Here is an 87,745-nt window from a genome sequence, read left to right on the forward strand (position 1 = left end):
TCGACCCTGCCAGTTAAAAACTGTTACCTATGTGCGTGAACTGATTTGTAACCCATGTGGGTGAGTCATACCCGTGAGACTTTTTGGTTACTTTTGTGTCTTTACAAAAGTGACCCGCTGTAAGAGCGGAACCCTACTCAGCCATCACCCAAATAACGGATATACACCCCGACAAACCGCCATCGCAAACAAGCCAGCTGCAACAGGTGACCAAGTGCAATCAGGTCACCAGCTGGTTGATCTCTATGATCGGCAACAACACCGCCATCACAATCACCAGCACCACCGCCCCCATCACCACGATCATCAGCGGCTCCAGCAACGCCGTCATGCCCATCGCCCGGCGTTCGATATCGCGGGACAAAGTTTGCGCCGCACGCTCAAGCATCGGCGGCAGCGAGCCGGTTTTTTCGCCGCTGGCAATCAGGTGAATCAGCACCGGCGGGAAGACCTTTTCCACCGCCAGAGCAGGCGCCAGGTTAACGCCCTCGCGAACCTTGGCCGTGGCATCGTTGACACACTGGCTGAGGCGGTCATTGGACAAGGTCTGGCGCGCCGCCTCCAATGCCCGCAGCAACGGCACGCCAGCGCCACCGAGAATCGCCAGGGTCGAGGCAAACCGCGCAGTATTGAGCCCCAACACAAAGCGCCCGATCAGCGGCAAGCGCAGCACCCGGCTATGCCAGTTCAAGCGTGCCAGCGGGTTGCGCAGGTACAGGCGCCAGCCCCAAAACCCACCGACAATCGCAGCAAAACACAACCAGCCCCAGGCGCGGATAAAGTCACTGGCATTGAGCATCGCCAGGGTCAGCCCCGGCAGGTCCTGGCGCGCCTGGGAAAACGCGCTGACCACCTGCGGCACCACATAGCTCAAGAGGAAAATCACAATGCCGATGGACACCAACCCGACCACGCCGGGGTAGATGAACGCCGTCATGATCTTGCCGCGCAGGTTGTTACGCTCCTCGATGTAATCGGCCAGGCGTTCCATCACCTGGGCCAGGTCGCCGGACTCCTCCCCCGCCGCAATCAAGGCACGGTAGATCGACGGAAAATCCCGTGGCCGCGCCGCCAGGGCATCGGCCAGACGCATGCCGCCACGCACATCGCCACGCACGGCCGCGAGGGTCTGGGCGATGTGTTTTTTCTCGGCTTGCTCCACCGTGGCACTCAGCGCCGCCTCCAACGGCAGGCTGGCGCCCAGCAAGCTCGCCAGTTGCCGCGTGGCCCAGGCCAGGTCGTTATCCGAGAGTTTGGGCGTGAAGATACTGGCGCCGCCGGCCACCGCTTGATTGCCCTCAATCTGCACCAATAACGCGGTCAAGCCACGGCTGCGCAAGTTGGCAAACGCCGCGCTCTGGCTGTCGGCTTCCACATGCCCGGCTTCGATTTTGCCGCTGGCGTCGGCGGCCTCATAGCGATAACGATTCATCAGGCGTCCCGTGTCACGCGCAGGATTTCTTCGGGTGCGGTGGCGCCGCTGCGTACCCAGCGCTCGCCATCCTCGCGCATGCTGAACATGCCGGCGCGACGTGCAGCCAGGCGCAAATCCTGCTCGCCCGCGCCTTGGTGGATCAGGCCGCGCACAGCGTCATCGACGCAGAACAATTCATGGATACCGGTACGCCCGCTGTAACCGATCTGGTTGCACTGCGCACATCCCACCGGCCGCCAGGTGCCGGGCGCCGCCGGGTCTTGCTGCTTGCAGTGCGGGCACAGGCGTCGCACCAGGCGCTGGGCCAATACGCCCAAGAGTGACGAGGCCAGCAGGAACGGTTCGACGCCCATGTCGATCAAGCGGTTGACCGCCGACACCGCGTCGTTGGTGTGCAAGGTGGCCAGCACCAAGTGCCCGGTCAACGAAGCTTGCACAGCGATTTGCGCGGTCTCCAGGTCGCGGATTTCACCGATCATGATGATGTCCGGGTCCTGGCGCAGAATCGCCCGCAGTGCCAGGCCGAAGGTCATGTCGATCTTGGCGTTGACCTGGATCTGGCTGATGCCGGGCAAGTCGTATTCCACCGGGTCTTCCACCGTCAGGATATTGCTGGTGCTCGCATCCAGCCGCGCCAGGGCGGCGTAGAGACTGGTGGTCTTGCCGCTGCCGGTGGGCCCGGTGACCAGCACGATGCCGTGGGGTTGGCGGATCAAGGTATCCAGGCGCGCCAGCAGCTGCGGCTCCATGCCCAGGGTTTCCAGTTGCAAGCGCCCGGCCTGTTTGTCCAGCAGGCGCATCACCACCCTTTCGCCATGCCCGGTCGGCACGGTGGACACACGAATATCAATCGGCCGACCCGCCACGCGCAGGGCAATACGACCGTCCTGGGGCAAGCGTTTTTCGGCGATGTCGAGTTGGGCCATGATCTTGATCCGCGACACCAGCGCGCCATGCAGCGCTTTGCGCGGCGACACTACATCACGCAAGGTGCCATCGACGCGATAACGCACCACGGAGTGGGTTTCGTAGGGTTCGATGTGAATGTCGCTGGCTTCATCGCGCGCAGCCTGGGTGAGCAAGGCATTGATCATGCGGATCACCGGCGCGCCGTCCTGGGTGTCGAGCAGGTCGGTGATTTCGGGCATGTCCTGCATCAGGCGGTCGAGGTCTACTTCGTTTTCAGCCGCGCCGACCACCGCCGCCGCACTGCCGGTGTCGGCATAGGCACTGGTGAGCAGGCCGTCGAGTTCGTCGTCGCGTACGTGCTCCAGGCGTGATTGGCCAAACTGGCGCTGAACTTCGCTGATCGACCAGCCGGGGGTTGAGGGGCAGACCGTCAGCAACATGCCCGTATCGCTTGGGCGCAGGAGGATGCGCTGGGATTTGGCCCAGACGTAGGGGAGCAAACTCATACACCACCGTACATGTGGGAGCTGGCTTGCCTGCGATAGCGGACTTTCAGCTGAAAAATGTTCAACAGACCCACCGCTATCGCAGGCAAGCCAGCTCCCACAGTTTGATCCTCATACTTCAGGTAGATCACGGCCGCACCTGCGAAACCGGCACCGCCCGAATCACCGCCCGTGGCCCCTGCTGTTGCGCCCCGGGAATGGCCTTCTCCACCGAAGGCAACTGCGGCGCCTGTACGTCCGGCAGCGCCCAACTGTGCTCCGGCTGCAACCCGCCCTGGGCACGGCGCATGAATTCATAGCGGTTCAAAGTGATACTGCGCCCCGCGCCACTGTCGCGAATAATGTAGGGCCGTAAAAACACCATCAGGTTGGTCTTGGTGACGCTGCGCTTTTCATTGCGAAACAGCGCCCCCAACCCGGGGATATCCGCCAGCCACGGCACCGCGTCATTGCTTTGGCTGTAGCCATCTTGCAGCAACCCACCGAGCACCATGATCTGCCCGTCATCCAGCAGAATACTGGTATCAATCGCGCGCTTCTGGGTCACCGTACCCGCGCTCACCGAGGCGCGCGTATCGAGGCTGCTGACCTCCTGGTAAATATCCAGCTTCACCGTGCCGCCCTCGGAAATCTGCGGCCGCACGTTCAACTTGAGCCCCACCTCTTCACGCTGCACGGTCTGGAACGGATTGTTGCTGGTGCCGCCGCCACCGGTGACATAACTGCCGGTGACAAACGGAATGGTCTGCCCGACAAAAATGCTCGCCGCTTCGTTGTCCAGGGTCAGCAGGTTCGGCGTGGACAGCACATTGGTGCCACCCTTGCTCTTGAGGGCGCGGGCCAGCACCTTGAGGTCGAGTACCTTGCCGATGCCCGGAATATCCACACTGCCGTTGACCAAGCCGATATTCAGGCCCTTGGGCAACACATCAATGCTGGTCTTGCCGGTCGTCACCAATCCACTGCCGCCCAGGTTGACGCCGCCAAAACCGCCCTTGCCACCGAGGTTGCCGGCCTGCCATTGCACGCCGAACTCACTGGCATCGTCTTCGCTGACTTCAACGATCAGGCTTTCGATCACCACCTGGGCGCGGCGCTGGTCGAGCATGTCGATGACTTCGCGCAGGTTGCGGTACAGCGGGTCGGGCGCAGAGATCAACAGGGTGTTGGTGGTAGCGTCCGCCTGGATCGTCACACCGCCGGCGCTGAATGCGGTGTTCTGATCGCTCGGCGTGCTGCTGTTGGCGCCGCTGCCCGAATTGTTCGACGGGCCGTAGCCGGACGGTTGCACACCACTGCCAGTGGGCGCGCCGCTGCTGTTCTGAGAATTGCTGCCCTGGCTGTTCTGGGAGCCGCCGCCCATGGAGCTGAGCTTGCCACGCGCCTCATCGCTGACCCCGGACTCGCTCTCGCCGGTCAACAGCCCGCGCAGCGACTGCGCCAGCTTGCCCGCCTGGGCGTTGCGCAGGTACACCACGTGCATATTGCTCGGGTTGCTCTGGGCGTTGTCGAGTTTGTAGATCAGATTGCGCGCCAGCTCCGTGCGCTCGGGGCTGCCGGAACGAATGATGATCGAGTTGGAACGCGGGTCGCCCACCACATTGATCTTTTGCGTCTGGTCGGCACCCTGGGTGTCCAGCAATTCAGCGACCATGGCCGCGATGTCGACGGCAATGCCGTTCTGGATCTTCACCACATCGGTGTCGATGGCGCTGGGCGTGTCGATGCCGTCGATAATCTGCGCCACCCGCGCCAGGTTTTCGGCATAGTCAGTGATGACGATGCTGTTGTTGCCGGGGTAGGCGTTGATCGGGTTGTTCGGCGACACAATCGGACGCAGCACCGGGATCAGGTTGACCGCATTTTCATATTGCAGCCGAAAGGTCCGCGTCTGCATGCCGCTGCTGCCGGCGCTGTAGATCGGCCCGCCGAGCAGCTTGGCATCGGCCTCCGGCACTACCTGGGCGACGCCGCCCACATCCACCACGCTGAAACCCTGCATGCGCAGCGCCGCCAGCAGCATCTCGTAGGCCTGATGCGCCGGCACCTGGCCTTCGCTGACCAAGGTGAGGTTGCCTTTTACACGCGGGTCCACCAGAAATTGCTGGCCGGTGGCGCGGGACAAGGCACGCACCACCGCCTGGATATCGGCATCCACAAAGTTCAGCTGTACCGGCTGGTCGCCCAGCGGGTTGCGCGCCTTGAGCACCGCCGGGGCATGGCCACGGGCGCTGTTGGTCAGCGGGTGCTGCACGCGCGGGGCCGGCGCGGGTTCGCGCTGGCGGTCCAACACGGTTTCGCCGCTGCGCCGCGTGTCGGCCAATGGCTGGCCCAGCTCACTGTCCACCAGCAAAGGCTTGGGTGACTGCGGGTTACTGCACGCGCTCAGGGCCAGCAATAGCAGCGGCGCGACCTTGCGAAAAGGCGCGGAGTTGGGGACTGACCACTTCATGAAGCTTCCTTAGCGCCAAGCGCCTGATCCATGCGAACGGTCCCGGACACAGTGCCGGCCGAGTTGTCGACAGCGTCCTGGGCGCGTTGCAAGCGCGCCTCGGACACTTCCAAAGAAAACGAACGGGGGTTGCCCAGCAGCCAGTCCACCACACGGTCAGCCGGGGCATTCTCCAAGGTCAGCTGCCAGCCGCCGGGGGCCAGCGCCTGCAATTGGTAATGGCCTTGCAGGCCGGCGCCATCGAGGGCTTGGCGCAGCGCACTGTCATCCGCCTGACGCGGCGCCGCGACGCCCTGCAACAGCACCTGCAAGGCTTCGGCCTGTGAGCGCAACTTCGGGGTTTCCGCCTGCCAATAGTCGATTTTTTTAAGCGCCGGCTGAACCAGCACCAGCCAGGTCAACAGGCTCGCCAGCACCAGCCCGGCACCGGCCAACATGCGTTTTTCACGCACCGCCAGGCCAGCCCAGAACCCATGGAATTGGCTGCGCACCTGCTGCCACTTATTCATCGTCGTCCTCCTCCGGGGTAGCGGTGTTGTCTGCCGGCCCCAAGGTCCAACCTTGCTCATCACGGGTCGCGGCAAAACCGGCTTCGGCCAGTGCCGCCTGCCAGTCGCCTTGCGCCGTCGGGCTATGGCTGTCCGCCAACAGGCCCAGGTGCAAACGACCCTGCTCAAAGCTCAGGCTGTCGACACTGCCGACCATAAACGGCAAGTGGCTGCCCGCCAGTTGCAGCAGGCTGGTAAAGCGTTGGCCCGGATCCGTCACCGCGCCGCTCTGCCGCGCTGCCAACTGTTGGCGCACCTGCTGCAGAGGGTTGAGGATCACCGGCAGTTCGGGAAAGGCCTGGCGCACCTGTTGGCTCATCCGTGCCTTCAGCCGCTGGCCTTCTTCAGCCTGGCGGGCGGCGTACAGGTTCAGGCCGACGGTCCAGATGAAGACGGCCAGCGCCGTACAGGCCAGCGCCCTGCCCCAGCCGCCGGACGCGCGCTGATTGAGGTGCCCCTGCAAGCCCCAGGCGGGTACTGCGCCGCTCCAGCGGTGGGCGGTCTCGACCAACCGCACATCAAGGTTTTGATCCAGAGCGTGCTGCCCCAGCGGATGCACGTTGCCCTGGTGGAGGCTATCGCGCGTGAGCAAGTACCCGTCGTCCAGCGCCGCCGTGGCTACCGGCAAGGCATACGGCGCCGGGTACAGGCCGCGCAGCTTGAGCGGCAGCTGCGCCAATACCTGGCCCAGTTGTGCCAGCCCGGCCTTGGGCACCCAGGCCACCTGCACAAGGCCGTCGCTGTCACGCGGGCCGTGGGCTACTTGCATCTGATCGATTGGCCCAAGGATCAGCGCCTGCGCCGCACAGGCCACGGCCGCCGCGGTTTTTGCCGCCGGCAGTGGCGGCAACTCCAGGCTGGTCAGCAGGCTGTCACGCGGGTGCAGGAAGCAATCCACTGCCTGGCGGTGTTGGCCCAACTGCTTCAGGCTGTCGCGGCCTTCGGCGATGACCAGGCCACGGTCCAGCCAGGCAAAGTTCACGGGGCTGTCGAGCGTCAATTGATCGAGTGGCGGCAAGCCGATACGCAAACGTTTCATACGCCCACCCGTGACCAGATCACCTGCGGCTGGCGGTCTTCGGGGCGGTGCAACAACGCCTCGATCGTCACCCGGCGTTGCTCGTGACGGGCCTGGCCCTGCAAGCGGAACCATTCACTGGTGATGCCCACCTGCACCGAATCCATCGCCACTTGGGGCATGCGCAGGCGGTTGACAAAGTCGCCACGGTTGATAAACCAGCGCCCGCTGTCGCGCTCGACCACCAGCGCCTGGGCCTGGGACAGGCTGAGCAGCGGCACCACCGCGCTAAGCACTTCGGCGCTGGCGGTATTGCCGTTGACCCAGGTATTGCCGGGCAGCACGCTGACAAACGCGTGCAGGCGCCGCAGCATTTTCGGGTCGACGCCATCAATAGCGCTGAGGTCATCGAGGCTGCGTAACATCGGGTATTTGGCCGGCAGTCGCTCATCCGGCGCGCCTTTGTGCACAACGCGCTGGTCATAGGAGGCGATCACCCGCTGGCTGATGCGACGGCTCACGGCCGGGTCGACACCGATCAACTGGCATAAGCGCTCGAAGTGCTGCAATTGTTCGTCATCGGGTTGCTGGCGATTGACCAGGTTGCGCAAGTTGAACTTGCCCTGTTCATCCTCCAACCGCCCTTCGAACACACCGCCCTGGGCGCGTGCCCATGGCTGATCGAGGCGGGTCAGCACGTCCTTTTTACGCGCGTCCCACAGCAACAGGCGGCTGTGTTCCAGCGCGCCCAGCAACAGCCATTGGCCCTGCACGCGCTGCTGCTCGGCCTCAAGGCTACGGGTGAAGACGGTCTGGCGCGTGAGCATGGCGCCGGCAATCACCGCCACCACCGCCGCGATCAGCAGGGCGCTGATAATCGCCATGCCGCGCTGCTTCGCCACTGCGGGCGAATGCCTGTTCATGGTGGGCCTTACAACTGCCAGGAGCCGATATCGGCATTCACGCCGTCGCCATCCGGTTTGCCGTCGGCGCCCAGGGAGAACACATCGACCTCACCATTGGCGCCTGGGTTGAGGTAGTGATAAGGGTTGCCCCACGGGTCGTTGGGCAGGCGCTCCAGGTAGGCGCGCCAGTTGCTGTTCTTGGCGTCGGCCGGGCGTTCTACCAGCACTTTCAAACCCTGGTTCATGCTCGGGTAGCTGCCGTGGTCGAGGCGATAGAGTTTCAACGCCTGCATCAGCCCGCCGATATCCTGCTTGGCCGCCGTGGCCCGTGCCTGGTCCGGGCGATCGAGCACTTTGGGCACCACCATCGCCGCCAGAATCCCGAGGATGACCACCACCACCATGATCTCGATCAAGGTGAAGCCACGTTGGCCGCGCGGGCCTGGCAATGGGGACGTTAGGGGCGCGATTTCCATCTCGACATTCCTTGGCTTGGGTGCATTTCGTGGCGCAGTGTTGCAAGAACACATGTCAGTCGTATTGAAAATCCTCGGGAGGTTTGGTCGCTAATCGGTCAACTGCCGGCGCTAGTCTGCGGGCCTGTTTCCCGGCTTTGAGAGCGCCATGTACAGCCGCCGCAAGGAGCAAGGCTTTACCCTGATTGAAGTGCTGGTGGCGCTGGCGATCATTGCTGTGGCCATGGCGGCGGCTGTGCGCGTGGCCGGGTTGATGACCCAGAGCAACGGCCTGCTGCGTGACAAATCCATCGCGTTGCTGGCCGGGCAAAGCCGGTTGGCGGAGCTGCGGTTGGGCGGGCCGCTACGCAGCGGCAAAAAGACCTTCGACTGCGACCAGGGTCGACTCAAACTACGCTGTGAGCAGACCATCAACGCCGAGGGCCGCCTGTTTCAGGTCAGCCTGCTGGTGCTCGATGCCAGCCGCGAAGCGCCGCCGTTGGCGCGCCTGGCGACCCAGGTCATGGCCGAGTGAGTGACGGCAACGCAGGCGCGTCCGGCAACTTGTCGAGGTTGACGCGTAGCTTCTCGCCGCCGCGCTCGATCTCCACACCATCGCCTTCTATCGCGGTCAGCCGCACACCGGGGCTCAAACGCTCGCCAAGCAGGAAGCTGCGCGGCGGCCCATCGTTAAGGCTGAGGATCGCCACCGCGCCACGGGCGCCGGCGAGCACGCCGGAAACCTTGACCTGCAACGCCGAGGGCGCAGTGGCAAACCACTGCAACGCCGGGTTGTCACTGCGCGCCGCCAGCGTCTGGGGCGCAGCCTGGGGCGTGTGGGACTCGGCGGACGTCAGCAGCAACGGCGTCCACACCGCCACCCCGGCCAAAGCCGCCAACAAGGCCAGCGCCTGCACACCGTGGGCGGGCGAAACACGAAGAGCGAATGCCATGAGCGGGACCTCCTGTCTGTGCGTGCCTTTAGCCTACAGGCAAATTCGCACGTTTTTATTTCACAAGCTCACCAGTTGTTCAGGAGTCGGGCGATGAAACAGCAAGGCTTTACCCTGATCGAGTTGATGGTGGTGCTGGTGATCATCGGCATTGCCAGTGCCGCCATCAGCCTGACCATCAAGCCCGACCCGCTGCACCTGCTGCGCAAGGACGCCGAACGCCTCAGCCAACTGCTGCAAGTGGCCCAGGCCGAAGCCCGCGCGGACGGCCGCCCCATCACCTGGCGCGCAGACGCCAAGGGCTTTGGTTTCAACCGCCGCAGTGAGGACGGTTCAGGTATCGAGACCTTCAAGGGAGACAGCCAACTGCGCCCGCGCCCTTGGGAAAACACGCCGATGCAGGTTTCGATCGAACCCGGGCGAGTGCTGGTACTCGACGCCGAATGGATCAGCCCACCCGTGCGCGTGGTGCTGTCCGACGGCCAACACCGCCTCAGCCTGCAACGCGATGCGGCCGGGCTGATGCGCGTGGTGGCGCAGCCATGAAGCAATCCCAGCAAGGCTTCACCCTGATCGAAGTGATGGTGGCGATCATGCTGATGGCGGTGGTCAGCCTGATCGCCTGGCGCGGGCTCGACAGCGTGACCCGCGCCGACCAGCACCTGCAGGCCAGTACCGAACAGACTGAAGCGCTGTTACGCGCGCTGAACCAGCTGCAACGCGATGTCAGCCTGCGCGCCAGCGTGGAACTGAGTGCGCCCGGCCCCACCGAGGACGACACCGCCAAACCTGCCGGGTTAGCCGCCGTGACGGTGCGCAGCTCCGACAGCAAGGGTTTTACACTGGAGGTGATTCGCAGTGCACCGGTGGCCGGCGATGGGCTGCAACGCGTGCGTTGGTGGCTCAAGGGCGACAGCCTGTACCGTGCTGCAGCGCCTGCGCGGGATCGCTTTCCACTGCCGGCGGCCAAAGGCGGGGTGGTGGTGTTGAGTGGGATCAGTGATGTGCAGGTGCGGGTGTGGGAGGCGGACAAAGGCTGGCGGCAGTTGAGTGGCAATCGGCGGGAGGATCCTTTGGGCATGGAGATCAGCCTGGTCAGGCAGACGCCGCAGGGGGTGGAGCGGTATCGGCAGGTGTTGGGGCCGTTGCGCTAGCTTTACTGGTGGGCGGTGTACATGTCCGTTGCTGCGGTAACGGCTGAGTAGGGTTCCGCCCTGACGGCGGCTCACTTTTTGAGGGACCGGAATGCCGACCCAGCAAAAAGTAAGCAAAAAGTCCTCGCCCCAACACTCGGTCAAAGGTGGGAGCGGGCTTGCTCGCGAATGCGGTGGGTCAGTCAATTCAACTGTCACTGACCCACCGCATTCGCGAGCAAGCCCGCTCCCACATTCAGACCGCGTTGCATCAGGTAGATAGGCTGTTGCTTTGCACTTGACCTGGCTCTTGATTCAATCACTCAGGTCGGCTTTCAGGCCGGAGTGCGGGCATGCCGAGCCTAGGCGGCCATGACAAAGCAAATGGATATGCCCCCTCCAGCCCAACCTACGGCTCCCCTTCCCCCGTCTCAAGCCACGCCTTGCTCAAACTTAACAGCCGCGCCAATTCCTCCACATGCACATCCGGCAAACCCCGCAAAAACCAATTGTTCAAACGTTGCGGACTGATGCGCAACCACTCGGCAAACGCCGTCGGAGGAATTTCGCAGGCTTTGAGCGCCACCCGCAGGCGGTGCCCCGAATGTGAAAGACAAGCTGGCTGTACTGCCTGCCCCTGAAGATGCTTTTTGCGGATATTCATGAATGATCGGCTCCCTGCCGTGTTTTTTCCCAGCAGTGACTATAAACACCGCCCGTGTGATTGGGCAGATGTTCAAAGAGGCCGAAAAAACACAACGAGAAGACACCTACAGGCATCGAGGAAAAAATCCTACACAGAGCGCGGGAACGATCTCAGCTGAGCAACACCACCCCACCCGGCAACTCCGTACACTTGGCCCCATACGCATCACGAATCAACAGCGCCACGCCCGCCAGTTGCTGCAAACTGAACCGCGCCTGCACCCGCCGCTGCCCCAGTTCTTTATTAAGCAACACCAACATTCCCGGCCGATAACGATTGATCTCATCCACCACCGTCGCCAACGTCGCGTTATTGAACACCAGCACCTGCTCACGCCAAGCGACTACCGCCTGCGCATCCACCCCAACCGGCTCGCCCACACCGCCCGCGCCATACGTCAGTTGCCGGCCACTTTCCAAGCGCACACTGCGTCCGGAAACCTCCACCGTCAGCGAACCCTCGATACAGGTCACGCACACATTGCGGTCGGTGTTACGCACATTGAACCGCGCCTGCGCCGCACTCACCCATCCTTTGCCGGCCTGCACCTTCAGCGGTTGCGCCAATTGGGCGAGCACTTCGACTTCGCCTTCAAGCAACTCAAGCCCCTGCCCGACCCGGCTGATGCGCGTCTGTGTGTTGAGTTCCAAGCTGACGCCTTCGCTGAACACCACCTGGCGCTGCTCACCCACCTCGGTGCGATAGTCGGCCGTTAACCCGGCAAACCCGCCCGGCACGCCAACACGCACCATCACCACCGCTGCCGTGGCCGCAATGGCCCCGCCAAGGAATGCACGACGCCCAAACTGACGGGACGGTGCCGACTGTTCAGTGGCCGCGCCCAATTGCCGCCACAACAGCTTGGCCTGCTCGAACGCCTGGGCATGCGCCGGGCTTTGCGCGATCCAGGCCTGCAACGCTTTGGCATCGGCCACGGTGGCTCGGCCCGAGGTCAGCAACAGCAACCAATCACGGGCTTGATCATGCACAGGGTCAGCGGGCGATTGCCGAGTGGAGGGGAAGCTGAAAATGTTCAAGCGCGCACATACTCACGGTTTTATCAGGGACTCGACACTAAGACGGTTTTCCGGCCCCGGGACCGAACCGCTGAATCACTTTTCTTTCCAGACGCTTGGCACAGTGGCCCAAGGCTGCCTTGATTTCCTTCTCGACCATGCGCGTGGAGATGCCAAAACGCTGGGAGATTTCCAGGTGCGGCGCTTCTTCCAGACGTGCAGCGATCAGGATCTTGCGTCGGCGCGCCGGCAGTTCATACAGGGCCTTGACCAGGGACTGGATCTCCTTCTGGCCACCCACGACTCGCGAAGGGTCCTGGGCCTCATCGGCGCTTTGCAGCAACTCCTCGACCTCACTGCCGGTGAGCAAGCGTGCATCGGCCTGGCGGCGGTCGGCGGCGATGTTCAGGGCCATGCGGTACAGGTAGGCGTTGGGTTGTTGCAGGTTTGGCGGCACGTCCATGCGGTCGACCCGCAGGTAGGTTTCGTGCAGCACATCATTGGCCAGGTCCTCGGAACCCAGGCGTTTGCGCAGGCGCACCTTGAAGTCTTCATAGGAGGCCAGAAACAAACTGACCATCGCACTGTGCCCGGTGTTTTTCATCCGCCCGTGGCTCCCGTCCCTGCTGTGCATTCCATGCGTATTCCTGTTGTGTCGGGCATCAAAAGTAAAGTCACCGGCTGGCGCAGCGAGCTGGGTGCCGGGCGTTCGACCTGGGTTGCCCCAAGGCCGCGCACCAGTGCTTCATCGCGTTGTTCATCGCCGGTGGAGTTGACCAGCCGGCTGTGTTCAATCATTCCCTGGGCATTGACCCATACCTGCACCAACGCCCGAAAACTGCCGGGCCGGGTCAGTGGCGAACGGCACAGGCTGGCTTCGATCGCCTGTTGCAGCGCGGCGGCGTAACTGTTGTTGATGTGCGCGGTGTTGCGCGCTGACGCTCCCCACAGCGAAGGCGCCGGGGTCGGCGGGACTTGCAGGGTAACCGCATCATCGCGGGCATAACGCGCCATCAGGCCACTCCCGGTCAGCAACAGCGCCAGCGCCTCCTGCGCAGTGAACCGCCCGCGTACAGCGATGGAGCGCCGGCCCCGCGTCAACTCACGGTCGACCAGCACCGCCATCCCGGTGGCGCGGCTGTAGGCATGCAGTGCGTGTTCCAAATCCTGCGCCGGCAGGTCCAGCGTCAGCAGCGGTGGCGCGGCAGTTGCGGGCGTTACGCCAACCAACAGCAACAGCAAGACCAGGGCACCCATGGCGCGCTTCCAGCCTCCCTGTTCACCCTCCACGCGGCATCGCTGCACGGCTGACGTGTCCTTGAAAACCGTCATCCTGAGGCCAGTTTATGAACCTGATGTTACGGTGATAGCAAAAAAAACATCACGGTGACGGCAAGCCCGCTGCACTACACTTTGCAGCACTAATGGCCCCTCCCTGCGGGCCTGCCAGGAGGCTCTGATGAAGCGCTTTTGCACCCTCGCCAGCCTGTTGCTGTGCGCCGCCTTGCCACTGCTCGCCCACGCCGAATCCGCTGCCCAAGGCTGCACGGAAGTGACGGTGGATGGCTACAAGGCGCCCGACTATGGCTGCCTGAGCCAGCAGATGGGCAATGACCCGGACGCGACCAAGGCCGCGCAAAAGAACCGCGAGGCGCAGAACCTCCCGGTACACAAACGGCCGCCAAACCAGGTGGGGTTAGCCACACCGGCGGCGACCAGTAACCGCATGGGCAATACGTTCGGGACGTCGGTCAAACCCCAACGCCCCTGAGCAATCAGGCCAGCGCTGCCGCTGCAGGCGCCACAACCACCGGGCTAGCGCTGGCAACAAAGTCCTCTTTGCGCAACACCACCAGGGCAATCAGCGATACCACACCGGTGGCCACGTAGAAGTACCAGGGCGAGGTGATGTCGCCCGTGACCTTGATCAGCCAAGTGGAGATCAGCGGCGCGCTGCCACCAAACACCGCGACCGGTACGTTATAGGCCACGGCAATCCCGGTGGAACGGATGCGCGTGGGCAGCAACTCACTCATCAGCGCGTAGGTGGATGAGGCGTACAACCCGAACAGGATCGCCACCGCCATCAACGGCGCAAAGAACGACGCCGGCGTGGCGGTAGGCGCCGATTTGAACAGCCAGAACATCGCCAGCGTGGCCAACGTGCCGATCACCATCAGGAACGGCTTGCGCCCGTACTTGTCGGTAAAGGCGCCGCCAAACGGCATTACAAATGCCGCCGAGAAACTGGCGACAAACACATAGAGCAAGGTAGTGCCGCTGTCGAACTTGAGGATCTTGGCCATGTAGGTCGAGGCGAAGGTCAGCACCAGATAGAAGATCGAGCTGTGCAAGGTGATGATGAAGAACACCAGGGCGATGGCGCGCTTCCACTGCCAGACTTCGCGCAGCGGCGCGCGGGAGGTTTGCCCGGCGCGTTGCAGGGCCAGAAACTCTGGGCTGTCTTCGAGCTTGAGGCGGATGTACATGGAGATAAAGCCCAACGGCGCTGCGATCAGGAACGGCACGCGCCAGGCCCATTCCTGCATCATCTCGGCGCCCAGTATCCAGGTCATGCCGTTAGCCACGGCGCCACCCAGCAGCAGGCCGAGCACGGCGGTGACCATCAGCCAGCAGGTGGCAAAACCACGGCGGCCGGGGCCGGCGTATTCAGAGATAAAACTGGTGACGGTGCCGATTTCGCCGCCCGCCGAGAAGCCCTGTACGCAGCGCACCAGGATCAGCAGGATTGGCGCGGCAATGCCAAGGGTCGCGTAAGTGGGCAACAGGCCCAGCATTACAGTGGAGCCGGTCATCATTACCAGCGCCATGATCAGGGTTTTGCGCCGGCCGATCTTGTCCGCCAGCGGGCCGAAGAACAGCCCGCCCAGAGGCCGGATAAAGAAGCTCAGGGCGAACGCCGCGAAACTGGCGAGCAGGCTGGTGGTGGGGTCATCGGAGACGAAAAACGCCTGGCCGATGTACACGGCGAGAAAGCCGTAGACGCCGTAGTCGTACCACTCGATCAAGTGGCCGGAGGTGGCACCGAGAAATGCACGGCGGCGCTTGCGCTGCGTGTCTTGCGCTGTATTGCCCATCGAAGGGACTCCTTGTCGGTTGTTCTGTCCATGAAAACTAGGAAAGCGCGGCGATACTCGCTGCTTTCAACCACTGCCGCAAGTCGGTCTTGAGGATTTTGCCGTAACTGTTCTTGGGCAAATCGTTTCTGAATACATACTTTTTGGGCTTTTTGAACGAGGCCATGCGCTGCAGAAACCAGGCCGTGAGTTCGCCCTCGTCCAGCGCCTGCCCGCTGCGCGTGACCACAAAGGCCACCACTGACTCGCCCCATTGCGCGTCCGGCTCGCCCACCACACACACCTCGGACACGTCCGGATGCTGCACCAGCACTTCCTCGACTTCACGCGGGTACACATTGCTGCCGCCGCTGATGATCACGTCTTTGGAGCGGTCGGTGAGGGTCAGGTAGCCGGCCGGGTCGAGAAAGCCGATATCGCCGGTGAGCAACCAGCCATCCACCAGGGTTTGCGCGGTGGCCTCTGAGTTGCGCCAATAACCTTGCATCACCGTGGCGCCGCGCACGGCGATTTCACCGCGCTCGCCGGGCGCCAGCGGTTGGTGCCGTGCATCAAGAATGCGGATTTCAACGCAGGCTTGCGCGTGGCCGACAGACGCCGCCAGGGTTGACCAATCTGCACGCTGGCGGTCGGCAATTACCGCGCGGGGCAATACGCTGATGGTCATCGGGCTTTCGCCCTGGCCGTAGATCTGTACCAAGCGCGGGCCGAAGGTGTCGAGTGCCTCGCGCAGGTCCGCCAGGTACATCGGCCCGCCGCCGTAGACGATGGTCTTGATACCTTCGCCGCCATAACCCTGGCGCCGCGCCTGCTCGACCATACGTTTGACCATGGTCGGCGCGGCAAACAGCGACACATTGCCCAGTTCCACCGCCAGGCCGAACAGCTCGCTGGCATCAAAACCGCCGGAGGCCGGCACCACATGCCGAGCGCCGCAGCGCACATGGATAAAGTTGTACAGCCCCGCCCCGTGGGACATCGGCGCCGCATACACGGCTGCGTCGTCGGCACTCACCGAGTCGACATCCGTGGGGTAACACAGCGACATGGCGATCAGGTTGCCGTGGGACAACATCACGCCCTTGGAACGCCCGGTGGTGCCCGAGGTGTAGAACAGCCAGGCCAGGTCCTGATCCTGGCGCGGCGCCGGCTGCTCCAGGGTCGGCCAGCCACGGGTTGGCGGTAGCGTGTGAGCGTCCAGTTCCTTGCAGCGCGCAGGCAAATCCCGGGATGAGGCAAATACCCGGCCGCCGTCGGTAAAGATCAGGCGAGCCTCGGCATTCGTGGCGATCCACGCGGCTTCTGCCGGATGCAATTTGGCGTTGATCGGCACCACCACGCCACCCAGCCACCAGATGGCGTAGAGCACCTCCAGGTAGTCGCAGCTGTTCTTCATCAGCAGCGCCACCGCATCGCCCGGCACCAGGCCATATTGGTCGACCAGTTGCGCAGCGCGTTGGCGGACATGGGCGGTGAAGGTCGCGTAGTCGGCGACGTGCCGCGAGCCCTCAAACAACGCCGGGCGTTGCGGGTCGCGGCGCTGGGTGTCGTGCAGCCAGTTGGCAATGTTCATGGCTCAGCTCCGGCGCGCGTGCAGAACCGAGGCATAGTTGGCCACCGCCATCCCACCCATGTTGAACACCAGGCCGAATTCGGGGTTGGGCACCGCCAGGCCGATCGGCTCGCCGGTCAATTGGCGAAACGCCAGGGCATGCATCGACACACCGGTGGCGCCCACCGGATGCCCCTTGGCCTTGAGCCCGCCGGACAGGTTCACCGGCAACCGCCCGCCCGCGCGCACCACGCCACTGTCGAGCACACGGTGACCCTCACCTTTGGGCGCCAGGCCCATGGCTTCGTAGATCAGCAGTTCGGCGATGGTGAAGCAGTCATGCACCTCGGCGAAACTCAGGTCGGCCAGGGTGATATTCGCCCCGCGCAACGCCGTGTGGATCGCGCGTTGCGGGCCTTCAAACGCGAGGATGTCGCGCTGGGCAATCGGCAGGCAATCGTTGACCTGGGTCAGCGTGCGAATCTGCACATCACGACGAAACGCCCGCGCACGCTTGGGCGAAGCCAGGATGATCGCGGCGGCGCCATCGCTGATCAGCGAGCAATCGGTCAGGCGCAACGACTCGGCCACAAACGGGTTGCTCTTGGACACGTTGTTGCAGTGCTCAAAATCCATCACCCGGTGCATCTGCGCCAACGGGTTGGCCATGGCGTTGGAGTGGTTCTTGGTGGCGATGGCCGCCATCGAACCCAGCGGGCAGTGATAGCGCTCGGCATATTGGCGCGCTGCGCGGCCGAACAGCTGCGGGAAACTCAAGCCCGCTTCGGCCGGGTCGTTCTGATAGCCGGCGCCGGCCAGGGCCTGGGTCACCTCGGCGGTGGTGGTGTGGGTCATCTTTTCAGCGCCCACCACCAATACCAGCTCGGCGCTGCCGGACAGGATCGCCTGGACCCCGGCCAGGATTGCCGCCGAGCCGGACGCGCAGGCGTTTTCACAGCGGGTCGCCGGTTTGAAGCGCAGCCCAGGGTCGGCCTGCAGCAGCAGCGAGGCCGGGAACCCGTCGGGCACCAACCCGGAGTTGAAGTGGCCAAGGAACAACGCGTCGATCTCGCTCGCGTCAATGGCCGCGTCTTTCAGGGCTTCGCGGGTGACCTGTACGATCAGATCCTCCAGGCTGGTGCCTTCAAGGCGACCAAAACGTGAATGACCGGCGGCAACAATGGAGACGCAATCAGCTGGCATAATCAATTTCTTCTATTTTTGGTGCGGACATTTACCTACAATGGCCCACCGTTGGGCGCGCGCCAATTCGTGCAACTACTTACATGGCTAAGTAGCCCCAGTTGAGAAAAGCGACGAGGCAGGATGCCCAATGAACGCGTTTGCACAGCAGTTCCACGACATAGAACGCCTGGCGTTCCAGCTCTCCCCCGCGCCGCAACTGGTCACCCGCAACCGCGTGATGGTCGACTGTAATGAGGCTTTCCTGCAGTTGTTCGGCTATTCGCGCGACGCATTGGTCAACCAACTGACGCTGCTGATCTACCCTTCCCAGGCTGACTACCATGCCATTGGCAAGCGTAGCCATGATTGGCTGCTGGAAAGCGAAAACGGTTTCTACTCCGACGAGCGCTTTATGCAGCACCAGAACGGCGAAGTGTTCTGGGCCAAGTCCCACGGCTACACCCTCACGCCCAAAGACCCGTTCAAGCTGATGATCTGGCACTTCGAGCGCCTGGACCGCACCCACCAGGGCACCGGCGACCTCACGCCACGGGAGCGGGAAATCGCCATGCACATCGTCAATGGCCTCAAGTCCAAGGAAATCGCCTTGCGCCTGGCGATATCCCACCGCACGGTGGAGGTGCACCGGGCGCGCTTGATGAGAAAGTTGCAGGCCAAGACGGTGGTGGAGTTGGTGTCGAAGATTATTATGGTGGCGTGACAGTCGTAGAACTTTGCCGGACGTCGCCCAGCGGAATTTGCAGGGCATTGACAGTTTTTTCATATCTGGCCGGCTATGCTGCGGCCCTTCGTTGGGGAGTAACCGGCTTCTGACCCGTTCAGAAGCGTTCGTATCAACATATTCGGCAACCTGCCGTGGTACGAACACCGTTGTGGTTGGTGAGACCAGCGACACATCCATGCCTAAAGTCGGGCGTGTGGTTGTGTCGTTGACTCATACAGCCCGACTGGAAGCCTTACCGTGAACCCCATTTCTCTTATTCTTCTCGCCCTGGCCATGTCCACGGACGCCTTTGCGGCGGCCATCGGCAAAGGCTCCAGCCTGCACAAACCACGCTTGGTCGAAGCGCTGCGCGCCGGCCTGATCTTTGGTGTGATCGAAGCCATCACGCCCATGATCGGCTGGGCCATCGGCCACGCCGCCACGCGCTGGGTGGAGGACTGGGACCACTGGATCGCCTTTACCCTGCTGGTGGCGCTGGGTTTGCACATGATCTGGAACGGGCTCAAGGCCGATGACGATGAAGTGGAGAAACCCAGCCAGCATTCGTTCATGATTCTCGCAGTAACAGCCTTTGCCACCAGCATCGATGCACTGGCGGTGGGCGTAGGCCTGGCGTTTGTCGACGTGAATATTCTGGTGGCTGCGGCGGCAATTGGCCTGGCGACCATGACCATGGTGACCATCGGCATGATGCTTGGGCGGGCGTTGGGGACGGTAGTAGGCAAGCGCGCCGAGATGGTCGGCGGCGTGGTGCTGATGCTGGTGGGTGCGACGATACTCTACGAGCACTTGTCGGCCTGAAAAGCTACAACCTCAAATATTGAACAGCTCCCACAGAAAAGCAGCTCTTCAGTGCATGCAAATCCGCAGTCGACCTCATATTCAAAACTGCATGCGGTCAACTGTGGAAGCGGGCTTGCTCGCTCCCACACTTAAACCGCGTTGCATCAGGTAGATAGACTTTTGCTTTGCACTTGATCTGGCTCTTGCTTCAACCACTCAGGTCGGCTTTCAGGCCGCCGTGCTGTAGATCTTGATCTGCTTTTGATCTCAGACGCCCCGTCAACCACGATGGCCGAACGCAGGCTTGAATCCGTGGGTAACCCGGCAGGACGCCGGGTTAGCCGCGCTGGGCCAAGGATGGCCCATCGCCGCGGCCCACGGATTCAAGCCGGAGTGAGGGCACACCGAGCATTAGCGAGGTGCCAAGTGGTGGGGCACAGACCTTTGGTTACTTTTGGCTGGGCCGGCATTCCGGGCGTTTGCCAAAAGTGACCCGCCGTCAGGGCGGAACCATAAGCCGCCATCACCGCAGCAACGGATATGCACACCAACAACCCTCCACAGAAAGCAAGCCCGCGCCCACACAAAAGCACTGCTCAGTGCTGAATGAAGGCACGCTTTACGCCGCGTGACTTTCCTTCTTCAAGCTCTGCATATCAATCACAAACCGGTATTTCACATCGCCCTTGAGCATCCGCTCGTAGGCTTCATTGATGCCCTGGATATCAATCATCTCAATGTCCGAGACAATCTTGTGCTTGGCACAAAAGTCCAGCATCTCCTGGGTTTCCTGGATACCGCCGATCAGCGAACCGGCCAGGCTGCGGCGCTTGAAGATCAGGTTGAACACCGCCGGTGACGGGTGCGGGCTGTCGGGTGCGCCGACCAGGGTCATGGTGCCGTCGCGCTTGAGCAGGCTGATAAATGCGTCAAGGTTGTGCGGCGCAGCCACGGTATTAAGGATAAAGTCCAGGCTGTTGGCGACCTTGGCCATTTCGTCCGGGTTCTTCGACACCACCACTTGATCGGCGCCCAGCCGCAAACCATCTTCGCGCTTGTTCGGTGAGGTGGTAAACAGCGTTACGTGAGCGCCCATGGCGTGGGCGATTTTCACCGCCATATGGCCCAGACCACCGAGGCCGACCACCCCCACTTTCTTGCCCGGCCCAACCTTCCAATGGTGCAGCGGCGAATAGGTGGTGATCCCGGCACAGAGCAACGGCGCCACGGCCGCCAGGTTGGCATCGCCGTGGGAGATGCGCAGCACGAACTTCTCCTTGACCACGATGTTGTCCGAGTAACCGCCGAAGGTGTTTTCACCCCCAAACATCGGGCCGTTATAAGTGCCGGTAAAGCCATTCTCGCAGTATTGCTCCTCGCCCTCGGCGCAGGAAGCGCACGCCTGGCAGCTGTCGACCATGCAGCCGACACCGGCCAGGTCGCCGACTTTGAATTTTTTGACATTGGCGCCCACCGCCGTCACACGGCCGACAATCTCATGACCAGGCACCGACGGATAAAGCGTGTTGTGCCACTCGTTGCGCACGGTGTGCAGGTCGGAGTGGCACACGCCGCAGTAAAGAATATCGATCTGTACATCATCCGCCCCTGGCGCACGCCGCTCGAAGGTGAAAGGCTTGAGTGAGTCCTTGGAATCCCGCGCGGCGTAGCTATAAGTCTTGGCCATTTGGTTCACCTGTTGATCTGACGGTAGAGGTCAGTGGACCAGCATAGACGCTGAACCGTTCAACCGAGTTCGTACACCACCGCCCTTCGTCCGGTTTCGCCATTTTTTGCGCTGAACCGCTGACCGGCCGCCACGGTCCCAACCCACACGCTCATCGTTACAGGAAGGCTCACATGACACTGCCCAAAGAAATGACCCTGATAGAAATCACCACGCCCGGTGGCCCTGAGGTCCTGCAACCGCGTCGCGCAGACGTACCGGTAGCCGGCCCCGGCGAAATTCTGATCCGCGTGCATGCCGCCGGGGTCAATCGTCCCGATGCCCTGCAACGCGCCGGCAAGTACCCGATGAAGCCCGGGATGAGCCCGATACCGGGCCTGGAAGTGGCCGGCGAAGTGGTTGCGCTGGGCGCCGGCGTCAATGAATACAGCCTGGGCGACAAGGTCTGTGCCCTGACCAATGGTGGCGGCTATGCACAGTTCTGCGCCGTACCCGCCAGCCAGGCCCTGCCGATTCCGGAAGGCATGGACTGGATTCAAGCCGCTGCCGTGCCAGAAACCTTTTTCACCGTATGGGCCAACTTGTTCGGCCTGGGTGGCGCGCACAAGGGCCAACGCGCGTTGATCCACGGCGGCACCAGCGGCATCGGCACCACCGCGCTGATGCTCTGCCAGGAGTTCGGCATCCAGGCGTTCGCCACCGCCGGCAGTGCCGACAAATGCGCGGCGATTGCCAAACTGGGCGCCGAGCCGATCAATTATCGCGAGCAGGACTTCGCCGAGGTCATCGCCAAGAAGACCGGCGACCAGGGCGTTAACGTGATCCTCGACATCATGGGAGCCTCCTACCTGAACAACAACCTCAAGGCCTTGGGCATGGACGGGCACTTGGTGATGCTGGGCTTCCTCGGCGGCGGCAAAGCCAATGACGTCGACCTGCTGACTATCCTCGGCAAACGCGCTGTCATCACCGGCTCGTTGCTGCGCGCTCGCACCAAGGACGAGAAAGCCGCAATCGCTGAGCAGCTGCGCGAATACATATGGCCGGTGCTGTCCGCCGGGCGCTGCCTGCCGATCATCGACAAAGTGTACGAATACACCGACGCCGCCCAGGCCCATGCGCGAATGGAAGGTGGCGACCATATCGGCAAGATTGTGCTGCAAGTTAAGTAATCGAGCCCCGGCGAGGCTGCGAAAGCGGCGGCATAGGCAACATATTAGTTGCCTGACCCACCGCTTTCGCAGCCTCGCTAAAGCTCGACAGCTCCCACAGGGAATCAGCTGTGTTGTTGGGGGTTCGGTTTGCAGGGCCATCGCATTGAACGCAGATTTCACTAGCGACAAAGCTCAAATGTGGGAGCTGTCGAGCCCCAGCGAGGCTGCGAAAGCGGCGGCATAGGCGATACATTTGTTGCCTGAACCACCGCTTTCGCAGCCTCGCTAAAGCTCGACAGCTCCCACAGGGGATCGGCTGTGTTGCTGGGGTTCGGTTTTCAGGGCCATCGCATCGAACGCAGATTCACCCAGCGACAAAGCTCAAATGTGGGAGCTGTCGAGCCCCGGCGAGGCTGCGAAAGCGGCGGCATAGGCGATACATTTGTTGCCTGAACCACCGCTTTCGCAGCCTCGCTAAAGCTCGACAGCTCCCACAGGGAATCGGCTGTGTTGCTGGAGGTTCGGTTTTCAGGGCCATCGCATTGAACGCAGATTTCACTAGCGACAAAGCTCAAATGTGGGAGCTGTCGAGCCCCAGCGAGGCTGCGAAAGCGGCGGCACGGGCGAAATATAAACCACCTGAACCACCGCCATCGCAGCGGCTTGGCGCACTTACCCGGCGTACACCGGGTAATCGGTATAGCCCTGTGCCGAGCCGCCGTACATGCCCTCCGCCCGCAGCGGGTTCAATGGCCAGCCATTGAAAAGCCGCCGTGGCAGGTCCGGGTTGGCAATGAACGGGCGCCCGAATGCGATCAAGTCCGCCAGCCCCGCCTTCACCAGCTTTGCACCGCGCTCCGCGGTGTAGCGCCCGGCGTAGATGATGCGCCCGCTGAAGGTGCTGCGCACTGCCTGGCGGAAGGTTTCAGGCAGGTCCGGTGCGTTGTCCCAGTCGGCTTCAGCGATGGACACGTAGGCAATGCCCGACGCCTCCAGCACCTTGATCGCCTCGATATAGGTGTGATGCGGGTCTTGTTCCACCAGGCCGATATACACGCGGTCCTGCTCCGTGCCGCTGAACAACGGCGAAAAACGCACGCCAAGGCGCTCAGGCCCGACCACGGCCGTCACGGCTTCAACGATCTCGCGCAGAAAGCGCAGGCGATTGTGCAATGAGCCGCCGTATTCGTCGTCGCGCTGGTTGGCATGCGCAGAGATGAACTGGTTGACCAGGTAACCATTGGCAGCATGGATTTCCACCCCATCGAACCCGGCGTCCAAGGCATTGCGTGCCGCCTGGGCGTAGTGCCCCACCAACTCCTCAATCTCCAGCACGCTCAATGCGCGCGGCACCGGCGGCTGTTTCAATTCACCCACGCCAGGGCCGGTTTCAATGAACGCCTTCGCTTGCAGCGCCGCAAGCGCAGACGGCGCCACGGGTGCTGCGCCATCCGGCTGCAGCGCGTTATGGGACACACGGCCAACATGCCAGAGCTGCGCGAAAATAACCCCGCCATCGGCATGCACCGCCTCGGTAACTTTGCGCCAGCCGTCGATCTGCGCTGGTGTGTAGATACCCGGCGTCCACGCATAACCCTGGCCACGCGGTTCGATCTGCGTGCCTTCACTGACCATGAAACCGGCAGTGGCACGTTGGCGGTAATACTCGGCCATCAGGTCGGTGGCGATATCACCCGGTTGCGCACTGCGCTGACGGGTCAAGGGCGGCAGCACAACCCGGTTGTTCAGAGTGTGATGCCCCAGCTTTATCGGGGTATTTAAAACATGCATCGTCATGAGTCACTGTCCAAATTCAGGGTGAACAAAAGCGTTGGCGGCTCCTGAGAGCCGCCAATGCCTGTAACGGTTAGTTAATTTACGCGGTGAGTTTCAGCAGGACCTTGGCCACATCACTGGAACTGGCAGGGTTCTGACCCGTCACCAGCAAGCCATCTTCAAGCACGAAGGATTGCCAGTCGGCGCCCTTCTCATACAGGCCACCGAGGGCCTTGAAATCATCTTCGATCAAAAACGGCACCACATCGGTCAGGCCAACCGCAGCTTCTTCGGAGTTGGAGAAGCCCGTCACACGACGGCCCTTCACCAATGGCTCGCCGTTGACCGCCTTGACGTGACGCAGCGCACCCGGCGCATGGCAGACAAAACCGATAGGCTTGCCGGCGCGCTCAAACGCTTCGATCAACGCGACCGAGGTTTTCGATTCGGCCAGGTCCCACAATGGCCCGTGACCGCCTGGGTAAAACACCGTGTCGAAGTCGGCAGCGTTCACCGAGTCCAGCTTGACCGTGTTGGCCAGCGCCTGCTGGGCGGCTGGGTCAGCGGCAAAGCGGCGGGTATCATCGGTTTGCGCATCCGGCTGGTCGCTTACAGGGTCCAGCGGTGGCCGGCCACCGGCCGGGGATGCCAGCACCAGCTCGGCACCGGCGTCCTTGAAGGTGTAATAGGGCGCGGCAAATTCTTCGAGCCAGAAGCCGGTTTTACGACCGGTATTGCCTAGCTGGTCGTGAGAGGTCAGTACCATTAATACTTTCATTTTCCAGTGCCTCGATCGATGGGTTGCAGTAGGTGTTGAGTCAGTAACAGCGCCTCATCAAACGGCGCGGATGTTCGGGTGATCTTGCTCATGACGCTGGTCCCCAGCCACAACGCATACAGGCGCCGGGCCAGGCTTTCGGGGTGTGACTGTGCCGCCAGCGAGCCGTCTTCAACGCCGTGCTGCAAGGCTTCGGCCAGCAACGCAATGGTGCGTGCGGTACCGCGCTGCAGGGCCAGACGCATCGGCTCTGAAAGGTCTGACACCTCGGCACCGAGTTTGACGGCAAGGCATTTGCCCGTGTCGGTGCAGCCGGTCTGGTTGTCGACCCAGGAGTGCCAATAGCGCATCAGTTTGGCGAAGCCGGACAGTCCGGGTTGATCGAACAGCTGCTGCATGCCGTTGACGTAGTGGTCGAAGTAGCTGTCGAGCAAGACCACGCCGAAGGCATCCTTGGAGTTGAAATAGTGATAAAACGAGCCTTTGGGCACCTCGGCGGCTTGCAGTATTTCGTTCAAGCCCACCGCAGAAAATCCTTTGCGGCCGACAATCACTTGCGCCGTGTCCAGAATGACCTGCCGAGTACTTTTAGCTTGGTTGTTCATCACGCTTCCCGTCCGATTAGACCAGTCGTCTAGTTCGTTGAGGGGATGTTAGGCGCCATGCAAACCTTCAACAATGTCATATGCGCAAGGATTCCGGACATGCCACAAAGCCGGTTGCCGTTTACCCGGCACGCGCCGACAATCACCACTCTCGCGCCCTTGGCCCGCGTTTTTTTGGAGAACAATGATGCACAGCGTTGCGCTGATGGTTTACCCGAACTTCCAATCCCTGAGCCTCAGCCTGGGCTCGGTATTTGAATGCGCGAACCTGCTGCGCGGCGAGCCGGCCTATGAGTTTCACCTGGTGTCGGAAAGCGGTGGCGCTGTGATGACCTCCCAAGGCTTTTCGGTGAACACCACGCCGATCCGCGCGCAGGGTTATGACACGCTGATCGTCAGCGGCTATCTGGAATTTCGCTTGCCGGAAGCCAACCTGCTCGAACTGGTCAAGGCCGCCTCCGCCCAATCACGGCGCGTAGCTTCGTTGTGCATGGGCATTTTCGTGCTGGCCGAAGCCGGCTTGCTCGACGGCAAGCGCACCACCACCCACTGGATCCACGCGCCCGCCTTTCGCAAGCGCTACCCGCACATCCAACTCGAAGAGGACAAGTTGTTCGTGGTCGACGGCCAGATCTGGACCGGCGCCGGCATGAGCGCCGGTGTCGACCTGGCACTGGCCATGGTCGAGGCCGACCTGGGCGGCGACCTGGCCCGGCGCATCGCACGCAAACTGGTGATTGCGCAACGTCGCGGCAGTGAGCAGTCGCAATTGTCGGCCCTGCTGGAACTGGACCCCAAGTCCGACCGCGTGCAACTGGCCCTGGCCTATGCCCGTGAAAACCTGACCCACGACCTGTCGGTGGAAGCCCTGGCCGAGGTTGCCCGCCTGAGCCCGCGCCAGTTCAGCCGGGTGTTTCGCGAAGAAACCGGGCAAACGCCGGCCAAAGCCATCGAATCACTGCGCGTGGAAGCGGCCCGGGCGATGATGGAAACCAGCCGCCACCCGGTCGAAGTGGTGGCCCGCGAAACCGGCTTTGGTGATCGCGAGCGCATGCGTCAGGCGTTTTTGCGTGCCTTCGGGCAACCGCCCCAGGCCATGCAACAGGTGTTGTTCAATCCGGGTTAGGCGCATAACCGAACATCGACTTCACCTCCAGGTAATCCTCCAAGCCAAACACGCCCCACTCGCGACCATTGCCCGACTGCTTGTACCCGCCAAATGGCGCGCCATTGTCAGCCTTGCTACCGTTGAGGTGGACCATGCCCGTGCGCAGTTGCCGAGCCACGAAACGCGCGCGCTCCAGGGTGCCGGCGCTGACGTAACCGGAGAGACCGTAGGGGCTGTCGTTGGCAATTGCGATCGCCTGCGCTTCGCTGTCGTACGGGATGATCACCAATACAGGCCCGAACACTTCTTCACGGGCAATCGGCGACTGCGGGTCGACGTCGGCGAACACCGTGGGCCGCGTATAAAAACCCGTCGTCAGCCCTTCGGGCCGCCCCACGCCACCGCATACCGGCGCCTGGGCGACTGCCCCCAACACCCTCTGTACGCGTTCGAACTGCGCCTGATTGGCCTGCGGCCCGATGGCCGTGGCCGGGTTGCTGTCGTCAAAACACACTTGCGCCGCCACCTCTCGGGCAATCTGTACCGCACGGGCCTGCATGGCCCGTGGAACCAGCAGGCGCGTCGGTGCGTTGCATGACTGCCCGCTGTTGCGAAAGCAACTGCTGACGCCGTGGCGCACCGCTGCATCGAAGTCCGCATCCGCGAGGATCAGGTTGGCCGACTTGCCGCCCAGTTCCTGGCAGACCCGCTTGACCGTTAGCGCGGCCGCCTTGGCCACCGCAACCCCTGCGCCGGTCGAGCCGGTAAAGGAAACCATGTCGATATCGGCATGGCGGGCAATCCCCTCGCCGAGGGTCGGCCCATCACCATTGACCAGGTTGAACACGCCCTTGGGCACCCCGGCGCGATGCAGGATGTCGGCCAGCAACAGGGCCGACAGCGGCGCCTTTTCGCTGGGTTTGAGCACCAGGGTGCAGCCCGCCACCAGGGCTGGGGCGAGCTTGCAGGTCAGCTGGTTCAGTGGCCAGTTCCACGGCGTGATGAGCCCGCACACGCCAATCGGCTCACGGCTGATCAGAGTGCTGCCGTGGAGGCGCTCGAATGCGTAGTCTTTCAGCAGTTCATAGGCCCGTTGCAGATGGCCCAGGCCTGCCGGCACGTGTGCGCTGCGCGCCAGCGACAATGGCGCGCCCATCTCCTGGTGCACGCACTGCGCGAGGGCTTCGCTGTGTTGGCGATAGCCGTCGATGATCGCCGCCAACAGCTCCAGGCGTTGCTCGCGTGACCATTGGCTGTAGCTGTCAAAAGCGCGCCGAGCGGCAGCCACCGCCAGGTCCAGATCGGCGACAGTGCCCAGGCTGATGCGGGTGATGACGCACTCGGTGGCTGGGTTGACCACCGCCAGGGTTTCGGCCCCCAATGGCTTGACCCATTGGCCGTCGATGTAAAAGTCCCGGTGGTTCATCGCGTCGCCTCCAGCGCAGCGCCCAAGGTATGGAAAACCAGCGCGACCTGCTCCTCGCTGATGATCAACGGCGGCGACAGCAGGATATTGTCCCCGGACGCGCGCACCAGCACGCCCGCCTTGTAACAGCGCTGGGCGACCTCCCCGGCCCGCGCACCCGGCGCACCCTCGCGCGGCTTGAGTTCGACCGCACAGAGCAAACCAATTGCACGCACATCCAGCACCCACGGTTGTTCACGCAGCGCCAGCGCGCGGGCTTGCCAGAGCGGGGCCAGCTGCTGAACATGGGTGTTGATAGCCAGTTCCTCGTGCACCTGCAGGGTCGCCAAACCCGCTGCGCACGCCAGTGGATGCGCTGAATAGGTGTACCCATGCATCAACTCGATGGCCTGCTCCGGGCCTTGCATAAAGGCCTCGTACACCGCGCCGCTGACCAGCACGCCGCCCATGGGCACCGCGCCGTTGGTGAGGCCTTTGGCCAGGGTCATCAGGTCTGGCGTAACACCGAAAGCCTGGGCGGCGAACCCATGACCGAGGCGGCCGAAACCGGTGATCACTTCATCAAAAATCAGCAGCACGCCATGACGATCACAGATCTCGCGCAATCTGTGCAGGTAGCCCAGGGGCGGTGCGTACACGCCGCCGGAACCGGTGACCGGCTCGACAATCACGGCCGCCACGGTTGCCGGGTCGTGGATCTCCAGCAACTGCAACAAGGCATCGGCATAGTGCGCGCCCTGCTGCGGCTGACCCGGGCTGAAACGCGAGCCCGCATCATAGGGCAGCGGCAAATGCGCCACATCACCCAGCAACGGGCCGAAGTCGCGCTTCTGGCGGCCAATCCCCGACACCGACAAACCGCCAAACCCCATGCCGTGATAGCCCTTGGCGCGGCCTATCAGCTTGGTGCGGCGGCAGTCGCCGCGCGCCTGATGGTAGGCGCGAGCGATCTTTAACGCGGTGTCCACCGCTTCGGAACCGGAGTTGGTAAAAAACACTTTATCCAGGCCCGTCGGGGCCGTTGCCACAAGACGATCAGCCAGGGTCAGCGCCGCAGGGTGGCTCATCTTGAATGAGGACACAAAGTCCAGGCGCCCCGCCGCTTCCCGAATCGCCTCGACGATACGCGGCTGGCCGTGACCGGCGTTGACGCACCAGAGCCCGGCCATGGCGTCGAGCACCTCGCGCCCCTCGGTGGTGGTGTAATGCATGCCGGCAGCGCGATCAAACAACATCGGCTGACGGTTGAAGGCGCGCATCGCGGTAAAGGGCGCCCATAGGGAAGAGGTCATTGCGTGCACTCCTTAAGACTGTGTGCGTACGCCGAAAAGGGTTGGCCGTTGCAAGGCACCGGCGTTGGTGTTCACACCTCGGTCGCAATACAGGCGACCCTCAAGCAGGCGGCAGCGCACGTGGTCACCGAATGCGGTTTCAACAAAGCGCCAATCCATATGCAACTCGCCCTCGGGCGTCCACCGCGCCTGGGCAATCACCGGCGTTTGCTCGGGTTGATACTGGTGATGCAGGTAGTTGCCGGTCATGCTGGTGGTGGTTTCGATCGGTTGCCACAAGCCGGCGCGTATGTGGTGGGTGCCGCGGTGGTCAACCAGGGTGAAATCGCAGTACTCGCCCTGGAAATCAAAGGCCAACTCGCGCACACTGTCCTCATTGGGTTCGATGGCGAACCGACCTTGCATGGCGGCGCTGGCGGGCGAGGCATGCAGGCCTGGCAGCCCGGGCAGGCGCAGGCCCTCGATCAGCACGTCCAAGTGCATTTGGCTGGTTTGAGCATCCGCAGCAGTGCGCCCCAGCGCCGGGAACAGATGCTGCCACAGCGCCTGGTGCAAGCGTTTCTCGCCCAGGCGCAGGCCGCAGGTGAAGACCATCACCGTGTCCTGCTCCGGCAGCACCATGCACTGCTGGCCGAACACCCCCGAGGCGTAATAGCCGCCGTGCTCGGTCATCCACCACTGGTAGCCATAGCCTTCGCGCTGGGCTTCGTTGCCCTTGTTTTTGTCCCGTGGCAGGTACTGCTTGCCGTCGAACTCGCCCATCCACACGTCCTGCACCTGGTTGCGCGTGGCCTGTGCCACCCACTGTGGCGACAACAGCTGGCGGCCCTGCCACTGGCCGTGGTTGAGGTGCAACACGCCGAACTTCAACGCGTCTTCGCTGGTGCAACTCAAGCCATTGCCGCCGGCGTTGAAGCCCCCCGGCGCCAGGTCCCACGCAAGCTTGTCGAGCCCCAGGTAATCAAGGACACGCGCCTGCAGCAGGGCATGCATCGTCTGCCCGGTCACTTGGGTGACAATCGCCGAAAGCATGAAGCTGGAAGCACTGCTGTAGATAAACGCCTGGCCCGGCGGCTCGTCCACCGGCTCGTTGAGAAAGGCCTCGACCCAACTGCTTTGCAGGTTGCGCCAGTCTCCGCCGGAAATCCCGCGTGCATGGCCGGTGCGCATGGTCAGTAAATCCTCCACGGTCATGGCCGCAAGGTTGGCGCTGATGGGCTGCGGGCACAGCTCGGGGAAGAAACTGACGACCTTAGCGTCAAGCCGCAGGCGACCGTCGTCCACCAACAGGCCGATCGCGGTGGCGGTCCAACTTTTAGTTGCCGAATGCTGCACATGCATGCGGTGCGCCGAGTAGGGTTGCCAAAACGCCTCGACCACCACCGCACCTTGGCGATAGAGCATGAAACTGTGCAGTTCAAGACCCGCCAGGGTCACGGCCTGGATAAAATCGGCAATGCCGGCGGGGTCGACACCGCGTTCATGGGGCAAGGCCCTGGGCAACGGAATGTAGGTCATGATCGGTCCTCTTTGATGTTTTTATATTTCAAATAATGCAGATAAGGTTTTACTCACGGCGGTCTTCATGTATTTGAGCCGCCTATAATTCAGTTTTCCGGGTATTCTTGCCTCCCTTGTCACAGGATCGACTTCACGCCATGCCCCAACTCACCTCGCTGCAGACCAAAGTCGCCGGACAGATCCTGGCCGCCATCGCCAGCGGCGACCTGCAACCCGGGATGCACCTCAAAGAAGTGGAACTGGCCCAGCGCCTGGGCGTGTCGCGCTCGCCGATCCGCAGCGCGCTGTCGTACCTGGCCACACAGAAAGCCATCGAGCCGCTGGCGCAGCAGGGTTTTCGTGTGCCGCTGGAGGCCGGCGATGGCTTGGCGCAACAGGTCAGTGCGTTGCATAACGAAGAAGATCAGCTGTACACGCGCTTGATCGATGACCGTTTGAACCAAGTGCTGCCCGACCAGATTTCCGAAAGTGATTTGCTGCGCCGCTACGGTGTCGGCAAAAGCGTGCTGCGCCGGTGTTTGCTGCGCTTGTCTGATGAGGGTGTGATGCAGCGCAAGCACGGGCATGGCTGGCAGTTTTTGCCAACGCTGAACAGCCCGAAGACGCGCTTTGAGAGCTACCGCTTCCGCATGTTGCTGGAGCCGGCGGGGCTGTTGGAGCCGACGTTCACTATCAACCCAGAGCAGTTTCGCCGCTGCCGGGAGCGGCAGATGGAATTGTTGGAGGGCACGGTTGATGGGCAGCGTTTTATCGAGTGCAACGCGGAGTTTCATGAGCTGCTGGCGGCGGCTTCCGGTAATGGCTATATCTTGCAGGCGATCCAGCAGCAGAACCGGTTGCGACGGTTGACCGAGTTTCACACGGTGAACAATGTGGAGCGGGTCCGGGTGTCGTGCCAGGAGCATCTGGCGATTCTGGATGCGTTGGAGCAAGGCGATAATGAGTGGGCGTCGACGTTGCTGCATCGGCATCTGGATGTGGCGAGCAAGTTGCGGGTGGCGCGAAACAAAAGCTGAGGCGTGTGGATTGGGGGCATATCCGCTGCAGCGGTTACGCCCACCTGGGGCAATGTACCCCGACCCAAGTCCTCCAGCGCCTGACACATGGCTCTGGCCAGCAAGCCCGCCATCGCAGGCCAGCCAGCTACCACACAAAGACAGCGTCTTCAGCGCAAACACGTGCATCACCAAAGCGCCACGGTGTAACCGACGATCACACGGTTTTCATTCATGTCACGCAGGTAATTGGCCTTGCTCAACCCATTGCGCCAGCGCAATGAAACGCCTTTCAGCGCCCCCGACTGGAATACATACCCCACATCAATATCCCGCTCCCACTCCCGCCCTTCCCCCGCCAACCCCTTCACCTGCGCCCGGTCACCCTTGGCCCAGCGCGTAGAGAATGTCAGCCCCGCAACCCCCAGCGCCGCAAAATCAAAGTCATACCGCGCATGCCAGACCCGTTCATTGGTTTGCGAGAAGTTACTCAACTGATACTCGGAAAACAGATAGGTATTGGTGCCGTCCACATAGGTAAACGGCGTTGTGCCGTACTGCTCCTGATACCCGCCACCCACGCTATGCCCCTTGTAGCTGAACATCGCCCGCGTACTCAGCGCGCGGTTATCCACGTTGCCCGCCGAACCGGCACCTGAGGTGTCTGCATCGAAATATCGGATATCCGTCTTGAGCAGGCCGCCGCCCAGCGCAACGCTGTTTTTCAGCCCAATAAAGTGCTGCTGATAAATATCTTCCAGCTGCGCAAAGTGATAACTCAGGGTCATGCCCGGCGTGAGCCTGTAATCGCCGCCGGCAAATCGAAAACGATCACTTCTGGCGGTGCTTTTGTAAGCCCCGCTCTGACTGGTCAGCCCCATATCCTCGTACTCGGTGGACTCACGCTGTTTGGTCTGGTCAATCTGCCCGCCAATCAGCGCCAGCCCGGCGATGTCGGTGGAGGTCACCTGCGTGCCCCGGAACGTCTGCGGGAACAATCGGCTAGTGTTGGGTTGCAACGTGGGCAAGTCCGGCAGCAGGTAGCCGCTGCGCAACTCGCTCTGTGCAACACGTACCTTGCCGGTCACGCCGTATTTGGAGTACTCGTCATGCGCACGCCTGGAGTAACTCGGTTTACCCGGCGCAGCATCGTTATCGCGCGACAGCAATCCGGAGCCCGAGCGGTCCGGGCTGGAATCGAGTTTCAAGCCGAGCATGCCCACCACGTCAACACCCAACCCCACGGTGCCTTCGGTAAAGCCCGACTTGAGGTTGAGGATAAAACCCTGCGCCCACTCCTCGCGTTTGGATTGCCCGGCGTCTTCGCGGTAGTCACGATTGAAGTAATAGTTTTTCAAGTCCAGATCTGCCTTGCTGTCCTTGATAAAGTCCGCCTGGACCGGGGCGCACAGCAGGCCCCCGCTCATAAGACCGGCGCCCTTGAAGATCAGGTTGAGCGTGTTGTTAGGCATGTTGTTGGCTCCTGGCAGTCATTTCGGTGAGTAGGTCTTATTGTTTTTTTGGGCACGACGTTCACCCTCGCGCAGGCATGTAGGCCCGCGCGCCGGATGAAATCAGGGGGTTAAGTTGCCGGTCGTATTCGGTAGCCGCCGCCCGGCAGTTTCTCCAGTGGGCTGGCGGCCGCCAGTAACTGGCGGGTGTAGGGGTGCTGCGCAGCATCGAAGATCTGCTCGCGTGCCCCCACTTCCACGACCTCGCCCTGGTGCATCACCGCCACGCGATGGGCGATGCGCTCTACGGCCGCCAGGTCATGGGAAATGAACAGGCAGGCAAAACCGTACTGCGCCTGCAAGCGCTCGAACAGTTCGAGGATCTGTTTCTGAATGGTCATGTCCAGGGCCGAAATCGGCTCATCGGCGACCACCAATTGCGGGCGGCGCACCAGCGCGCGGCCAATAGCGACACGCTGGCGTTGGCCACCGGACAGTTGGTGGGGAAAGCGTTCGACATACTCCTCACCCAGGCCGACATCCTTGAGGGTTTGCGTGACGCGCTCACGCCGCTCGGCGGCATTCAAACCGGGCTCGTGGCGCAGGGGTTCAGCAAGGATCTGGCCGATTTTCATCCGTGGGTTCAGCGACGAATATGGGTCCTGGAAAATCATCTGGCACTGCAGCCGGTGGGTACGGTTGGCGGCCTTGAGGATATCCACGCCCTTGAAGCGGATCGACCCGGCACAAGGTTTGATCAACCCGACCAGCGAGCGACCCAGGGTGGTTTTGCCCGAGCCACTGCCGCCCACCAGTGCCAGGGTTTCACCAGGTGCAATCGCCAGGCTGGCCGAATGCACCACGCGCTGGTACTGGCGCTTGCCCCAAAACGAAGTCGGCCCTGGGTGTTCGATGCACACTTGATCAATCTCCACCAACGGCGTGCTGCTCGCCGGCAATGCTGCCAGCTCGCCACGCCGTGGCAAGGCTTCAAGCAGTTGGCGGGTGTACTCGGCCTTGGGCGCCAGCAGGATGTCTTGGGTACTGCCCTGCTCCACCGCCTGGCCGTGACGCATCACCACCACTTTGTGCGCATAGCGGGCCACGAGTGACAGGTCATGGCTGATAAACAAAATGGCCGTGCCCTGTTCGCGAGTCAGCTCCAGCATCAACTCGATCACGTCCAACTGCGCCAGGCAGTCGAGGGCAGTGGTGGGTTCGTCGGCGATCAACAGCGCCGGGCGCAACAGCATCACCGAGGCGAGCATGATGCGCTGGCGCATGCCGCCGGAAAACTGATGCGGGTAGGACTCCAGGCAGCGTTCGGCCGCCTTGATGCCGATGCGACGCAGCATGGCCAGGCAGCGCTCGCGGATCTGCGGCGGGTCGAGGTCGGTGTGCAACCTGAGCGCCTCACTCATCTGCTGGCCTATTTTCAACGCAGGGTTGAGCGACACCATCGGTTCCTGGAACACCATGCCGATGCTCGCACCACGTATCGCGCGCAATTCTTCAGAGCCGGCCGTGGCCAGGTCGCGGCCCTGGAAATCCAGGCGCCCGCCACACACTTGCATGGGCAACGGCAGCAAGCCGATGGCAGCGCGAGCGGCCATGGTCTTGCCGCTGCCCGACTCGCCCACCAACGCCACAATCTCGCCCGGCGCGATGCAGAAACTCAGGTCATCGACGGCCAGCGGGCCATGTTCCCCGACGCGGATCTTCAGGTTTTGCACACTCAACAAAACACAATTGGCGGGCATGTTCATTTCCTCATCCGGGGGTCGAGACGGTCACGCAGTGCGTCGCCAAACAAGTTGATCGCCAACAGCGTCAGGCAGATAAACAGCCCCGGAAACACACCCAGCCAAGGTGCCGAGGCGATATACGGCCGACTGCTGGCAAGCATGTTGCCCCAGGTGGCGGCCGGTGGCGGTACGCCAAGGCCGAGGAAGCTCAGGGCGCTTTCCGAAAGCAGCGCCCAACCGAACATGCTGGTGGCCAGCACACACAGTGGCGCGAGGCAGTTGGGGGCGATGTGGCGCAGCATGGTGTACAACTCGGAGTTGCCGATGACCCGCGAGGCTTCGATGTACTCAAGCTCACGCAGGGATAAGACCGTGCCGCGCACGACCCGCACCACCGAGGGCGTGTAGGCAATGCCCAGGGCCAACACGATGCCGTATTTGCTGGCACCGATAATCGCCATGATGCCCAGCGCCATGAGGATGCCGGGAAATGCCAGCAGCGCATCGTTGAACATCATCAACACGCGGTCGGTCCAACCGCGCAAGTACCCGGCGAGCATGCCGATCACGGTGCCGGCCAGTACCGCCACCGTCACCGTGAGCAAACTCACCCACAGGCTGGTGCGTGCACCGATCAGCAAGCGGCTGAACACGTCGCGACCAAACTCATCGGTGCCCAACCAATGGGCCGCCGATGGTGCTTGGAAACGCGCGATCAAGTCGATCTTCAGCGGATCGAACGGCGACCACACCAACCCCATCAACGCCAGCGCGATCAACACCACCAGCAGCCCGCCGCCGATCACGGCATTGGCCGGCGCCCACCCGCGTCGGCGCTTGGCCGCTACGGGCACGGCAATAGTCGAACTCATAACTTCACCCTTGGGTCGAACAGCGGATAGAGCAGATCCACACACAGGTTGACCAGCACATAGATAAAGGTGATCAACAGCAGGCAGCCTTGCAGCACCGGGTAGTCGCGGGCAAAAATCGCGTCGACCATCAAGCGGCCGATGCCAGGCAGGGTGAACACCGTTTCCAGCACAGCGATTCCACCCAGCAGGTTGCCGAGGATCAGCCCGACCAGCGTCCAGGTCGGCGCAAACGCATTGGGCAACGCGTGTTTCCACAGCACCGCACGTTCCGACAGGCCTTTGGCGCGGGCGTGGGCGATGTACTCCAGGCGCAGCACTTCGATGGTGCTGGCACGCGCCATGCGGGTAATCGCGCCTACTTCAACCAGGGTCAGCGTCACCACCGGCAGCACCATGTAGCTGATCGCTTGCCACGGCGCCTGGGCAAAACTCACGTAGCCCACCACCGGCAACCAGCCCAGTTGAATACCAAAGGCATGCAGCAGCAGCAGGCCAAGCCAGAAACTGGGAATCGACAGCAACAAGGTGGCGACGGACACCAACCCAAGGTCGAGCGCGCTGTTTTGTTTCCAGGCCGCGATCAGGCCAATCGGCACGGCGATCAACGTGGCAAACAACACCGCCACCAGCACGATGGTGGCGCTGACGCTGAAGCGGTCCAGGATCAGCGGTAATACCGCCTGCTTGGTGCTGATGGATACACCCAGGTCGAAGCTCATTACGGCCTTGAACCAGATCAGGAACTGCATGACCAGCGATTGATCCAGGCCCAGGGTGTGGCGCATATCGGCCAGGCTTTGCGGGTCGGCCATATCACCGAGCATCAACAGCGCCGGGTCGCCCGGGATCAGGCGAATCAGTGCGAACACCATCACCGAGATCAGCAGCAGTGTCGGAATCGCCATCGCGAGTTTTTGCAAAATAAAACGCAACATGCTCAGGCCTCGTTAGTGTGCCGCGAGGCTGACGCCCCACAGCCGTGGCGATGACACCGGCCAGGAATGGAAGCCCTGGACGCTGTCGCGCAGCGCCGCGGCTACTGTGCCGTTGTAGATGATCACCATGGGCGTGTCGTGGATCATCATCGAGTGCAACTGGTCGAACAGCGCCTGGCGCTTGGCCGTGTCGCTCTCGCGCACCGCCTCACGCAGTACCGCCTGGGCCTGGGGGTTGTCCCAGACTTTGCGCGGTTCCTTGCTCTTGTCGCCCATCAGCGAATCGAAGCTGGTGGCGGGGTCCAGGCGCGAGGAGTAAGAGAACGCCATCATCTGGTAATTGCCACGCTGGTAGCGCTCCAGTTGGGTGCCCCACTCCAGGGTTTCCATCTGGATGTTCAAGCCACTGGCCACCGCCATTGCCTGGCTGAGCAGGCCCATGTCGAACATCTGCGAATAGCGTTTATTGACGATCATCTTGATCGGCTGGCCGTGGTAACCGGCCTCTTTCAACAGGCGCTGGGCCAGCTGCGGGTCGTAGCGGTAGCCCTGCTTGGCGGTGGCACTGTAGAAGGGGCTGGTTTGTGCGATGGCCGAGTTGTTCGGCTCGGAGGTGCCGTTGGACAGCGCATTGACCATTTGCCCGTAATCCAGAGAATGGGCGATGGCCTGGCGGATGCGCACATCTTTGAGCAGCGGATCGTTGGTCTGGAACAACAAGCCACAGATGGCCATGATCGGGCTGAATGAAATCTGCACACCCGGTGTGGTTTTCAACTCCTGCGCATCGCTGGCGCTGACATTGGGCAGCAGGTCAATGTTGTTGGACATCAATGCCGCCTTGGCCGACGACGGGTCGGGGATCACCATAAAGCGCACTTCATCCACCAGGGCCTGCTTCTTGCCGGTAAAGCCGTCCGGTGCAGCGTCGTCACGCAGGCTGTAGTTGTTAAAGCGCGACAGCACCACGTATTGCCCGGGTTTCCATTCGGTGAGGCTGAACGGGCCGGTGCCGACAGGGGCTTTCCAACTGCCGTCGGCGGCCAGCGAATCGGGGTGCAGGATGCCGCTGCCGGCGCAATCGGGGCGCGCCATCGAAGCCAGGAACAGGCCGCTGGGCTGGTCGAGATGGAACACGACGGTGAGCGGGTCCGGCGTGTCGATGGCGGTGATTTTCGCCCCGCCACGCCCGTCGAATTCGGCCAGGCAACGCCACTGGGTCTTGGGGTTGAGGTAGCGCTCCCAAGTCCACTTCACATCACCGGCAGTTAATGTCGCACCGTTCTGGAAGTGCACGCCTTCGCGTAATTTGAAGGTGTAGGTCAAGCCGTCGTCGGCGCGTTGCACCTCGCGGGCCAGCAACGGGCCAACCGAGGCGTCTTCGCGGTGGGCTACCAGGCCCTCAACGATGTGCAGCATCACGGTGTCGGTATTTTCGTCACGGTTGACGCCCGGCTCGGTGCTGCGGATGTCGGCGTTCAAGCCGACGCGCAAGGTGGTCTGGGCCTGCGCAAGGCCGGCACCGAGTACGAGGGTGACGCACAGCGTGCCATTAAGTAAGCGATTCAAGGGAGATGTTCTCCTTCGCACAGAAGCGGCCTGGGGCAGGAGCCGGCTTCAAGCCTGTTTGAGGTCGTTGTTGTTATGGCCTGAACGGGATCAGTGCCGCGGATGTTTTTGTTTTTTTAAATTCGCCCGGACATACTCACAGCATGGAGTCGGCTTGTAAATGTTTTTTTAAGCACTTAAAAACATTAAAGCCTTCTATTCTTCAACCGATGATGGTTTTTCAGCGCAATAAAAAAGAGGCCGAAGCCTCTGTGGGTGTAAACCAGCGTGCGCCCGCAGGCGCTCGCTTAATGCAGGACCGCCCGCGTAATCAGGTAACTCACCAACTGCGGGTCATCCTCCAGTTCGAGGGTCTGCACCGGGCGCGGCAAATCATCCAGCACGGCGCGCCAGAACGCCTGGGACACTTCATCCTGATCATAGAAACGCACCAGCCAATCGGCCTGGCCGCTGCTCAACACCTGGGTGGCGATGGCGCGGCCGATGCCCTTGCGGCGGTAACGCTTGAGGATGAACAGGTCGGCCAGTTCCAGGGCGTCGATGCCCGGCAGTTCGCTGCCTTCGATCAGCAGGAAGCCGGCGATATACCCGTCCACCAGCAGCAGGTTGGCGCTCCATTGCGGGTCTTGCCAGTAGCGGGTCAGGTGCTCATCGTGGATGTAGAAGCGGCCATCCGCCTCGACATCTTCCTGCTCCCAGTCCGAGGACTCATAGGCGTAATACTGGTAAAGGTTGCGGATCAGCTCGGACGCTTCGGGGCCAGTCTGGATCAATTCAACAGTGGTTTCAGGCATGGGGCTCTCGGTGACAAATCGCAGGGCGCCATTGTTCACAAAACCCGCGCGCAGGCCAATACATTGCATAACCTTTCTGTTTGCTGAACCGATTGCGGATTTGCCCCGTCCAATCGAAATTCCTGAAACATTTAGAATAAACTTCGTCAGCTTCAACCTTTTTCTCAAGGACCTCTATTTTGACCAACGTGTGTTCCGCCGGCCTGGATGTGGGCTTTGCCTCCCTGGATTACCTGCAGATTTTCATCCTGGGCGTGATCCAGGGCATTACCGAGTTGCTGCCGGTGTCGTCCACCGCCCACATGCGTGTGGTGCCCGCCCTGCTGGGCTGGCAAGACCCGGGCTCGGCGTTTTCGGCGGCGATGCAGTTGGCAGCGCTGGCGGCGGTAGTCAGTTACTTCTGGCGCGATGTACGCCAGGTCACCACGGGCAGCATCGGCGCGGTACGCCGGGGCGACTACAACGACCCGTGGTTCAAGCTGGCAGTGGCGATTGTGCTGGCGACCATCCCTATCTGCATTGCCGGCCTGGCCTTGTCCTCGACCCTCAACACCTGCAACTCGCCGTTGCGCGGCCTGATGGTGATCGGCATTTCCTGTGTGGTGATGGCAGTGCTGCTGGCGGTGGCCGAAGTGCGCGCACGCCATACCCGGGACATGGGCCAAATGCGCCTGCGCGATGCACTGATTGTCGGGGTTGCGCAGATTGGCGCGTTGATTCCGGGCGTCTCACGCTCGGGCTCGACGTTGACCGCCGCGCTGTTCCTCAACTTCAAGCGTGAAGAAGCCGCGCGTTTTTCGTTCCTGCTGGGCCTGCCGGCCATCGCGCTGGCTGGTTTGAAAGAGCTGTGGGTGCTGCTGCACGCCGACTTGCCCACCCACGCCTGGCCGCATTTGCTCTTCGGGCTGGTGGTGGCAAGTATCTCGGCGTTCTTCGCGATCTGGGGCCTGATGAAGTTCCTGGAGCGGTTCTCCACCTGGCCGTTTGTGATTTATCGCGCGCTGCTGGGGATCTTCCTGATTGTGGCGGTCAGTACCGGGTTGCTCAGTTAAGACCCGGTTGACGGTCGGCCAGCTCTTCGAGCAAATCGGCCGAAGGCACAAAAAACAGGCCGCCGGTCACGGCGGTACTGAAGTCCAGCAGGCGGTCGTAATTGCCGACCGGGCGGCCGACGAACATGTTTTCCAGCATCAGCTCCAGCGGCTGCGGTGAACGCGCGTAGCCGATAAAGTAGGTGCCGAACTCGCCGGCGCCTGGGCGGCCAAACGGCATGTTGTCACGCAGGATTTTCACTTCTTCGCCGTGTTCGTCGGTGATCACGGTCAAGGCGCTGTGGGAGTTGCTCGGCTTGGTCTCTTCATCCAGTTCGATGTCGGCCAGTTTGGTGCGGCCGATGACCTTCTCTTGCGCTTCCACCGTCAGCTCGTTCCAGGCGCTCATGTTGTGCAGGTACTTTTGCACCAGCACGTAGCTGCCGCCTTCAAACTCCGGGTCTTCATCACCAACGATGGTAAAGCCGACGGCCTTGCGCCCTACCGGGTTCTCGGTGCCGTCGACAAACCCGATGATGCTGCGCATATCGAAGTAGCGAAAACCCTGGACCTCATCCACCACCTTGACGCTGTCGCCCAAGGCCACCATCAGCTGCGTGGCCAACTCAAAGCACAGGTCCATCTGCTCGGCGCGGATATGCAGCAGGATATCGCCAGGCGTCGACGGCGCCATGCGCCCTGGCACGCCGAACTCGCGAAACGGGTGCAAGGCCGCCGGGCGTGGCCCGCCGAACAACCTATTCCAAGCATCCGAGCCAAACCCGCAGACGCAGGTCAGGTTGCCCGCCGGCACGCGCTTGCCCACCGAACGCACCAGCCCGGCGATATCGCCGCACCAGGCGCGCACTTGGTCTTCACTGCCGGGAGCGATGGTTGCAACCATGAAGATCGCGCTGCTGGTGATAGGGTGGCAAACGGACTGCGGCTCAAGAGGTGGCTGAACAGGGCAAGTCTTCATGATGAAAGTCCACAGGCTAAGGGCGGTTTTAACCCGCGCAGATTAGCAGATCATCAATGACAGCTCTCCCACACCTGGTGAATCAGGCTTTTGAGCTTCAGCGCCTCAGCCCAGCGGTCGCTGATTTCACCGCCGTTTGCATCCGTAATCGCATAAGGCGGCGGGCCCAGTTCACAGGTGAATGACAGGCTATCGGGCGTGTCCGGCCGGGCCAGCCAGTCTTCGATCCCGTAGCGCCACCAGCCGGTAAAGCGCTCGACCCAGGCTTGGTGTTGGGGGAAATCCACAGAGACCTGCACCTGTTCACTGCTGGCCACACGGCCGTGAAAGCCCCAGCTATGGCGCAATATCGTGCGTATGTGTTCGTCGTCCTCAGCCGCGCCAGGCTCCGGCAATTCCCGGCCGACGACGTAATGGGACAGGTCGGCCAACAGCTTTAAGTCGGGCATCTGTGCGAGCAGGTCGAGGGTGAACAGCAGGTCGTTGGTAAGGCGGTAGCGGTGGGTTTCCAGCAGGATCGGAAAGTCCACCTGTTCGGCCAGGCGCTGCCAGCCTTCGACCAGCCGGGCCGCCTCGGCCAGCGTACGCGGGCGCACATCGGCCTGCAGTGTGAGATGGTGGCAGCCGTAGCGGCTGATCACATCCAGCGCGGCGGCCAGGTCATCCACCGATTGCGGGAACAGTTGGCCTTCGATCTGCAAGCCCCTGGCGCTGGCGGCAGCGTGCAGGCGCGCGACCTCGGTGGGTTTCCAGTAATGGTCGGTGATGCCGTCGAAGCCGGCGACGGCGATGCGATCGAGCTGGGCTTCCAGCGGCCCCGGCTCGGTTTGCATGGCCCAAAGGGATTGGAACACCAGCAATTGGCGCATATCAGCCTCGCAGCAAATGTTTAAGGGAAACATCCGGGGCGGCCAGGTCGGCCGCATTAAGTGGAATGCGCGCGCTGATCAAGCGTTCGCACAGCTTGATGTCCTTGGCCACGGCATTGCCGAGCGCCCAGCCGCAAGCGCCTTGCAAGTGCCCGTCGGCATCCAGGTGGAACAACAGCAAGCCACCGCCCGGCAGTGCACGGCTGACCGTCATTGGGGTGATGACGCCGACGGTCTGCAAGCCCCAATCGTATTGGTCGGACCAGAAACCCGGCAGCACCTCGAACGGCAACTCACGCCCCAGCATATTCAGCGCGGCGTGGCGGCCTTGGGCTTCGGCATTGCGCCAGGTTTCCTGGCGTTGATACAGGCCGCCCAGGCGAAATTCGCACACATCGCCCGCCGCATAAATGTTCGGCGCACTGGTGCGCAGCTGCGCATCGACGCGAATGCCCTGCCCTACTTCCAGACCCGCCGCTGCGGCCAGTTCGAGATTGGGTTGCATGCCAATGCCGACCACCACCCGATCACACGGCAAGCGCTGCCCATCGACCAGTTGCACCGCGTCTGCCTCAATGGACTCCAGCGCCACATTCAAGCGCACCTCCACGCCCTGCTGACGATGCAAATCCAGCAGCGCGTCGCTGATCACCGCTGGCAGCACCCGGCCCGCCAAGCGCGGGCCTGCTTCAAGCACCGTCACCTGGCAGCCCAGGCTGCGCGCGGTCGCCGCCACTTCCAGGCCGATAAAACCACCGCCGACCACTACCAGCCGCGTGCCGGGGCGCAAGGCGTCGCGCAGGGTCAGTGCCTCATCGTGGGTGCGCAGGTAAAGCACGTTCGCCTGCTCCACAGGCCAGCGTCGCGCGCGGCCGCCGGTGGCCAGCAGCACACCGGCAAAGTCCAGCCATTGGCCGTCGGCCAGTTGCAGCCGCTGCTGTTGCGGCTCCAGGCGCGTGACCGGGTTGCCGGGGATATGTTCGATGCCCAGCGCGGTCATACGCTGGCTGTCGCACAGGCTGCAACCTGCCAGGTCCGCGCTGCCTTGCAGCAAGCCCTTGGACAACGGCGGCCGCTCGTAGGGCAAGTGCGGTTCATCGCCGATCAGGATCAGGCGCCCGGTGTAGCCTTCTTCGCGCAAGGTCAGCGCCGCACGGCCACCGGCATGGCCGGCGCCGACGATGATCAGGGGCGCGTTCATGCTCACGCCGTCACGGCGAGTAAAACCCGCCCCGCTTCGACCCGTACCGGGTAGGTTTTGAGGTTGACGCACACCGGCGCGCCGAGCGCCTTGCCGGAGCGGTAATCAAAGCGCCCGTTGTGCTTGGGGCACTCGATCACGTGGTCCATCACCAGGCCGTCGGCCAGGTGGATTTTCTCGTGGGTACACAGGCCGGCAGTGGCAAAAAACTCATTCTCGGCCGAGCGGTACACCGCGTAAGTGTGCGGCCCATGGTCGAAGCGCAGCACGTCTTCTTCGTCTATTTCGCCCACGGCGCAGACGTCGATCCATTGATCGTTCATGGCGTTTTCTCTTATTGGATGGGGTGAAACTCAGCCAGCAGTGGCTTCGGCATTCATTGGGGCATGGGCGGTGGGTTCTGTGCGTTGGCGCACGGGGCGCTGCACAAAATAGGTCGGGTCGCTGCGCTGCTTCCAGATCGTCGGCAGGATCTCCCTGTACGCCGCAAAAATATTCGCGTACGGCGGTGGGCAATCGTCGCGGATCTCATCGTGCAGTTGCGCCAACGCGTGGTACGGCACCATCGGGTACATGTGGTGTTCGAGGTGGTAGTTCATGTCCATGTAGATAAAGCGCAGCACGCGATTCATGTAGATGGTGCGGCAGTTGCTGCGATGGTCCAGTACGTCCTCGGCCAGGCCCACATGCTGGGTGAGACCGAACAGGTAGCCGAGCCAGGCGCCGTAAAGGCTCGGCAGGCCGACCAGCATCAGTGGCAGCCAGCTGTGCAGGTACAACGCGGTGCCGATCACCAGCGCATAAATGCCGACCCAGATCCGCGCAGCACGGAACACCTTGGGCCATTCGGATTCAGGGATGAAGTCCTGCTCCTGGGCGCTCATCTTGCCGATCGCATGGCGCGCCACGCCGCTGAAGGTTTTCCAGGCCAGGGGCAGGTTGAACAGGCTCAGCCCCATCATCAACAGGCTTGGCGGGCGCGGCTCGACGATCTCCGGGTCACGCCCGACCACGATGGTGTCGGTGTGGTGCCGCGCATGGCTCCAGCGCCATACGTGCGGCTCGAAGATGCACATGAAACTCGCCACCTGGTACAGCCCATCATTCATCCAGCGCGTCTTGAAGGCGGTGCCGTGGCCGGTCTCATGCCAGCGCGGGTTGGATGCGGTGCCGTAGAGCACGCCGTAAGCCATAAAGAACGGCACGCAAGCCCACGAGCCCCAGAACCAGTAGCCGCCAAACCCCGTAACCAGCAGCGCCGACACCCACAGGGCCGTATCCAGCAACGCCGGGCCGTCGCGGCGCTGCATCAGTTCTTTCATACGTTTGCGCGAGATCGGCGATTGATACCAACTGGCCGAGACCAGGCCCTTTTCGGCGGCGCGGGCAGCTTCAGGGCCGGTGAGGCTGTAGTCGCGCCGTGCGCGGTGAGCGGTGTGTTCAGGCATTGTTATTGTTCTCCGCAAGCGTTGGGTAACAGGTGCTTTGCGAACAAACCATAGAGCGCGGATAAATCCGCCTCAAGGCCTTGAATCCATTCCCTATCAAGCTATCATCCAGGCCCAGCGAGGCTTGATAGTTTTCTATCAAGATGCTTGAGAGGCCTGTCATGAACAATAATAAACGCCCGACCATCGCCACTGTCGCCGCCCAGGCAGGCTTGAGTGTGGCCACCGTCGACCGTGTGCTCAACGCGCGTGCGCCGGTCAATCCGCAGACTGCCGAGCAGGTGTTCCAGGCCGCTGAAGCCGTGGGTTATTTTGCCGCACGGCTGATCGGCCAACGCATTCGTGAGCGGCGCCCCACCTACCGTTTCGGCATCCTGCTGCTGGGCACCGCCCAAGCGTTTTACGCCAACCTGGCAGCGTCGATCAGCCAAGCCGCGCAGCATCACGCCACGGCCAACCTCAGTTGCCAGTTTGAGTACATTCTCGACCGCACACCCAGCGCCATCGCTGCACAAATCGAGCAACTGGCGGTGCAATGCGACGCGCTGGCCGTCGTCAGCTTCGCCCACCCGGTGATCAACGCCACGCTGGCGCAGGTTCGCGAAGCCGGCGTGCCGGTGGTCGCGCTGCTGTCGGATATCCACGAACACGCCTTGGAGCCGTATGTGGGCCAGGATAACCACGTGGTCGGGCGCACCATGGGCTGGCTGCTGGCGCGCACCTGCGGCGCACGCAAAGGCAGCGTTGGCATCCTGTTGGGCGGCCATCGTTTTCTCGGCCACCAGGCGCGGGTGGAGGGCTTGCACAGCTACCTGGCCGAGCATGCGCCGGGCCTCAAGCCGCTGGAACCGTTGATCAACCTGGACAACAGCGACATCACTGAAGAAGCCACCCTCGACCTGCTCACCCGTCACACCGACTTGCGCGGCCTGTGCGTGGTGGGTGGCGGTGGTGACGGCGTGATCAATGCCCTGGCGCAGCTGCCCAAACGGCCGTCGCTGTGCTGCATTTTGCAGGAGTCCACCGCGTTGTCGCGTGGGGCACTGAGCCGGGGTTTGATTGATGTGGTGATGGACTCGCAGCCACGGCAGACGGCGACGGCGTTGATCGAATTGCTGGTGCAATTGCAGACCGCCGAGGTGTTTGACCCGCTGCGGCACAGAGTGCATATCCCACCGCAGATCGTGACCTCGGAGAACCTGTCCAACTAATACACAAAGATCAAAAACTGTGGGAGCTGGCTTGCCTGCGATTGCGGTAGGTCAGTTACGCATTTATCGACTGATACTCCGCTAATCGCAGGCAAGCCAGCTCCCACTTTTGACTGGGTTTTGCTTGAAACTTACGGCACGCGAAAATCCCCGGCGCTCAACCCGAACCGGCTCATCTTGTTGTACAGCCCGCCTCGCGACACGTTCAACTGCCGCGCAGCCAAACGGATGTTGCCGCCGGCTGCGGTAAGCGCGGCGACGATAGCGTGCCGCTCATGGCTGCTCAGGTCCTGCGCGGGCTGAGGTTCGTAAGGGCGCAAGGCTGCACGCTGCTGGGTTTCGAGTGGCAAATCGGCCACCTGGATCAACTCACCCATCGCCAGGTTGGTTGCCCGCTCAATGCTGTTTTCCAGCTCACGCACGTTACCGGGCCAGCCGTAGGCCGAGAGCAACTCCAATGCATCCGGCGAAAAACCCTGAACCGCTTTGCGCATCGAACGGGCGCACCGATTGAGAAAATGCCGCGCCAGCAGCGGGATATCGTCACGGCGCATGCGCAACGGCGGCACGGTCAGGTTCAAGACATTAAGGCGGTAGTAAAGGTCTTCACGAAACGCGCCCTCCGCCACCGCCTGGCTGAGGTTTCGATGGGTGGCGGCGATAATGCGCACATTCACTGCGCGGGAGTTTTTCGCGCCGACGCGGGTGACTTCACCTTCCTGCAATACCCGCAGCAAACTGACCTGGGCGTCGAATGCCATGTCGCCGATTTCATCGAGAAAAATCGTGCCGCCATCAGCCAGTTCAAACTTGCCCGCCGAGCCACCACGGGCGGAGCCGGTGAATGCGCCCTCGACATGCCCAAACAGTTCGCTTTGTACCAGGTCCCGTGGGATCGCGCCGCAATTGACCGCCACAAACGGGCCTTTATGGCGCTCGCTACCGTTGTGAATCGCCTGGGCAAACAGCTCCTTGCCGGTGCCGCTTTCGCCGAGGATCAAGGTGGTGGAATCACTGCGGCTGGCGATACGCCCCAAGTGCAACGCGTCCTGGATCGCCCGCGAATTGCCCTGGATGGTTTCAAAGGTGTAGCTGGCCTGGGTGCCGATAATGCGCCGGGTGATTTCGCGGATACGCCGGCTTTCGCGCAGCGACACAATCACCCCGCCCTGCTCCAGCGGGCATACCGACACCAGGCACGCCAGTTGGCTACGGTCGTGCAGGTGGAAGGTGCAATCAAGGTCACGCACGCCCTCGCCGGCCCGCAGCAAAATGGCATCGCTCAGCTCACTGCGGCCCAGGCGCTGGAACGGGCTGCCAAGCAACTCCAGGCCGACGCGGAACAATTGCCGGGCGTAGCGATTGAGCGCCTTGATGCAGCCGCGCTCATCGAGCACCACCAAGCCCTCGTTGAGCACCTCAAGCACAGTCTGTTGCTCTTGCAACAGCGCTTGCAACGCCATCTGCCGCGCCACCGCCTCGGCGGCCGCTTGCACGGTGCCCAGGGTGTGAAAGTGAAACCAGCCAGGTTCGGCGGTGAGCGTCAGCATGGCCAGGGTCTGGCCCTGGGCATTCTTGATCGGCGCGGCGGCGCAATGCATGCGGCGCTCACGCAGGCCACTGCCAAAGTTCTCCTCGGCCAGCACGTACACCAGACGGTCTTCGGCCAGGGCCAGGCCCGTGCAATTGGTGCCCTGTACCGATTCCAGCAGGCGACTGCCAATGGGCGTGATATCCAGCCCGCAAAAATACAGGGTGGTGCCTTCAGCGTCGGTGAGGTTGATATGCCCGCGCGGGTTATAGGCGAGCAAGCCGCGCATGACCTGCGCCGCTGCAGCGATCAGTACGCGGTGGGTTGCCAGGGTTGCCGCCAACACGTCGGGGGCGACAAAACGGTATTGGCTGTCATCCGCGCTGATACCCGCCTCGACACTGCGCCGCCATGAATCCCAGATCACCTGCCGAACTTCAGTCGGGCGCTCGACCCTACCAGCCAGACACGCCTGCCATGCGTGTTCGAGCGCAGGTATCGGGCCTTCGTTCAGGGATGCCGGTCCCAGGGCCGTGAGGTAGTCAAGGTCTTGCACGCTGAAAGCCATGGGAACGGGGGTCATTTCGGCAGTCCATGTTCATGTTTTTGACATGTCAGTATAGACATGTCATCCGACTGAACACATTTTGTCTTCAGAGTTTTATAAACCCTTAAATATCAACTAGTTAAATATTGGCACAGTGCTTGCTCTTTCCCCATAGCCGCTGACAACTGTCCTGCGGCCAACAATAAAAAGGGGTCATTGTATGAGTACGCAGAACATCCGCCTGGGTTTGATCGGTGCCGGTCGCATGGGCAGTTTCCACGGGCTGACGGCCGCCCGGCACATCCCCGGCGCCTGCCTCGCCGCCATCGCTGACCCCACGCCCGGCCAAGCCGCACGCCTGGCGGCGGAGCTGGGCGTGAACACGGTCTACACCGACCCACAACAGTTACTCGACGACCCGAATATCGATGGCGTCCTTATCGCCGCCCCCGCCCGCAGCCACGCCGAGCTGGTGATCAGCGCTGCCCGCGCCGGCAAGGGCATCTTTTGCGAAAAACCCATGGCCATCACCCTCGATGAAGCCGACCGCGCCATCGCCGCGGCTGCCGATGCTCGCGTGCCGCTGCAGGTCGGCTTCAATCGGCGTTTTGCCAAGAGCTTTCGCACCGCCCACCTTGATGTGGCAGCCGGACGCATTGGTACGCCGCAGCTATTACGTTCGCTGACCCGCGACCCGGCGCTCAACAACCCCGCCAACTCACCGCAATGGGTGATCTTCCTCGAAACCCTGATCCACGACTTCGACACCCTGCGCTACCTCAACCCGGGCGCCGAGGCGGTGCAGGTCTACGTGATGGCCGATGCGCTGATTGCGCCGCAATACAAGAGCAAAGGCTTCCTCGACACCGCCGTGGTCACGATCCGCTTCGACAATGGCGCCATCGCCACCGCCGAAGCCAACTTCCAAGCGGTGTACGGCTACGACGTGCGCGGCGAAGTATTCGGCAGCGCCGGTATGCTGAGCATGGGCAGCCTCAACGAGTCTGACCTGGTGCGCTACCTGGCCCAAGGGATCCAGGCCGACACCCAGCGCATGGACACCGACCTGCTGCGCGACGCCTACATTGCCGAGCTCAACCACTTCGTCGAGTGCCTGCGCACGGGCGCCAAGCCTCTGGCCAGCGGCGAAGACGCACGTGCGGCCCTGGCGATTGCCCGCGCCTGCATCGAGTCATCCGAAACCGGCCAGGCCGTGGCCGTGCCAGGAGCCCGCCGATGATCCCGTTTAAACTGGCGGTCAGCGCCGAGATGGTGTTTCTTGACCTGCCCTTTATCGAACGCGTAAAGCGCATTGATGCGCTGGGTTTCAGCGCCGAAATCTGGAACTGGACCCACAAGGACATCGGCGCATTGGCCGCCACCGGTGCCGACTTCACGTCCATGACCGGCTACATCAGCGGCACCCTCACCGACCCCGATGGCATCCGCCAGTTGCTCGACAGCGCCCGCGAGTCCCTGGGTGTCGCCGCACGCCTGAACTGCCCCAGCCTGAACCTGCACGGCACCGGCCTGGGTGACGGCGGCCTGCCGGTGCAGCCGGTGGGCCAGACCACCGGGCGCATGTGGCTGAGCGCATGCAAGACCCTGGAAAAAATCGCCCGGCTGGGCGAAGACGCCGGCCGCGTGTTTCTGCTGGAAAACCTCAACACCGACGTCGACCACCCAGGCGTGCCGTTCGCCCGCGCCGACGACACCCTGGCCCTGATCGAAGCCGTCGGCAGCCCGCACCTGAAGATGAACCTGGACCTGTACCACGCGCAAATCGGCGAGGGCAACCTGATCGAGCTGATCCAGCGCGCAGGCAGCGCCATCGGCGAAATCCAGGTGGCCGATGTGCCGGGCCGCAAGGAGCCCGGCACCGGCGAGATCCACTACCCGGCCATTGCCAGGGCGCTGCACGCCATCGGCTACAGCGGCGTGGTCGGCCTCGAAGGCTGGGCCAGCGGCGACAGTGAGCTGGCGCTGCAACGCTTTCGCCAGGCCTTTACCCTATAACAATAAAAGGAACACCCGCATGCCTCGTTACGCATTGATCGTTGCTGCTTTTTTACTGCTGTTCAGCCAATGGACCTTCGCCGCCTACCGCATCGGCGTGAGCATCGCCCGGGTTGACGATAACTTCATGACCTACGTGCGCACCGGCCTCGAAGCCGCCGCCAAACAACAGGATGTACAGATCCAGTTCGAAGACGCCCAGGGCGATGTGGTGCGCCAGCTCAATCAGGTCGAAGGCTTTCTGAACCAGAAAGTCGACGCGGTGATCGTGCTGCCGGTGGACACCGCCGCCACCGCCAACATGACCCGCGCCGCCGTGGCCGCGAAGACACCGCTGGTGTACGTCAACCGCCACCCGGACGAACGCACGCTGCCCAAAGGCGTGGTCACGGTGGCCTCCAACGACATCGAAGCCGGGCAATTGCAGATGCGCTACCTGGCGGAAAAACTCGGCGGTAAAGGCAATGTGGCGATCATCATGGGCGACCTCGCGCAGAACGCCACCCATGACCGCACCGAAGGCGCCAGGCAAGTGCTCAAAGACTTTCCGGGTATCAAGGTGGTCGAGCAACAAAGCGCCGAATGGCAACGCAGCAAGGGCATGGATTTGACCAGCAATTGGCTGCTGGCGGGCGCCCAGTTCGACGCCATCGTGGCCAACAACGATGAAATGGCGATTGGCGCGGCCATGGCGTTGCAGCAGGCGGGCAAGGCCAAGGGTGAAATCGTGATTATCGGTATCGACGGTTTGCCTGATGGCCTGGCGGCGATCAAGCGCGGCATGCTCACTGCCTCGGTGTTTCAAGACCCCAAGGCGCAGGCCACACAAGCCGTGGAGTCGGCAATTCGGATGATCAAGGGCGAGCCGATTGAATCGGAAGTGTGGGTGCCGTTTGAGTTGATCAAGCCGGAACAGGTGGCGGTGTTTGAGCAGCGCTACAAATAGATCGGAACCTGTTGAGATCCAAATGTGGAAGCGGGCTTGCTCGCGAAAGCGCAGTGTCAGTCACCCTTTTTATAACTGACCCACCGCATTCGCAGGCAAGCCAGCTCCCACAGTTTGATCGAGTTTCAGTCCAAAATCGGTGTATTTCAACCGCCTCGGCCAACGCAACGTGTGGGTGCAGTTCGAGCAGCGCTACAAATAGTTTGGAAGAATATGGAGCTCCAACTGTGGGAGCGGGCTTGCTCGCGAAAGCGCAGTGTCAGTCACCCTTTTTATAACTGACCCACCGCATTCGCGAGCAAGCCCGCTCCCACAGTTTGATCGAGTTTCAGTCCAAAATCGGCGTGTTTCAACCGCCTCGGCAAGCGCAACGTGTGGGTGCAGTTCGAGCAGCGCTACAAATAGTTTGGAAGAATATGGAGATCCAAATGTGGGAGCGGGCTTGCTCGCGAAAGCGCAGTGTCAGTCACCCATTTCATAACTGACACTGCGCAATCGCAGGCAAGCCAACTCCCACATTTTCGACCGGGTTTCAGTCCAGGTCGGTGGCGTCGTGACGCTCAGCCAGTTGTTCCGCAGGCTCGCCGGACACCCGGTTCACCCGCCGCCCACGCTGCACCGCCGGCCGTGCTTCAATCGCCTCGGCCCAGCGCAGTACATGCTTGTACTCGTGCACCGACAAAAACTCCGCTGACGCCCCATACAAACGGCCTTTGACCAAGCCGCCATACCACGGCCAGATCGCGATATCGGCAATGGTGTACTCATCGCCTGCAATGTACTCACTCACTGCCAGGCGCTGGTCGAGCACGTCCAGTTGACGCTTGGTTTCCATCGCAAAACGATTGATCGGGTATTCCATCTTGCTCGGCGCATAGGCGTAAAAATGCCCGAAGCCGCCACCCAGGTACGGTGCGCTGCCCATCTGCCAGAACAGCCACGACAAACACTCGGCCCGCGCAGCAGGCTCGGTGGGGAAGAACGCGCCGAACTTTTCGGCCAGGTACTGCAGGATCGCACCCGACTCGAATACCCGAATCGGCGTGTCACCACTGTGGTCCATCAAGGCCGGAATCTTGGAGTTCGGGTTGACTGCCACAAAGCCGCTGCCGAATTGGTCGCCGTCGCCGATCTTGATCAGCCACGCGTCATATTCCGCGCCGGTGTGTCCCAAGGCCAGCAGTTCTTCGAGCAGGATGGTGACCTTCTGGCCATTCGGCGTAGCCAGGGAATACAGCTGCAACGGGTGTTTGCCGACCGGCAACTCTTTCTCATGGGTCGCACCGGCAATGGGCCGGTTGATGCTGGCGAAAGTGCCGCCACTTTCGGTGTCCCAGGTCCAGACCTTCGGGGGTACGTAGTCGCTCATACTCACTTCTCCTTGGTTTCAATACTGTTCGATGCAGCCAGTTGGGCCACGTTCCATCCGCCACCCAGCGCCTTGATCAGGCCCACATTAGCGCTTAATTGCTGGGTTTGCAGTTGCAGGACACTGCGCTTGGCTTCCAGCGCCGCCACTTGGGCGGTCACCACATCCAGATAGGCCACGGCGCCCTGGCGATAACGCGAGGTCGACAGGTCTTCGGCGTATTGCGCGGCGGCGGCCGCGTCACGCTGGTCATCCAGGGCACTGCCCAGGCCTGCGATCTGCGACAGGTTGTCTTCCACTTGCTCGAAAGCGCCGAGCACCACGCCACGGTATTTGGCCGCGGCCTCGTCGGTGGCGGCCTTGGCGATATCCACCTGGGCCTGGCGCGCGCCGCCATCAAATATCGTACCTACCAAAGACGGGCCGATGGCCCAGAATAGATTCGGCGCGCTGAGCAAACGGGCAAACTCGTCACTCTGATAACCGCCCTGGGCACTCAAGGTGATCTGCGGGAACCACGCAGCCTTGGCCACGCCGATACGCGCATTGGCCGACGCGATGCGACGCTCGGCAGCGGCGATATCCGGACGGCGTTGCAGCAGGCTCGACGGCACGCCGGTGGGTACGTTGGGCAAGGCAATCGGCGCCACATTGACGGCGACGGTGTAGGTTGATGCCGACTCACCGAGCATGGCCGCAATCGAATGCTCCAACACTGCCCGTTGTACCAGGCTCTGGTTGAGCTGCGACTTGACCGTCGACAGCTGCGTGCGCGCCCGCGCCACGTCCAGCCCGGACACGATCCCGCCGCCGTGCAAGCCTTCGGTCAGGTTCAGGGCTTTGGTGTAGGCGTCGCGGGTCTGCTCCAGCAGTTGGTTCTGCCAGTCGATACCGCGCAGGCGAATGTAGCTGTCGGCCAGTTGCGCTTGCAGGCTCAGGCGCACCGACGCCAGGTCAGCCTTGGCCGCCTCCGAGTCGCTGGTGCCGGCCGCAACCGTGTCGCGCACGCGGCCCCACAGGTCGACTTCATAGTCCACCTCCAGGCCCAGCGTGGCGGAGTTGTAGACGTCCGGCGAGGTGGCCGAGCGCAGCGGCTTGGTGTCCGACTGGCGAATACGCTGGCCGCTGCCGATGGCCGAGAGCTTGGGGAACAACCCCGAACGGTCCTGGGCCAGGAACCCCTGGGACTGCTGGTAATGCGCGAGTGCCGCGCTCAGGTCCGGGTTGTTGTTGAGCAACTGCTGCTGCATCGCGTCCAGCTGCGGGTCGTTGTAGATGCGCCACCAGCCATCACGGCTGGCTTGGTCGTTGGGCACACCGACGCTCCACGGGCCTTGGGTGTGAAACTGCGCGGCGATGGGTGTTGGCGGCACTTCAAGCGGCGGCGCCAACGAGCAGGCACCCAGGCTCAGGGTGGCGAGCAGGCCCAGCAGGTTGCGCTTAGCCATGGGGTTTGGCCTCGGCGGAAGCGGCAGCCAACTGCACCGAGTCATCATCGGCCAGGCCATCCGGCGGCGTATCGATCACGCGGTCGGCCGCTTGCAGGCCGCTGGCGATCTCCACACTGTCGCCAAAGTCACGGGCGATGGTGACGGTCTTGAAGTGCACATGGTCCTGGCTGTCGAGGGTGGCGACGCGCATGCCCTTGTCATCGAACACCAGGGCACTGGACGGTACGCGCAGCACGTCGGCCTGCACCGGCAAATCAAACTGCACGCTGGTGTAGCCACCGGGCAGCAGGCGGCCGCCGGGGTTGTCCACCAGCAGTTGCACCAAGGTGCTGCCGGACGCGGCGTTGACCGCATCGGCGGTGGCGATCACCTTGCCGGTGAAGGTTTCGCCGCGATACTCCGGCACACTCAAGCGCGCGGTGGTGCCTTCGCGAATCTGCGGCGAGAAGGTCTGCGGCACCTGTACATACACGCGCAGGCGGCTGACATCAGCCACCGCAAACAGCTCTTTGCCGGCGGTGCCGCCGGCGCTGATCAACGCGCCCACGTCGGTACTGCGCGCGGTAACCACACCGGCAAACGGCGCGACCAAATGCTGAAAGCCCTTGGTCGCCACCAACTGCTCGACATTGGCTTTGGCCGCCGTCACTTTGGCCTGTTTGGCGGTCAGGTCGCCGGTACGTTCGTCAACGTCCTGACGTGACACCGAGTCGGTCGCCAGCATCGCCTGCCAGCGCTTGGCGGTGGTTTCGGCCAGGTGTTCATCGGCCTGGGCCGAGGCCAGGGTGGCGCGGGCTTGCAGCAGTTGCTGGTCGAGCTCCGGGGTGTCGATTTCGGCCAATACCTGGCCGGCTTTGACGCGCGTGCCGATGTCGACATTCCAGGATTTCAGGTAGCCATTGACCCGGGCAAAAATGGACGCCCGCGAATAGGCCTCCATGCGCCCCGGCAAATTGAGTACCGGGCCTTGCGCTTGCACCACGGGCTTGACCAGGTTGACGCTGGGCAGTGCCTGCGCGTCGGTCCAGGTCTTGAGATCACGCGACTCACTGGCACGCACGCTCAGGCCGACACCGACGATGACCACGACTGTCACCGCGCCCACGATCAGCCACAGCAGGCCACGGGACGACTTTTTTTGAGCAATGGAAACGGACATGTCAAACCCCTTGGGAAACGGTAGTCGCCAGCGTGGCGTGTTGGCGACGCCCGTGGACAAGACTGAAAATCAATGGCACCAGAATCAACGTGGCGATGGTGGCAAACGCCAGGCCTCCGATCACCGCACGCCCGAGCGGCGCGTTCTGCTCGCCGCCCTCGCCCAGCCCCAGGGCCATGGGCGCCATGCCAATGATCATCGAGATGGCGGTCATCAACACCGGCCGCAGCCGCGTGAAACCGGCCTCCAGCGCGGCCTGCACGGCATCGCCATGCACGGCCAGGCGCTCACGGCAGAAGCTCACCACCAGGATGGCGTTGGCGGTGGCCACGCCCATGCACATGATCGCCCCCGTCAAGGCGGGCACCGACAGCGGCGTATGCGTGACAAACAGCATCCACACAATGCCCGCCAATGCCGCCGGCAACGCGGTGATAATCACAAACGGGTCGGCCCAGGACTGGAAGTTGACCACGATCAGCAGGTAGATCAGCACCACCGCGCCCAACAGGCCGAACAGCAAGCCACTGAAGGCCGCGTTCATGGTCTGCACCTGGCCCTGCAAAATCACTTTGGAGCCGGTCGGCACTTCACCGGCGTGGGCGGCGATGATCTTCTGGATATCGGCGGCGACGCCGCCCAGGTCCCGGTCCTGAATCGCGGTCAGCACCTCAACCACCGGCTGGATATCCGACTGGCTGAACACCGAACTGCTGTGGCTGCGCTGGATATTCGCCAGACCGCCCAAGGTCTGGTCGGTGGCCGCGCCATTGCTGCCGCTCAGCGGCAGGTTGTGCAGCGCGGCCAGGCTTTCCAGGTTGTATTGCGGGGTTTGCATCACGATCGGGTAGGAAATGCCGTTGGCCGGGTTCAACCAGAATGTCGGCGCCACCTGGCTGGAACCCGCCAAGTTGACCACCAGGCTGTTGGTCACATCCCGTTCGGTGAGGCCGACCAACTGCGCGCGGGTGCGGTCCACGTCGATATTGAACGTCGGCAATTGCCGCGACTGCTGGATACGCGCATCCACCACCCCCGGCACCCGGCGAATATCACGCAGTAGCGCGCTGGCATAGGTGAAGTTGCCCGCCAGGTTATTGCCGGTGATTTGCAGGTCGATCGGTGCTGACGAACCGAAGTTGAGAATCTGCCCGACAATGTCCGAAGCCGGGAACGAGAACACCGCGCTCGGGAATTCCCGTGGCAGGCTTTCGCGCAATTGGCGCATGTACTCAGCGGTCGGGCGGTGGCCTTCGTTGAGGCTGATCTGGATATCGGCATCCTGGGAACCCACGGTGCCGGTGTTGTTGTACACCACGTTGATACCGCTGATGGACAGGCCGATGTTGTCGACCAGGGCTTTAAGCTCCTGGGCCGGGACTTTGCGCCGGATGGCGTCTTCGATGTCGGCGATCAGGTGCGCATTACTCTCCACCCGTGTGCCCACCGGAGCGCGGACGTGCAACAGAATCAGCCCGGAATCGACCTCAGGGAAGAAGTTGCGGCCCAGGAACGGCACCAATGCAAACGACACGGCGACAAACGCCAGCAGGCCGATCACCACCGCGCGACGATGGTGCAAGGCGCTGTGCAACACGCGGTGGTAACGCTCGCGAAAGGCTTCAAAACGCTTCTCGAAACCGCGCTGAAAAGTCACCAGCGGGTTGCGCGACGGTGCATGCCCATCGTCGCCGTGTAGATGCGGTTTGAGCAGGTAGTTGGCCAGCGTCGGCACCAGGGTCCGCGACAGCAGGAAGGAAGCGATCATGGCAAAGATCACCGCTTCGGCCATCGGCACGAACAGGAAGCGCGCCACACCTTCAAGGAAAAACATCGGCACAAACACGATGCAGATACACAGCAGCGAGACAAACGCCGGCGTCACGATCTGCGCCGCACCGTCGAGGATTGCCGTCTGCACCGGCTTGCCCTGCTCCAGGTGCCAGTTGATGTTCTCGATGGTTACCGTGGCATCGTCCACCAGAATGCCGACGGCCAGCGCCAGGCCGCCGAGGGTCATGATATTCAGGGTTTCGCCCAGCGCCGAAAGCGTGGCAATCGAAGCCAGAATCGCCAGTGGAATCGAGGTGGCGATGATCAACGTCGAACGCCAACTGCCGAGGAACAGCAAAATCATCAGACTGGTCAGCGCCGCCGCGATCAAGCCTTCACGGGCCACGCCGCTGATGGCCGAGCGCACGAACAGCGACTGGTCGCCGATCAGGTCGATATTCAGGTTCGGCGGCAACGCAGCCTTGTTGTCGGCAAGCTTTTCTTTGATGCCGGCGATCACGCCCAAGGTCGACGCCGAACCGGTCTTGAGTACCGGCAGCAGCACCGAGCGGTTGCCGTTCACATGCACGATGTTGGTTTGCGGCGGGTTGCCGTCACGCACGGTGGCCACGTCACGGATCAGCACGGTGGTGCCGTCGGCGGTCTTGATCGGCAGGTTTTCCAGGTCATGGAAGTCCGACGGCGAGTTGTTCAGTTGCAGGTTGAATTCGTAGCTGCCGATCTTCTGGGTGCCTACCGGGGTGATCAGGTTCTGCGTGGCCAGGGCGGTGGCGACGTCCTGCGCCGACAAGCCACGGGCTTGCATACGCGCCGAATCGAGGTCGATCTGCACCTGCCGGCTCTTGCCGCCAAACGGGTATGGCAGGGCCGCGCCGGGCACGCTGGTGAGCATCAGGCGCACCTGGTTCAGGCCGATATCACCCAGGCGTTGCTCGCTCAGGCCCGGCCCAGAGAGTGCAAGCTGCACGATCGGCACGGTGGAGGCGCTGTAGTTGAGTACCAGCGGCGGCACGGTGCTGGGCGGCAATTGCCGCAGGATCGCCTGGGACACCGACGTCACCTGGGCGTTGGCGGTACTGATGTTGACGCCGGGCTGGAAGAAGATCTTCACAATGCCGTAGCCGTTCATCGACTGCGCTTCGATATGGCGAATGTCGTTCACGGTGGTGGTCAGCACCCGCTCGAATGGCGAGGTGATGCGCCCCGCCATCTGATCAGGCGGCAAACCGGTGTACTGCCAGATCACCGCAATTACTGGAATGCGGATTTCCGGGAAGATGTCGGTCGGCGTGCGCCAGGCCGCCAGCGGCCCGACAATCAGGATGAAAATGGCCAATACCACAAAGGTATAGGGGCGCAGCAAGGCGATGCGCACGAGGTTGAGCATAGGAAGTGATCCAGACAGGAGATTGGTCGGTCAAGCAGGCTTCGCCATGCCGTTTTCCCGCCTCGCCCCATGCACTGCCTGGGGATTTTGCAACGACATCCAGGTCACAAAGAGGCATATGCCACGATATCGATTTTAGTGGCATACGCAACTAATTTGTTTCAAGCTGTCTCAGTATTCATCTGGAACGTCAGTTCGGTCCGAAAGGCCTTGTCCTGACAGGTCGCGCAGGCATAATCAGTCGCGTCGTGTTTTGTATCAGAGAGTATCTGCCCTTGAAACCTGCCCCGCCTTGCTCCGAGAGCCCCAGCGCCTGCGTCAACGGTGCCGTGCGCCGCACCTCGCGCCGCCTGGGCCAGATCTATGACGAAGCGTTCGCGCCCTGCGGGCTTAAAGCCACGCAATACGCGCTGCTCAACCGTATCGCCAAGGCCGGCACGCCAAAAATGGGCGAGCTGGCACAAACCCTGGTGATGGATTTGTCCGCGCTCGGCCACACGCTCAAACCGCTGGTGCGTGACGGCCTGGTGGAGCTGCGCGTGGACGAACTCGACCGGCGTACCCGCCGCGTGCTGCTGACCGAACACGGCAAACGCACCCACGTCGCGGCCAAGCGTATTTCGACGCAAATGGCCGAACGCTTCGATCAGGCCTTCGGCCGTGAAGCAGCGGCGCAATTGCGCCAGACCCTGGACTTTATCGCCTCCGACGAATTTGCCCGCACGCTGTTGGCCAAGGACGCCTAAGCCATCGGCTGGTGGTTGGTGACGCAGTGGATGCCGCCTCCGCCAGCGGCAATCGCATCGATATTGAGCTGCAGCACTTTACGGTTCGGGTAGAGCCGTGACAGCAACTCCAATGCCTTGCGATCCGCCACCGGGTCGCCGAATTCGGGCGCGATTACCGCGCCGTTAATCACAAAATAATTGATATAGCCGGCGGCGAAGTCCTCGTTACCTTGGCTGAACCTGCTTTTGCGCGGGTTCAGCGGCGGCGACACGGTATGCACCTGCAACGGGCGGCCATCGGCATCAGTGGCGTGCTTGAGGATCTCCAGGTGCGCCAAGGTGACCTTGTGGTCGTAGGACTGCGGGTCGGTATCGAGGTTGGCCAGCACCACACCGGGCGCGACGAACCGCGCATAGAAATCCACGTGCGCATCGGTGATGTCCTTGCCCTTGATGCCCGGCAGCCAGATGATCTTGCGCAGGCCCAGGCGCTCCTTGAGTTCAGCCTCGACATCGGCCTTGCTCCAGTCGGGGTTGCGGTTGCGGTTGATCCAACTGCTTTCGGTCATGATGCCGGTGCCCAGGCCATCCACTTCGATAGCACCGCCCTCGCCCACCAGCTCACTGCGAATGTGGCGCGCGCCGGTTTCTTCGGCCACCAGCGCCGCCAACTGCGCGTCATCGGCATGTTGTTGTTTGTTACCCCAGCCATTGAAGTTGAAATCCACCGCGCCTTCGCCGCCCGTGCCGTCGATGACGAAATTGGCGCCGGTGTCGCGCATCCAGATATCGTCCAGCTCGGTTTCGACAAAGGTGATATTGCGTGTACCGCAGTGTTTTTCCGCCAGTTCGCGCTCGTCTTCGCGACAGAACACGGTGACCGGCTCATAGGTGGCAATCGCCTGGGAGATACGGCCCAGGGCCGCTTGCACATCGGCGGTGAAGTCTTCCCAGATAGCGTCCTGGGCGCCAAAGGCGATGAAGGCCTGGCGGTGTTTCTCGCCCTCATCGGGCATATAGAACCGGCCTTTGACGGCGGCGCGCACGTGAGTGGTGAGTAAGGTCATGGCACAGACCACGCTGGTTTGTTTGAGGAAGGTTCGACGGGTTGGCATGGGGTTCTCTACTTAACGGTCGCAGTCTTGAATTTAGTCCACACACGCATACGTGCGCGCATATCGGCCTGGGGGATGTCCTTGCCGGCAATCAATCGCTCGAAGGTGGCCGCATCCGGGTAAATATCCGGGTTGTCACGCAGGCTTGCCTCCACTGCCGGGCGGGCCTTGGCGTTGGCCGTGGGGTAGCCGGTGAAGTGAGTGATGGCGGCCATGTTCTGCGGGCGCATCACGAAGTTGATAAAGGCATAGGCGTATTCCGGGTGCCGGGCGTCAACGGGTATGGCCATGGTGTCCATCCACACCGTGGTGCCTTCGCGGGGGATGTGATAGCCGAAGGTCACGGGTTTGCCGGCCGCATCGGCGGCGCGCTGGGCCTGGGTCATATCGCCGCTGTAGCCGAGGGACAGGCACAGGTCGCCATTGACCAGGTCGGTCACCGGTTGCGACTGGAACTTGCGAATGTACGGACGCAGTTTGAGCAGCACGTCACTGGCGGCGGCCAGGTCCTCACGCTTGGCACTGCGCGGGTCGCGGCCCAGGTAGTTGAGGACCACGGCCAGCACTTCGTCGGGTGAGTCGATCAGCGAAATACCACAGTCGGCGAACTGGGCGGCAAACTCGGGTTTGAACAGCAGGTCGAGGCTGTTGACCGGCGCGTTCGGCAGGCGCTGCTGGATCTGCGCAGTGTTGTAGGTCAAGCCAATGGTGCCCCAGGTGTAAGGCACCGTGGCCTTGTTGGAGTTGACGTAGTGGCGGCGCAGCTTCTGCAAACCTGGCTCGATATCATCCAGCGCGGTGAGCCTGGCAGGGTCCAGCGGTTGCAGGCTGCCGGCGCGCATCAGGCGCTCGGCCACGGTGTCGCCGGGGAAGATCAGGTCGTAGCCGCTGCCGCCGGCCATCAACTTGGCTTCCAGGGTTTCGCTGCCGTCCATCACGTCGTAGATCACCTTGATGCCGGTCTCGGCAGTGAAGGCCGACAAGGTGTCCGGCGCAAAATAGTCCGCCCAGTTGTAGAGTTTCAGCGTCTTGTCATCGGCCGTGACGCAGGCGCTGGTGAGGATCAGGGCACAGCTCAAGAGCAATCTCATGATGGGCGCCCGTCCAGGGTCAGCATGGCGCCGTACAGTTCCGGACGGCGGTCGCGGAAGATGCCCCAGGTCAGGCGATCTTCGCGCATCGCAGACAGGTCCAGGGAGTGCACGAGCACACCCGTGGATTCGCGATCAGCTTCGACCAGCAGCTTGCCTTTGTGGTCGCAGATAAACGAGGAGCCATAGAAGTCCATTTGCAGGCTCGCGTCCGTCGTCGCCACTTCACGACCTACGCGGTTGGCCGCCACCACTGGCACCAGGTTGGCGGCGGCATGACCGCGCATGGTCATTTGCCAGTGGTCCCGGGAATCGAGCGCCGCGCAGCCGGGCTCCGAACCGATGGCGGCGGGGAACAACAATACCTCAGCACCCTGCAACGCCAGGCAGCGCGCGGTTTCGGGGAACCACTGGTCCCAGCAGATGCCGATGCCCAGGCGCCCGAACGCCGTGTCCCAGACGCGAAAGCCAGTGTCACCGGGACTGAAATATTCCTTCTCCTGGTAGCCGATGGCGTTGGGGATATGGGTCTTGCGGTACACGCCCAACAGCTGCCCATCGGCATCGGCGACGCTCAAGGAATTGAAGTAGGCGTTGCCGGCTTGTTCGAACCAGCTCAGCGGCAGCACCACGCCCAGCTCCTTGGCCAACGCGGCGAAACGCTTGAGCACGCGGCTGTGCGCATATGATTCGGCCAGCGCCAGATGCTTGTGATGCTGCTCAATACAGAAATACGGGGTGGCGAACAGCTCCTGCAACAGGATGACCTGGGCGCCCTGCGCGGCGGCATCACGCACCAGACGCTCGGCGCGGTCGAGGTTACCCGGCAAGTCCCAGGTACACGGCATCTGGGTAGTAGCAATCGTCAATACAGTCATGGCATTACCCCTTTAACGGCCAGGCCGGTTGCTGTTGGGTGATGCAATGCACCCCGCCGCCGCCGTGGGCCAGGTGGTTGATCCGCACCGGCACGATTTCACGGCCTGGGAACGCCTGGGCCAGCACCTCGGCCGCGACCTGATCGGCGCCAATGCCGTAGGCCGGCATGATGATCGCGCCGTTGGCGATGTAGAAGTTGGTGTAGGAGGCGCAAAACACCTCGGCATCGGTGTCCACCGCATCGGTGGCCTCATACAGCTCGATCAGCTCGAAACGCCGGCCCTGGGCGTCGGAGGCCAATTCCAGGGCGCGGCGGTTTTCGCGCACTACTTGGGCATAGGTCGAGTGTTGATCGTGAGTGGCATCCACCAGCAGCACACCAGGGCGGGCGAAGGCGCACACGCCGTCGACGTGGCCGTCGGTCATGTCACCGGTGACGTAATTCGGGTCGCCGGGGAGCCAGATGGTCTTTTTGATCCCCAGCAGGCGCGCGAAGATATCTTCGATTTCGGCTTTGCTCATGCCGGGGTTACGGTTGGGGTTGAGCAGCACCGATTCGGTGGTGATCAAGGTGCCCTCGCCGTCCACATGGATCGCGCCGCCCTCATTGCAGAGCGGCGTGCCGAAGCATTCCAGCCCCAGGTGATTGAGCACTCGGCGCCCCAGGCTTTCGTCCAGGTCATGGGCCGACTTGCCGCCCCAGGCGTTGAATCGCCAGCTCACACCCGCCGTACCCTGTTGCGGGTGACAGATGAAGGTGGGGCCGGAGTCGCGGCACCAGCTGTCGTTGACGGCCTGTACGATCAACTCGATGCCATGGCCGCACAGGGCTTTGGCACTGGCGATTGCCGAAGGGTCGACAATCATTTTCACCGGTTCAAAACGTGCGATGGCAGTGGCGACTCGCGCAAAATCCTGCTGCACCAATGACAAGGTCACACCCCAGGTGCTTTCCCACAGCGCCTGGTTATGCGGCCAGACCATCCAGGTCGCCGCATGGTGGGACCACTCCGCGGGCATACTCCAACCACCGGTTAAAATTTCACTACGCTGCATGACAAGCACCTTTGAGTTAAGTCATTGTGTTCAGTGAAAACTGCCCACGGAGTCTTGGCGTACATGCTACGTAGGCTGAAAAGACCAAACAAACGATGGATTTTGTAGAAAACTGATTAGCGGAGCTTATCGATATGCTCAACCATTGGCCGCCCCTCGGCACCCTGCGCGGCTTTGAAGCTGCCGCCCGCCTGGGCAGTTTCCACAAGGCTGCCGAAGAACTGCACCTGACCCAATCAGCGATCAGCCAGCAGATCCGCAGCCTGGAGGCTTACCTGGAGCAGCCGCTGTTTTTACGCAGCGGGCGCAGCGTGAGCCTCACCGACGCAGGTTATGACTTCCTCAGCACCACCCAGGCGCTGCTGCAACAACTGGCGGTGGGCGTACGGCGCCTGGGGCAGTACCGCAAACCCAATCAACTGGTGCTCAACACCACGCCGACCTTTGCCCGCCACTGGCTGCTGCCACGCCTGGCAGACTTTCGTCAGCGGCACCCGGAGGTGGACCTGTGGATCTTCAGTACCGATGAAGTGCCCGACATGGCCAGCCAGACCATCGACCTGGCCGTACGTGACGACATCAGTTCCCAGGCCGAATGCAGCTTCAAGGTGCTGCATGCCGACCGGTTGTTTCCGGCGTGCCATCCCAAGCTGCTGCCAGTGCCTGCCGCGCAGCGCACCACCTTGCACGGCGAGCGAGAGATGGACTGGAGCCATTGGGCCGTGGAGGCCGGCATTGATGTGGGCCAACAGGACCAGGGGCTGAATTTTTCCGATCCGGGTTTACTGCTCGATGCTGTGTGCAGCGGGCTGGGCATCGGCCTGGTCAGCCAACTGCTGAGCCACCAGGCCCAGGCCGATGGCTTGCTCACGCCGCTGGTCGAAGCCACCATTCGCGGCCCCAGCTGGGCGCTGTTGACCCACCGTGACAGTGAAAACGACCCACTGGCCCGCAGCTTTACCCAATGGTTGCTGATGCGTTTGCAGGTAGACCCAACATGAGTGACAGACTCGAAGACATCCTCACCGAACACCTGAACGTAGTGTTCTGCGGCATCAACCCCGGCAAAGGCTCCGCCGCCTTGGGCCTGCACTTCGCCAACCGCAGCAACCGTTTCTGGCGTACGTTGCACCTGGCTGGTTTCACGCCTCATGAGATCCGCCCACAAGATGGACGCAACGTGCTCGACTACCACTGCGGCCTGACCACACTGGTGGAGCGCCCTACGGCGAGTGCGGGGGAATTGGCGCGGCATGAGTTCAATGACGCCGCGGCTGCGCTTGAGCAAAAAATCCGCCGCTGGCAGCCACGCTTCGTGGCCTTTTTGGGCAAGGTCGGTTATAGCGCCGTGTCCGGCCAACGCGAGGTTGCCTGGGGGCTGCAGCCGCAGTTATTGGGCGGCGCAGCGGTATGGGTGCTGCCCAACCCCAGCGGGCGCAATTTGGCGTTCAACCTGGAGCAGTTGGTGCAGGCCTATCAGCAACTGCGCGAAGCCATTGCACAGAGCGATCAAGTGCCCCTAATCTCCTGAGAGCATTCACCTGAGAGCAACGGAGGCTTCATGAAACTGATAGGCATGCTGGACTCGCCTTACGTGCGTCGCGTGGCAATTTCCCTGGAGCTGTACGGCGTAGCGTTTGAGCATCAATCGGTGTCGGTATTCAGCAGCTTCGAGCAGTTCCAGGCGATCAACCCGGTGGTCAAAGCGCCGACCCTGGTGCTGGATGACGGCACACTGCTGATGGATTCCAGCCTGATCCTGGACTATTTCGAAGCCCAGGCCCGCGCCGACAAGAAGCTGCTGGCGCAAGCGGCCGGCGCCCGCGCTCAAGAGCTGCACGTGCTCGGGCTGGCCCTGGCGGCCTGCGAGAAAACCGTGCAGATCGTGTATGAGCATAATCTGCGTCCGGCAGAAAAACTCCATGAGCCGTGGGTCGACCGCGTGACCGGGCAACTGCTGGCCGCCTATTCGTTGCTGGAAAAACACTTGGCCCTCCCTACCGACGGACCGCTGACCCAGGCCGCACTGACCACGGCAGTCGCGTGGTCGTTCACCCAGTCAAAACTGCCGTCGGTGCTCGACCCCAAGGCATTCCCCTACCTGCAACGTCACGCGCAGCGGCTGGAACAGCACCCGGCCTTCAAGCGCTACCCCATCGAGTAACGGACTTAGACCCAGCCGCCATCCACAATAAAGTTCTGCGCCGAACACATCGCCGAAGCATCGGAGGCGAGAAACAACGCCATATTGGCGATGTGTTCGGGCAGCACGCTGCCGGGCAGGCACTGGCTGCGGCTGATCAATTCTTTGGCCGCGTCATCGACCCACATCGCCAGTTGTTTGTTGGTCATGACCCAGCCGGGCACCAGGGTGTTCACACGGATATGGCTGGGCCCCAGCTCACGTGCCAGGGCACGGGTCATGCCATGGGCAGCGGCCTTGCTGGCGGCGTACACCGGGTAGCCGGCAGACGCCATCATCCACCCCACCGAGCCCAGGTTGATGATCGCCCCACCGCCGGCGCGTTTCATCATCGGCACCACGGCCTTGGCGGCAAAGAACGCGTGCTTGAGGTTGACGGCGATCAGACTGTCGAACATCGCCGAATCGACTTCTTCCAGGGTATGACGCACGTCGTTGGCCGCGTTATTGACCAGTACAGTGATTGGCCCCAGCGAGTGTTCAAAGCGCTCGATCGCCGCCTTGTAGGCGATTTCATCGGTGATGTCGCAACACACGAATTCAACCTTGTAGCCCTGGGAATACAAGAGCGCGGCCAGACGCTCGCCCTGGCTTTGCGCCCGGTCCACAAAACCCACCTTGGCACCCTGTGCGGCGAACGCGCGCACCAGGAATTCGCCGATGCCTGAGGCACCACCGGAAACCAGAACGGTCTTACCCTCAAGGTCGGGGTAAACAGCCTGTTGAGTGGTCATATAAAGGTCGCCTCACTTAATTAGTCTTATTTTATTTTGCAAACAGGCAGTAAAAGGCTATAAATCTGCTGCTGCAGCGACAAAATATCGCACATTAGTAGAACTATTCCACTGAAAACAACAAAAGGAAGTTCGACCATGAAGCACCCTCGTCACCTGCTTTCCGGCCTCGCCTTGTCCCTGCTGATTGCCAGCGGCGGCACCCAGGCTGCGGGCCTCACCAGCGAGCACAAACCCTTCGGCAAAACCAATGACGGCACCGCCGTCGAGCAGTACATCTTGCGCAACAGCCACGGCATGCAAGCCACGGTGATCACCTACGGCGGCGTGTTGCAGTCACTCAAAGTGCCGGATAAAAACGGCAAGGTCGATGACGTAGTACTGGGTTTTGATGACGTGCAGGGCTATCAGAGCGGCACGGCGTTTTTTGGCGCGACCATCGGGCGCTTCGGCAACCGCCTGGCAGGCGGTGCATTTGAGCTCGATGGCAAGCGCTATCAGGTGCCGCTCAACGACGGGCCCAACTCACTGCACGGCGGCGCCCAGGGGTTTGACAAGCAGGTGTGGAAAGCCGAACCCGTCAAAGGCAAGAACTCGGTCGGCGTCAAGCTCAGCTACCTGTCCAAGGACGGTGAAATGGGCTTTCCCGGCAACCTCAAGACCGAGGTCACCTACAGCCTCAACGATCACAACGAACTGCACATCGACTACAAAGCCAGTACCGACAAACCCACGGTGCTCAACCTCACCAACCACAGCTATTTCAACCTGGCCGGCGCGGGCAATGGCGACATTCTCAAGCAGGTCGCGACCTTGCATGCCAGCCATTACACACCGGTGAATGCCACCCTGATTCCGACCGGCGAGCTGGCACCGGTCAAAGGCACGCCAATGGACTTTCTCAAACCCACGCCGATCGGCCAGCACATCAAGGACGAGCATCCGCAGCTCAAATTTGCCGAGCCGAAACAAGGTGGGTTTGACTTCAACTGGGCGCTCGACACCCAGGGCGATATCAAGCAACTCGCCGCCGAAGTTCACGACCCTGCTTCCGGCCGGCGTTTGCAGCTCTACACCAGCGAGCCTGGAGTGCAGTTCTACACCAGTAACTTCCTCGATGGCACGGTTAAGGGCAAAGCGGGCAAGACGTACCAGCACTGGAGTGCTTTTACCCTCGAGACCCAGCACTTTCCCGACGCGCCCAACCAGCCCAAGTTTGCTTCGACTCGGTTGAATCCGGGGCAGACCTATAGCCAAAACACTGTGCTCAAGTTCTCTGCCGACTGACAGTTGGTGCACCGAGGTGTTGGAGCCGGCCCTCGCTACAGGCACCTCGGTTTTTCCTTGTAGCAGGGCGCAAGCCAGGGCAGCTTGGTCAGCGAAAAGGATATAAAGGGCCAGAGCAACAGCAGAGCCATACTCGGTCAACTGTGTGGGAGCGGGCTTGCTCGCGAATGCGGTGTGCCAGTCAATTCATCTGTCACTGACCCACCGCATTCGCGAGCAAGCCCGCTCCCACATTTAGACCGCGTTGCATCAGGTAGTGACCCGCCGTAAGGGCGGAACACTAAGTGGCCATTACCGCAGCAACGGATATGTACTCCCTCTGATCCAATCCCCCTTCATTGCCACAACCCAATCTTCGTCAGCTCTTGCTTGAAGTTCTCGCGCGTAATCAGCGTCACCTCGTCCATGGCCGTGTACTTGGGCGGCTCCGTTCCCTTGGTAACCCACTCATACATCATCAACGCAGTGTTGTAGCCCTCGATATGCGGACTAGGCAGCATCGAACCGAAAAAACCGCTGTCGGCTTTTTTCAGCTCACCGATCGCGTCTGTGCCATTGATGCCGATACCGATCACATTGGCTGCAGCAAAACCGGCCGTTTCCGTAGCGCGCACGCCGCCGAGCACCGTGTTGTCGTTCATGCCGCCGATAATCAGGTTCTTGGCACCGCTGGGCAGCTTGACCAGCGCCGAGTTGGTGGCGTCCATACTGCCTGGTACATCGAGAGTCTTGGCAGCGGTGAACAGAATGTGGTCTTTGGGAAAGCCAGCGTCTTCCAGGGATTTGACCGAACCATCAGTGCGTTTTTTACCCGTGTCGAGTTCGTTAAAGGTGTTGATCACCGCATAGGTGTCCTTCCAGTCCCAACCGCGTTTTTTCGCCTCAGCCGCCATCGCCGCGCCCTGCTTCTGGCCCACTTCAAACGCGGCCATGCCCAGGTACGGCACGTCCTCCATGAAGTTGCCCTTGGCATCAACGAAGCGATCATCCACCGCAATCACTTTCAGGCCGTTGGCCTTGGCCTTGGCGACGATAGCCGGGCCGAGTGATACGTCCGGCGGGCAGATCACAAAGCCCTTGGCGCCGTTGGCCGCCAGGCTGTCGATGGCCGACAGGGTTTTCTCGCCATCCGGCACCGCGATCTTGATCACGGTAAAGCCATGCTCCTTGCCGGCTTTTTCGGCAAACGCCCATTCGGTCTGGAACCACGGTTCTTCAGCCTGCTTGACCAGAAAACCGATCTTCACGGCTTCAGCGGCCTGCAGCAGGCCGCTCAAGCTCAGGGCCGACACCGCCACAGCGGCGCAGCACAGGGCACGGATACCTCGACGATGATTCATACGGATGACTCCTTGTTGTTGTTTTTGGGTCTTTTGTTTTTGGGTCTTGGGGTTTAACCGGCAAAACGGTGACAGGGCTTGCCTGGCACATTGACCTCGATGGCCAGCAGCGCGCCATCGAGTGGGTGATTCAAGGGGCTGGCGGCGCTGGTGATATAGAGAGTGGTGAGATCGGGGCCACCGAACACGCAACTGGTGGGCCGGCTCACGGGCAACTCGACAATGCGGTCGACCTCGCCGGCCGGCGTCAGGCGCAGCAGGCAACTGCCATCCCAACGGGCGTTCCAGATATAGCCATCCGCGTCCATCGCCGAGCCGTCCGGGCCGCCGCGCTCATGCGGGCCGAACCACACGTGTGCAGGGTCGAGTTGGCCGTTTGGCTGGATCGAATGCCGGTACAACGTGCCGTCCATACTGTCGCCGAAATGCACGTGGGCGCCGTCATCGCTCCATAGCAAGGTGTTGGGAATGCCCAGTCCGCTCAGTAACGGTGTGACGTGTGCGTTGGCATCGACGCGAAACAGGCCGCCGCTACGCCGCGTAATCGGCAGGTCTTCACCCTGCTCACCGATATTGTTCTGCATGGTGCCCAACCACAGGCGGCCCTGGGCATCGCAGCGCGCTTCATTGCCACGGTTGCCCGGTTGCGGGTCGACCACGCACAGCAGCGTGAGGGCTTCGGTTTCCAGGTTCAGCCGGTACACGCCGCTGCTCAGCGTCACCAGCGCATCGCCACTTTCACAGGGGATAAACGCCGAGACGTGCTCGGGCAACTGCCAGATCTGCAGTTGCCCGCCCATCAGGCGCAGCGCCTGTTTGCCGGCGATATTCACCCAATACAGCGCCTGGGTCGGCACGTCCCAGAACGGGCCTTCGCCCAACTGGGCACGGTGTGCAGTGACTGCGGTACACGACATAAAAAACCTCCTGGTGTTACAGCGGGTCGCGCGATGGCGTGCCATCCACCAGCCGCTGGATGCGCAACGGGTTGGCGTTTTTCAACGCGTCGGGCAGCAGGCTATCAGGGTAATTCTGCAAGCACACCGGGCGCAGGAACCGGTCGATGGCCAGGGTGCCGACCGAGGTGCCACGGGCATCGGACGTGGCCGGGTACGGGCCGCCGTGAACCATCGAATCACACACTTCCACGCCGGTCGGGTAGCCGTTGAGCAGGATGCGCCCGACTTTCTGTTCCAGCAGCGGCGTCAATTCAGTGAACTGTTGCAGGTCGGCCGGTTCAGCAATGAGCGTGGCGGTAAGCTGGCCATGCAGGCCGTGCAAGGCCGCGCTGAGCTGGGCCTGATCGGCGACCTCGACAAACACCGTGGCAGGGCCGAACACCTCTTCCTGCAACACCTCATCGCCGTCGATCAGCAAGCGCACATCCGCCTTGAACAGCTGCGGCTGCGCCTGACCGCCCACTTGAGCGCTGCCCGCCAGGTGTTGGATGTCAGAGTGCGCCAAGAGTTTTTCCAAGCCTTTGCCATAACTGCCGAGGGTGCCGGTATTGAGCATGGTTTGCGCCGGCTGTTCACCGATCAGTTGCGCTACCTGTTGGATAAACGCGCTGAGCTGTGGCGAGGCAATACCGATCACCAGGCCAGGGTTGGTGCAGAACTGGCCACAGCCTTGCACCACCGAGGCAGTGAGGTCGCGGGCAATGGTCTCGGCCCGGGCGTGCACGGCCTGGGGCAGTACAATCACCGGGTTGATGCTCGACATTTCGGCAAACACCGGGATCGGCTGCGGGCGTGCCGCCGCCATATCACACAGGGCACGGCCGCCCTTGAGCGAGCCGGTAAAACCCACGGCCTGGATCGCCGGGTGCTTGACCAGCGCCTCACCGACGCCGCCACCGAAGATCATGTTGAACACACCCGCCGGCATCTCGGTGGCCTCGGCCGCGCGGATGATTGCATCGGCCACCCGCTCAGCCGTGGCCATATGCCCGCTGTGGGCCTTGAACACCACCGGGCAGCCGGCCGCCAGCGCGGCGGCGGTGTCGCCGCCTGCGGTGGAAAACGCCAAGGGGAAGTTGCTCGCACCAAACACCGCCACCGGGCCGAGGCCGATGCGGTATTGGCGCAGGTCCGGGCGCGGCAGGGGTTGGCGCTCGGGCAAGGCTCTGTCGATGCGCGCGCCGTAAAAGTCCCCACGACGCAACACCGTGGCGAACAGGCGCATCTGGCCACTGGTGCGCCCGCGCTCGCCGTTGATGCGCGCTGCAGGTAATGCCGTTTCGCGGCAAACCAGCTGGATAAAATCCTCCCCCAGCGCGTCCAGCTCATCGGCCACCGCCTCCAGGAACTGCGCCCGGCGCGAGGCACTCAATGCCCGGTACGCGGGATAGGCGGCAGCGGCGGCCTGGGCGGCGGCATCCACCTCGGCGGGCGTGGCCTGATAGAACTCCTGAGGCAAGGCCTCGCCGGTGCTGGCATCGACGCTTTTCAGGGTGATGCTGCCCTGGGCGCTGCGCTGGCCGCCGATGTAGTTGTGGCCGAGAAACGGATTCATGCTGATCTCCTTAAAGGCTGATAACAGTGCCAGGTTCGAACGCCGCCTCGGCTTTGCCGACCCGGTTGACCAGCGGCGCGCCGAACTCGGCCTGGCTGATCTCGAACACATCCCCCGGCTGGGTACGTATACCGTCGGCGAATGACAAGGTGGCGGTGCCGAAGAAATGAATGTGCACGTCACCCGGGGTCAGGAACTGGCTGTATTTGAAATGGTGGTACTCGAGGTTTTCCAGGCTGTGGCACATGTTCGCCTCGCCACTGAGAAATTCGCTTTCCCATAGCACTTGGCCGTCTCGAAGGATGCGGCTGGTGCCCGCCAGATGCTCTGGCAACTCACCCACGCGCAACTCCGGGCCATAGCTGCAACTGCGCAACTTGGAATGGGCCAGGTACAGGTAATTCTTGCGTTCCATGACGTGATCGGAAAACTCGTTGCCCACCGCATAACCCAGGCGATACGGCTTGCTGTCACGGCCGATCACGTACAACCCGCCGATTTCCGGCTCTTCACCGGCGTCTTCGGCAAACGGCGGCACCGGGAACGCCTGACCTGGGCGCACGACAATACTGCCATCGCCCTTATAGAACCATTCCGGTTGCACGCCGGCCTGGCCGGTCGGCGGTTTGCCGCCCTCCACGCCCCATTTGAAGATGCGCATGGTGTCGGTCAAGGCGCTGTCGTCACCGGCCTGGTGCATTTTGTCGCGAGCCGAGGCGCTGCCCAGGTGCGTGAGGCCAGTGCCGCTGATCAACATGTGCGCCGGGTCAGGATGGTCCAGCGGCGGCAGGACTTTGAGGTCCGCCAACAGCGCGGCGTAGTCGTAACTGTCGCCCAGCCCGAGGCTGTCGACCTGTTGCGCCAGGCCCACACCGGCGTCGATGGCGGCCAGCGCCAATTCACGCACGCTGCGCGCGGTTTGCACTTCGCGCACTGTGTTGCCTTGCACCACGCCGACACGACGCTCACCGTTACGCAATTCGAACTGAACTAAACGCATCAAACTTCTCCAGGATTAAGTACGTGTGGCGCCTCTGGCGCTGGCGGCAAATTGCTCGGCAGGCAGCACGTGCTTGCGCTCCAGCACGCGGTACACCACAGCGGTCAAGACCAGCCCGAACACCATTACCCCGGCCAGGAAATACAGGCCCGAAGCCAGGTTGCCGGTGTATTCCTTGAGCGCGCCGATCACGAACGGGCCGATGTAACCACCGAGGTTGCCCACCGAGTTAATCAGCGCAATGCCCGCCGCCGCGCTGGCACCGGCAAAGAACCGCCCGGGCAAGGTCCAGAACACTGCGGTGCAGGAAAACAAGGCAAATGCCGCCAGGCACAGCGCCGCCATTTGCAGCACCGGCACGCTCAGCCAGGCACTGCAGAACAAGCCGATGGCGCCGAGTACATAAAGCACGGCGAGGTGGCCATAACGATCGTTCAAGCGGTCGGAACTGCGCGGGATGATCAGCAGCCCGATAATGCCGAAGATATAGGGCACGGCCGAGATGAAGCCGGTCATCAAGTCAGTGCCGCCGAACTGTTTGATCAGGGTCGGCAACCACAGGCCCAAGCCATAGATGCTCAAGGTCACCGGCAGGTAGAACAGCGCCAGCAGCAACACGCGTTTGTCTTTGAGGGCATGCAGCGGGTTGCCGTGGCGGGTCTGGCCGTAGGCTTGCAGGTCCTTGGCCAACTCACCCGTAAGCCAGGTTTTCTCGTCTTCGCTCATCCATGTGACCTGCTTGGGGCCGTCCGGCAGAAAGCGCAGCACCGGCCAGGTCAGCAGCAACGCCGGCGTGCCAATCACGATAAACAACCATTGCCAGCCGTGCAGCCCGAGGATGCCGTCCATGCCCAGCAGGCCGCCGGACACCGGCCCGGTGATCATCATGGCAATCGGCTGGGAAAGGATGAACAGCCCCAGGATCTTGCCGCGATGGCGCACCGGGAACCACTGGGTGATGTAGTACAGCACGCCCGGAAAGAACCCGGCTTCGGCCGCGCCGAGCAGAAAGCGCATCACATAGAAACTGTGCGGCCCCTGCACAAAGGCCATGCCGATGGTGATGGCGCCCCAGGTCAGCATGATCCGTGCAAACCAGCGCCGCGCGCCGAAACGGTCGAGCATCAGGTTGCTGGGAATCTCAAACAGGAAGTAGCCAATAAAGAACAACCCCGCCCCCAGGCCATAGGCGGCATCGCCGATGCCGACGTCGGCGCCCATGTGCAGCTTGGCAAACCCCACCGCCGAACGGTCTACGTAGGCGATCAGGTACAGCAGGATCAGGAAGGGAATCAGTTTCAGCGTGATACGCCGAACAAGCCGCAATTCCTGGCTCATGGGGTCGATCTCCGATTGTTGTTTTTATAGAAGCTCGGGGGCTGCCTCTCGCGGAAATCCGCCAGGGTCATACCTCACTTGAGCTGGACTATATAGTATGACTATTTGCAAAACAACACTTCCAAACTCACGATTTTGCGCTTATGTTTAAGCGAACATAGAACATATAGTCATACAATAAGAGAGTCGATCATGCCTGATAAACAGCCCGCCCTCCGCTCCGCCCAGTGGTTTGGTACCGCCGACAAGAACGGTTTCATGTACCGCAGCTGGATGAAGAACCAGGGCATTGCCGACCATCAGTTCCATGGCAAACCGATCATCGGCATCTGCAACACCTGGTCGGAGCTGACCCCGTGCAACGCGCATTTCCGCCAGATCGCCGAGCACGTCAAACGCGGTGTGATCGAGGCCGGTGGTTTCCCGGTGGAATTCCCGGTGTTCTCCAATGGCGAGTCCAATCTGCGCCCCACCGCGATGCTCACCCGCAACCTGGCAAGCATGGATGTGGAAGAAGCCATTCGCGGCAACCCTATCGACGGTGTGGTGCTGCTCACCGGCTGCGACAAAACTACCCCGGCGCTGCTGATGGGCGCGGCCAGTTGTGACGTGCCGGCCATCGTGGTCACCGGCGGGCCGATGCTCAACGGCAAGCACAAGGGCCAGGACATCGGCTCGGGCACGGTGGTGTGGCAACTGAGCGAACAGGTCAAGGCCGGCACCATCACCCTTGACGATTTCCTTGCGGCCGAAGGCGGCATGTCGCGCTCGGCGGGCACCTGCAACACCATGGGCACGGCGTCGACCATGGCCTGCATGGCCGAAGCTCTGGGCACGTCCCTGCCCCACAACGCGGCGATTCCGGCGGTGGATGCGCGGCGCTATGTGCTGGCGCATATGTCCGGCATGCGCGCGGTCGAGATGGTGCGTGAAGATTTGAAGCTGTCGAAGATCCTTACCAAGGAGGCATTCGAAAACGCGATCCGGGTGAACGCGGCCATCGGCGGTTCGACCAATGCGGTGATCCACCTTAAAGCCATCGCCGGGCGTATCGGTGTCGAACTCGACCTGGACGATTGGACCCGCATGGGCCGTGGCGTGCCGACCATCGTCGACCTGCAGCCGTCGGGGCGTTTCCTGATGGAAGAGTTCTACTACGCCGGCGGCCTGCCGGCCGTGCTGCGGCGCCTGGGCGAAGCCAACCTGATCCCGCATCCGAATGCCCTGACGGTGAATGGCAAGTCGTTGGGCGAGAACACCCAGGACTCGCCGATCTACGGCCAGGACGAGGTGATTCGCACCCTCGATAACCCGATCCGTGCCGACGGCGGTATTTGCGTATTGCGCGGCAACCTGGCGCCGCTGGGCGCCGTGCTCAAGCCCTCCGCCGCCAGCCCCGAGTTGATGCAGCACCGTGGCCGCGCGGTGGTGTTCGAGAACTTCGACATGTACAAGGCACGCATCAATGACCCGGCGCTGGACGTGGATGCCAACTCGATTCTGGTCATGAAAAACTGTGGGCCCAAGGGTTACCCGGGCATGGCCGAAGTCGGCAACATGGGCCTGCCCGCCAAGTTGCTGGCCCAGGGCGTGACCGACATGGTGCGGATTTCCGATGCACGCATGAGTGGCACCGCCTACGGCACAGTGGTGTTGCATGTGGCGCCGGAAGCCGCCGCCGGCGGGCCGCTGGCCACGGTGCAGGAAGGTGACTGGATCGAGCTCGACTGCGCCAACGGCCGCCTGCACCTGGATATCCCCGACGCCGAACTGGCGGCGCGCATGGCTGACCTGGCGCCGCCGCAAAACCTGATCGTCGGCGGCTACCGCCAACTGTATATCGACCACGTGCTGCAGGCCGATCAAGGCTGCGACTTCGACTTCCTGGTGGGCTGCCGTGGCGCCGAAGTCCCCCGGCATTCCCACTAATTGGGATGCTATGATGCCGCGAACCTAAGCCAGAGCCTCCCCGTCGTTATGGATCACCAGCCGCCCAAGCCGCGCAAGAGCCAGCATGCCCAGATCGTTCAGGACTTGGGCATGCACATCGTTTCCGGGCGCTTCAAGCCCGAAGAACGCCTGCCCATGGAAGCCACGCTGTGCGAGGAATACCAGGTCAGCCGCTCGGTGTTGCGTGAGGCGACCCGCGTGCTCAGCGCCAAGGGCCTGGTGTACTCCAAACCACGGGTGGGCGCGGTGGTGCGGCCACGGGTGAAATGGCATTTGCTTGACCCGGACGTGCTGTCCTGGCTGATGCAGTCCACACCCCACAGCGAGTTCTTCAACACCCTGGCCGGTGTGCGGCGCATCCTCGAACCGGAAATCGCCGCCATGGCGGCGACCACGGCCACCGCCGAAGACATCGCCACCATCGAAACCGCCTACCTGGGCATGGAAACCGCCAAGACCCACGACGAGCTGCTGCAGGCCGACCTCGACTTCCACCGCGCCATCGCCGATGCGACCCGCAACGATCTGCTCGCCTACATGTGCAACATGCTGTCGTTGCCGCTGCGCGAATCGATCAACATCACCAACCGCCGCCCCGACATCCAGGGCCTGAGCCTGCCCCGCCACAAAGCGATCCTCACCGCCATCCAGAACCGTGACGCCCTCGGCGCCCGGCACGCTTCGTTGGTGCAACTGGATGACACGCGGGTGGCGCTGGACACGGTGATGAACGTGCTCACGCCACTGTAGATTCATCGTCTACGCTCAGGAGGTCAGTTCGAGGGACCGGCCATGTGCGGACGACTTTCGCAGTACCGCGGTATTCATGACTTTGTGGCGGCGCTGAGCATGCCCAATGCCCTGGCCAATAGCGTCGGCGACCAGCCGCTTGAGCGCTACAACGTGGCGCCGACCACACCTGTGGCGTTGCTGCACCTGGACAATGACCTTTTGCACGCTGACCCGGTGCGGTGGGGCTGGCGCCCGCACTGGAGCAAAGAGCGCCTGCTGCCGATCAACGCCCGCGTTGAGAAGGTCGCGCACGGCGCGTTCTTTCGTGCGATCTGGCCGCATCGCGCGATTGCCCCTGTCGACAACTGGTTTGAATGGGTGGATGAAGGCGGCGCAAAAAAGCAGCCCTACCTGATTCGCCGCCGCGACGCTGCGCCGGTATTCTGTGCCGCCATCGGCCAGTTGCCCGACGCAGATGAAGGCGCGGGCGCACACGATGGCTTCGTGATCATCACCGCCGACAGCGCCGGTGGCATGGTCGACATCCACGACCGCAGGCCGGTGGTGTTCACCCCTGAGCTGGCCCGTGAGTGGCTGGACCCGGCCACCTCTCGCAGTCGCGCCGAGCAGATGGTGCTGTTGCAGGGCGAGCCGGCAGACGTGTTCGAATGGTTCAAGGTAGACAGTGCGGTGGGCAACACACGCAACAATGGGCCAGCGTTGATCCAGCCACGCTGAGTACTCATTGCACCGCTGCACGCTCTTGCAGCTCAATCGGCTTGCCCTCCAGATAGGCCCGGTCCTTGCCATTATGCTTGGCGCCATACAGGTTGCGGTCAGCGTTTTTGAGTACCGCCGACATCTCGTCCCCCGCCGAAAACCGCGCCATTCCCGCGCTGCAGGTGTAGTTGTGCGGCGCCGCCACGCTGCCTCGGATGGCCTGTAACAAATCCCGGGCGAAATCACAGGCAACGGCCGGGTCGTCGCCCAACAACAGCACGCCGAACTCTTCGCCGCCGATCCTGCCGAAACTGTGACTGCCTTGGGTGGTTTTCAGGCAGGTGGCCATCGAGCAGAGAATCCTGTCACCCACATCATGCCCGTACAGGTCATTTTTCTGTTTGAAACTGTCGATATCCAACATCATGAAATAGCCACGCTGGCCGCTGGCAATCAACGCATCGAAGCTTTGCATGAAGGCACGCCGATTGAGAATGGAGGTCAGGTAGTCCGTCTCGGCCATTTCGCGAAACTCACTCTCTACCAGCAATACCGATCGCAAGTTCTTCAAGTAGGAGAAATTCAGGATAAAACCCACGGAGATCGACGCGGCGCAAAAAATATACAGGTAGACCTGGGCGCCCGCGTAAATATCCACCTGCATGCAGGGCCACAGAATCAACCAGACCAATGTGACGCAGATCAGATAATCCTGAGCACTGATGAACAGGATGGCACTGCTGATCACCAGGGTGACTGCCAATGGCAAGGCAAAAATACGCAGCTCCCCATGCGTGCTGATCACATAGGCAAAACCCACCGACAGCAGCACCCCGTAAATGCCACCCAACACTCGCCACAGAAAAAAGTTGGCGGTCATGCGGTGCAGGCAGCACACACCCGACAGGCCCAGGGTGATGGCCACTAAATAAATATCCAGCTGCATGGCCGGATGAATTAACAATACGCCTAGCCAGGCAATAATCCCTATCAACTCGGCCTGCGTCACCGCCGGTGACAGTAGCCTGCGCATCCTCGGCCTTAACTTCAAGTTAGCGGGCATCCTTCTCCCCTCTTTCAACCGCATGCAGGCCGACCGCAAATGAAAACGCCATGAACCGTCTTACCAGGCGGATAAAAGCAGGCAGCACTTCCAGCTGTTTTTTAGCATGCACTTTAAAATAGCCCTTCTCGACGCCCTCCCGAACCATTCGAATAACGTGGGTTTTCGACACCGACAGTTGTTGGGCGAGGGCAAGATAAGATGACGACTTGAAGGTTATCTCGCCGTTTTCAGGCGTAAAGGCATCGTTATAAATCGCCAGCATCAACAGATGCCCGGCGTCTTTCTTCACCAGCCAATAGCATTCTGGCAGCAGCACATCCACGGTCAGTTCATTGCTCAGCAGCTGTGCGAAACCTTTGAAATAAACAGCCAGAAACTCACGATCATCCATCGCGCACATCGTTTGAAAAAGCCCCTTCTGCGGGCACATCAGTGCCAGTGAGTCGGTGATGGAGGTGAGCATCAGCCGCACTTCCCGACAGGCTTCGTCCGAGGGCGCGTACACCCTGAACCGGCTGTCCTCCGGGTGCGCGTCGATCACCATGAAGCCCAGCGCCCGAAACAGCAGGAAGATCGACTCCAGGCTGTTTCTTGAGCAATACCCCCGGGCCACGCAAAAGGCTTTCACCTCGCACAGCAAGGCTGTCGGTTTGGAAAAGTACTCGCTCAAGAGTGCAAAGGAGACCATCAAACGGCTGTATTTCATTGCACTTTTGTAGAAAAACGGCCGTTTCGAGTAAGGGCCAAGAAGCACCTGATAATGCGCCCGAATACAAGATTCAAAGTCCTCATGACGTTCAAGTGCATGTGCAGTATTACTGATATCCAACTTTAACGAACTGACGCGCATGAAAGAGCCCTGATCAACCAACTTCATCCCACTGATCTAGACTACGAAGTTCACGTAGTCAGGTCCCAAAACAAATCACGTCGTAAAACGGCCCCTGATGGCGCTTTGCCTTTGGGGCCAATGTACAGTGATTGCCGCGCGGCACAGCATCATTACCAAAGTTGTTCCAACTGCACTTCCTGGGCTATTTGCTAACGCGCGAGCGGTGCACTTGCTTGAATTAGCAGTGCGAAGATTGTGTGGGACGCAGACCCAATAAATGGCGCCAGAAATATGACCGCGAACCTTTCACCGCCTACGCGCGTCCGAGCTAGGGTGTTTATTGCCCATCGCCCGCCGTGAGGTCCTCGTTTGAAAGCCGCCATCGTCAAAAAGTACCGTCTGATTATCAAAACCATGGGTTATGTGGGTTGGGCCTTGTTCTGGCTTTTGTTATGGGATGTGGCCGTCACGGTCGATTTCATGTTGTTCCTGACCACCAAGATCAACTTGCCGCTGATGCCGCTGACCCTGCTGGGTTCGGCGCTGGTGGTGTTGATCAGTTTTCGAAACAGCAGCGCCTATAACCGCTGGTGGGAAGCACGCACGTTATGGGGCGCGATGGTGAACAACTCGCGCAGTTTTGCCCGCCAGGTGCTGACGCTGCTGGAAGATCCCGAGGGCGAGGTGAACCCGGTCAAGGCCACCCTGTTGCGCCGCCATGTGGCCTATGTGAACTGCCTGGCGGCGCACCTCAAGGGCCGGCCGTGCCCGGATGAAGTGCGTGCATTTATCCCCGCCGAAGAGTTTGCGCGTAACGGCGCCACCAACAACTTTGCCAATGACATCCTCACCGGCTCGGCGACGTTGTTGGCCCGCGAATACAAGGCCGGGCACCTGGACAGTATTCGTCTGGCGCGGCTGGAGTCGACATTGGTGGACCTGTCCAACGCCCAGGGCGGCATGGAGCGTATCGCCAATACGCCGCTGCCCTACCCTTACGTGTATTTCCCGCGGCTGTTTATTTCGCTGTTCTGCCTGATCGTGCCGGTGGGCCTGGTGGAATCCCTGGGCTGGTTCACGCCGCTGGCCTCGACCGTGGTGGGCTTTATGCTGCTGGCGATCGAACGCATCGGCACCGACCTGCAAAGCCCGTTTCATTCCAGCGAACACCAGATCCAGATGGAAACCATCTGCGAAACCATCGAGAAGAACCTGCAGTCAATGCAACGTGATGCGCTGGCTTAAGCACAGGGTGCTTTTAAGCTCAGAACCTATCATTTTTACCAGTGCCCCTGGAGCGCGGTTTTGACTAGCCTGTAGCGCATCTATCCAAGGAGGTACACAGCATGCAGGTTCACGAAGGTTATGCCGATTTCCGTGGCTTCCGGACATGGTTCCGGGTCACCGGCGACTTGAAGTCCGGGCGCCTGCCCTTGATCGTCGCGCACGGCGGCCCCGGCTGCACCCATGACTACGTCGACAGCTTCAAGGACCTGGCCGATACGGGGCGCGCGGTGGTGCACTACGACCAACTCGGCAATGGCCGCTCCACGCATCTGCGCGACGCACCCGCTGACTTCTGGAATGTGGAGTTATTCCTGGCGGAACTGAACAACCTGATCGAGCACCTGCACATCCGCGAGTACGCGCTGCTGGGCCAGTCCTGGGGCGGCATGCTCGGGGCTGAACACGCGGTACGCCAACCCGCCGGGTTAAAGGCATTGATCATCGCCAATTCGCCCGCCTCCATGGACCTGTGGTGCGCCGCCGCGAATGAACTGCGCCAGGCGCTGCCCGCCGAGGTGCAAGCCACCCTGCTGCGCCATGAGGCGGCCGGCACCACCGACAGCGCCGAGTACCGCGCGGCCTCGGATGTGTATTACGCCCGCCACGTCTGCCGCCTCCAGCCGGAGCCCGCCGAAGTGCTGCGCACCAATGCCGCCATCGACGACGACCCCACCGTGTATCACACCATGAACGGCCCCACTGAGTTCCATGTGATCGGCAGCCTGCGCAACTGGAGCATCATCGAGCGCCTGCCACGCATCGAGGTGCCGACGCTGTTGATCTCCGGACGCTTTGATGAAGCCACGCCTGCCACGGTACAGCCGTTTGCCGATGGTATCCGCGACGTGCGCTGGCAGATTTTTGAGGCGTCGAGCCATATGCCGCATGTTGAAGAGCGTGAGGCGTGCATGGCGTGTGTGGGAGCGTTTCTGGCGCACGTGGAGTAATAACCGACAAGCCCATGTGGAACGGGGTTTATGTGGGAGCTGGCTTGCCTGCGATGGCGGTGGTGAATTCACTGTTGCTATCGCAGGCAAGCCAGCTCCCACAGTTGACCTTTGTCGCAGGGGAAATCTGCATTCGCCTCGGTGCCCTGCGAAGCAGGGCTTTGCTGTTGTGCCCGCATTTGTAAAAGACTATTACGCAGCACAATGTACTAACTGGTTACTTATATTGCTAAAATCGCGTCTTTGCCCTCTCACCTTCGAGTCCTGTCGACATGAAAAGAGCATCGCGCGCCGCTGGCGCCTCTAGATTTCTCCTGCTGGGCCTGGGCGTGGTTATCGCCCTGCTCGGCGTAGCGCTGGCTGTGGGCGGCGCCAAACTGGTCAGCCTGGGCGGTTCCTGGTACTTCCTGGTCGGTGGCGTGGCCATGGCCATTTCCGGCCTGTTGATTGCGCGGCGCAAGCCGGCGGGTGCATGGCTGTTCGCCGCGTTCCTGGTCTGCACCGCCGTGTGGGCGATTGCGGATGTGGGCCTGGTGTACTGGCCGCTGTTTTCGCGGCTGTTCATGTTTGCGGTGATCGGCCTGGTGGTGGCGCTGGTGTATCCGTTGCTGGTCGGCCGGCCTGCGCGCGGTGCCTATGGCGTTGCCGCCCTGCTGGCAGTCGGCGTGGCGGTGGCGGCGGGCAATATGTTCGTGGCGCACCCAAGCGTTGCGCCCACCGGCAAAGGCCCAGGCATCACGCCGGTGGCCGCTGCCGACGCACAGAAAGACTGGGCGCATTACGGCAACACCGAAGGTGGCAGCCGTTTTGCGGCGCTGGACCAGATCAACCGCGACACCGTCAATAAGCTCAAAGTGGCGTGGACCTACCACACCGGCGACGTGGCGATCAGCGATGGCAACGGCGCCGAGGACCAACTGACGCCCCTGCAGATCGGCAACAAGGTGTTTATCTGCACCCCGCACAACAACCTGATCGCCCTGGATGCCGACACCGGCAAAGAACTGTGGAAGAACGAAGTCAACGCCAAGTCGGCAGTCTGGCAGCGTTGCCGTGGCATGGCGTATTTCGACGCCACCGCGCCGCTTGCCCAGCCAACCCAACCCAACAGCTCGCCGATCATTGCCGCCAGCGTACCGGCCGGGGCGCAATGCCAACGCCGCCTGCTGACCAACACCATTGATGCGCGCCTGATCGCAGTGGATGCCGACACCGGCAAATTCTGCGAAGACTTCGGTACCCACGGCCAGGTGGACCTCAAGGCCGGCCTGGGCAATGTACCCGACAGTTACTACCAGCTGTCCTCGGCCCCCTTGATCGCCGGCACCACCGTGGTGGTTGGCGGCCGCGTGGCGGATAACGTGCAAACCGATATGCCCGGCGGTGTGATCCGCGGCTTCGACGTGATCAGCGGCCAGATGCGCTGGGCGTTCGACCCGGGCAACCCCGAAGACAAGCAAGCCCCGGCAGCCGGCAGCACTTATGTGCGCAGCACGCCGAACAGCTGGGCGCCGATGTCTTATGACCCGCTGATGAACACGGTTTTCCTGCCGATGGGCAGTTCGTCCACCGACATCTACGGCGTTGAACGCACCCAACTGAACCACAAATACGGTGCTTCGGTGCTGGCGCTGGACGCCTCCACCGGCGCAGAAAAGTGGGTGTACCAGACCGTCCACAATGACCTGTGGGACTTCGACTTGCCGATGCAGCCGAGCCTGATCGACTTCACCCCGCCGGGCAGCGACAAGGCCGTGCCGGCGCTGGTGATCGGCACTAAGGCCGGACAGATCTATGTGCTCGACCGCGCCACCGGCAAGCCGCTGACCGACGTGAAGGAAGTACCTGTCAAGGCCGCCAACATCCCCAACGAGCCTTACTCGCTGACCCAGCCTAAATCGGTGGGCATGCCACAGATCGGCGCGCAGACGCTGACCGAATCGGACATGTGGGGCGCCACGCCGTTCGACCAATTGCTGTGCCGTATCGACTTCAAGGGCATGCGCTACGAAGGCCTGTACACCGCGCCAGGGACTGACAAGTCGCTGAGCTTCCCGGGCTCTTTGGGCGGCATGAACTGGGGCAGTATTTCCACCGACCCGGTGCACGGTTTTATCTTCGTCAATGACATGCGCCTGGGCCTGTGGATCCAGATGGTGCCGTCGCAGAACAAGGCCCAGGCCGCCTCCGGTGGCGAAGCGCTGAACACTGGCATGGGCGCCGTACCGCTTAAAGGCACGCCGTATGCGGTGAACAAAAACCGCTTCCTGTCGGTGGCCGGCATTCCGTGCCAGGCGCCGCCGTTCGGCACCCTGACCGCCATCGACATGAAGACTCAGCAGATCGCCTGGCAAGTGCCGGTCGGCACTGTTGAGGACACCGGCCCGCTGGGCATCCGCATGCACCTGCCGATCAAGGTTGGCCTGCCAACCCTGGGCGGCACCTTGTCGACCCAGGGCGGGCTGATCTTTATCGCCGGCACCCAGGACTTCTACCTGCGCGCCTTCAACAGCGGCAACGGTGATGAAGTCTGGAAAGCCCGCCTGCCAGTGGGCAGCCAAGGCGGCCCGATGACCTATGTGTCGCCTAAAACCGGCAAACAGTACATCGTCATCACCGCCGGCGGTGCACGCCAGTCCACTGATCGCGGTGACTACGTGATCGCCTACGCCCTGCCGTAACCCTCTGTTCGCGCGGTGCTCCCGCACCGCGCACTCCTTTGTGTACATGCAGCCTGGAAGACCCCGCATGACCCTCACTTCTCATATGCCCTTCGGCCGCCTGGTGCTGGGCCTGGCCTTTGCTGCCGCCCTGCCCGTGCAAGCCGACGACACTACCCTGACCGGCGACTGGGGCGGCCTGCGCCGTGAACTCGACGAGCAAGGTGTCCGCTTCACCGGCGACTACAGCGGCGAGACCGCCTACAACGCCGACGGCGGCCAACACCGCTCAGCGCGCTACTCGCAGAACATCAAGCTGGGTGTGCAGTTCGACCTCGGCAAACTCTACGGCTTGACCAATGGCGACCGCATTCAACTGACCATCAATGACCGGCGCGGCAACAGCGCCTCCGAAGACCTGGTGGGCAACCGCCTGCCGATCCAGGAAAACTACGGCGGCCTCTACACCCGGCTCACCGAGCTGAGCTACGAGCGCACGCTGTTCACCCCCGCGCTGAACATCAAGCTCGGTTACATGGCGATGGGCAATGACCTCGGCGGCCTCGACAGCGGCATCCTGTGCAACTTCATGAACGCCGGTTTCTGCGGGCACCCGCTGAACATGTCCGGTGGCAGCGGCTGGACCAACTACCCGAATGCACGCCTGGGTGCGCGGGTGAAATACGACTTTTCGCCGAACTGGCAGCTGCGCGTGGCGGCCTTCAATGTCGACCCTGACAGCAACGGCAACTCCAGCCGTGCCTGGCGCCTGGCCCCCAAACACACCACCGGCACCGTGGTGCCGACCGAACTGGTGTACAAACACGCGGGCACGCTGCCGGGTGAGTACAAGCTGGGTTATTACTACGACAGCTCCGATGTGAAGCGCATCGGCAGCCACCAAGACGTCAACGGGCGCGGCGGCCATTACCTGCTGATCGACCAGGCCGTCTGGGCTTCCAGCACATCCGCAGGCCGTGTGCTGCACGCGTTCGGCCAATATTCGGCGGCCAGCGAAGCGGCTTCACCGTTCAGCAAGTGGTACGGCGCAGGCGTGGTGCTGTACAAGCCATTTGAAGGCCGCCCACGCGACACCGTCGCCCTGGGTTATGGCCGCGCGGTGCCGAACCCACGCAGCCGTGACGTGCAGGCGTTGGCGGCGTTCAATGCCGGGGCAGACTACCCCAATCTGAACAATGCCGAGCAATTGATCGAACTCAGTTATGGCTACCAGGCCACGCCGTGGCTGACCTTGCGCCCGGATGTGCAATACATCATCGAGCCGGGGGCGTTTTCCGGTGAGAGCATCGATAACGCGCTGGTGCTGGGTTTGCAGGTCAAGGCCGTATTCTAAAGGTCAGCTCTTTCAAGGGCTTGAGGATCGTTCCCACGCTCTGCGTGGGAATGCCTCATGGGACGCTCCGCGTCCCGCCCCCTGCGCCTGTGTGACGCGGAGCGTCACGGGATGCATTCCCACGTGGAACGTGGGAACGATCTTAGCCAGCTCCCACAGTTGTTCTACGAGGTACTTGCTCCATGCTGGTACTCACGCGGCGTACAGCCAAACTCACGCCGAAACACCGTGTGCAGGTACTGCGCCGATTTAAAGCCGCAATTGTGGGCAACGTCGGCGATCGCCAACGCGTGGTCTTCCAGGCCCTTGGCTGCTGCCGCAAGTTTGAAGCGCAGAATCTCGTCATGCACGCTGCACCCACGCACCTTGCGAAAGTGCGACTCCAGGGATGAGCGCGACACACCCACATACGCCGCCACCTGAGCGGTCTTGATGCCCTGGCAAGCGTATTGGCGGATAAACAGCAACGCCTGCATCACATAGGGATTGCCCAACGGTTGATGCAGGCTGGACGCCTGCACATTGATTGCATCCGGCGGCACCAGGATCTGCGTGCCCGCGCAGGGTTTGCCGTGCAGCATCTGGTGCAGCAGCGCAGCGGCCGTGCGGCCCATGGTCTCGGTGCCCTGGATCACCGAGCTGAGCGGCACGCGCGTAAGCGTGCGGGTCAGCGGGTCGTTGTCGATGCCGATCAACGCGACCTGTTCCGGCACGGCGATGCCGGCAGTCAGGCAGGCTTGCAGCAATTGCCGGGCACGGGCATCGGTGACGGCGATGATGCCGATGGGCTTGGGCAAGGCTTGCAGCCAGGCAATCTGCTGCTCCACCGCGCTGTCCCACAGCGGCGCACTGGTGCCCAGCCCACGGTACACCTCAACCTGCAAACCATCGCGTTGCATCAGGCGGCGAAAGGCTTTCTCGCGCTCTTGCGCCCAGCGGTTGGCCTGGGCTTCGGGCAGGCTGAAGCAGGCAAAGCGGGTCAGCCCCGCCTCAATCAAGTGTTCATAAGCCAGTTTGATCAACGCGTAGTTATCCGTGGCCACATACGGAATGCCTTTGGGATAGGCACGCGCATCCTCATAAGAGCCACCCACCGCCACCACCGGCAAATGAATATCGGCCAGCGCCTCGCCGATCAGCGGGTCGTCGAAGTCGGCAATGATGCCGTCGCCCTGCCAGCGTTCGATGCCTCTTAGCCGGCACAGAAAATCTTCTTCCAGGAACAAATCCCAGGACGCACGGGTACTGCTCAAGTAATTGCCGATGCCGGTGATGATGCCGCGGTCGTAGATTTTGCTGCCGTTGAACAACAGGGCGATGCGGTGCACGGGCGGTAGGGTTTTCATTGTTTTTGTCCTTGAGCCGGTCGTGACAGCCTAGCCCTCTCTACTCAAAATCGCACCATGGCTTGGTGACTTTCATAATCTTCGAGCCACAGGCCGTTGCTAGTATCGGGGCACCGCCAAGAACAATAAGGAAAACGCCATGCCGTACTTCCCAGGTGTCGAGAAGGTTCGCTTCGAAGGCCCCGACAGCGACTCCCCCCTCGCCTTTCGTCATTACGATGCCAACAAGCTGATCCTCGGCAAGCCCATGCGTGAACACCTGCGCATGGCCGCCTGCTACTGGCACACGTTCGTGTGGCCAGGAGCGGACATGTTCGGCATGGGTACCTTCAAGCGCCCGTGGCAGCGCAGCGGTGAGCCGATGGAAGTGGCTATCGGCAAGGCTGAAGCAGCGTTCGAGTTTTTCTCCAAGCTGGGCATTGATTACTACAGCTTTCATGACACCGATGTGGCGCCCGAAGGCAGCTCGCTCAAGGAATACCGCAACCACTTCGCACAGATGGTCGACCACCTTGAGCGCCATCAGGAACAGACCGGCATCCAGTTGCTGTGGGGCACCGCCAACTGCTTCAGCCACCCGCGTTTTGCCGCTGGCGCCGCCAGCAACCCGGACCCGGAGGTGTTTGCCTACGCCGCCGCCCAGGTGTTCAGCGCGATGAACGCCACGCAACGCCTCAAGGGCGCCAACTATGTACTGTGGGGCGGTCGCGAAGGCTACGAAACCCTGCTCAACACCGACCTCAAGCGCGAGCGCGAACAGCTCGGGCGCTTTATGCGCATGGTGGTGGAGCACAAGTACAAGATCGGCTTTAAGGGTGATTTGCTGATCGAACCCAAGCCCCAGGAGCCAACCAAACACCAATACGATTACGACAGCGCCACGGTGTTCGGTTTCCTGCATGAGTTCGGCCTGGAGCACGAGATCAAAGTGAACATCGAGGCCAACCACGCCACCCTGGCCGGGCACAGTTTTCACCATGAAATTGCCACCGCCGTGTCCCTCGGAATTTTTGGCAGCATCGACGCCAACCGTGGCGACCCGCAGAACGGCTGGGACACCGACCAGTTCCCCAACAGTGTCGAGGAGATGACACTGGCCACCTATGAAATCCTCAAGGCTGGGGGCTTCAAGAACGGCGGCTACAACTTTGACTCCAAAGTGCGCCGCCAGAGCCTGGATGAGATTGACCTGTTCCATGGCCACGTCGCCGCCATGGATGTGCTCGCCCTGTCGCTGGAGCGTGCCGCGGCCATGGTGCAGAACGACCGCTTGCAGCAGTTCAAGGACCAGCGTTATGCCGGCTGGCAGCAACCCCTGGGCCAAGCGGTGCTGGCCGGTGAGTTCAGCCTGGAGTCCCTGGCTGAACATGCCTTTGCCCAAGCACTCAACCCGCAGGCCGTGAGTGGTCGCCAGGAGATGCTCGAAGGCGTGGTCAACCGGTTTATCTACACCTGACCGCCAGCTGCTTCCGTGGCAAGCGGGCTTGTGTGGTAAGCGGGCTTGTGTGGCGAGCGGG

The 87,745-nt window shown here is 62.0% G+C and carries 78 protein-coding genes; 27 read left to right on the top strand and 51 right to left on the bottom strand.

Annotated elements, in window-relative coordinates:
- Window positions 1–220: 220 nt before the first annotated feature.
- The 7 genes from gspF to gspG all read right to left on the bottom strand — a co-directional run bounded on the left by gspF (window position 221) and on the right by gspG (window position 8,249).
- Window positions 221–1,432, bottom strand: coding sequence for a type II secretion system inner membrane protein GspF (gene gspF / locus K0H48_RS10670; protein WP_219267428.1), 1,212 nt, complete (start codon window positions 1,430–1,432; stop codon window positions 221–223).
- On the bottom strand, window positions 1,432–2,850 hold the full coding sequence (gene gspE / locus K0H48_RS10675; protein ID WP_219267429.1) for a type II secretion system ATPase GspE: 1,419 nt from the start codon (window positions 2,848–2,850) through the stop codon (window positions 1,432–1,434). Before gspE ends, gspF begins: the two co-directional genes overlap by 1 nt.
- A gap of 127 nt (window positions 2,851–2,977) precedes the next feature.
- Window positions 2,978–5,302 carry a type II secretion system secretin GspD gene (gene gspD / locus K0H48_RS10680; protein ID WP_219267430.1) on the bottom strand — a complete coding sequence of 775 codons (2,325 nt, stop codon included), beginning with the start codon at window positions 5,300–5,302 and terminating at the stop codon, window positions 2,978–2,980.
- Window positions 5,299–5,811, bottom strand: coding sequence for a type II secretion system protein GspM (gene gspM / locus K0H48_RS10685; protein ID WP_219267431.1), 513 nt, complete (start codon window positions 5,809–5,811; stop codon window positions 5,299–5,301). The genes gspD and gspM overlap by 4 nt, the downstream gene beginning before the upstream one ends.
- Window positions 5,804–6,889: a type II secretion system protein GspL gene (gene gspL / locus K0H48_RS10690; RefSeq protein WP_219267432.1), complete on the bottom strand. Its 1,086-nt coding sequence runs from the start codon at window positions 6,887–6,889 to the stop codon at window positions 5,804–5,806. Before gspL ends, gspM begins: the two co-directional genes overlap by 8 nt.
- Window positions 6,886–7,791: a type II secretion system minor pseudopilin GspK gene (gene gspK, locus K0H48_RS10695; protein WP_219267433.1), complete on the bottom strand. Its 906-nt coding sequence runs from the start codon at window positions 7,789–7,791 to the stop codon at window positions 6,886–6,888. The genes gspL and gspK overlap by 4 nt, the downstream gene beginning before the upstream one ends.
- Window positions 7,792–7,799: 8 nt before the next feature.
- Complete coding sequence (gspG, locus tag K0H48_RS10700) at window positions 7,800–8,249, bottom strand: type II secretion system major pseudopilin GspG (RefSeq protein WP_017139656.1); 450 nt, start codon at window positions 8,247–8,249, stop codon at window positions 7,800–7,802.
- Between the two features lie 148 nt (window positions 8,250–8,397).
- Here gspG and gspI point away from each other — a divergent pair, with 148 nt between their 5' ends.
- Window positions 8,398–8,763 (top strand): type II secretion system minor pseudopilin GspI, encoded by a 366-nt coding sequence (gene gspI, locus K0H48_RS10705; RefSeq protein WP_219267434.1) that lies wholly within the window; start codon window positions 8,398–8,400, stop codon window positions 8,761–8,763.
- Here gspI and K0H48_RS10710 read toward each other — a convergent pair.
- The gene (locus tag K0H48_RS10710; protein ID WP_138815072.1) at window positions 8,750–9,181 is read right to left on the bottom strand and encodes a type II secretion system protein N; all 432 of its coding nucleotides are present in this window, start codon (window positions 9,179–9,181) and stop codon (window positions 8,750–8,752) included. The two genes, gspI and K0H48_RS10710, sit on opposite strands and share 14 nt — an antisense overlap.
- Window positions 9,182–9,274: 93 nt before the next feature.
- On the opposite strand from K0H48_RS10710, the gene gspH reads away from it, so the two are divergent.
- Both gspH and K0H48_RS10720 read left to right on the top strand, forming a co-directional pair.
- Complete coding sequence (gene gspH / locus K0H48_RS10715) at window positions 9,275–9,727, top strand: type II secretion system minor pseudopilin GspH (RefSeq protein ID WP_138815071.1); 453 nt, start codon at window positions 9,275–9,277, stop codon at window positions 9,725–9,727.
- Complete coding sequence (locus K0H48_RS10720) at window positions 9,724–10,335, top strand: prepilin-type N-terminal cleavage/methylation domain-containing protein (protein ID WP_219267435.1); 612 nt, start codon at window positions 9,724–9,726, stop codon at window positions 10,333–10,335. The genes gspH and K0H48_RS10720 overlap by 4 nt, the downstream gene beginning before the upstream one ends.
- A 388-nt stretch (window positions 10,336–10,723) precedes the next feature.
- On the opposite strand, the gene K0H48_RS10725 is transcribed toward K0H48_RS10720, so the two are convergent.
- The 4 genes from K0H48_RS10725 to K0H48_RS10740 form a co-directional block, all read right to left on the bottom strand.
- Window positions 10,724–10,978 carry a hypothetical protein gene (locus K0H48_RS10725; protein WP_219267436.1) on the bottom strand — a complete coding sequence of 85 codons (255 nt, stop codon included), beginning with the start codon at window positions 10,976–10,978 and terminating at the stop codon, window positions 10,724–10,726.
- 152 nt (window positions 10,979–11,130) lie between these two features.
- On the bottom strand, window positions 11,131–12,057 hold the full coding sequence (locus K0H48_RS10730; RefSeq protein WP_219267437.1) for a FecR domain-containing protein: 927 nt from the start codon (window positions 12,055–12,057) through the stop codon (window positions 11,131–11,133).
- Between the two features lie 37 nt (window positions 12,058–12,094).
- Entirely contained in the window at window positions 12,095–12,640 is a 546-nt protein-coding gene (locus K0H48_RS10735) for an RNA polymerase sigma factor (RefSeq protein WP_038841783.1), read from the bottom strand.
- A complete protein-coding gene (locus tag K0H48_RS10740) occupies window positions 12,637–13,293 on the bottom strand; it encodes a secretin and TonB N-terminal domain-containing protein (RefSeq protein ID WP_219267438.1) in 657 nt (218 codons plus the stop codon). Before K0H48_RS10740 ends, K0H48_RS10735 begins: the two co-directional genes overlap by 4 nt.
- Window positions 13,294–13,495: 202 nt before the next feature.
- Between K0H48_RS10740 and K0H48_RS10745 the strand changes: the two genes are divergently transcribed.
- Entirely contained in the window at window positions 13,496–13,807 is a 312-nt protein-coding gene (locus tag K0H48_RS10745; protein ID WP_219267439.1) for a hypothetical protein, read from the top strand.
- A gap of 4 nt (window positions 13,808–13,811) precedes the next feature.
- On the opposite strand, the gene K0H48_RS10750 is transcribed toward K0H48_RS10745, so the two are convergent.
- From K0H48_RS10750 to K0H48_RS10760, 3 genes are read right to left on the bottom strand one after another with little or no spacing between them, the layout of a single operon-like run.
- On the bottom strand, window positions 13,812–15,134 hold the full coding sequence (locus K0H48_RS10750; protein WP_219267440.1) for an MFS transporter: 1,323 nt from the start codon (window positions 15,132–15,134) through the stop codon (window positions 13,812–13,814).
- Window positions 15,135–15,171: 37 nt separating this feature from the next.
- Window positions 15,172–16,707, bottom strand: a complete 1,536-nt coding sequence (locus K0H48_RS10755; protein ID WP_219267441.1) for a class I adenylate-forming enzyme family protein — start codon at window positions 16,705–16,707, stop codon at window positions 15,172–15,174.
- Window positions 16,708–16,710: 3 nt separating this feature from the next.
- The gene (locus K0H48_RS10760; protein WP_219267442.1) at window positions 16,711–17,889 is read right to left on the bottom strand and encodes an acetyl-CoA acetyltransferase; all 1,179 of its coding nucleotides are present in this window, start codon (window positions 17,887–17,889) and stop codon (window positions 16,711–16,713) included.
- A gap of 130 nt (window positions 17,890–18,019) precedes the next feature.
- On the opposite strand from K0H48_RS10760, the gene K0H48_RS10765 reads away from it, so the two are divergent.
- Both K0H48_RS10765 and mntP read left to right on the top strand, forming a co-directional pair.
- On the top strand, window positions 18,020–18,592 hold the full coding sequence (locus tag K0H48_RS10765; RefSeq protein ID WP_138815063.1) for a LuxR C-terminal-related transcriptional regulator: 573 nt from the start codon (window positions 18,020–18,022) through the stop codon (window positions 18,590–18,592).
- A gap of 261 nt (window positions 18,593–18,853) precedes the next feature.
- Window positions 18,854–19,417 (top strand): manganese efflux pump MntP, encoded by a 564-nt coding sequence (mntP, locus tag K0H48_RS10770; RefSeq protein ID WP_219267443.1) that lies wholly within the window; start codon window positions 18,854–18,856, stop codon window positions 19,415–19,417.
- Between the two features lie 601 nt (window positions 19,418–20,018).
- On the opposite strand, the gene K0H48_RS10775 is transcribed toward mntP, so the two are convergent.
- Window positions 20,019–21,086 (bottom strand): NAD(P)-dependent alcohol dehydrogenase, encoded by a 1,068-nt coding sequence (locus K0H48_RS10775; protein ID WP_200434119.1) that lies wholly within the window; start codon window positions 21,084–21,086, stop codon window positions 20,019–20,021.
- 173 nt (window positions 21,087–21,259) lie between these two features.
- Between K0H48_RS10775 and K0H48_RS10780 the strand changes: the two genes are divergently transcribed.
- Window positions 21,260–22,258 carry an NAD(P)H-quinone oxidoreductase gene (locus K0H48_RS10780; protein WP_219267444.1) on the top strand — a complete coding sequence of 333 codons (999 nt, stop codon included), beginning with the start codon at window positions 21,260–21,262 and terminating at the stop codon, window positions 22,256–22,258.
- A gap of 654 nt (window positions 22,259–22,912) precedes the next feature.
- Here the strand turns inward: K0H48_RS10780 and K0H48_RS10785 are convergent.
- The 3 genes from K0H48_RS10785 to K0H48_RS10795 all read right to left on the bottom strand — a co-directional run bounded on the left by K0H48_RS10785 (window position 22,913) and on the right by K0H48_RS10795 (window position 25,399).
- Entirely contained in the window at window positions 22,913–24,037 is a 1,125-nt protein-coding gene (locus K0H48_RS10785; RefSeq protein WP_219267445.1) for an alkene reductase, read from the bottom strand.
- A 79-nt stretch (window positions 24,038–24,116) separates the two neighbouring features.
- Window positions 24,117–24,794: a type 1 glutamine amidotransferase domain-containing protein gene (locus K0H48_RS10790; RefSeq protein WP_219267446.1), complete on the bottom strand. Its 678-nt coding sequence runs from the start codon at window positions 24,792–24,794 to the stop codon at window positions 24,117–24,119.
- Window positions 24,791–25,399, bottom strand: coding sequence for a TetR/AcrR family transcriptional regulator (locus K0H48_RS10795; RefSeq protein WP_219267447.1), 609 nt, complete (start codon window positions 25,397–25,399; stop codon window positions 24,791–24,793). Before K0H48_RS10795 ends, K0H48_RS10790 begins: the two co-directional genes overlap by 4 nt.
- A 187-nt stretch (window positions 25,400–25,586) precedes the next feature.
- Between K0H48_RS10795 and K0H48_RS10800 the strand changes: the two genes are divergently transcribed.
- Entirely contained in the window at window positions 25,587–26,525 is a 939-nt protein-coding gene (locus K0H48_RS10800; protein ID WP_219267448.1) for a GlxA family transcriptional regulator, read from the top strand.
- Here K0H48_RS10800 and K0H48_RS10805 read toward each other — a convergent pair.
- Genes K0H48_RS10805 through K0H48_RS10815 form a run of 3 tightly spaced genes read right to left on the bottom strand, consistent with a single transcriptional unit; the run spans window position 26,512 to window position 30,743 of the window.
- Window positions 26,512–27,933, bottom strand: coding sequence for an aldehyde dehydrogenase family protein (locus K0H48_RS10805; protein ID WP_219267449.1), 1,422 nt, complete (start codon window positions 27,931–27,933; stop codon window positions 26,512–26,514). The genes K0H48_RS10800 and K0H48_RS10805 overlap by 14 nt on opposite strands.
- On the bottom strand, window positions 27,930–29,225 hold the full coding sequence (locus K0H48_RS10810) for an aminotransferase class III-fold pyridoxal phosphate-dependent enzyme (RefSeq protein WP_219267450.1): 1,296 nt from the start codon (window positions 29,223–29,225) through the stop codon (window positions 27,930–27,932). Before K0H48_RS10810 ends, K0H48_RS10805 begins: the two co-directional genes overlap by 4 nt.
- A gap of 12 nt (window positions 29,226–29,237) precedes the next feature.
- The gene (locus tag K0H48_RS10815; protein ID WP_219267451.1) at window positions 29,238–30,743 is read right to left on the bottom strand and encodes a serine hydrolase; all 1,506 of its coding nucleotides are present in this window, start codon (window positions 30,741–30,743) and stop codon (window positions 29,238–29,240) included.
- A gap of 140 nt (window positions 30,744–30,883) precedes the next feature.
- Here K0H48_RS10815 and K0H48_RS10820 point away from each other — a divergent pair, with 140 nt between their 5' ends.
- Complete coding sequence (locus tag K0H48_RS10820; protein ID WP_099549174.1) at window positions 30,884–31,762, top strand: GntR family transcriptional regulator; 879 nt, start codon at window positions 30,884–30,886, stop codon at window positions 31,760–31,762.
- A gap of 167 nt (window positions 31,763–31,929) precedes the next feature.
- On the opposite strand, the gene K0H48_RS10825 is transcribed toward K0H48_RS10820, so the two are convergent.
- The 6 genes from K0H48_RS10825 to K0H48_RS10850 all read right to left on the bottom strand — a co-directional run bounded on the left by K0H48_RS10825 (window position 31,930) and on the right by K0H48_RS10850 (window position 39,110).
- Window positions 31,930–33,168 (bottom strand): OprD family porin, encoded by a 1,239-nt coding sequence (locus K0H48_RS10825; RefSeq protein WP_257626944.1) that lies wholly within the window; start codon window positions 33,166–33,168, stop codon window positions 31,930–31,932.
- Window positions 33,169–33,323: 155 nt separating this feature from the next.
- Window positions 33,324–34,958, bottom strand: coding sequence for an ABC transporter ATP-binding protein (locus tag K0H48_RS10830; protein ID WP_219267453.1), 1,635 nt, complete (start codon window positions 34,956–34,958; stop codon window positions 33,324–33,326).
- Window positions 34,955–35,809, bottom strand: a complete 855-nt coding sequence (locus tag K0H48_RS10835) for an ABC transporter permease (protein WP_219267454.1) — start codon at window positions 35,807–35,809, stop codon at window positions 34,955–34,957. Before K0H48_RS10835 ends, K0H48_RS10830 begins: the two co-directional genes overlap by 4 nt.
- Window positions 35,806–36,747, bottom strand: a complete 942-nt coding sequence (locus K0H48_RS10840; protein WP_099549170.1) for an ABC transporter permease — start codon at window positions 36,745–36,747, stop codon at window positions 35,806–35,808. Before K0H48_RS10840 ends, K0H48_RS10835 begins: the two co-directional genes overlap by 4 nt.
- Before the next feature lie 12 nt (window positions 36,748–36,759).
- Complete coding sequence (locus tag K0H48_RS10845; RefSeq protein WP_219267455.1) at window positions 36,760–38,316, bottom strand: ABC transporter substrate-binding protein; 1,557 nt, start codon at window positions 38,314–38,316, stop codon at window positions 36,760–36,762.
- Window positions 38,317–38,603: 287 nt separating this feature from the next.
- Window positions 38,604–39,110, bottom strand: a complete 507-nt coding sequence (locus K0H48_RS10850) for a GNAT family N-acetyltransferase (RefSeq protein ID WP_138815047.1) — start codon at window positions 39,108–39,110, stop codon at window positions 38,604–38,606.
- 179 nt (window positions 39,111–39,289) lie between these two features.
- Between K0H48_RS10850 and K0H48_RS10855 the strand changes: the two genes are divergently transcribed.
- Window positions 39,290–40,162, top strand: a complete 873-nt coding sequence (locus K0H48_RS10855; RefSeq protein WP_219267456.1) for an undecaprenyl-diphosphate phosphatase — start codon at window positions 39,290–39,292, stop codon at window positions 40,160–40,162.
- On the opposite strand, the gene K0H48_RS10860 is transcribed toward K0H48_RS10855, so the two are convergent.
- From K0H48_RS10860 to K0H48_RS10880, 5 genes are read right to left on the bottom strand one after another with little or no spacing between them, the layout of a single operon-like run.
- Entirely contained in the window at window positions 40,155–41,120 is a 966-nt protein-coding gene (locus tag K0H48_RS10860) for a Dyp-type peroxidase (RefSeq protein ID WP_219267457.1), read from the bottom strand. The genes K0H48_RS10855 and K0H48_RS10860 overlap by 8 nt on opposite strands.
- A 53-nt stretch (window positions 41,121–41,173) precedes the next feature.
- A complete protein-coding gene (locus K0H48_RS10865) occupies window positions 41,174–41,989 on the bottom strand; it encodes a sugar phosphate isomerase/epimerase (RefSeq protein ID WP_219267458.1) in 816 nt (271 codons plus the stop codon).
- Between the two features lies 1 nt (window position 41,990).
- Window positions 41,991–43,190, bottom strand: a complete 1,200-nt coding sequence (locus tag K0H48_RS10870) for an NAD(P)/FAD-dependent oxidoreductase (protein WP_219267459.1) — start codon at window positions 43,188–43,190, stop codon at window positions 41,991–41,993.
- 2 nt (window positions 43,191–43,192) lie between these two features.
- Window positions 43,193–43,513: a MocE family 2Fe-2S type ferredoxin gene (locus K0H48_RS10875; protein ID WP_017134582.1), complete on the bottom strand. Its 321-nt coding sequence runs from the start codon at window positions 43,511–43,513 to the stop codon at window positions 43,193–43,195.
- A 30-nt stretch (window positions 43,514–43,543) separates the two neighbouring features.
- A complete protein-coding gene (locus K0H48_RS10880; protein ID WP_219267460.1) occupies window positions 43,544–44,638 on the bottom strand; it encodes a fatty acid desaturase family protein in 1,095 nt (364 codons plus the stop codon).
- Between the two features lie 161 nt (window positions 44,639–44,799).
- Between K0H48_RS10880 and K0H48_RS10885 the strand changes: the two genes are divergently transcribed.
- The gene (locus tag K0H48_RS10885; protein ID WP_219267461.1) at window positions 44,800–45,849 is read left to right on the top strand and encodes a LacI family DNA-binding transcriptional regulator; all 1,050 of its coding nucleotides are present in this window, start codon (window positions 44,800–44,802) and stop codon (window positions 45,847–45,849) included.
- Between the two features lie 131 nt (window positions 45,850–45,980).
- Here the strand turns inward: K0H48_RS10885 and K0H48_RS10890 are convergent, their stop codons facing one another.
- Window positions 45,981–47,963, bottom strand: a complete 1,983-nt coding sequence (locus K0H48_RS10890; protein ID WP_219267462.1) for a sigma-54-dependent Fis family transcriptional regulator — start codon at window positions 47,961–47,963, stop codon at window positions 45,981–45,983.
- A 184-nt stretch (window positions 47,964–48,147) separates the two neighbouring features.
- Here K0H48_RS10890 and K0H48_RS10895 point away from each other — a divergent pair, with 184 nt between their 5' ends.
- Genes K0H48_RS10895 through K0H48_RS10905 form a run of 3 tightly spaced genes read left to right on the top strand, consistent with a single transcriptional unit; the run spans window position 48,148 to window position 50,889 of the window.
- Entirely contained in the window at window positions 48,148–49,167 is a 1,020-nt protein-coding gene (locus K0H48_RS10895; RefSeq protein WP_219267463.1) for a Gfo/Idh/MocA family oxidoreductase, read from the top strand.
- A complete protein-coding gene (locus K0H48_RS10900; protein WP_219267464.1) occupies window positions 49,164–49,943 on the top strand; it encodes a TIM barrel protein in 780 nt (259 codons plus the stop codon). The genes K0H48_RS10895 and K0H48_RS10900 overlap by 4 nt, the downstream gene beginning before the upstream one ends.
- Before the next feature lie 19 nt (window positions 49,944–49,962).
- Entirely contained in the window at window positions 49,963–50,889 is a 927-nt protein-coding gene (locus K0H48_RS10905) for a sugar ABC transporter substrate-binding protein (RefSeq protein WP_219267465.1), read from the top strand.
- Window positions 50,890–51,421: 532 nt separating this feature from the next.
- Here the strand turns inward: K0H48_RS10905 and yghU are convergent.
- The 4 genes from yghU to K0H48_RS10925 are packed head-to-tail and all read right to left on the bottom strand — an operon-like array spanning window position 51,422 to window position 58,049.
- Entirely contained in the window at window positions 51,422–52,258 is an 837-nt protein-coding gene (gene yghU, locus K0H48_RS10910) for a glutathione-dependent disulfide-bond oxidoreductase (RefSeq protein ID WP_219267466.1), read from the bottom strand.
- Between the two features lie 2 nt (window positions 52,259–52,260).
- Window positions 52,261–53,706: an efflux transporter outer membrane subunit gene (locus K0H48_RS10915; RefSeq protein WP_219267467.1), complete on the bottom strand. Its 1,446-nt coding sequence runs from the start codon at window positions 53,704–53,706 to the stop codon at window positions 52,261–52,263.
- Window positions 53,699–54,868 carry an efflux RND transporter periplasmic adaptor subunit gene (locus tag K0H48_RS10920; RefSeq protein ID WP_219267468.1) on the bottom strand — a complete coding sequence of 390 codons (1,170 nt, stop codon included), beginning with the start codon at window positions 54,866–54,868 and terminating at the stop codon, window positions 53,699–53,701. Before K0H48_RS10920 ends, K0H48_RS10915 begins: the two co-directional genes overlap by 8 nt.
- Window position 54,869: 1 nt before the next feature.
- The gene (locus K0H48_RS10925) at window positions 54,870–58,049 is read right to left on the bottom strand and encodes an efflux RND transporter permease subunit (RefSeq protein WP_219267469.1); all 3,180 of its coding nucleotides are present in this window, start codon (window positions 58,047–58,049) and stop codon (window positions 54,870–54,872) included.
- A gap of 275 nt (window positions 58,050–58,324) precedes the next feature.
- On the opposite strand from K0H48_RS10925, the gene K0H48_RS10930 reads away from it, so the two are divergent.
- Window positions 58,325–58,795: a MarR family winged helix-turn-helix transcriptional regulator gene (locus K0H48_RS10930; protein WP_257626924.1), complete on the top strand. Its 471-nt coding sequence runs from the start codon at window positions 58,325–58,327 to the stop codon at window positions 58,793–58,795.
- On the opposite strand, the gene K0H48_RS10935 is transcribed toward K0H48_RS10930, so the two are convergent.
- Genes K0H48_RS10935 through K0H48_RS10950 form a run of 4 tightly spaced genes read right to left on the bottom strand, consistent with a single transcriptional unit; the run spans window position 58,792 to window position 62,918 of the window.
- Window positions 58,792–59,892: an agmatine/peptidylarginine deiminase gene (locus K0H48_RS10935; RefSeq protein WP_219267470.1), complete on the bottom strand. Its 1,101-nt coding sequence runs from the start codon at window positions 59,890–59,892 to the stop codon at window positions 58,792–58,794. The two genes, K0H48_RS10930 and K0H48_RS10935, sit on opposite strands and share 4 nt — an antisense overlap.
- An 8-nt stretch (window positions 59,893–59,900) precedes the next feature.
- The gene (locus tag K0H48_RS10940) at window positions 59,901–60,983 is read right to left on the bottom strand and encodes an extracellular solute-binding protein (RefSeq protein ID WP_219267471.1); all 1,083 of its coding nucleotides are present in this window, start codon (window positions 60,981–60,983) and stop codon (window positions 59,901–59,903) included.
- Window positions 60,980–61,861, bottom strand: a complete 882-nt coding sequence (gene aguB / locus K0H48_RS10945) for an N-carbamoylputrescine amidase (RefSeq protein WP_219267472.1) — start codon at window positions 61,859–61,861, stop codon at window positions 60,980–60,982. Before aguB ends, K0H48_RS10940 begins: the two co-directional genes overlap by 4 nt.
- A 4-nt stretch (window positions 61,862–61,865) precedes the next feature.
- The gene (locus K0H48_RS10950; protein WP_219267473.1) at window positions 61,866–62,918 is read right to left on the bottom strand and encodes an agmatine/peptidylarginine deiminase; all 1,053 of its coding nucleotides are present in this window, start codon (window positions 62,916–62,918) and stop codon (window positions 61,866–61,868) included.
- A 134-nt stretch (window positions 62,919–63,052) separates the two neighbouring features.
- Here K0H48_RS10950 and K0H48_RS10955 point away from each other — a divergent pair, with 134 nt between their 5' ends.
- Genes K0H48_RS10955 through K0H48_RS10965 form a run of 3 tightly spaced genes read left to right on the top strand, consistent with a single transcriptional unit; the run spans window position 63,053 to window position 65,082 of the window.
- Window positions 63,053–63,919, top strand: coding sequence for a LysR substrate-binding domain-containing protein (locus tag K0H48_RS10955; RefSeq protein ID WP_219267474.1), 867 nt, complete (start codon window positions 63,053–63,055; stop codon window positions 63,917–63,919).
- A complete protein-coding gene (gene mug, locus K0H48_RS10960; RefSeq protein ID WP_219267475.1) occupies window positions 63,916–64,449 on the top strand; it encodes a G/U mismatch-specific DNA glycosylase in 534 nt (177 codons plus the stop codon). The genes K0H48_RS10955 and mug overlap by 4 nt, the downstream gene beginning before the upstream one ends.
- Before the next feature lie 30 nt (window positions 64,450–64,479).
- Window positions 64,480–65,082, top strand: a complete 603-nt coding sequence (locus tag K0H48_RS10965; protein WP_219267476.1) for a glutathione S-transferase — start codon at window positions 64,480–64,482, stop codon at window positions 65,080–65,082.
- 5 nt (window positions 65,083–65,087) lie between these two features.
- On the opposite strand, the gene K0H48_RS10970 is transcribed toward K0H48_RS10965, so the two are convergent.
- On the bottom strand, window positions 65,088–65,855 hold the full coding sequence (locus K0H48_RS10970; protein ID WP_219267477.1) for an SDR family NAD(P)-dependent oxidoreductase: 768 nt from the start codon (window positions 65,853–65,855) through the stop codon (window positions 65,088–65,090).
- A 138-nt stretch (window positions 65,856–65,993) separates the two neighbouring features.
- Here K0H48_RS10970 and K0H48_RS10975 point away from each other — a divergent pair, with 138 nt between their 5' ends.
- Complete coding sequence (locus K0H48_RS10975) at window positions 65,994–67,142, top strand: aldose epimerase family protein (RefSeq protein WP_219267478.1); 1,149 nt, start codon at window positions 65,994–65,996, stop codon at window positions 67,140–67,142.
- Between the two features lie 335 nt (window positions 67,143–67,477).
- Here the strand turns inward: K0H48_RS10975 and K0H48_RS10980 are convergent, their stop codons facing one another.
- Genes K0H48_RS10980 through K0H48_RS11000 form a run of 5 tightly spaced genes read right to left on the bottom strand, consistent with a single transcriptional unit; the run spans window position 67,478 to window position 73,334 of the window.
- Window positions 67,478–68,482 (bottom strand): substrate-binding domain-containing protein, encoded by a 1,005-nt coding sequence (locus K0H48_RS10980; protein WP_219267479.1) that lies wholly within the window; start codon window positions 68,480–68,482, stop codon window positions 67,478–67,480.
- Window positions 68,483–68,535: 53 nt separating this feature from the next.
- Entirely contained in the window at window positions 68,536–69,399 is an 864-nt protein-coding gene (locus K0H48_RS10985) for an SMP-30/gluconolactonase/LRE family protein (protein WP_219267480.1), read from the bottom strand.
- Between the two features lie 16 nt (window positions 69,400–69,415).
- Window positions 69,416–70,996, bottom strand: a complete 1,581-nt coding sequence (locus tag K0H48_RS10990) for an aldehyde dehydrogenase (NADP(+)) (RefSeq protein WP_219267481.1) — start codon at window positions 70,994–70,996, stop codon at window positions 69,416–69,418.
- Window positions 70,997–71,006: 10 nt separating this feature from the next.
- The gene (gene araD1, locus K0H48_RS10995; RefSeq protein WP_219267482.1) at window positions 71,007–71,996 is read right to left on the bottom strand and encodes an AraD1 family protein; all 990 of its coding nucleotides are present in this window, start codon (window positions 71,994–71,996) and stop codon (window positions 71,007–71,009) included.
- Window positions 71,997–72,011: 15 nt separating this feature from the next.
- Window positions 72,012–73,334 carry an MFS transporter gene (locus tag K0H48_RS11000; protein ID WP_219267483.1) on the bottom strand — a complete coding sequence of 441 codons (1,323 nt, stop codon included), beginning with the start codon at window positions 73,332–73,334 and terminating at the stop codon, window positions 72,012–72,014.
- A 192-nt stretch (window positions 73,335–73,526) separates the two neighbouring features.
- Here K0H48_RS11000 and K0H48_RS11005 point away from each other — a divergent pair, with 192 nt between their 5' ends.
- The 3 genes from K0H48_RS11005 to K0H48_RS11015 are packed head-to-tail and all read left to right on the top strand — an operon-like array spanning window position 73,527 to window position 76,754.
- Window positions 73,527–75,263 carry an IlvD/Edd family dehydratase gene (locus K0H48_RS11005; RefSeq protein WP_219267484.1) on the top strand — a complete coding sequence of 579 codons (1,737 nt, stop codon included), beginning with the start codon at window positions 73,527–73,529 and terminating at the stop codon, window positions 75,261–75,263.
- Window positions 75,264–75,311: 48 nt separating this feature from the next.
- Window positions 75,312–76,034 (top strand): FadR/GntR family transcriptional regulator, encoded by a 723-nt coding sequence (locus tag K0H48_RS11010; protein WP_219267485.1) that lies wholly within the window; start codon window positions 75,312–75,314, stop codon window positions 76,032–76,034.
- Window positions 76,035–76,076: 42 nt separating this feature from the next.
- Entirely contained in the window at window positions 76,077–76,754 is a 678-nt protein-coding gene (locus K0H48_RS11015; protein WP_219267486.1) for an SOS response-associated peptidase family protein, read from the top strand.
- 4 nt (window positions 76,755–76,758) lie between these two features.
- Here K0H48_RS11015 and K0H48_RS11020 read toward each other — a convergent pair whose 3' ends face one another.
- Window positions 76,759–77,799 carry a GGDEF domain-containing protein gene (locus K0H48_RS11020; protein WP_219267487.1) on the bottom strand — a complete coding sequence of 347 codons (1,041 nt, stop codon included), beginning with the start codon at window positions 77,797–77,799 and terminating at the stop codon, window positions 76,759–76,761.
- Window positions 77,789–78,679 carry a hypothetical protein gene (locus K0H48_RS11025; protein WP_219267488.1) on the bottom strand — a complete coding sequence of 297 codons (891 nt, stop codon included), beginning with the start codon at window positions 78,677–78,679 and terminating at the stop codon, window positions 77,789–77,791. Before K0H48_RS11025 ends, K0H48_RS11020 begins: the two co-directional genes overlap by 11 nt.
- Window positions 78,680–79,003: 324 nt before the next feature.
- Here K0H48_RS11025 and K0H48_RS11030 point away from each other — a divergent pair, with 324 nt between their 5' ends.
- The 4 genes from K0H48_RS11030 (at window position 79,004) to K0H48_RS11045 (ending at window position 84,882) form a co-directional block, all read left to right on the top strand.
- Entirely contained in the window at window positions 79,004–79,879 is an 876-nt protein-coding gene (locus K0H48_RS11030) for a bestrophin family protein (RefSeq protein ID WP_219267489.1), read from the top strand.
- A 101-nt stretch (window positions 79,880–79,980) separates the two neighbouring features.
- A complete protein-coding gene (locus K0H48_RS11035; RefSeq protein WP_219267490.1) occupies window positions 79,981–80,868 on the top strand; it encodes a proline iminopeptidase-family hydrolase in 888 nt (295 codons plus the stop codon).
- Window positions 80,869–81,140: 272 nt separating this feature from the next.
- Window positions 81,141–83,549 carry a glucose/quinate/shikimate family membrane-bound PQQ-dependent dehydrogenase gene (locus tag K0H48_RS11040; RefSeq protein ID WP_219267491.1) on the top strand — a complete coding sequence of 803 codons (2,409 nt, stop codon included), beginning with the start codon at window positions 81,141–81,143 and terminating at the stop codon, window positions 83,547–83,549.
- 67 nt (window positions 83,550–83,616) lie between these two features.
- Window positions 83,617–84,882 carry a carbohydrate porin gene (locus K0H48_RS11045; RefSeq protein ID WP_219267492.1) on the top strand — a complete coding sequence of 422 codons (1,266 nt, stop codon included), beginning with the start codon at window positions 83,617–83,619 and terminating at the stop codon, window positions 84,880–84,882.
- Window positions 84,883–85,046: 164 nt separating this feature from the next.
- Here K0H48_RS11045 and K0H48_RS11050 read toward each other — a convergent pair whose 3' ends face one another.
- Window positions 85,047–86,228: a XylR family transcriptional regulator gene (locus K0H48_RS11050; protein WP_219267493.1), complete on the bottom strand. Its 1,182-nt coding sequence runs from the start codon at window positions 86,226–86,228 to the stop codon at window positions 85,047–85,049.
- Window positions 86,229–86,367: 139 nt separating this feature from the next.
- Here K0H48_RS11050 and xylA point away from each other — a divergent pair, with 139 nt between their 5' ends.
- Entirely contained in the window at window positions 86,368–87,684 is a 1,317-nt protein-coding gene (gene xylA / locus K0H48_RS11055) for a xylose isomerase (protein ID WP_219267494.1), read from the top strand.
- Window positions 87,685–87,745 lie beyond the last annotated feature (61 nt).

It is taken from the genome of Pseudomonas sp. Xaverov 259 (assembly GCF_019352915.1).
GTDB lineage: Bacteria > Pseudomonadota > Gammaproteobacteria > Pseudomonadales > Pseudomonadaceae > Aquipseudomonas.

Excerpts from the sequence above, each read along its gene's own strand:
- gspF (WP_219267428.1), bottom strand. The coding sequence starts at position 1,432 with ATGAATCGTTATCGCTATGAGGCCGCCGACGCCAGCGGCAAAATCGAA.
- gspE (WP_219267429.1), bottom strand. The coding sequence starts at position 2,850 with ATGAGTTTGCTCCCCTACGTCTGGGCCAAATCCCAGCGCATCCTCCTG.
- gspD (WP_219267430.1), bottom strand. The coding sequence starts at position 5,302 with ATGAAGTGGTCAGTCCCCAACTCCGCGCCTTTTCGCAAGGTCGCGCCG.
- gspM (WP_219267431.1), bottom strand. The coding sequence starts at position 5,811 with ATGAATAAGTGGCAGCAGGTGCGCAGCCAATTCCATGGGTTCTGGGCT.
- gspL (WP_219267432.1), bottom strand. The coding sequence starts at position 6,889 with ATGAAACGTTTGCGTATCGGCTTGCCGCCACTCGATCAATTGACGCTC.
- gspK (WP_219267433.1), bottom strand. The coding sequence starts at position 7,791 with ATGAACAGGCATTCGCCCGCAGTGGCGAAGCAGCGCGGCATGGCGATT.
- gspG (WP_017139656.1), bottom strand. The coding sequence starts at position 8,249 with ATGGAAATCGCGCCCCTAACGTCCCCATTGCCAGGCCCGCGCGGCCAA.
- gspI (WP_219267434.1), top strand. The coding sequence starts at position 8,398 with ATGTACAGCCGCCGCAAGGAGCAAGGCTTTACCCTGATTGAAGTGCTG.
- K0H48_RS10710 (WP_138815072.1), bottom strand. The coding sequence starts at position 9,181 with ATGGCATTCGCTCTTCGTGTTTCGCCCGCCCACGGTGTGCAGGCGCTG.
- gspH (WP_138815071.1), top strand. The coding sequence starts at position 9,275 with ATGAAACAGCAAGGCTTTACCCTGATCGAGTTGATGGTGGTGCTGGTG.
- K0H48_RS10720 (WP_219267435.1), top strand. The coding sequence starts at position 9,724 with ATGAAGCAATCCCAGCAAGGCTTCACCCTGATCGAAGTGATGGTGGCG.
- K0H48_RS10725 (WP_219267436.1), bottom strand. The coding sequence starts at position 10,978 with ATGAATATCCGCAAAAAGCATCTTCAGGGGCAGGCAGTACAGCCAGCT.
- K0H48_RS10735 (WP_038841783.1), bottom strand. The coding sequence starts at position 12,640 with ATGAAAAACACCGGGCACAGTGCGATGGTCAGTTTGTTTCTGGCCTCC.
- K0H48_RS10740 (WP_219267438.1), bottom strand. The coding sequence starts at position 13,293 with ATGGGTGCCCTGGTCTTGCTGTTGCTGTTGGTTGGCGTAACGCCCGCA.
- K0H48_RS10745 (WP_219267439.1), top strand. The coding sequence starts at position 13,496 with ATGAAGCGCTTTTGCACCCTCGCCAGCCTGTTGCTGTGCGCCGCCTTG.
- K0H48_RS10750 (WP_219267440.1), bottom strand. The coding sequence starts at position 15,134 with ATGGGCAATACAGCGCAAGACACGCAGCGCAAGCGCCGCCGTGCATTT.
- K0H48_RS10755 (WP_219267441.1), bottom strand. The coding sequence starts at position 16,707 with ATGAACATTGCCAACTGGCTGCACGACACCCAGCGCCGCGACCCGCAA.
- K0H48_RS10760 (WP_219267442.1), bottom strand. The coding sequence starts at position 17,889 with ATGCCAGCTGATTGCGTCTCCATTGTTGCCGCCGGTCATTCACGTTTT.
- K0H48_RS10765 (WP_138815063.1), top strand. The coding sequence starts at position 18,020 with ATGAACGCGTTTGCACAGCAGTTCCACGACATAGAACGCCTGGCGTTC.
- K0H48_RS10775 (WP_200434119.1), bottom strand. The coding sequence starts at position 21,086 with ATGGCCAAGACTTATAGCTACGCCGCGCGGGATTCCAAGGACTCACTC.
- K0H48_RS10780 (WP_219267444.1), top strand. The coding sequence starts at position 21,260 with ATGACACTGCCCAAAGAAATGACCCTGATAGAAATCACCACGCCCGGT.
- K0H48_RS10785 (WP_219267445.1), bottom strand. The coding sequence starts at position 24,037 with ATGACGATGCATGTTTTAAATACCCCGATAAAGCTGGGGCATCACACT.
- K0H48_RS10790 (WP_219267446.1), bottom strand. The coding sequence starts at position 24,794 with ATGAAAGTATTAATGGTACTGACCTCTCACGACCAGCTAGGCAATACC.
- K0H48_RS10795 (WP_219267447.1), bottom strand. The coding sequence starts at position 25,399 with ATGAACAACCAAGCTAAAAGTACTCGGCAGGTCATTCTGGACACGGCG.
- K0H48_RS10800 (WP_219267448.1), top strand. The coding sequence starts at position 25,587 with ATGCACAGCGTTGCGCTGATGGTTTACCCGAACTTCCAATCCCTGAGC.
- K0H48_RS10805 (WP_219267449.1), bottom strand. The coding sequence starts at position 27,933 with ATGAACCACCGGGACTTTTACATCGACGGCCAATGGGTCAAGCCATTG.
- K0H48_RS10810 (WP_219267450.1), bottom strand. The coding sequence starts at position 29,225 with ATGACCTCTTCCCTATGGGCGCCCTTTACCGCGATGCGCGCCTTCAAC.
- K0H48_RS10815 (WP_219267451.1), bottom strand. The coding sequence starts at position 30,743 with ATGACCTACATTCCGTTGCCCAGGGCCTTGCCCCATGAACGCGGTGTC.
- K0H48_RS10820 (WP_099549174.1), top strand. The coding sequence starts at position 30,884 with ATGCCCCAACTCACCTCGCTGCAGACCAAAGTCGCCGGACAGATCCTG.
- K0H48_RS10825 (WP_257626944.1), bottom strand. The coding sequence starts at position 33,168 with ATGAGCGGGGGCCTGCTGTGCGCCCCGGTCCAGGCGGACTTTATCAAG.
- K0H48_RS10830 (WP_219267453.1), bottom strand. The coding sequence starts at position 34,958 with ATGAACATGCCCGCCAATTGTGTTTTGTTGAGTGTGCAAAACCTGAAG.
- K0H48_RS10835 (WP_219267454.1), bottom strand. The coding sequence starts at position 35,809 with ATGAGTTCGACTATTGCCGTGCCCGTAGCGGCCAAGCGCCGACGCGGG.
- K0H48_RS10840 (WP_099549170.1), bottom strand. The coding sequence starts at position 36,747 with ATGTTGCGTTTTATTTTGCAAAAACTCGCGATGGCGATTCCGACACTG.
- K0H48_RS10850 (WP_138815047.1), bottom strand. The coding sequence starts at position 39,110 with ATGCCTGAAACCACTGTTGAATTGATCCAGACTGGCCCCGAAGCGTCC.
- K0H48_RS10860 (WP_219267457.1), bottom strand. The coding sequence starts at position 41,120 with ATGAAGACTTGCCCTGTTCAGCCACCTCTTGAGCCGCAGTCCGTTTGC.
- K0H48_RS10865 (WP_219267458.1), bottom strand. The coding sequence starts at position 41,989 with ATGCGCCAATTGCTGGTGTTCCAATCCCTTTGGGCCATGCAAACCGAG.
- K0H48_RS10870 (WP_219267459.1), bottom strand. The coding sequence starts at position 43,190 with ATGAACGCGCCCCTGATCATCGTCGGCGCCGGCCATGCCGGTGGCCGT.
- K0H48_RS10875 (WP_017134582.1), bottom strand. The coding sequence starts at position 43,513 with ATGAACGATCAATGGATCGACGTCTGCGCCGTGGGCGAAATAGACGAA.
- K0H48_RS10880 (WP_219267460.1), bottom strand. The coding sequence starts at position 44,638 with ATGCCTGAACACACCGCTCACCGCGCACGGCGCGACTACAGCCTCACC.
- K0H48_RS10885 (WP_219267461.1), top strand. The coding sequence starts at position 44,800 with ATGAACAATAATAAACGCCCGACCATCGCCACTGTCGCCGCCCAGGCA.
- K0H48_RS10890 (WP_219267462.1), bottom strand. The coding sequence starts at position 47,963 with ATGACCCCCGTTCCCATGGCTTTCAGCGTGCAAGACCTTGACTACCTC.
- K0H48_RS10895 (WP_219267463.1), top strand. The coding sequence starts at position 48,148 with ATGAGTACGCAGAACATCCGCCTGGGTTTGATCGGTGCCGGTCGCATG.
- K0H48_RS10900 (WP_219267464.1), top strand. The coding sequence starts at position 49,164 with ATGATCCCGTTTAAACTGGCGGTCAGCGCCGAGATGGTGTTTCTTGAC.
- K0H48_RS10905 (WP_219267465.1), top strand. The coding sequence starts at position 49,963 with ATGCCTCGTTACGCATTGATCGTTGCTGCTTTTTTACTGCTGTTCAGC.
- yghU (WP_219267466.1), bottom strand. The coding sequence starts at position 52,258 with ATGAGCGACTACGTACCCCCGAAGGTCTGGACCTGGGACACCGAAAGT.
- K0H48_RS10915 (WP_219267467.1), bottom strand. The coding sequence starts at position 53,706 with ATGGCTAAGCGCAACCTGCTGGGCCTGCTCGCCACCCTGAGCCTGGGT.
- K0H48_RS10920 (WP_219267468.1), bottom strand. The coding sequence starts at position 54,868 with ATGTCCGTTTCCATTGCTCAAAAAAAGTCGTCCCGTGGCCTGCTGTGG.
- K0H48_RS10925 (WP_219267469.1), bottom strand. The coding sequence starts at position 58,049 with ATGCTCAACCTCGTGCGCATCGCCTTGCTGCGCCCCTATACCTTTGTG.
- K0H48_RS10935 (WP_219267470.1), bottom strand. The coding sequence starts at position 59,892 with ATGCCAACCCGTCGAACCTTCCTCAAACAAACCAGCGTGGTCTGTGCC.
- K0H48_RS10940 (WP_219267471.1), bottom strand. The coding sequence starts at position 60,983 with ATGAGATTGCTCTTGAGCTGTGCCCTGATCCTCACCAGCGCCTGCGTC.
- aguB (WP_219267472.1), bottom strand. The coding sequence starts at position 61,861 with ATGACTGTATTGACGATTGCTACTACCCAGATGCCGTGTACCTGGGAC.
- K0H48_RS10950 (WP_219267473.1), bottom strand. The coding sequence starts at position 62,918 with ATGCAGCGTAGTGAAATTTTAACCGGTGGTTGGAGTATGCCCGCGGAG.
- K0H48_RS10955 (WP_219267474.1), top strand. The coding sequence starts at position 63,053 with ATGCTCAACCATTGGCCGCCCCTCGGCACCCTGCGCGGCTTTGAAGCT.
- mug (WP_219267475.1), top strand. The coding sequence starts at position 63,916 with ATGAGTGACAGACTCGAAGACATCCTCACCGAACACCTGAACGTAGTG.
- K0H48_RS10965 (WP_219267476.1), top strand. The coding sequence starts at position 64,480 with ATGAAACTGATAGGCATGCTGGACTCGCCTTACGTGCGTCGCGTGGCA.
- K0H48_RS10970 (WP_219267477.1), bottom strand. The coding sequence starts at position 65,855 with ATGACCACTCAACAGGCTGTTTACCCCGACCTTGAGGGTAAGACCGTT.
- K0H48_RS10975 (WP_219267478.1), top strand. The coding sequence starts at position 65,994 with ATGAAGCACCCTCGTCACCTGCTTTCCGGCCTCGCCTTGTCCCTGCTG.
- K0H48_RS10980 (WP_219267479.1), bottom strand. The coding sequence starts at position 68,482 with ATGAATCATCGTCGAGGTATCCGTGCCCTGTGCTGCGCCGCTGTGGCG.
- K0H48_RS10985 (WP_219267480.1), bottom strand. The coding sequence starts at position 69,399 with ATGTCGTGTACCGCAGTCACTGCACACCGTGCCCAGTTGGGCGAAGGC.
- K0H48_RS10990 (WP_219267481.1), bottom strand. The coding sequence starts at position 70,996 with ATGAATCCGTTTCTCGGCCACAACTACATCGGCGGCCAGCGCAGCGCC.
- araD1 (WP_219267482.1), bottom strand. The coding sequence starts at position 71,996 with ATGCGTTTAGTTCAGTTCGAATTGCGTAACGGTGAGCGTCGTGTCGGC.
- K0H48_RS11000 (WP_219267483.1), bottom strand. The coding sequence starts at position 73,334 with ATGAGCCAGGAATTGCGGCTTGTTCGGCGTATCACGCTGAAACTGATT.
- K0H48_RS11005 (WP_219267484.1), top strand. The coding sequence starts at position 73,527 with ATGCCTGATAAACAGCCCGCCCTCCGCTCCGCCCAGTGGTTTGGTACC.
- K0H48_RS11010 (WP_219267485.1), top strand. The coding sequence starts at position 75,312 with ATGGATCACCAGCCGCCCAAGCCGCGCAAGAGCCAGCATGCCCAGATC.
- K0H48_RS11015 (WP_219267486.1), top strand. The coding sequence starts at position 76,077 with ATGTGCGGACGACTTTCGCAGTACCGCGGTATTCATGACTTTGTGGCG.
- K0H48_RS11020 (WP_219267487.1), bottom strand. The coding sequence starts at position 77,799 with ATGCCCGCTAACTTGAAGTTAAGGCCGAGGATGCGCAGGCTACTGTCA.
- K0H48_RS11025 (WP_219267488.1), bottom strand. The coding sequence starts at position 78,679 with ATGAAGTTGGTTGATCAGGGCTCTTTCATGCGCGTCAGTTCGTTAAAG.
- K0H48_RS11035 (WP_219267490.1), top strand. The coding sequence starts at position 79,981 with ATGCAGGTTCACGAAGGTTATGCCGATTTCCGTGGCTTCCGGACATGG.
- K0H48_RS11040 (WP_219267491.1), top strand. The coding sequence starts at position 81,141 with ATGAAAAGAGCATCGCGCGCCGCTGGCGCCTCTAGATTTCTCCTGCTG.
- K0H48_RS11045 (WP_219267492.1), top strand. The coding sequence starts at position 83,617 with ATGACCCTCACTTCTCATATGCCCTTCGGCCGCCTGGTGCTGGGCCTG.
- K0H48_RS11050 (WP_219267493.1), bottom strand. The coding sequence starts at position 86,228 with ATGAAAACCCTACCGCCCGTGCACCGCATCGCCCTGTTGTTCAACGGC.
- xylA (WP_219267494.1), top strand. The coding sequence starts at position 86,368 with ATGCCGTACTTCCCAGGTGTCGAGAAGGTTCGCTTCGAAGGCCCCGAC.